General features: G+C 43.0%; 102 protein-coding genes (1 of these 102 running past the window's edge). 61 read left to right on the top strand and 41 right to left on the bottom strand.

Going from position 1 to position 115,343, the window contains the following annotated elements:
• Window positions 1-599, top strand: partial view of a fibrobacter succinogenes major paralogous domain-containing protein gene (locus WCM76_03780; protein MEI6764736.1) — the 3' portion only. Its footprint begins 433 nt before the window's first position; only the last 599 of its 1,032 coding nucleotides appear in the window; its start codon lies beyond the left edge, outside the window; its stop codon occupies window positions 597-599.
• Between the two features lie 137 nt (window positions 600-736).
• Here WCM76_03780 and cysK read toward each other — a convergent pair whose 3' ends face one another.
• From cysK to WCM76_03765, 3 genes are all read right to left on the bottom strand, one after another.
• Window positions 737-1,651 carry a cysteine synthase A gene (gene cysK, locus WCM76_03775; protein ID MEI6764735.1) on the bottom strand — a complete coding sequence of 305 codons (915 nt, stop codon included), beginning with the start codon at window positions 1,649-1,651 and terminating at the stop codon, window positions 737-739.
• A 72-nt stretch (window positions 1,652-1,723) separates the two neighbouring features.
• Window positions 1,724-2,269, bottom strand: a complete 546-nt coding sequence (locus tag WCM76_03770) for a cysteine dioxygenase family protein (GenBank protein ID MEI6764734.1) — start codon at window positions 2,267-2,269, stop codon at window positions 1,724-1,726.
• A 300-nt stretch (window positions 2,270-2,569) separates the two neighbouring features.
• Window positions 2,570-4,654 carry a tail fiber domain-containing protein gene (locus tag WCM76_03765; protein ID MEI6764733.1) on the bottom strand — a complete coding sequence of 695 codons (2,085 nt, stop codon included), beginning with the start codon at window positions 4,652-4,654 and terminating at the stop codon, window positions 2,570-2,572.
• Between the two features lie 356 nt (window positions 4,655-5,010).
• Here WCM76_03765 and WCM76_03760 point away from each other — a divergent pair, with 356 nt between their 5' ends.
• From WCM76_03760 to rnc, 3 genes are read left to right on the top strand one after another with little or no spacing between them, the layout of a single operon-like run.
• Entirely contained in the window at window positions 5,011-5,250 is a 240-nt protein-coding gene (locus WCM76_03760) for an acyl carrier protein (protein ID MEI6764732.1), read from the top strand.
• A 15-nt stretch (window positions 5,251-5,265) separates the two neighbouring features.
• Window positions 5,266-6,519, top strand: coding sequence for a beta-ketoacyl-ACP synthase II (fabF, locus tag WCM76_03755; protein MEI6764731.1), 1,254 nt, complete (start codon window positions 5,266-5,268; stop codon window positions 6,517-6,519).
• Window positions 6,520-6,541: 22 nt separating this feature from the next.
• On the top strand, window positions 6,542-7,252 hold the full coding sequence (gene rnc, locus WCM76_03750) for a ribonuclease III (GenBank protein MEI6764730.1): 711 nt from the start codon (window positions 6,542-6,544) through the stop codon (window positions 7,250-7,252).
• A 10-nt stretch (window positions 7,253-7,262) separates the two neighbouring features.
• Here the strand turns inward: rnc and WCM76_03745 are convergent, their stop codons facing one another.
• On the bottom strand, window positions 7,263-7,778 hold the full coding sequence (locus WCM76_03745; protein MEI6764729.1) for a hypothetical protein: 516 nt from the start codon (window positions 7,776-7,778) through the stop codon (window positions 7,263-7,265).
• A gap of 61 nt (window positions 7,779-7,839) precedes the next feature.
• On the opposite strand from WCM76_03745, the gene WCM76_03740 reads away from it, so the two are divergent.
• The 3 genes from WCM76_03740 (at window position 7,840) to WCM76_03730 (ending at window position 9,605) form a co-directional block, all read left to right on the top strand.
• Window positions 7,840-8,847, top strand: a complete 1,008-nt coding sequence (locus WCM76_03740; protein ID MEI6764728.1) for an acyl transferase — start codon at window positions 7,840-7,842, stop codon at window positions 8,845-8,847.
• Between the two features lie 75 nt (window positions 8,848-8,922).
• Window positions 8,923-9,144, top strand: a complete 222-nt coding sequence (locus tag WCM76_03735) for a hypothetical protein (protein MEI6764727.1) — start codon at window positions 8,923-8,925, stop codon at window positions 9,142-9,144.
• Between the two features lie 59 nt (window positions 9,145-9,203).
• Window positions 9,204-9,605, top strand: a complete 402-nt coding sequence (locus tag WCM76_03730) for a hypothetical protein (GenBank protein MEI6764726.1) — start codon at window positions 9,204-9,206, stop codon at window positions 9,603-9,605.
• A 19-nt stretch (window positions 9,606-9,624) separates the two neighbouring features.
• Here WCM76_03730 and WCM76_03725 read toward each other — a convergent pair whose 3' ends face one another.
• The 8 genes from WCM76_03725 to WCM76_03690 form a co-directional block, all read right to left on the bottom strand.
• A complete protein-coding gene (locus WCM76_03725) occupies window positions 9,625-11,088 on the bottom strand; it encodes a collagen-like protein (protein MEI6764725.1) in 1,464 nt (487 codons plus the stop codon).
• Window positions 11,089-11,093: 5 nt separating this feature from the next.
• Window positions 11,094-11,582 carry a T9SS type A sorting domain-containing protein gene (locus tag WCM76_03720; GenBank protein MEI6764724.1) on the bottom strand — a complete coding sequence of 163 codons (489 nt, stop codon included), beginning with the start codon at window positions 11,580-11,582 and terminating at the stop codon, window positions 11,094-11,096.
• Between the two features lie 220 nt (window positions 11,583-11,802).
• Window positions 11,803-12,453: an SOS response-associated peptidase gene (locus tag WCM76_03715; GenBank protein ID MEI6764723.1), complete on the bottom strand. Its 651-nt coding sequence runs from the start codon at window positions 12,451-12,453 to the stop codon at window positions 11,803-11,805.
• Between the two features lie 17 nt (window positions 12,454-12,470).
• Window positions 12,471-13,736 carry an OmpA family protein gene (locus WCM76_03710; protein MEI6764722.1) on the bottom strand — a complete coding sequence of 422 codons (1,266 nt, stop codon included), beginning with the start codon at window positions 13,734-13,736 and terminating at the stop codon, window positions 12,471-12,473.
• A 179-nt stretch (window positions 13,737-13,915) separates the two neighbouring features.
• Window positions 13,916-16,291 (bottom strand): M1 family aminopeptidase, encoded by a 2,376-nt coding sequence (locus WCM76_03705; GenBank protein ID MEI6764721.1) that lies wholly within the window; start codon window positions 16,289-16,291, stop codon window positions 13,916-13,918.
• A gap of 34 nt (window positions 16,292-16,325) precedes the next feature.
• On the bottom strand, window positions 16,326-16,760 hold the full coding sequence (gene dut, locus WCM76_03700) for a dUTP diphosphatase (protein ID MEI6764720.1): 435 nt from the start codon (window positions 16,758-16,760) through the stop codon (window positions 16,326-16,328).
• A complete protein-coding gene (locus WCM76_03695; protein MEI6764719.1) occupies window positions 16,757-18,244 on the bottom strand; it encodes an oligosaccharide flippase family protein in 1,488 nt (495 codons plus the stop codon). Before WCM76_03695 ends, dut begins: the two co-directional genes overlap by 4 nt.
• A gap of 151 nt (window positions 18,245-18,395) precedes the next feature.
• A complete protein-coding gene (locus WCM76_03690; protein ID MEI6764718.1) occupies window positions 18,396-19,244 on the bottom strand; it encodes a hypothetical protein in 849 nt (282 codons plus the stop codon).
• Window positions 19,245-19,484: 240 nt separating this feature from the next.
• Here WCM76_03690 and WCM76_03685 point away from each other — a divergent pair, with 240 nt between their 5' ends.
• The 3 genes from WCM76_03685 to WCM76_03675 are packed head-to-tail and all read left to right on the top strand — an operon-like array spanning window position 19,485 to window position 23,099.
• Window positions 19,485-20,486 carry a sugar phosphate nucleotidyltransferase gene (locus WCM76_03685; protein MEI6764717.1) on the top strand — a complete coding sequence of 334 codons (1,002 nt, stop codon included), beginning with the start codon at window positions 19,485-19,487 and terminating at the stop codon, window positions 20,484-20,486.
• Window positions 20,487-20,521: 35 nt separating this feature from the next.
• Window positions 20,522-22,270, top strand: coding sequence for a tetratricopeptide repeat protein (locus WCM76_03680; GenBank protein MEI6764716.1), 1,749 nt, complete (start codon window positions 20,522-20,524; stop codon window positions 22,268-22,270).
• Window positions 22,263-23,099: a DUF4292 domain-containing protein gene (locus WCM76_03675; GenBank protein MEI6764715.1), complete on the top strand. Its 837-nt coding sequence runs from the start codon at window positions 22,263-22,265 to the stop codon at window positions 23,097-23,099. Before WCM76_03680 ends, WCM76_03675 begins: the two co-directional genes overlap by 8 nt.
• Before the next feature lie 3 nt (window positions 23,100-23,102).
• Here the strand turns inward: WCM76_03675 and dnaG are convergent, their stop codons facing one another.
• The gene (gene dnaG, locus WCM76_03670) at window positions 23,103-25,076 is read right to left on the bottom strand and encodes a DNA primase (protein ID MEI6764714.1); all 1,974 of its coding nucleotides are present in this window, start codon (window positions 25,074-25,076) and stop codon (window positions 23,103-23,105) included.
• A 169-nt stretch (window positions 25,077-25,245) separates the two neighbouring features.
• Between dnaG and WCM76_03665 the strand changes: the two genes are divergently transcribed.
• The 4 genes from WCM76_03665 (at window position 25,246) to WCM76_03650 (ending at window position 31,245) form a co-directional block, all read left to right on the top strand.
• Window positions 25,246-25,656 carry a hypothetical protein gene (locus tag WCM76_03665; GenBank protein MEI6764713.1) on the top strand — a complete coding sequence of 137 codons (411 nt, stop codon included), beginning with the start codon at window positions 25,246-25,248 and terminating at the stop codon, window positions 25,654-25,656.
• A 322-nt stretch (window positions 25,657-25,978) separates the two neighbouring features.
• Complete coding sequence (ileS, locus tag WCM76_03660; GenBank protein MEI6764712.1) at window positions 25,979-29,353, top strand: isoleucine--tRNA ligase; 3,375 nt, start codon at window positions 25,979-25,981, stop codon at window positions 29,351-29,353.
• 23 nt (window positions 29,354-29,376) lie between these two features.
• The gene (locus tag WCM76_03655) at window positions 29,377-30,609 is read left to right on the top strand and encodes a histone H1-like repetitive region-containing protein (protein MEI6764711.1); all 1,233 of its coding nucleotides are present in this window, start codon (window positions 29,377-29,379) and stop codon (window positions 30,607-30,609) included.
• Window positions 30,610-30,630: 21 nt separating this feature from the next.
• Window positions 30,631-31,245: a lipoprotein signal peptidase gene (locus tag WCM76_03650; protein MEI6764710.1), complete on the top strand. Its 615-nt coding sequence runs from the start codon at window positions 30,631-30,633 to the stop codon at window positions 31,243-31,245.
• 71 nt (window positions 31,246-31,316) lie between these two features.
• On the opposite strand, the gene WCM76_03645 is transcribed toward WCM76_03650, so the two are convergent.
• From WCM76_03645 to WCM76_03625, 5 genes are all read right to left on the bottom strand, one after another.
• Entirely contained in the window at window positions 31,317-32,180 is an 864-nt protein-coding gene (locus WCM76_03645; GenBank protein ID MEI6764709.1) for a universal stress protein, read from the bottom strand.
• Between the two features lie 9 nt (window positions 32,181-32,189).
• On the bottom strand, window positions 32,190-33,053 hold the full coding sequence (locus WCM76_03640) for a ChaN family lipoprotein (GenBank protein MEI6764708.1): 864 nt from the start codon (window positions 33,051-33,053) through the stop codon (window positions 32,190-32,192).
• Between the two features lie 143 nt (window positions 33,054-33,196).
• A complete protein-coding gene (gene cdd / locus WCM76_03635; GenBank protein MEI6764707.1) occupies window positions 33,197-33,697 on the bottom strand; it encodes a cytidine deaminase in 501 nt (166 codons plus the stop codon).
• A gap of 91 nt (window positions 33,698-33,788) precedes the next feature.
• On the bottom strand, window positions 33,789-35,765 hold the full coding sequence (locus tag WCM76_03630; GenBank protein MEI6764706.1) for a T9SS type A sorting domain-containing protein: 1,977 nt from the start codon (window positions 35,763-35,765) through the stop codon (window positions 33,789-33,791).
• A gap of 114 nt (window positions 35,766-35,879) precedes the next feature.
• On the bottom strand, window positions 35,880-36,536 hold the full coding sequence (locus tag WCM76_03625; GenBank protein ID MEI6764705.1) for a septal ring lytic transglycosylase RlpA family protein: 657 nt from the start codon (window positions 36,534-36,536) through the stop codon (window positions 35,880-35,882).
• A 178-nt stretch (window positions 36,537-36,714) separates the two neighbouring features.
• Here WCM76_03625 and WCM76_03620 point away from each other — a divergent pair, with 178 nt between their 5' ends.
• From WCM76_03620 to WCM76_03585, 8 genes are all read left to right on the top strand, one after another.
• Window positions 36,715-37,227: a YcxB family protein gene (locus WCM76_03620; GenBank protein MEI6764704.1), complete on the top strand. Its 513-nt coding sequence runs from the start codon at window positions 36,715-36,717 to the stop codon at window positions 37,225-37,227.
• A 61-nt stretch (window positions 37,228-37,288) separates the two neighbouring features.
• Window positions 37,289-37,834, top strand: a complete 546-nt coding sequence (locus WCM76_03615; protein ID MEI6764703.1) for a nitroreductase family protein — start codon at window positions 37,289-37,291, stop codon at window positions 37,832-37,834.
• The gene (locus WCM76_03610) at window positions 37,827-39,131 is read left to right on the top strand and encodes a phosphoglycerate kinase (protein ID MEI6764702.1); all 1,305 of its coding nucleotides are present in this window, start codon (window positions 37,827-37,829) and stop codon (window positions 39,129-39,131) included. The genes WCM76_03615 and WCM76_03610 overlap by 8 nt, the downstream gene beginning before the upstream one ends.
• 10 nt (window positions 39,132-39,141) lie before the next feature.
• The gene (locus tag WCM76_03605; GenBank protein MEI6764701.1) at window positions 39,142-39,636 is read left to right on the top strand and encodes a hypothetical protein; all 495 of its coding nucleotides are present in this window, start codon (window positions 39,142-39,144) and stop codon (window positions 39,634-39,636) included.
• A 663-nt stretch (window positions 39,637-40,299) separates the two neighbouring features.
• Complete coding sequence (locus WCM76_03600; protein ID MEI6764700.1) at window positions 40,300-41,334, top strand: adenosine deaminase; 1,035 nt, start codon at window positions 40,300-40,302, stop codon at window positions 41,332-41,334.
• Window positions 41,335-41,349: 15 nt separating this feature from the next.
• Entirely contained in the window at window positions 41,350-42,414 is a 1,065-nt protein-coding gene (rlmN, locus tag WCM76_03595; GenBank protein MEI6764699.1) for a 23S rRNA (adenine(2503)-C(2))-methyltransferase RlmN, read from the top strand.
• A gap of 10 nt (window positions 42,415-42,424) precedes the next feature.
• Window positions 42,425-42,961 (top strand): adenine phosphoribosyltransferase, encoded by a 537-nt coding sequence (locus WCM76_03590; GenBank protein MEI6764698.1) that lies wholly within the window; start codon window positions 42,425-42,427, stop codon window positions 42,959-42,961.
• A gap of 72 nt (window positions 42,962-43,033) precedes the next feature.
• Window positions 43,034-43,330 (top strand): metalloregulator ArsR/SmtB family transcription factor, encoded by a 297-nt coding sequence (locus WCM76_03585; protein ID MEI6764697.1) that lies wholly within the window; start codon window positions 43,034-43,036, stop codon window positions 43,328-43,330.
• Between the two features lie 23 nt (window positions 43,331-43,353).
• Here WCM76_03585 and WCM76_03580 read toward each other — a convergent pair whose 3' ends face one another.
• Window positions 43,354-43,986, bottom strand: a complete 633-nt coding sequence (locus WCM76_03580) for a ribonuclease H family protein (protein MEI6764696.1) — start codon at window positions 43,984-43,986, stop codon at window positions 43,354-43,356.
• Between the two features lie 75 nt (window positions 43,987-44,061).
• Here WCM76_03580 and WCM76_03575 point away from each other — a divergent pair, with 75 nt between their 5' ends.
• The 21 genes from WCM76_03575 to gap all read left to right on the top strand — a co-directional run bounded on the left by WCM76_03575 (window position 44,062) and on the right by gap (window position 68,475).
• Window positions 44,062-44,529: a gliding motility lipoprotein GldH gene (locus WCM76_03575; GenBank protein MEI6764695.1), complete on the top strand. Its 468-nt coding sequence runs from the start codon at window positions 44,062-44,064 to the stop codon at window positions 44,527-44,529.
• 10 nt (window positions 44,530-44,539) lie between these two features.
• Window positions 44,540-46,369 carry an excinuclease ABC subunit UvrC gene (uvrC, locus tag WCM76_03570; protein MEI6764694.1) on the top strand — a complete coding sequence of 610 codons (1,830 nt, stop codon included), beginning with the start codon at window positions 44,540-44,542 and terminating at the stop codon, window positions 46,367-46,369.
• A gap of 25 nt (window positions 46,370-46,394) precedes the next feature.
• Entirely contained in the window at window positions 46,395-47,666 is a 1,272-nt protein-coding gene (locus WCM76_03565) for a serpin family protein (protein ID MEI6764693.1), read from the top strand.
• A gap of 54 nt (window positions 47,667-47,720) precedes the next feature.
• On the top strand, window positions 47,721-48,239 hold the full coding sequence (locus WCM76_03560; GenBank protein ID MEI6764692.1) for a hypothetical protein: 519 nt from the start codon (window positions 47,721-47,723) through the stop codon (window positions 48,237-48,239).
• Between the two features lie 169 nt (window positions 48,240-48,408).
• The gene (locus WCM76_03555) at window positions 48,409-48,576 is read left to right on the top strand and encodes a 4Fe-4S binding protein (protein MEI6764691.1); all 168 of its coding nucleotides are present in this window, start codon (window positions 48,409-48,411) and stop codon (window positions 48,574-48,576) included.
• 433 nt (window positions 48,577-49,009) lie between these two features.
• Complete coding sequence (locus tag WCM76_03550; GenBank protein MEI6764690.1) at window positions 49,010-49,627, top strand: HTH domain-containing protein; 618 nt, start codon at window positions 49,010-49,012, stop codon at window positions 49,625-49,627.
• A gap of 95 nt (window positions 49,628-49,722) precedes the next feature.
• Window positions 49,723-50,469, top strand: coding sequence for a hypothetical protein (locus WCM76_03545; GenBank protein MEI6764689.1), 747 nt, complete (start codon window positions 49,723-49,725; stop codon window positions 50,467-50,469).
• Between the two features lie 88 nt (window positions 50,470-50,557).
• Window positions 50,558-53,272 (top strand): 2-oxoglutarate dehydrogenase E1 component, encoded by a 2,715-nt coding sequence (locus WCM76_03540; GenBank protein ID MEI6764688.1) that lies wholly within the window; start codon window positions 50,558-50,560, stop codon window positions 53,270-53,272.
• 89 nt (window positions 53,273-53,361) lie between these two features.
• Window positions 53,362-54,537: a dihydrolipoyllysine-residue succinyltransferase gene (gene sucB, locus WCM76_03535; protein ID MEI6764687.1), complete on the top strand. Its 1,176-nt coding sequence runs from the start codon at window positions 53,362-53,364 to the stop codon at window positions 54,535-54,537.
• 14 nt (window positions 54,538-54,551) lie between these two features.
• Window positions 54,552-56,123 carry an L-aspartate oxidase gene (gene nadB / locus WCM76_03530; GenBank protein MEI6764686.1) on the top strand — a complete coding sequence of 524 codons (1,572 nt, stop codon included), beginning with the start codon at window positions 54,552-54,554 and terminating at the stop codon, window positions 56,121-56,123.
• A 17-nt stretch (window positions 56,124-56,140) separates the two neighbouring features.
• The gene (locus WCM76_03525; protein ID MEI6764685.1) at window positions 56,141-56,653 is read left to right on the top strand and encodes a gamma carbonic anhydrase family protein; all 513 of its coding nucleotides are present in this window, start codon (window positions 56,141-56,143) and stop codon (window positions 56,651-56,653) included.
• Window positions 56,654-56,725: 72 nt separating this feature from the next.
• The gene (gene mtnA, locus WCM76_03520; GenBank protein MEI6764684.1) at window positions 56,726-57,772 is read left to right on the top strand and encodes an S-methyl-5-thioribose-1-phosphate isomerase; all 1,047 of its coding nucleotides are present in this window, start codon (window positions 56,726-56,728) and stop codon (window positions 57,770-57,772) included.
• A 49-nt stretch (window positions 57,773-57,821) separates the two neighbouring features.
• Window positions 57,822-58,409, top strand: a complete 588-nt coding sequence (locus tag WCM76_03515) for a class II aldolase/adducin family protein (GenBank protein MEI6764683.1) — start codon at window positions 57,822-57,824, stop codon at window positions 58,407-58,409.
• 6 nt (window positions 58,410-58,415) lie between these two features.
• A complete protein-coding gene (locus WCM76_03510; protein MEI6764682.1) occupies window positions 58,416-59,102 on the top strand; it encodes a response regulator transcription factor in 687 nt (228 codons plus the stop codon).
• 6 nt (window positions 59,103-59,108) lie between these two features.
• Complete coding sequence (locus tag WCM76_03505; GenBank protein ID MEI6764681.1) at window positions 59,109-60,146, top strand: ATP-binding protein; 1,038 nt, start codon at window positions 59,109-59,111, stop codon at window positions 60,144-60,146.
• A 159-nt stretch (window positions 60,147-60,305) separates the two neighbouring features.
• Window positions 60,306-61,088: a sulfite exporter TauE/SafE family protein gene (locus WCM76_03500; GenBank protein MEI6764680.1), complete on the top strand. Its 783-nt coding sequence runs from the start codon at window positions 60,306-60,308 to the stop codon at window positions 61,086-61,088.
• A 126-nt stretch (window positions 61,089-61,214) separates the two neighbouring features.
• On the top strand, window positions 61,215-62,318 hold the full coding sequence (gene meaB, locus WCM76_03495) for a methylmalonyl Co-A mutase-associated GTPase MeaB (protein ID MEI6764679.1): 1,104 nt from the start codon (window positions 61,215-61,217) through the stop codon (window positions 62,316-62,318).
• Between the two features lie 23 nt (window positions 62,319-62,341).
• A complete protein-coding gene (locus WCM76_03490; protein MEI6764678.1) occupies window positions 62,342-63,106 on the top strand; it encodes an exodeoxyribonuclease III in 765 nt (254 codons plus the stop codon).
• A 225-nt stretch (window positions 63,107-63,331) separates the two neighbouring features.
• Complete coding sequence (locus WCM76_03485) at window positions 63,332-64,348, top strand: OmpA family protein (GenBank protein ID MEI6764677.1); 1,017 nt, start codon at window positions 63,332-63,334, stop codon at window positions 64,346-64,348.
• Window positions 64,349-64,712: 364 nt separating this feature from the next.
• Window positions 64,713-67,337, top strand: a complete 2,625-nt coding sequence (locus WCM76_03480) for a choice-of-anchor L domain-containing protein (protein ID MEI6764676.1) — start codon at window positions 64,713-64,715, stop codon at window positions 67,335-67,337.
• A gap of 130 nt (window positions 67,338-67,467) precedes the next feature.
• Window positions 67,468-68,475, top strand: a complete 1,008-nt coding sequence (gene gap, locus WCM76_03475; GenBank protein ID MEI6764675.1) for a type I glyceraldehyde-3-phosphate dehydrogenase — start codon at window positions 67,468-67,470, stop codon at window positions 68,473-68,475.
• A gap of 24 nt (window positions 68,476-68,499) precedes the next feature.
• Here gap and WCM76_03470 read toward each other — a convergent pair whose 3' ends face one another.
• The 7 genes from WCM76_03470 to WCM76_03440 all read right to left on the bottom strand — a co-directional run bounded on the left by WCM76_03470 (window position 68,500) and on the right by WCM76_03440 (window position 74,809).
• On the bottom strand, window positions 68,500-69,078 hold the full coding sequence (locus WCM76_03470) for a helicase associated domain-containing protein (protein MEI6764674.1): 579 nt from the start codon (window positions 69,076-69,078) through the stop codon (window positions 68,500-68,502).
• A complete protein-coding gene (locus tag WCM76_03465) occupies window positions 69,014-70,660 on the bottom strand; it encodes an O-antigen ligase family protein (protein ID MEI6764673.1) in 1,647 nt (548 codons plus the stop codon). The genes WCM76_03470 and WCM76_03465 overlap by 65 nt, the downstream gene beginning before the upstream one ends.
• 20 nt (window positions 70,661-70,680) lie before the next feature.
• On the bottom strand, window positions 70,681-72,384 hold the full coding sequence (locus WCM76_03460; GenBank protein MEI6764672.1) for a S41 family peptidase: 1,704 nt from the start codon (window positions 72,382-72,384) through the stop codon (window positions 70,681-70,683).
• A gap of 25 nt (window positions 72,385-72,409) precedes the next feature.
• Window positions 72,410-72,631 (bottom strand): membrane protein insertion efficiency factor YidD, encoded by a 222-nt coding sequence (yidD, locus tag WCM76_03455; protein MEI6764671.1) that lies wholly within the window; start codon window positions 72,629-72,631, stop codon window positions 72,410-72,412.
• Entirely contained in the window at window positions 72,612-73,001 is a 390-nt protein-coding gene (locus tag WCM76_03450; protein ID MEI6764670.1) for a ribonuclease P protein component, read from the bottom strand. The genes yidD and WCM76_03450 overlap by 20 nt, the downstream gene beginning before the upstream one ends.
• 44 nt (window positions 73,002-73,045) lie before the next feature.
• Window positions 73,046-73,798, bottom strand: coding sequence for a uroporphyrinogen-III synthase (locus WCM76_03445; GenBank protein ID MEI6764669.1), 753 nt, complete (start codon window positions 73,796-73,798; stop codon window positions 73,046-73,048).
• Between the two features lie 84 nt (window positions 73,799-73,882).
• Window positions 73,883-74,809, bottom strand: coding sequence for a DUF4271 domain-containing protein (locus WCM76_03440; protein MEI6764668.1), 927 nt, complete (start codon window positions 74,807-74,809; stop codon window positions 73,883-73,885).
• A 174-nt stretch (window positions 74,810-74,983) separates the two neighbouring features.
• Between WCM76_03440 and WCM76_03435 the strand changes: the two genes are divergently transcribed.
• Window positions 74,984-76,198, top strand: coding sequence for an acetate kinase (locus tag WCM76_03435; protein ID MEI6764667.1), 1,215 nt, complete (start codon window positions 74,984-74,986; stop codon window positions 76,196-76,198).
• Between the two features lie 172 nt (window positions 76,199-76,370).
• Entirely contained in the window at window positions 76,371-77,348 is a 978-nt protein-coding gene (locus WCM76_03430) for a polyprenyl synthetase family protein (protein MEI6764666.1), read from the top strand.
• Window positions 77,349-77,357: 9 nt separating this feature from the next.
• Here WCM76_03430 and WCM76_03425 read toward each other — a convergent pair whose 3' ends face one another.
• Complete coding sequence (locus WCM76_03425; GenBank protein MEI6764665.1) at window positions 77,358-78,887, bottom strand: glycine--tRNA ligase; 1,530 nt, start codon at window positions 78,885-78,887, stop codon at window positions 77,358-77,360.
• A gap of 93 nt (window positions 78,888-78,980) precedes the next feature.
• Between WCM76_03425 and WCM76_03420 the strand changes: the two genes are divergently transcribed.
• Window positions 78,981-79,817, top strand: coding sequence for a histidinol-phosphatase (locus WCM76_03420; protein ID MEI6764664.1), 837 nt, complete (start codon window positions 78,981-78,983; stop codon window positions 79,815-79,817).
• A 164-nt stretch (window positions 79,818-79,981) separates the two neighbouring features.
• Here the strand turns inward: WCM76_03420 and gwsS (WCM76_03415) are convergent, their stop codons facing one another.
• The 8 genes from gwsS (WCM76_03415) to mqnB all read right to left on the bottom strand — a co-directional run bounded on the left by gwsS (WCM76_03415) (window position 79,982) and on the right by mqnB (window position 88,160).
• Window positions 79,982-81,049, bottom strand: a complete 1,068-nt coding sequence (gwsS, locus tag WCM76_03415) for a grasp-with-spasm system SPASM domain peptide maturase (protein MEI6764663.1) — start codon at window positions 81,047-81,049, stop codon at window positions 79,982-79,984.
• 196 nt (window positions 81,050-81,245) lie between these two features.
• Window positions 81,246-82,124, bottom strand: coding sequence for an OmpA family protein (locus WCM76_03410; GenBank protein MEI6764662.1), 879 nt, complete (start codon window positions 82,122-82,124; stop codon window positions 81,246-81,248).
• A gap of 227 nt (window positions 82,125-82,351) precedes the next feature.
• The gene (gwsS, locus tag WCM76_03405; GenBank protein MEI6764661.1) at window positions 82,352-83,419 is read right to left on the bottom strand and encodes a grasp-with-spasm system SPASM domain peptide maturase; all 1,068 of its coding nucleotides are present in this window, start codon (window positions 83,417-83,419) and stop codon (window positions 82,352-82,354) included.
• Window positions 83,420-83,578: 159 nt separating this feature from the next.
• On the bottom strand, window positions 83,579-84,592 hold the full coding sequence (gene gwsG, locus WCM76_03400; GenBank protein ID MEI6764660.1) for a grasp-with-spasm system ATP-grasp peptide maturase: 1,014 nt from the start codon (window positions 84,590-84,592) through the stop codon (window positions 83,579-83,581).
• Window positions 84,573-85,616: a hypothetical protein gene (locus tag WCM76_03395; protein MEI6764659.1), complete on the bottom strand. Its 1,044-nt coding sequence runs from the start codon at window positions 85,614-85,616 to the stop codon at window positions 84,573-84,575. Before WCM76_03395 ends, gwsG begins: the two co-directional genes overlap by 20 nt.
• Before the next feature lie 66 nt (window positions 85,617-85,682).
• A complete protein-coding gene (locus WCM76_03390) occupies window positions 85,683-85,871 on the bottom strand; it encodes a hypothetical protein (protein MEI6764658.1) in 189 nt (62 codons plus the stop codon).
• A gap of 745 nt (window positions 85,872-86,616) precedes the next feature.
• Window positions 86,617-87,462 carry a 1,4-dihydroxy-6-naphthoate synthase gene (locus WCM76_03385; protein MEI6764657.1) on the bottom strand — a complete coding sequence of 282 codons (846 nt, stop codon included), beginning with the start codon at window positions 87,460-87,462 and terminating at the stop codon, window positions 86,617-86,619.
• The gene (gene mqnB / locus WCM76_03380; protein ID MEI6764656.1) at window positions 87,459-88,160 is read right to left on the bottom strand and encodes a futalosine hydrolase; all 702 of its coding nucleotides are present in this window, start codon (window positions 88,158-88,160) and stop codon (window positions 87,459-87,461) included. The genes WCM76_03385 and mqnB overlap by 4 nt, the downstream gene beginning before the upstream one ends.
• A 126-nt stretch (window positions 88,161-88,286) precedes the next feature.
• Between mqnB and WCM76_03375 the strand changes: the two genes are divergently transcribed.
• The 6 genes from WCM76_03375 (at window position 88,287) to WCM76_03350 (ending at window position 99,263) form a co-directional block, all read left to right on the top strand.
• A complete protein-coding gene (locus WCM76_03375) occupies window positions 88,287-89,660 on the top strand; it encodes an MFS transporter (GenBank protein MEI6764655.1) in 1,374 nt (457 codons plus the stop codon).
• A gap of 107 nt (window positions 89,661-89,767) precedes the next feature.
• Window positions 89,768-91,756: a thiol protease/hemagglutinin PrtT gene (locus tag WCM76_03370; protein ID MEI6764654.1), complete on the top strand. Its 1,989-nt coding sequence runs from the start codon at window positions 89,768-89,770 to the stop codon at window positions 91,754-91,756.
• 229 nt (window positions 91,757-91,985) lie between these two features.
• Window positions 91,986-93,737 carry a C10 family peptidase gene (locus WCM76_03365; GenBank protein MEI6764653.1) on the top strand — a complete coding sequence of 584 codons (1,752 nt, stop codon included), beginning with the start codon at window positions 91,986-91,988 and terminating at the stop codon, window positions 93,735-93,737.
• 102 nt (window positions 93,738-93,839) lie between these two features.
• Window positions 93,840-95,507, top strand: a complete 1,668-nt coding sequence (locus tag WCM76_03360; protein MEI6764652.1) for a T9SS type A sorting domain-containing protein — start codon at window positions 93,840-93,842, stop codon at window positions 95,505-95,507.
• A 35-nt stretch (window positions 95,508-95,542) separates the two neighbouring features.
• Window positions 95,543-98,047: a T9SS type A sorting domain-containing protein gene (locus tag WCM76_03355; GenBank protein MEI6764651.1), complete on the top strand. Its 2,505-nt coding sequence runs from the start codon at window positions 95,543-95,545 to the stop codon at window positions 98,045-98,047.
• 109 nt (window positions 98,048-98,156) lie between these two features.
• On the top strand, window positions 98,157-99,263 hold the full coding sequence (locus tag WCM76_03350) for a CofH family radical SAM protein (GenBank protein MEI6764650.1): 1,107 nt from the start codon (window positions 98,157-98,159) through the stop codon (window positions 99,261-99,263).
• A gap of 3 nt (window positions 99,264-99,266) precedes the next feature.
• Here the strand turns inward: WCM76_03350 and WCM76_03345 are convergent, their stop codons facing one another.
• From WCM76_03345 to WCM76_03330, 4 genes are all read right to left on the bottom strand, one after another.
• Entirely contained in the window at window positions 99,267-99,770 is a 504-nt protein-coding gene (locus WCM76_03345) for a ferritin family protein (protein ID MEI6764649.1), read from the bottom strand.
• Between the two features lie 63 nt (window positions 99,771-99,833).
• Window positions 99,834-100,877, bottom strand: a complete 1,044-nt coding sequence (locus WCM76_03340; GenBank protein MEI6764648.1) for an RluA family pseudouridine synthase — start codon at window positions 100,875-100,877, stop codon at window positions 99,834-99,836.
• Between the two features lie 4 nt (window positions 100,878-100,881).
• On the bottom strand, window positions 100,882-102,828 hold the full coding sequence (locus tag WCM76_03335; protein ID MEI6764647.1) for a T9SS type A sorting domain-containing protein: 1,947 nt from the start codon (window positions 102,826-102,828) through the stop codon (window positions 100,882-100,884).
• Window positions 102,829-102,840: 12 nt separating this feature from the next.
• Entirely contained in the window at window positions 102,841-103,611 is a 771-nt protein-coding gene (locus WCM76_03330; GenBank protein MEI6764646.1) for a PASTA domain-containing protein, read from the bottom strand.
• Between the two features lie 168 nt (window positions 103,612-103,779).
• Between WCM76_03330 and WCM76_03325 the strand changes: the two genes are divergently transcribed.
• Window positions 103,780-104,766, top strand: coding sequence for a D-alanine--D-alanine ligase (locus tag WCM76_03325; protein ID MEI6764645.1), 987 nt, complete (start codon window positions 103,780-103,782; stop codon window positions 104,764-104,766).
• Here WCM76_03325 and rdgB read toward each other — a convergent pair whose 3' ends face one another.
• Window positions 104,767-105,348, bottom strand: coding sequence for an RdgB/HAM1 family non-canonical purine NTP pyrophosphatase (rdgB, locus tag WCM76_03320; GenBank protein ID MEI6764644.1), 582 nt, complete (start codon window positions 105,346-105,348; stop codon window positions 104,767-104,769).
• A 99-nt stretch (window positions 105,349-105,447) separates the two neighbouring features.
• Here rdgB and WCM76_03315 point away from each other — a divergent pair, with 99 nt between their 5' ends.
• The 8 genes from WCM76_03315 to WCM76_03280 all read left to right on the top strand — a co-directional run bounded on the left by WCM76_03315 (window position 105,448) and on the right by WCM76_03280 (window position 113,925).
• A complete protein-coding gene (locus WCM76_03315) occupies window positions 105,448-107,088 on the top strand; it encodes a hypothetical protein (protein ID MEI6764643.1) in 1,641 nt (546 codons plus the stop codon).
• Between the two features lie 66 nt (window positions 107,089-107,154).
• Window positions 107,155-108,819, top strand: a complete 1,665-nt coding sequence (locus WCM76_03310; protein MEI6764642.1) for a hypothetical protein — start codon at window positions 107,155-107,157, stop codon at window positions 108,817-108,819.
• 280 nt (window positions 108,820-109,099) lie between these two features.
• The gene (locus WCM76_03305) at window positions 109,100-110,230 is read left to right on the top strand and encodes a serine hydrolase (protein MEI6764641.1); all 1,131 of its coding nucleotides are present in this window, start codon (window positions 109,100-109,102) and stop codon (window positions 110,228-110,230) included.
• A 176-nt stretch (window positions 110,231-110,406) separates the two neighbouring features.
• Entirely contained in the window at window positions 110,407-111,081 is a 675-nt protein-coding gene (locus tag WCM76_03300; protein ID MEI6764640.1) for an isoprenylcysteine carboxylmethyltransferase family protein, read from the top strand.
• Between the two features lie 95 nt (window positions 111,082-111,176).
• On the top strand, window positions 111,177-112,160 hold the full coding sequence (locus WCM76_03295) for an aldo/keto reductase (GenBank protein MEI6764639.1): 984 nt from the start codon (window positions 111,177-111,179) through the stop codon (window positions 112,158-112,160).
• 10 nt (window positions 112,161-112,170) lie between these two features.
• Window positions 112,171-112,707, top strand: coding sequence for a flavodoxin family protein (locus tag WCM76_03290; protein ID MEI6764638.1), 537 nt, complete (start codon window positions 112,171-112,173; stop codon window positions 112,705-112,707).
• A 33-nt stretch (window positions 112,708-112,740) separates the two neighbouring features.
• Window positions 112,741-113,304, top strand: a complete 564-nt coding sequence (locus tag WCM76_03285) for a DUF4256 domain-containing protein (GenBank protein MEI6764637.1) — start codon at window positions 112,741-112,743, stop codon at window positions 113,302-113,304.
• 24 nt (window positions 113,305-113,328) lie between these two features.
• Window positions 113,329-113,925: a DUF975 family protein gene (locus WCM76_03280; protein ID MEI6764636.1), complete on the top strand. Its 597-nt coding sequence runs from the start codon at window positions 113,329-113,331 to the stop codon at window positions 113,923-113,925.
• Here the strand turns inward: WCM76_03280 and WCM76_03275 are convergent.
• Complete coding sequence (locus WCM76_03275; protein MEI6764635.1) at window positions 113,922-115,106, bottom strand: hypothetical protein; 1,185 nt, start codon at window positions 115,104-115,106, stop codon at window positions 113,922-113,924. The genes WCM76_03280 and WCM76_03275 overlap by 4 nt on opposite strands.
• Between the last annotated feature and the right edge of the window lie 237 nt (window positions 115,107-115,343).

Genomic DNA, 115,343 nt, shown 5'->3' with positions numbered 1-115,343 from the left:
AGGGCAGCACCGTAACTGACATTGATGGCAATGTTTATCATACGGTAACTATTGGAACGCAGGAGTGGATGGTAGAAAACCTGAAAACAACCAGATACAGAAATGGTGATAAAATAGGCACAACTACACCGGCAACATTAGATATAAGTGGTGAAATCACTCCGAAATATCAATGGGCTTATGATGGTAATGAAAGCAATGTTGCCGTTTATGGCAGATTATATACCTGGTATGCAGCCACCGACAGCCGCAACATTGCCCCAGTGGGTTGGCATGTCCCCACTGATGCTGAATGGACAACGCTGATAATCTATTGGGGTGACTCGCTTACTGCAGGTGGCAAAATGAAAGAAGCGGGCACGACACATTGGCACAGTCCTAATACCGGCGCTGATAACAGCAGTGGCTTCACGGCCCTTCCGGGTGGTTGGCGTGGCAGCAATTTCGCCGAGGTTGGTTGGTGCGGCAAATGGTGGAGTTCTACTGAGTACGTTACAAACTGTGCTTGGGAACGGACTTTGTTCTACGGTTACACAGGTGTACAAAGGAGTTGGCCCTATGAGTTTTGTGGTTTTTCTGTGCGTTGTGTGAAGGATTAGGATAGAACACGCCGGATTTATTGTCTGTTTTCCGTCGAAATTATTTGATCATTTTTATTACTCAGACGTTAGTAGTAAGACAAAAAAAAGGAAAGAGTCAATTGAATCTTTCCTGATTGATGTTCTGACAAAGACAGTTATTCGAACAGCCCTTCGGTAGAAAGGTAGCGTTCGCCTGTATCGTACGAGAACGTAAGTATTCTGCTGCCTGCAGGAATTTCAGGAAGTTTTTTTGCGACCGCAGCCAGCGAAGCGCCCGAGGATATTCCAACAAACAGGCCTTCTTCCCTGGCGGCTCTGCGCGCGTAATCAAACGCCTCATCTTTGCTGACCTGTATTACGCCATCAAGAATGGCGGCATGAAGGTTGCCGGGAATGAATCCGGCGCCAATGCCCTGTATCGGATGCGGTCCGGGTGCTCCACCGCTGATGACGGGCGAGAGCTCAGGCTCGACGGCAAAAACCTTCAGCCCGGAAAATTTTTCTTTCAGTACTTCGGCACAAGCCGTGATATGCCCCCCGGTGCCAACACCTGTTATCAGGTAATCCAGCCCGTCGGGGAAATCTGCCAGTATCTCTGCTGCTGTAGTTCTTTTGTGGATGTCGATATTGGCCGGATTATTAAATTGCTGAGGAATCCATGAACCGGTTGTGGTTGCTGCAAGTTCGTTCGCTTTTTCGATAGCTCCTTTCATGCCTTTTTCACGCGGCGTGAGTTCGAATTCTGCACCATAAACTTTCATCAGGCGTCTGCGCTCAATTGACATTGACTCGGGCATTACAAGAATAAGGCGGTAACCTTTCACAGCGCATACCAGCGCCAGTCCAACGCCTGTATTGCCCGATGTAGGCTCAATAATCACACTATCACTTTTCAGTAATCCACGCTGCTCGGCATCTTCAATCATTGCCAGTGCGATGCGATCTTTAATACTCGATCCAGGATTCGTTTTTTCTATTTTTGCCCATACTTCATGAGTACCGGGGAACAAACGGTTAATCCGCACGTGAGGCGTATTTCCAATGGTCTCTAAAATATTTTTTGCTTTCATACTCTGATTGTTTTAATCGGTTAAAAATAAGGACTTCATCAGTCTGTTTCCGCAAAGAAATTTGCAGAAATTCTATGACGTAAGCAGGTCGCCCTTGTCAGGATTCCATGCTCCGCATTCATTTTTTACAATATAGCTTTTAGTCTTGTCCTCTTTATCAATCACCTTCATTCCGTTCATAGGCGGAACATAAAAGTGTAATGAAACGGCAAAGGTTTCGCTGTTGTTTTCAATAGCGTGATAAATACCCTGAGGCACTTCTGCTATGGTATGGTTGACCAGCGGAATAATTCCGACCTGTTCCAGATTCGGATTATACAATACATTATCTGCCTTACCTGAAACGGAATATACACATCCGAATGAATCACCGTGATCATGTATATTGCTGCTCTTTCCGGGTTTCCAGTTCATAACAATGACCTCGAAATTTGAGGAACGGTATGCACATTTTCGACCGTAAGGCAGGTCTTCCGGATAGAGCAGATGGTCTGTCATATCGTCTGAGTTAAAATCGAATTTTTGCAATATCGCCTTGAAATCAGCCGGACCTTTTATCTGTTCTTTGGCTTCTGTGTAGCACTGTTCAATACCTTTAACCTTTTCGTAAAAATTCATGGTTCCTGTTCTTATTAATAATTGATTTTATGAAAAATTATCGTCGTTTACAACACTCTAAAAACTTGGTGATGATGACAATGCAAAGTTAGGATTGTTGCTTTGGATGTGTGCAATAACCGATTGATATACATCAGCCCGAGAACTGAAATAATTCATGTTTTGTCCGAGGAAGGTGTTTACCTGAAGTGTGCTGGAATTAATATTTTTTATGCAAGAATTTTGGTACGGACCCCAATAAAAAAGAGGCTGTCATTTTAATAACAGCCTCTTTTAATAAATATAGGTATCAGTGAACTGCTACTTGAGTTTCTTTTCAAGAGCGTCAACCCGGTTTTTAAGAGCATCATTCTCCGACTTCAGCTCTTTGATAGCCTGGAGCAAAACTGCAGTAAAGCCGCTATAGTTTACACCTAGCTGTCCATGCTCGTCTTTACTGGTAAGTTCAGGAAATTGTTTTTCAACTTCCTGAGCTGCAAAACCAATCTGAGTTCCTGCCGGATGCGACTCCTTATCTTTAAATTCAAAATAAATCGGCTGAATAGCATTCAGTTTCTCCAGAACGCCTTTGATAGGAAGTATTTTTTCTTTGAGTGTAGTATCAGAGAATTGAGTCAGACTGCCGGCTATCCACATATTTCCATTCTTATAAATCACGGCAGCATTAGACGGACTTCCTGATGTGCCGTTGCCTGCGATAAAAAGCGGTTCTGAAGAATTCCACAATGTTGCACTACCTGAAGAGCTGTTATATTTTCCAATGGTCAGTGCGGAAAACACATTCGCATTCGTATAATAACCCATGGCAACACTATTATCGGCCGATGCCACACTGACCTGTCCCATTGATACAGCATTGATGCCGCTTGCCGTAGTGGAATTACCCATTGCAACCGTGCGGTCATTGGTGGCATTTGTTTGTTGATTCATAGCAACAGAAGCATATCCGCTGGCTGTTGTGTGGTCATTCATTGCAAATGACTGATTACCGCTTGCGGTAGTGGAATAACCTGTCGCAGTGGAAATATAGCCTGATGCAAGCACTCCGCTTCCAAGTGCAACGGCATATTCGCGGTTTGCAACCACCTTGCGGCCAATAGCCACCGAATAGGTTGAATCTGCAATAGCAGAATCGCCAATTGCAATAGCCGATAAACCGTCGGCAATGCAATTATTTCCAATAGCAACAGCCGTGTTTTTGGTCGCTTTACTCTTATATCCCATCGCAGTACTCCACCACCCGGCGGCACGTGTTTCTTCTCCTGTGGCGAATGAAATATAGCCGGTTGCCATGGACAAATATCCGAAAGCCGTAGCGCCATCGGATGTTGCCTGAGCATTAAAGCCCGAAGCGGTAGAATAGTTGCCACGCGCCTTGCTAAAATAGCCCAACGCCACTGATCCGGTTCCGGAGGCCCAGGTTTCCTGACCAATACCAACTGAATAATTTCCGATTTCAGCAGCATCCCAAACGTTTGAGGATACATCACCCGCCCTGAAAGCGCCTTTTGAAGGGATAAACATCATACGGGTACTTGAACTCGCCGCCGGCGTATTTCCTACGTTTCCTGAAACAAGGAAGGTGCCGCCTGTTACGTGAAGTTTTGCTAAGGGGTTTGTATTTCCGATTCCAACACTTCCGTTATCAAAAATTGGAGCCAGGGTACAGGTGGCATTTGTTCCGTTTGATTTTACTATATAATTAGTCTGTGCGCATCCTAAAGGTCCGGTTGGTCCGGTTACTCCATTCGTTCCGGCAGCCCCTGTGGGTCCGGCGACTCCCTGAAACCCTTGAATACCCTGAATGCCTTGTACGCCTTGCGGACCGGTCGGTCCGGGATCGCCCTGAAGACCCTGTATACCTTGTACACCTTGTATTCCTTGCGGACCGCTGGGGCCGGTAACTCCCTGAATACCCTGAATACCCTGCACACCTTGTATTCCCGAAGGACCTGTAGGTCCCTGAATTCCCGGTACACCTTGAATACCCTGCACGCCTTGTGGACCTGTAGGTCCGTCAATACCGGCAACACCCGGGATGCCCTGAGCGCCTGTAGGTCCGTCAATACCGGCAATTCCCGCAGGACCTGTCGGCCCCATGGGACCGATAGCCCAACGCCATACAACGCCATCAAAATATGAAAATTGGTTTGCGTCTGTATCATAAACAAACAGACCTGTGGCCGGTGCGGTTATTGCAAGTTTCTGAACCGTACTCAGACGAGGGATGAGTATCCCCTTGTCCTGGGCGGACAGGTCGAGTATAGACGACTGATCTGGCATATTGGTGCCAATTCCAACGTTTTGCTGTCCATAGCTAAGACTGCTAAAAACGAATAAAAATGCTAATATACAACGCCTTACATGCTTTATTATTCCTGTCATGTTTTTTTGTTAATGTGGTAATATACAAAAATAACAAACCTATTTTAACCACGATAAAAATATTTTATTAATTATACAGATATTTGTGTTAATAAGTCAATTCAAATGATAGGAGTAATTGCGTTTTTCAGGGTTATTCAATAAATAATTTTTATTCATTCAAATTGCCTGTACAAGCATTGAATAAGCGCTCCGGTTTCTTAAAATTTGTTAAAAACAGAAAGGATAAAATTGTCGGATATAATTACAAATCAAATAATTATACATCAAAAAACAAAAAGCAGTTTTAAAAAGGTTGGTTATGTAATGAGAAATAACTTTCTTTGCACCCTTGTTTAACAAAAATCTTAAAAAACATGTCAGACATTTCAACAAGAGTAAAAGCTATCATAGTTGATAAGCTTGGTGTAGATGAAAAAGAAGTTACCCCCGAAGCAAGTTTTACTAATGACCTTGGCGCAGATTCTCTTGACACTGTTGAGTTGATTATGGAGTTCGAAAAAGAATTCAATATTGCCATCCCAGATGAAGAAGCTGAAAAAATCAGCACTGTTGGAGACGCGATAAATTATATTGAGAGCAATACCGCCAAGTAAGAAATCATACCTTAGATGACGTTGAAGCGCGTTGTAGTTACCGGTCTTGGTGCACTTACACCTATAGGCAATACCACGGCTGAATATTGGGAATCTCTTTTGAATGGGAAAAGCGGAGCCGCAGGGATTACGCATTTTGACTGTTCAAAATTTAAAACCCAGTTCGCCTGTGAAGTAAAGAATTACGATCCTTTAAAATACTTTGACCGCAAGGAAGCCCGTAAAGTTGACTTGTTCACACAGTATGGATTGGCTTCTTCTGAAGAAGCCATTAAGGATTGTGGTATCGACCTCACAACAATGAACCTGGATCGCTTCGGCGTAATCTGGGGTTCAGGTATTGGTGGTTTGGAAACATTTCATGAAGAAGTAATGGGCTTTGCAAAAGGTGATGGAACACCCAGGTTCAATCCATTCTTCATTCCAAAGATGATTGCCGATATTTGTTCGGGTCAGATATCTATAAGATTTGGACTTCGCGGACCGAACTTTACAACAGTTGCAGCCTGTGCATCTTCTTCAAACGCGCTGATTGACGCCCTGATGTATATCCGTTTAGGGAAAGCCGATATGTTTGTTACCGGAGGTTCGGAAGCGGCCGTAACGGTTGAGGGTATGGGTGGCTTCAATGCCATGCACGCACTTTCAGTTCGCAACGACGATCCCACTACTGCTTCAAGACCCTTTGATAAAGACCGCGATGGTTTTGTACTGGGTGAAGGAAGTGGCGCTGTAATCTTTGAAGAATTAGAGCATGCACTTGCCCGCGGAGCCAAAATATACTGTGAGGTTGCCGGAGGCGGACTTTCTGCTGATGCTCATCATATTACATCTCCCCATCCCGAGGGTGAAGGCGCAAAAAGAGTTATGCTTGCAACACTCGAAGATGCCGGAATGAAACCCGAAGATATTGATTATATCAATGCCCACGGAACATCAACGCCACAGGGTGATATAGCCGAGCCTAAAGCAATTATTTCCTGCTTCGGCGAACACGCATACAAACTCAATATCAGCTCCACCAAATCTATGACGGGTCATTTGCTTGGCGCCGCAGGTGCTGTTGAAGCTATTGCAGCCATACTGTCGGTTGTGCATGATATTGTTCCTCCCACCATCAATCATTTTACAGACGATCCTGAGATTGACAACAATCTGAATTTTACCTTTGGTAAAGCACAGGAACGTACGGTGAGAGCGGCCCTCAGCAATACTTTCGGCTTTGGTGGTCATAACGCATCCATTGTTTTCAAAAAGTTCGTAAAATAACGATCTAACCTGTCATTCTACGATAACATTACATTCCAAGCTCGATAAAGAACTGATTCAAAAGGTAAAAACCATTACAGGCTTTCGCCCGGCGAATCTGCATTTGTATAAGCTGGCATTCCGTCATAAATCGGTTGCACAGGAAGTAGTAAAAGGGGTCCGTAATTCGAATGAACGGCTCGAGTTTCTGGGCGATGCCGTACTCGGTTCCGTCATGGCAGACTTCTTGTTCAGAAGATATCCAACCAAAGACGAAGGCTTTTTAACTCAAATGCGCTCAAAATTTGTAAGCCGGGCCCATCTCAATAAGCTTTCACAAAAAATGGGACTTGACAAACTGATTGTGGTTGAAAACGACGGAAACAATGTGTATCGTTCCATGAATGGAGATGCGTTCGAAGCCTTTATTGGCGCTATTTACCTCGATCGCGGATACGATATAACCCGTAAAGTCATTCTGAACCGCATCATCAAATACTATATTGATATTGAAGAGCTGGAAGCGCGGGAAGTAAATTATAAAAGCAAACTTCTTGAATTGGCTCAAAAAGAAAAAACACAACTTGAATTTTTTATTGCCCAGGAAAAAGGAAAAGGATATTCAAAACAATACGTTATTGAAGCCCGCATCGACGGGGTAAGCCTTGGCTCAGGGCAAGGCTTTTCAATTAAAGAGGCCGAACAAAGTGCTGCTCAAAATGCCTATCTGAAACTTACGGCCGAATCTCAATAGCACCGACTTATCAATGTTTTTTTACAATAATATCAGGCGTGGTAATAATATTGCTTTCGTGTAACGCTCTGTCGGCAATGGCAGCATCAAACCGTATGGTGTCGTATTGTGAGAACGGGTTGTTGATGAAAAGCTCAATTTCTATTTCGCCATTCAGTGATTTATCGTCGCCTGAAGGAGTAAGGTCGGGAATACGGGAATTGTTGGATACGGGAAGATGCACTTCTTTATAAACGCCTTTTTGTTTTTCATAATAAGTGATAAAAAAATTGTAATGATACCGGCTCGAGGTATCATAGGGAGCAATGGTATCTTCAGGTCTCAGACCAACATCTCCGTCGCCATCGGTAAACGATATTTTCAGCTTACCTTTGTCGTCAATACCGGTGCTGTTTTGTACCTTTGTAAAACTCATGAATTCAATGTGCGGCTCGATAGGGTATGTTTCCTTTTTCTTGCAGGCAATGAACATCGCTGCAGAAAAATACAGAAAAACAATAAGTAATATGAACCGTCTGAGTTGCATCTGTCAATGAGAATTTATTATTACGCGAATCCCGTTTATAACGATATAAAGGTATAAAAAATTGTTCGAATCATCAGCGTTTCATCCCGATATCCTTAAGAAGCAAATCTTTGAAATTATCACTGATCAGGATTTTAATGAGACAGCATTGGATGTATTCAGGTTTCAGTTCCAGAACAACGAAGTTTACAGGCGCTATGCCGGCTTGATAAATATTGCTCCGGACGCGGTGAAACACTATTCGGAAATTCCGTTTCTGCCGGTAGAATTATTCAAATCACAAGCCGTAGTTTCATCGGCAGGAACACCGGCGCGTATCTTTAAAAGCAGCGGTACCACCGGGCAAATTCAGAGTAGTCATTATGTTTTCGATGAAATACTATATCAGAAAAGTATTGCTGCTTGCTTTAAAATTTTCTTTGGCGAAATTCGGGATTATACTATTCTCGGTCTTGTCCCTGATGTAAAAACACGGCCTGAATCATCGCTTGCCTACATGACAGATATGCTCATCAGCATAAGTGAAAATGAGGAAAGTGGCATATTTCTCGGAAATGAAGCGGTATTGGAGCAAAAAATCAACGAATTGTCGGAACAAAAAAAGAAGGTAATGCTTATCGGTTTATCGTATGCATTACTTGATATGGCTGAGAAATTTCCGGTTCGTGCTCCTGAGTTGATTGTTGTTGAAACAGGCGGTATGAAAGGCCGCCGAGAAGAACTTATAAGAGAACAGTTGCACGAACGACTTTGCGCAGGCTTTGGTGTTTCAAAAATTTACTCGGAATACAGCATGTCCGAACTGCTCTCACAAGCATGGTCTAAAGGCAATGGTATTTTTAATGTCCCGCCCTGGATGAAAGTACTGACACGCGATGCCGCCGATCCGTTTACGCTGCTGAATGCCGGTGAAAGGGGCGGCATCAATATCATTGATTTAGCAAATATTTACAGCTGCAGTTTCCTTTCAGTGCAGGATACTGGAACAGTTCATGATGACGGCAGCTTTGAAATTGCCGGCCGTTTCGACAACAGCGACCTGAGGGGCTGCAGCCTTTTACTGTCTTAATAAATCGCAAAAACCTTTGGCTGTTTCAATTAAAAAACTTAGGTTTGTAATGGAAAATCATAAAATTATTTTTAGATGAAAAGAACATTACTAATCATCGCCATAGCCGCAATCTCTGTTATTGGCGCATCATCATGCAAGAAATGCTATAACTGCCAGTATAAATATCAATTTATGGGTGACACGATACTTGTTCCCTTCCCGGAAGAGTGTGGCAAAAAAGCTGATCTCGACATTTGGAAAGCAAGCAAGGAAGCAGAAGCCAAAAGGCACGGTGTTACGCTCACCTGCGAATAAGCGAATCTGATTTTTATTTTATTACAGCGCCATCACTCGAGGCGTTAATAACTTCCATTATGAGTACTTCATCCTGCCAAACAGATTCCGCTGTGCAAGGAAGGCCGCCTTATCCGGTGCAGCTCCAGTTATATGTGCGTATGACGCTGGTTTTGTTCGTTGTGTCTGCACTTATGATTACCAGCACTTTGATTGCTGCTGCGTTTTTGCGCGATGAGTTGGCAAAACTGTGTATCTGCACATCCAATAAGCTGGCATGGGGCTGGATATTTTTGGCAATAAGCATACTGCTGTCACTGGTATCAGGTACCGCGGGCATTTTCTGCAGCTGCAGAAAGCCCATAGAGCAACGCCGTTTCATTCTTCCTTATACAGCACTGCTGCTGCAAACAGCGACCTTCATCACAGGTCTGATTTTTATGATTCTGTTCGGCGCTTACCTACTCAATGTAATTGGATAATTGATTATTTATTTTACTCTTATTCTGTTTCTGAAACAGTATAGGTAATAGTTGCTCCTGTAATATAAATATAACCAGAATCCCAATGTGGTGTTGCGTAGGCGCATAAGTAATATGCCTTTCCATTGCTGTTATCTATAATTACCGGTGTACTCGGAATTACAGTACTAGTTGAAAAACCGGGGTTGCCTGAAGAACTTGCCGTTGTAATAGTAGTGAATCCGTTGCCATTCATGACGTACGACCTTAATTCCATCGTCAGATCCGATGCTGAAGCATCAAAGTAATAAAATTTTACTGCAGTTACAACTGCTCCGTGAGGCAGGTATACCGGCGCAGTAATCCATCCGACGGCGGTGCCGGTAATGTATGCCTCTGTGAAGGTAAGACTATTAACATAACCATTTGCGGATGCTGCCGGCAGGAATGCATTTGTTGGTACAGAATAATAACAAACTTTTGGAGTGTTGTACTTAAACCCTGCGGCTTTAATGGTATCGTTACTGTATACTTTACCATTGAAATAACCGCCCCATTCCAAAAGGTTATTATCCTGGAAGCCAAGTGCGCCCCATGGTTTTGTGCCATCATTGAATTTTACCAGCCCGATAACTCCCGCGCTGTTACCATAATTATCATCCCAGCGTGTTCCCATTAAACCATAATGGTATGGATATCCAAAAACCGTATGCCCAAGTACTCCGGCGAAACTACCGGTAAGGTTGATACCTGTACCATTCACAGAGCCGTTATTCAAGCCGCGGATAGCATGCTGACCGGGCGTATGACCATATATTTGAGACGAAATACCTGTGGTAGTATCCTGTACATCCAACCTGAAGCCCGGAGCAGTTGTGCCTATTCCAACTTTCGCTCCGTCATTATAAATAGCGCTGTTTGCAATCCAGCTTGTTCCATTATAACGTAATGTTTGGCCGGTAGTTCCAATTACTAGAGGTCCGGTCGGTCCGGTAACACCTTGCAAACCGACAGAACCAGTTGCACCAGTTGCACCTTTAAGTCCTGTTGGCCCTGTAATACCCGTAATTCCTTGCAATCCTGCCGGTCCGGTCGGTCCGGGAGTTCCGGAAGCTGAGGCATAAAGGGCATAAGGAACAGATAAAAGTTGGCTCACACCGACAATATTATACACTACTCCACCCGATGGATCCGTCTCGGTTTTCACAAAATATGGACCTGCAGCCCAGTTGATTGCCGAAAAATTATCAGTTGTTGTACCGCCTCCTATCTCTATCATCACAAGTCCGTTTGCATTAGTTGTGGCAGAATGCGTCTCAGTATATACTGAGGATCCGCTGATAGACCCTTGCAAAATGCTGACACGTATTCCCACCAGATGATTGGTAACAAGGTTATTCGAATTATTGCGAACCACGGCCTGATAGCTAAACCTTTGTGGGCTCTGGGCCCAAGTCGTTCCAATAATTAATAAGGCACTCAAGAGTAATGTTACTTTTCTCATGACAACTATCGTTTAATTATTTTAAATGCTTTCACTACAAGTTTATCCTCGATTACATCTAGAAAATAGGAACCTGGCGTCAGATCGTTCATAGAAATAACAGTTTCATTCGTAGTCAGTTTTTTATTTGCAAGAAGATGCCCACTAATATCAAATAGCTTGTACGAAAAGGACTTAAGAAAACAGTTTTCAACCTTCAACGTTAGTTCGCCCGCCGTAGGATTTGGAAATACAGAACATTGCAACATGATTCCGGTATAAGTCTCCATTTCAGTGATAATAGATATTTCGAACGGCTGTTGAACACCTTTTGCAACCGAGCCTATTGTTGAGGTATCTGTTGTATAAACCACCTGACCTACAGTATAGCTTACCGTTCCTGAACTTCCAACAGCGTTACCACCGGAAGCAGTGACAGTGGTTTGTGCATTAAGTTTCGAAAGATAGATACTGCATAGTATCAATATTATGAATAAATGTCTGTTTTGTCGCATAGACTCTTGAATTGCGAAGTTTTTATAACACATTTCATGGAGAATATGAAAAGAGATTTCTCTCTTTGAATTGTTATTCTCGATTCAAATATAAAAAATAAACAAATCATTCACGCTAAACAGAGATATTTAACACTAAATGAAATGACAGAAGATAATTGTTTGCTTATTCAACAGAGTCACACCGTAATCGTTCTGTGAAATTATTTTTAGCGGGATGCTAAAAATTATTTAGAATCTCGGGGCTGTCATGTGCCGGAGAATTCACCGCTGAAGATATTTTATACGCTTTCATTTCCTCTGCAGGGTAAGGTTTCAGAAGCTCTAGCAATGCGCGTTCGTCTGTCTCTTCTAGCCATTTTTTTTCTGCTTCGCGTGCAAGTATAACGGGCATACGGTTGTGAATACCGGTCATCAGCTCGTTTGGCGTTGTGGTGATAATGGAAAAAGTGCGCAGTTCATTTCCTGCTGCATCCATCCAGCTATCCCAAATGCCGGCCATTGCAAACGGCTCCCCGGAGCGGAGCATGATGCGGTGCGGTACTTTAATTTTCTCTTTTTTCCATTCATAAAAACCATCAGCAGGCACCAGGCAGCGTCTTCTTTTGAACGAACTTTTAAAAGATGGTTTTTCCAGGATGGTTTCCGCACGCGTATTTATCAATTTATTTCCGATAGAAATATCCTTCGCCCAGAAGGGCACCAAACCCCAACGAAAATAGCTTAAAATACCGGGTTCAGCATTTGAAATTACACCTAAAAACTGTGTCGGGGCGCAGTTATAACGCGGTAAATACAGTTCATCAACGCTGATATCGAATCGTTCCTCAACGAGGTTTTTTGGCACCGAAAATCCGAATCTTCCACACATAACAGAACTGTTTAAGTTCAGAACGAAACTACTTTTATTTCAACGCGGCGATTCATCTTCATTTTGTCTTCACTGCGCGCATCAGGATAGAGCATTCTTGATGCGCCATAACCTTTGTGAGTCATCCGCTCCTGCTGAATACCTTCGTCGGTCAACCAGTCATTTACAGCCTTGGCGCGCATTTCAGAAAGCTTCTGGTTCCAGTCTTCAAGTTTATTGCAATCGCTGTACGACGACGGACAGTTCACATGCCCTTCAATCTCAATGGTAAGATTTGGATATTTTTTGAGCGTACTTACCAGATTATCAAGCGAAGGATAGGACTCGGGCAAAATTTTATCGCTGTTTCCGGAAAACAGGATATTATCAAAAATGATGTTGTGCCCGACTGTAATTTTATCAAGTTCCACTTTTAAATTAATCGTGTCAGCAATAGCACGCGTTTTTATTTCAGTCGAATAATCGAAATATCCGTAAGCGCTTATTTTAATTAAATACGTTGTTACGGATACAAGTGTGGCCGTTCCTCCGCTTACACTATCAAGCGTGATGATGGGCGGTCCCAGCGTATGTTTCTTGACAAATATTCGGATGTTGGATTTTACTGCGGTCTGACTTTCTTTATCAACAACCGTAATATTCAGAATACTGTGGTCATCTGCGTTTTGTACAGGCTTAGGCCTGTCTTGCTGATTCTCTGCCGGCACCACTTTTTTAGTTTCGGCCGGAGCCTTACAATTGCAGTAATGCAGTTTAATGATATGCCCTTTTCCGTTAGGATAGACATTATCCACAACCAGATAATATACTTCACCTTTTTTCACGGGAAGGGCTTTTGAATAACATGCTCCCGGCCCCGAATGTATAAATTCTGAGGGCGCATTTAATGAAAGTCCGGTCATGCTTTTTAATGAAACATCGTTGCGCGAAATACAGCTGCGTACCGGCTTTACCTTATTTTCTTTTACATCATCGCAAAAGGTTTTTCCTACAGCTTTAAACAGAATGAAATCGTAATCGTCTTTAAGTTCGAGCGGAATAATATCAAGGGTTAGCAAACAATCTCCCTTTGCCCTAAACCAGTACCATACCGTATTATGTTCCTTCTCAAAATTATACAGGCCACTCGGGCTTCCGCTAATTTCCATCACTGTTCCAAAACCTGAAGGCGCTGTTGTTGGTCCAAAAACACTGTCTTTTATTTCAATAGGATGCAGGCAATCGCTGTTCTCGGGCTTTAACACAAATTGTGTTTGTGCCAACGAAACAAGATGAAACATCATTATAAAGAAAAATAAAAAGAACGTTCTGTAATAGTGTGTCGCAACGCCGGCGGGGGCCTTATTATGCTCACCGCGACAAAAAAATACAGGAATGCGACAATTGGTTTTCATTTAGTTCTCTGTGTACTTCTGTGGATGCTGTTGAACTCTTTGTTTAAATTATTTTTGTTCTATCGTGTCTAGTTGGAAAGTATAATTGTTTTTTCGTCCAGCACGTTGCCCCCTTCGCTCATCAGTTTAACAAAATACGCACCATTGTTACCATTGCCGGGGCGCCATTTTATATTTTTCTGCAAGGGTTTTAATTTAATATTGTCCACTTCGCGTGATGAGGAATCATAAATCCGTATGTATGCAGCATCTTCCTGATTAAACGAAAAAGTAAATGAATTATTTGACGGATTCGGGAACACTTCGAGCATTCCGCGACCCTGTTTTTCATATTGCGGCACACTGCTTGCCTGCGGAATACCTACAGCAAAGGTATATTCACCGGGTTTCAACGTGTCTATTTTAATATTGCCCGCAGTTGATGCGCCTTGTTTTGTAAAATGAACCCGCTTCCAGTCATCGGCAACATTTCTGCGATAAAGAAGCACCAGTGAATCAACAGAGGCTGCCGTCGGCAACAGTATATTATCCAGGTATCCGCTCGAGGTGCTGGTTGTTCTGTTGTATTTGAAAAGGGCTGTTGCATGAAAGCCTTGAGGGAAAATGCCGTCCACTTTCCAGTAACGGTAATCGGATAAGCGGTTGATGGTAGGGTCGGGCGTTTTAAATGGGTCGGGGGCAACAAAATTATGCTCCACCCGCACAAAGGCTGAATCGGTAATGGTAGTTGTATTTAACGAAAAATAGGTCGTCGGAAAATCTTTGTTTCCGGTGTTTTTAATAATCTGATAGCAATCGGTTGTTGCATCTGATATTTTTTCTTCTTTGTCCATCATTACAAAATCCGGTGTGAATGGCACATTGAAGGTTTTAGAACCATATTGTCCTGAGAATTTTATGGTATCAGTATACTGTTGCCAGTTATTTTTCATGAAGGTAACCTCAAGAATATTTGAATTGGCGAAAGCCGGAGCATGGTCCAAGCGCTGCCTCACAAACACGGTAGTGTTATTTCCATTTGTATTGAAGGAATCAATTGAAAAATGCGGGAATCCTGCATTAAACACCCATGCATTAAAAAAGTCGTGCATGTCAACGCCTGTCTGAAGACTCAGAAAATCGCGAAGTTCAGTTGAAGAGCAAGGCTTAAAAGCATAAGCATTCATCCAAGCCTTTACAGCTGTAAAAAATAAATTATCACCCAGATATCCACGGAGTGTGTGAACCACATCAGCACCCTTGTCGTACACCGTTTTTCCATACGTATATTCATGTGGAATACCGTATAATGCCCTGTATCCGGCATCTTCAACATGGCAAAACTGTACTACATCTTTGTGTTTATCGCGCGTGTATGTCTTGGAAACTTCCGCTCCGTAAATGCCTTCAAAAAACACCGATTCGCTGAATGTTGCCCAGCCTTCGTTAATCCACATATCGCCGGCCGTACGGCAGGTAACCAAATCGCCAAACCAGCTGTGTGAAAGTTCATGTGCATACAGATATTCATATCCCAACGAGCCGTTGAGTACGGAGTTCGGATAAGCGATGTTTGTTGCATGTTCCATAGCACCCGCCGAAAAGGGTACGCCCACGTATCCAACACGTTCCCAACGATAAGGCCCATAACGGTTCTCAAATACGGCAAGCACATTTTTAAGATTAATAAATCCGTTCTTCGCATCAGTAGTATCGTAGGGTCGAACGTAAAGTTTAATGGGAATGTTGCCGGCGATTCCATTATACGTGTCGCTTATGCACGAAAGGTCTGCAACTGCTACAGAAGCCAGATAGCTGGGTACATTGTTATTCAAACGCCAGTAATAGGTGGAGGTTCCGTCGCCGTTGTCGGTTACGGAAATAAGCGTACCGCCGCATACGGCCTTGTTTGTATTTTTTACGCGGATGTGGCAATCATAGGTGGCGCGGTCAACAAACTCATCGATACACGGAAACCATGCCCGACCGAAACAATGCGGGTCGGAGGTAAACGCTACACCGATGTTATAAGCGTAAGTGCTGTCATTGGTGAAATAAAAACCGCCCCAACTGCCGTCCTCCTGCGGATGACCGTGATACCTTACTCTCATAATCAAGGTATCGCCCATGTTGATGGCCGTTCCCGGAAATACAGAAAGATTGGTGTCATTATAAATAAAATTTGCCGTCGGAACGCCGTCAATCAGCACGGAATCAATGACCATTGTGAGCAGTTTAAAATTGAGTTTGCTTACATTGTTGATTCGTGGTGTTACTTTAATATCGGTATAACCGGAAATTGTTTTTGTTGATAGATGGACGATGTCGAGTCGAATATCATAGTTCAGAACGTCAAGAGTGTCGGAAACTATTCCCGGAAGCGTGCGGACCGTTGCGAATGAAAAACACGGAATAAGAATAACAATATTCAGGATAATTAATCTCAGCGTTCGGAGTAATTTCATGGAATGAATTATTGAAAGATTTTTAATAATACCACTATTTTGTTCCGGTATGTCCAAATCCGCCGGCGCCTCTTGAAGATTCGTCAAGTTCGTCAACTGCATTCCACTCGGCCTTTTCATGTTGCGCGATTACCATCTGTGCAATGCGTTCGCCGTCTTTCACTTCAAATTCTTTATCAGACAGATTTACCAGAATAACTTTTACTTCACCGCGATAATCGGCATCAATGGTGCCGGGTGTATTCAACACGGTGATTCCTTCTTTAATAGCCAGTCCGCTGCGCGGCCGAATCTGTGCTTCATACCCTTCAGGGAGCTGTATATATATACCTGTCGGAATCATGGCGCGCGCCAGAGGTTTAAGAATAACCGGACGTTCTATATATGCCCGCAAATCCATACCGGCGCTGTGGTCGGTTTCATAATGTGGCAGCGCGTGATGCGAACGGTTCACGATTTTTATAATCATCGTCTGAAAATCTTTTTAAAACTTAGTTTTGAGATGAGCTCATGTTCCATGTAATACACAACAACGATAAAGGTCACGAAAAATACAGAATTCACGGTTAGTCTGAGCCAGTATAACTGTATATCCAGCAATGCGCTGATTCCATAGAGCACCGCAGATAGTATCAGGAATGTAAGTATTCTTTTGAGATCGTAATAGATGTAATAGTGTCGTTGCCCGAGAATAAAGGAAACCACCATCATACAAAAATAGCAGATAAATGTGGCCCATGCCGAACCCATAAAGCCCAGAACAGGAATAAGCGTTAAATTAAGAATGATTGTTATAATGGCTCCGAACAGCGAAATATAGGCGCCAAACCGTGTTTTATCGGTGAGCTTGTACCATATTGAAAGATTGTAAAACACTCCCAGAAAAAGGTTCGCCATAAGCAGTATCGGCACAACAGGCAGTCCGACATAATATTTTTCGCCAACAAAGAATTTTACAACATCGATATACATCATCACGCCCAAAAAAATCAGCGAGCAGGCTAATACAAAGTACTTCATTACATCGGCAAACACCTGTTTTGCGTTGGAATCTTTGGCGTTGGCAAAGAAAAATGGCTCTGCCGCATATTTAAATCCCTGTATGAAAATGGTCATCAGAATGGAAATCTTGTAACACGCCGTATATATACCCACTTGTTCCATTGCAATATCTTGTGGCGACAGGTATTTCAGAAATATCCTGTCCATGGTTTCATTAATAATTCCGGCGAGCCCGAAAATAAGTAAAGGAAGAGCGTACTTCAACATTTTTTTCAGCAGCGGCCAGTCGAAACTGAAATGAGATTTACCCCCGCTCAGGAATAGGAAGAACAGCGTAGCGCCGCTTGCAATGAGGTTTGCAATGAAAATATAGCCAACGCCTGTATTTTCATTATAGATAACTGAAATTACATGTGTAAGTATTCCGTGTTTCAATAAATAAGGGCATAACAGAAGATAAAAAAGATTCAGTATTACGTTAATCCCGATGTTCAGTATCTTGAAATAGGCAAACCGTTTTGCTTTATTTTCGGCGCGTAGTTTTGCAAAAGGTATGGTTGATAAGGCATCGAAGGCAATAATCATGGCAAACCAAACAACGTACTCGCTGTGTTTGGGATGAAGTATGAGGTCGGCAATGGGTTGTGCAAATGCCCAGGCAAACAGAATGAACAACACAGAGCTCACCGAAAGGCTTGTCAGAATGCTTGAATATACCCGATCCTTATTATTCTCATTATTATAATACCTGAAAAATGCTGTTTCCATGCCATAGGTCAGCAGCACAATAAGGAGTGATACGTATGCATACATTTCGCCAACAACGCCATAGCTGTCAGGTGCAAAAATGCGGGTGTGCAGCGGTACCAACAAGTAATTGAGCAGACGTGCAACAATAGTGCTTGTACCGTAAATGGCTGTCTGCCCTGCAAGTTTTTTTAAGGGGTTCAATCTGTGAGGTGTTTACAAAACAAAAGTAATAAAATTAGCATATGCCGAAGCAGGATTAAAACGCATGTTGTACAATCGTATTGTGTGGTGGTCTTCATAAAAAAGCCCACGGCTTTGACAACCATGGGCTTTTTGTTTTCTTAACATCAAATCAGCCAACAACAACGGTATAAGTAACACCGTTAATCACAACGTAGATAATATTGTCGCAGGTGCCGTCGCCGTAATCAACGGTAATAGTTGCATATCCCGGATTAATAATATCAATTTTGCCTTTTTTAATGTACCAGCATCCCACCTGCACTTCAAGAGGAAGCGTTATATTTACAGTGAATGTTGCGCCATTAATATCAACCCCGTTGGCCGAACCGCTGATGCGGTACTCATCGTCAAGCCAGTTCATATAGGTATTGTATCCTGCAAACCATTCGTTCTGGCGGGTTGATGTCCAACTGATGGTTCCGTCAGTGCTTGTCACACTTGCGCCGGTTACATTTACCGAGTAAATAGGGTGTCCGGCCTGGTTGTGCCCTAGATTGGTGATTACTTCTGTTCCGGTAACCGAATAGTCTTTACCGCTGATGATTTCATGGAAATTCTGAAGTGTTGAAGTTACAACGCTATTCGAATCAATATAAGGTGCTGATATGGTAGAAATTATTTTTCCGCTTCGGATAATGCCGTCGGTTCCAGTGCATGCCGTTCCAAAATCAAGGGTTATGGTTTTCGGATAACTGAATCCTCCCGGCGTAATGTAAGTTACCGGGCATCCCTGAATTGTATCCTGAATATTTTTTGATCCCGTGTAACGGGCACCCTTGTTCACTTCATTGAACACATGGCTGAAAATATTGTCGGCAGTAGAATTATCCTGTGCCGAACGGTAGTTTGCCTTTTTGTTAGAATCATCGGAAGTGTTATCCTTTTTACAAGATGTGAATATGGCTCCTGATGCGAAAATCGCAATTAGGATCATGACGAACGCTTTTCTTCCTTTCATGGCTATGGTTTTTTTGGCTTGGTTAAACAGATGTTTGATTTGTGGGGTTCCACTGTTTGAACGAATGCCGTGCAAAATTTATTGCACAGTCTTATCCATTGCCGTGAAACTCCCCGTGACAAATATAGAATTTTTCATTGTCCCTATGCACTAAATCACTGTTAATAGCAAAAATAAGGGATTCAAAATATTATTACCTTTGCAGTCCTGTTATTAAATAGAGCGACTAAAAATAATGTAATGAGAATAATCATACCGATGGCCGGAATGGGTAAACGCATGAGGCCTCATACTCTTACTATCCCCAAACCGCTTATTCCGGTTGCCGGAAAGCCCATCGTTCATCATCTCGCCGAAACAATAACTTCAACGGTTAAAGAGCCTATAGAGGAAATTGCCTTTATTATCGGGGATTTTGGAAAAGAAGTAGAACAAAGTCTGCTGGATATCGCGGCAAGTCTCGGTGTTCCCGGTACGATTCATTATCAGCATGAGGCACAAGGAACCGCCCACGCTGTTCTGTGTGCCGCATCGGCATTGAAAGGACCGGTTGTTGTGGCTTTTGCCGATACACTGTTCCGAGCCGATTTTACCATTGACACCAAAAAAGACGGCATCATATGGGTACATAAAGTTGATAATCCGTCATCATTCGGCGTAGTGAAAGCCGATGCGAACAACATCATCACAGATTTCATCGAGAAACCAAAAGAATTTGTTTCAGATCTGGCAATCATCGGTATTTATTTTTTCCGCGACGGCGAAAATTTAAAAAAAGAATTAGACTATCTGATTGATAATAAAATTACCGGAAATAATGAATACCAGCTTACCGATGCGCTTAAGAACATGCAGCTGAAAGGCATTCGGTTCTCTACAGCAGTTGTTGATGAATGGCTCGATTGCGGAAATAAAAATGCCACGGTATCGGCCAACGGCCGCATGCTCGATTTTCTTCCCAAAGAAAAACAGATTTCTGCTTCGGCAGCGACCACTACAAGTATAATCATACCTCCTTGTTTCATCGGAGAGAATACCGTAATTGAACATTCGGTGATTGGACCGCATGTAAGCATTGGCAATAACACAACAATTACCCGTTCGGTTATCAGCAACAGCATAATTCAGGATTATTCAATGCTTACGCATGTTGTGCTCGATAATTCAATGGTGGGAAGTTATGCCGTTTATACCAAAGATGTAGATGTTATAAGCCTGGGCGATTATTCTGTTTGTGAATAATAATTGCAGGTTCACGGAGTTTTAATCCAATGAACATGAGAAAATTTCTAATAGTTGCCCTTATAATCCTGATTCCGGGGTTTGTTATGCTTTCATGCAAAACAAAGCAGCAATCCAAGCAGGGAGCTCCTGAAATGCCTTCCGGGAAAAGGCTTACGCCGGAAGAATTGCTGCAGAATACGGCATTGTTTCTTGATGCAAATAAAGAAAAATTTCTGGGTAATGACGATAAAGCGCTGGGGCTTTTTGCGCAATGTATAAAACGAAACCCGGCCTATGATCCTGCTATGTACGAGATGGCATCACTGCTGAATAAGCGCAGACAATACGAAGATGCTCTGGTGCTGATACGAAATGCAATGAAGTACAATCCGGGCAATAAATGGTATCAGGTATTGCTCGCAGAAATTCTCATGAATAAAAGGGATTATAATGACGCCGTTAAAGCATATAAAACCCTTTGCGAAAAATTTCCGAACGACCTTGAAAATTATTATAAATGGGGCGAAGCATGCCTGTATGCGGGCAGCTATTCCGATGCTATAAAAGCATATGACGCGATTGAGAATAAGACAGGAATCTCTGAAGATATTTCCATTCAGAAAGAAAAACTGTACCTCCAGATTAATAAGCCCCAAAAAGCGATTGAAGAAATAAATGCACTGATAAAGCAGTATCCCAACGAAACAAAATATTATGGGCTTTTGGCTGATTTGTATATGGCCATAAATCAAGCAGACAAAGCGTTTGAAACCTATCAGAAAATTCTGCAGATTGACCCCAACGACCCCGTAGCCCATCTGTCTCTGTCAGAATATTACAGAGTGCAAAATAAAAAAACAGAATCATTCGAGGAACTTAAAAAAGCCTTTTCAAGTCCGGCTCTGGATATTGATACTAAAGTAAAAATATTGCTGGACTATTATACGGCCGCCGGTAATAATAAAGAAATCTCGGAACAGGCTTATACACTCGCCAATTTGCTTATTCAGGCACATCCTGATGATGCAAAAGCATATTCTATTTATGGCGATTTTTTAGTGCGCGATAAACGCTATAACGAGGCCAGAGATACGTACCGCAAAGTTATTTCCATTGACAGCAGCCGCTATGTGATTTGGGAGCAATTGATGTTTCTTGAATCAGAACTGGGCGACTACAATGCCTTGTTGAAAGAAAGTGAACGCGCCATCGATCTTTTTCCCGAGCAGGCGCCGCTTTACATGTTCAACGGAGGTGCACATCTCCAGTTAAAAAATTATTCCGGCGCTGTCAAAATACTCAATATTGGATTGAAATTGGTGGCCACAGATAAATCATTGCAGTCAAAGTTTTACACCTACTTAGGCGATGCCTATTATAAACTCAATGATGCCGACAATTCTTTTGTTTCATACGAACTTGCACTGGCGGCCGACCCACAGAACGACTATGTAATGAATAATTACGCGTACTACCTTTTATTACAGGGAAAATACACAGAAAAAGCTGTTGCAATGGCAAAAAAGGCAAACGACCTGAAACCCGGAAATGCCAACTATTTGGACACATACGCCTGGGCTTTGTATAAATCAGGCAAACTGGATGAAGCCATTCAATATCAGGAAAAATGCATGCAGGCCGGTGGCGATAAAAATGCATCTGTACTTGAACATTACGGCGACATGATGTTTAAGTCGGGGAATAAAGACAAAGCTGTGGAATACTGGCAAAAAGCCGCTTCAATTACAACCCCATCAGAACTGTTGAATAAAAAATTAAAGGATAAACAGCTTTATGAGTAAAACAGCGGCCGCAAGTCTGCCATTTCTGTTGTGTGTATTTCTACTTTCAATTCTTGTTGTTTCGTGCAAGACCGAACGCCAGGTTATCATGGAGCCCATCAGGGAGCAGGGTCCGGAATACCTATTTCAACAGCTTAAAAAAAACGAATTGCAGTACAATACCTTATCGGTAAAATTTTCCGCCGAAGCCGAAGTGGATAACAAAAATCAATCGTTCTCGGGCAATCTGTACATTATCCGCGATAGCCTTATTTGGGTATCAATACAAAAATTCGGATTGGAAGCCGCACGACTGATGCTTACCAATGATACGGCAAAAATGATAAACCGTATCAATAATACCTATTTTATTGGTGATTTCGATTATGTGAATGAACTGTTCAATACCGATTTTGACTTTGATATGATACAAGCGCTCGTTACCGGGAACGACTTTCGCTATTATGAAAGTACACAGTTCAGGGCAACGGTTGAGAATAAAAATTACAAGCTCAGTACGGTCAACCGAATTAAACTGAAGAAATTCGTGAAGCGAGACAAAGAAGCTCAGAAAGTGCTTATTCAGGATATCTGGCTCGACCCCAAAACCTTTAAAATTGAACACATTCTGCTTAAGGAAGTAAAAAATCAAAACCGGAAGTTCGAATCATTTTATTCTGATTTCACCGACCTGGAAGGACAAATGTTTCCAAACACGGTAAAGTGCGAGATAACAGAAGAAAAAAAGATAACGGTAAATATACGTTTTGATAAGATAACGCTGAATAAAATAGAAACCGCGTCTTTCAGAATTCCCCAGAGTTACCAAAGGGTAGAAATGAAAAAGTAAAAATCATCGGGTTATCACGCGACCCAACACACCATTTGCCTCGCGGTATTGTTTTTCGTACTCCTGCAGTTTAGCAATAAGCAGCATACACTCATCAATTTCTCCGTTTTCCTGAGCAATCTTTATGTTGTCCTGAAACTGCTTCTTCTTTCGTTCCAGCTGCCGCGACTTAATTGCATGCAGGGTAGACATTACGTCGCGCGTCAGTACTTTTTTGTCGTCATCGCCATGTACAGGCACATGGGTATTATTTTTTGCTTCCCAGTTGGGACTTAACTGGTGCGGATTACTCAATAAATCAACAGACAGTTTTGAAATGGCCGCATCCCCATGGTTTATAAAATACTGTTGATTCGGAGGCGTTTTCTCAGAAACCAGTTTCATATAATCATCAAAAACCTGATTGTACAAAGTATTGGTGAATTCAATCGTTAATGCCTGCGCAATATCCTGTATAAAAGCCGAAACCGTGAGCGTATGATATTCTTTATGTCCTTTCTCATCTTCGTTTGAAAACTGCATTTCCATTTCACCGTAATTCAGCAATAACGAAACCAGATGTTTTTCATGGGCCTCGCTGTCGAACGGATTAAACAGAATCTGTGGTTCCGCATCGAATGTTGTTGGTTCGGGCGCCTCATCTTGCTCGTCCTGCCCGGCGTTTTTTTTCAACCGTGCCCGCAGCACCTTGTTTAACTCATTCCACAATACCTGTTCGCCCACGTCCAGCCGCCCGCTGCATTCTCTCACGTAAAATTCTCTCGATACGGCATCCGGAATAATCGAAATCGTTTGCACAATTTCTTTTACCAGACCCGCTTTTTTAACCGGATCACCACCTGCCTCTTTCAGCAGCAGGTTCGATTTAAAAAAAATGAAATTTACTTCGTTGGAACGAATATAATTATTGATTTCTTCCCGACTGTGGCTTCTCGCGTATGAATCCGGGTCTTCGCCGGCAGGCAGCATTACAATTTTTACATTCATGCCTTCCTGAAGTATCATATCGGTACCCCGAAGCGATGCCTTGATTCCCGCTGCATCTCCGTCATAAATAATCGTAATGTTGGGTGTGTAGCGGCGTATCATTTTAATTTGCTCGGTAGTGAGCGATGTTCCTGATGATGCTACTACATTCTCAATACCCGCCTGTACAAATGAAATTACATCGGTATTGCCCTCTACCAGATAGCATAAGTCGGAAGAGGTGATGCTGTTCTTTGCAAAAAAGATTCCGTAGAGGGTTTTGCTCTTATTGTAAATTTCCGATTCAGGACTGTTGACGTATTTCGGCTTGCTCTTGTCAGATGAAAGAATGCGCCCGGTAAACCCCGTTACTTTTCCCGAAAGGTTGTGAATAGGAAACATCACGCGCGCCCTGAAACGGTCGTAATACTGATCTTTGTCTTTCTCGATAAGCAGCCCCGACCTTACCAGCGACTCAGGACTATACCCCGATTTGATGGCAAGCGTTGTGAAATCGTCCCATTTTTCCAGACAATAACCCAGTTCGAATTTGCGAATAATCTCAGGCGTGAATCCCCGTTCTCTGAAATACGTTAGCCCAATGGCTTTTCCTTCTTCAGCTTCATGAAGGTTGTGCACAAAATGCTTTGAAGCAAATTCGGTAATGTTAAGTAATGTTTCGCGCTCGGTGAGCGCCTGCTGTTGCTCAGGACTGATAGCCTTTTCCTCAATTTCAATATTGTATTTCCGGGCAAGGTATTTGAGCGCTTCAGGATATGAATAGTGCTCATGCTCCATCACAAAATTTACCGAATTTCCCGCTTTCCCGCAGCCAAAACACTTATATATGCCCTTGGCCGGCGATACCGTGAACGAAGGTGTTTTTTCGTTATGAAAAGGACAATGACCGAGCATATTCACGCCACGTTTTTTCAGCGTCACAAAATCGCCAATCACCTCGTCTATGCGGGCTGCATCAAGTATTGCCTGTATGGTATCCGGTCCTATCAATTGAGGGTTGATTAAAACGCTAAATTAACCTAATTTTCCCTTGCCGGGAAATAATTTCAGCGCGAAAAAGAGAACATAACAGATAACAAGAGCATCATCTCCCATTATTAATTATCCGGGGCTGATTATTTAATTCCCTATTTTTGCCTGCAAACCGGGTATTTTGGTAATGAGAATAAAATTTCATTTTCTTTCCGTGATTTTAATAATTGCGGTTCTTGGAGCATGTAAAACAACAGAACATAAGCTGCCATCAAAAGAAATCAAAGGCACGCCGCAGCAGGTAGCTGAATGTTTTTTCAAATACCTCGGCGACCTTCGCTTTGACGAAGCACGACAACTTGCTACCGAAAAAACCATCAAAACGATAAACTTTGTAGAAACCCTTTCGCAATTGGGTGGCGGTGGTCAAATCATACTGCACGATAATAAATCGGAATGCACCGGCTGTATGATAAACAATGACGAAGCAATATGTTCCTACCGCACCTATTCCGGAGGAGAACAAAAAGTGTATCTGCTTAAACAAAAAGGTCGCTGGAAAGTTGACCTGCGTAAGGATGTCACTGAAAAAAAATAGAGAATTCAGTTTTCGTTTTTAATGCAAATCCAATATCTATTATTGGACGTCATATGTTAATTTCACAAAAGAATATCTTTTTTTTTCATTTCAGACAACCTTTTATATTTTATCGCTGTCTTGAAGGTGTTAAACCCTAAATTGTGCTTCGGTGTTTTAACGTCCCTAAAGGCACCGGCACTAAGACCAGTTCCCATAATTATGTAAACAGTCCCGGTGAAAATCGGGACTGTCCCTTTTATTGCTGCCGCCAAATGATCTCCGTTTCACATTTTTTTCTATCTTTGCACCCTTTATCTGGCGACTACACAAAACACTGAAAATGAGCAGTAAATACAACGAATACAAACAACTTGAGCTGACACGGATAGCCGGCGAAATCGGACGGTTTTGGGAAGAAAACAATATTTTTAAGAAAAGCGTGGAAACCCGCAAAGGCTGCACGCCCTACGTTTTTTATGAAGGGCCGCCATCGGCCAACGGGAAACCCGGTATCCACCACGTTATGGCACGCGCCATCAAAGACCTGTTCTGCCGCTATAAAACGCTGAAAGGGCACCTTGTTGAGCGCAAAGCCGGTTGGGATACACATGGTCTTCCTATCGAAATTGCAGTTGAAAAAACACTGGGCATTACTAAAGACGATATCGGGAAAACAATATCAATTGCCGATTACAACAATGCCTGCCGCAAGGAGGTGATGAAATATAAAGACCAGTGGGATGACCTTACCGTGAAAATGGGCTACTGGGTTGACCTCGAGCATCCTTATATCACATTCGACAACAAATATGTGGAGAGCGTATGGTACCTGCTCGGCAAACTTTACGATAAAGGACTGCTTTATAAAGGATATACCATTCAGCCTTACTCTCCGGCAGCAGGCACCGGCCTGAGCTCACACGAACTCAACCTTCCGGGCTGCTACAAAAATGTGAAAGACAGCTCGCTGGTGGCCCAGTTCCGTGTTGTTGCAGATAAACATCCGGTAACGGAATCGCTTGTGAAATCAGCAGGTTCGGAATTATTCTTCCTCGCCTGGACAACAACTCCCTGGACACTGCCTTCAAATACGGCGCTGGCCGTTGGAAAGAATATAGAATATTCGGTAGTAAGCACGTTTAATCCATACAGCTACCAACCTGTTAATGTTATTCTGGCTACCGCTTTGATGGAAAAATATTTTCCTGAAAAAAACGCCGGTCTGGCCATGGAAGATTACAAAGAAGGCGACAAAAATATTCCGTTCAAAGTTCTCGGAAATCATAAAGGGTCAGCTCTTGCAGGGATGCGGTATGAACAGCTGATGCCTTATGCACAGCCTGCAGACGGGGACGCATTTGTGGTGATAGTTGGAGATTTCGTTTCTACCGAAGACGGCACCGGCATTGTGCATATTGCCCCCAGCTTTGGTGCCGACGACTTCCGCATGTCAAAACAGTTCGGACTCGGCTCTCTTACGCTGGTAAATAAACTGGGAAAATTTGTAGATGCGATGGGTGAATTTGCCGGTCGCTTTGTTAAGAGTGAATATTACCCGGACAACGATCCTATGCGTGAGCAAAATGTGGACGTTGATATCATTATCAAATTAAAAAAAGAAAATAAAGCTTTTAAAGCCGAGAAATACGAACATTCCTATCCGCATTGCTGGCGAACCGATAAACCCATTCTTTACTATCCGCTCGACTCCTGGTTTATCAAAACCACAGCCTACAAAGAGCGAATGATTGAATTGAACAAAACGATTAACTGGAAGCCCGAAGCTACCGGTACCGGACGATTCGGCAACTGGCTCGAAAATCTTGTGGACTGGAATCTTTCGCGCTCGCGCTTTTGGGGTGTGCCCTTGCCTGTATGGGCCAATGCCGACCACAGCGAACGCATCTGCATAGGCAGCATCGAAGAACTGCTGAAAGAAATAGACCGCTCGGTAGAAGCCGGTTTTATGAAAGCAAATCCTTACAGCGACTTTATTCCCGGCGATATGTCGGTAAGCAATTACGCAAAAGTTGACCTGCACAGACCTTATGTTGATGAGATTGTCCTTTCTTCGCTCACGGGCGAGCGCATGTACCGCGAAACCGACCTTATTGATGTGTGGTTCGATTCAGGAGCCATGCCTTACGCACAATGCCATTATCCGTTCGAGAACAAAGAATTTTTTGATACAAATTTCCCTGCCGATTTCATCGCCGAAGGCGTTGACCAGACACGCGGATGGTTTTTTACCCTGCATGCCATTGCCGTGATGCTGTTCGATTCAGTTTCATACAAGACCTGTGTTTCAAATGGATTGGTGTTAGACAAACTCGGGAATAAAATGTCGAAACGTCTGAACAATGCCGTTGACCCGTTCGAAACCCTTAATAAATACGGTCCTGATGCAACACGCTGGTATATGATTACCAATGCGCAGCCCTGGGATAATTTGAAATTTGACCTCGAAGGTATTGGTGAGGTACAACGTAAGTTTTTCGGAACATTGCACAATACCTACGCTTTCTTTGCGCTTTACGCGAATATTGACGGGTTTACTTATACCGAAGCGGAAGTGCCGATGGCGTCACGTCCTGAGATAGATCGTTGGATACTCTCAGAACTGAATACGCTTATTAATGATGTTGACGGCTTTTATGCTGACTATGAACCCACCAAAGCAGGTCGTGCCATTCAGAATTTTGTGGACGAATACCTGAGCAACTGGTATGTGCGTTTGTGCCGTCGTCGTTTCTGGAAAGGGGAATATACTGAAGATAAAATAGCCGCTTATCAAACATTGTATCGCTGCCTTGAAGTGCTTTCACACCTGATGGCACCGCTGGCTCCTTTCTTTGCCGACAGGCTTTTCGTTGATCTTAACGGAGTTTCGGGAAGACTGAAAGCAGAATCGGTACATCTGAGCGAATTTCCTGTTTCAGATACAAATCTAATAGATAAAGATCTGGAACAAAGAATGCAACTGGCACAGAAAATATCATCGTTGGTACTCTCGATGCGCAAAAAAACCAACCTGAGGGTGCGCCAGCCATTGGCAAAGATTATGATTCCAATGCCCGATGCAGCTACCAAAGCTCAACTTGATGCAGTTAAAAACATCATACTGGCCGAGGTAAATGTAAAAGAACTTGAATATATCGATGCAGGTGCAAGTATTCTTGTTAAAAGCATCAAAGCCAATTTCAAAAGTCTCGGTTCCCGCTGCGGTAAGATTATGAAGCAGGTTGCGGCAGCCATCAGTGCGTTCACTCAAGAGGATATCAACAGTATTGAGATGAATAACAGCTACATGCTGTCAATTGAAGGTCAGGATGTTGAACTTACATTAAGTGATGTTGAGATTGTTACCGAGGATATCCCCGGCTGGGTCGTATCTGCGTCGGGAAATATTACGGTTGCACTTGATATAACTTTGACGGATAAACTGAAGGAAGAATGGATTGCCCGCGAACTGGTGAATCGGATACAGAACTTACGTAAAGACAATGCGTTTGAGGTGACCGATACCATAGACGTTCAGATTGAAAACCATGCCGAAATTATTTCAGCGGTTAACAATAATTTTACATATATTTGCAGCGAAATTTTGGCAAAATCACTTAAAGTGATTGATAGTATTGAGAATCCCGAGAAAGTTTTATCAGAAGTAACAGACGAAATTAAAGTTAATATTCTCATCAGGAAGAGTACGGTATAATTCTAATTACTAAATTCTGCATTATGAAAAGCAAGGATAAAGCAAAAGCCAAAGTTCCGGCAAAGAAAGCAGCCAAGCCTGTTGCAAAAACCGTTAAGAAAGCCACCCCGGCAAAACCTGTTGCTAAAAAGCCCGTTAAAAAGGCTGCTCCGGCAAAAAAAGTTGTGGCTAAAAAGGCTCTTCCTAAGAAAAGTGTAATTAAAAAGGCTCCCGTAAAAAAAGTGGTTGCAAAAAAAATCGTTGCTAAAAAGGCTCCGGTGAAAAAAGTGGTTGCAAAGAAGCCCATTATAAAAAAGGTTGCCGTTAAGAAAGTGGTTGCAAAAAAAATCGTTGCTAAAAAAGCTCCGATTAAAAAAGTGGTCGCTAAAAAGCCCGTTGTCAAAAAAGCTCCGGCAAAAAAGGTGGTCGCTAAAAAGCCGATTATAAAAAAGACTCCCATTAAAAAAGCTCCAATCAAAAAAGCTGCGGTAAAAAAAGTTGTGTCCAAGAAATCGCCGGCTAAAAAGATTGTAGCGAAGAAGCCCGTTATAAAGAAAGCCCCAGCTAAAACTACTATTGTGAAGAAAGTTGTTGTTAAAAAACCTGTTGCAAAAGTTGCTCCGGCAAAAAAAAGTTCGACGAAACCGGTTGCTAAAAAAACAGAAGTTAAAAAGGTGATTCCGGCAAAACCGGCTGTTGCAAAAACTCCGGTTAAAATTACTCCGGTTGTAAAACCAGCACCCAAGCCTGAGCCTGTTAAAAAAGCGCTTCCGAAAGTTGTGTCAGGAAAAAAACCGGTAGAAAAACATTTGCCGAAAATTTCATTTCCACCCGCCGCATTGGCGCCCAAGGTAGTACCGCCGAAAGAGTTAACAAAAGAAGAACAAACGAGACAACGATATTCCGACGAAGAACTGCTGGAATTCAAGGCGATAATTATGCGTAAACTTGAAGAAGCACGTCACGACTTTCAGTTGCTGACCGAAGCATACTCCAACAGCGCAAGTGCCGACATTATGGATACCGCGCCCACTTTCAAAACTCTTGAAGAAGGTTCGCAAGTGCTTTCTAAAGAAGAAAACAGTCAGCTCGCACTGCGTCAGGCAAAATTCATCAAATCGCTTGAGAATGCACTGATTCGTATTGAGAACAAATCATACGGCATCTGCCGCGTTACTGGAAAATTGATTTCCAAAGAGCGCCTCAGAAGTGTGCCTCACGCCACCCTGAGTATGGAAGCCAAGCTTATGCAGCATGTTCGCAAAGATTTATTATAGGTATTGTTCAAAACTGCTGCATTGAAAAGGGCGATTTTAGTAACCTTCCTGATATTGTTAATAGACCAGCTTGTAAAGTTCTGGATCAAGACGCATATGTGTATCGGCCAGTCGTTCGAAATATTTGGACCCTGGTCGCAAATACACTTTATCGAGAACAATGGCATGGCATTCGGGATGGAGTTTGCCGGTCGCTTCGGCAAAATATTTCTTACCGTATTTCGTGCAATTGCCATTGGCGCAATTGGCTGGTACCTGTATACGCTCATCAAAAAAGGCGCGAACAAATGGCTGGTGGTTGTGATGTCTCTGATACTTGCAGGAGCCGCCGGAAACCTTATCGACAGTGCTTTCTACGGTCTTATTTTCAGTGAGAGCACTCCATTTGACGTTGCACAGATATTTCCACACGGTGGTGGATACGGAACATTCCTTCACGGCAAAGTGGTGGATATGCTTTATTTTCCAATGATGCACGGCCATTTTCCAGCCTGGCTGCCATTTTGGGGCGGCGAAGAATTTGAATTCTTCAGCCCTGTATTCAACATTGCCGATTCTTCCATCACTGTTGGTGTGCTTGCTCTGCTCGTTTTCCAGAAAAAACTGTTCGCCAAACCCGAAGGCATCGAGAAATAGACTTTAGACAACAGATATAAGATAATAGAATAAAAAAAGCTGCCTACTGCGGCTTTTTTTATGGTGTCTTTTTACACACAGGGCAGGTAGAGGTCATCTCTTGGATTGAGCAGCAGTACCGGAATATCGCGCGCTGCGGCAATGATGCGTTTCTCGGGCGGACCAATAAAATAATCGTCGATGCCGCGTTCGGGGGTAGCCATTAAAATAAGCATATCGCCATTATTGGCACGCGCAAAGTCAAGCGCAAAGCGGTCTATGCTTCCCCGTATAGTGCCGGCATTCTTTTCTTCAAAGACAACTTCAGCAGTATCAAAAAGTTTTTTTATAGAGGTGAGATTATTTTTTATCTGCGCAGCAAAGAATGGGTCACGGTAAGTGCGGCTGACAAGGTAAATGCGCGAACGGTTCAACTTACTGAAAAAACCTGCCCACGAAGATTTTTCTTTGGCCTCTTTATTAAAATCAACCGGCATGATGATATTCTGAAACATATTGCCTTCATGGCTTATGTCCTGCACCACAAGAATCGGTATGCGCAGCTCACGGAATTTATTAATAATTGATTTTAAAGAAAAAAAAGCATTCTTTTCTTTGCCTTGAGCGTTGAATCCGGCAACCATCATGATGGCATTTATGCGCTCATAAAATGTAGAAATCACATGATCTATCTGCCCCTTGAACACATAAACACTCGTATTGATGCCTTGTTTTGAAATCACATCATTGGCAACGGGAATAAGTTTTTTGCGAATTTCAGCCTTAGCATGGTCCCATTGAGTCCAGGTTTTTGCTTCACGACGGCTCACAGCATACACTATTGAAATTTCGCAATTAAATATCCTGGCCATACGAATACCGCACTGCAGCGCATTTTTCGCAACGGTAGTATAATCATAAGGAACAAGTATCTGCTGTTTGGGCTTATCGGCCATTATTCAGGGTCAGTATGTTTTGGTCATGTCGTCGGGCACAACGATTATATAATCAGCTAATAGAATATATTCTTCAGAAAGTTTGTCAAGCTGCGATTGCTCCACGGTAGCAATAGTAAGCACTTTCATGTATGGGTCAAGGCGTTTGAGGTACCACATCATGGCCTCAAAATTATCGGAATGGTACGATCCGTTGAAGTGCAGGAAGCATTTGTTTTCGGCATTGTTTTTATTGATGAAATATGCCATGGTGGCATCTTTTATCGCCTGTGCTTTTGGAAAGTTGGGTGTTACCTGATGACCGCCCATATTCATTTCAAGCATTTTCTTATAGCAGTCCAGTTCTCCGTCATAATCAACCGGAAGTGGGGCAAACAAAAGTTTTTCTTCTGCCGTAAGGGCATCTAAGGCTTCAAATCCGCCTTTATTCACCATGGACGCATATTTGCGAGGAATGTTGGTAGCAATGAATTTCAGATTGGTATTACGTGCAAATTCTACAAGCGGCCTGTAATCGGTTTCATAGTTGGGCCAGAGCCGAACATGGGCACTCATGGAATCTTCGTTAATCTCACCTTTCATGTATTTATCGAGCTCGGCTTGATTATCGGATTCAAACATTTCGGCACCAAGAATAAGATCTTGTTTTTTAAGCTTGAACAGCTCTTTGGCAAGTTGTAATTCCAACCAGTGTGACACAGGATTATTGTGTAATTCTCCGAAAAGCACTACTTGGCAGCTTGCTGCATCCTTTACCAGTGAACTGAAATTTGCCTTTTTCCCTTTGACGTTGTATAACTGGTAAGCAGGTTTGTCATTTGTCATCGCAGTGAAAATGATAAACAAACTAATCAGAAGTAGTTTAACTTTCATACAGTCCCGTTTTTGGTGAGTACTTCGCTTCCCTTTCTCCGGGAAAGTACCCGGAAATTTCTTCTGAAATGCCCCTGAACAACACAATTATGGCGCACCCGGAAAATCCGTGCTAATATAATAATATTCTAACTAAAGGCGGATTATTGACCGGTTTTTCTTTTTAAAAGGCTTGAATCGAACATGAAGGGTAATACTGAGGAAACGCCCTGCACAACATGAACTTCACCGGTTTCGCCCATCATCAGAATACGCATGGGTGCCTTGGAAAGCATCTCATATTCTGACATCACCTGCCGGCAAGAGCCGCAGGGTGTAACGGGGGCATTTATTACAAAATCTTCCGATTTTGCAGTAACCGCAATTGCCTTCACTGCAACACCCGGATGAGTGGCAGAGGCAGCAAACAGGGCTACGCGCTCGGCGCAAAGGCCCGAAGGGTAAGCGGCATTCTCCTGATTGTTTCCGGTAATGATAAGTCCATTTTCGAGCAGAACAGCCGCGCCTACCAGAAAACGGCTGTATGGTGCATAGGCAGAATTTGATGCCTCCCTGGCTTTCATCATCAGGGCTTTGTCATCCGGCTTAAGTTCATCAATGTTGCTGTATTCTTCAACAGTGATACGGATATTGGTTTCTCTCATCGTTGAACGTATTGTCTTTTCAGATAATGGGAGCGCAAAGATAATAAAAACCTTTGAATTACGGTCTTGTTAATGTTTAATGTACAACGAACTACCGCAGATGTTCAACTCTGGTGCGCCAGATTCCTGCAACGGTAGTTATACTGATACTATACAACCCGGCGTCAAGTTCCGAAAGATTTAACGTTATGCTCGAACGTCCTTGCAGTACAGAAACTTCCTGATGTTGTATTAAGCGACCGCACAGGTCATGAACCTCAATGGTCCCGGAGCCGGTAATTTCCGAATTCAGTTGAAGGGTGGTTTGATTGCCGCAGGGATTGGGATAGGCTATCAATCCTGCGGAATTCATGGCGTTTTCTGAAACAGCACTCAGGTCGGCAAAAACATAACCGGTTATGCCGGTACTCATATTGTAATAGCTGCCGGATGGGCTTTCCTGAAGTTTTACTGCACGTACCATGTAATAATTCTCGCCCGCTGAAGGCGAAAAGTCCGTAAAAGAAGTTCCGGAAATCAGCGTCGGGCTGATGCGAGAATACTTCCCAAACTCGCTTGCAGAGCGAAAAACATAATAACCGTCAACATTTTCTGGAGAAGCATACCAACCTATATTGATACGGTTACTGTCGTTCACAATACCTAATCCGTAGGCGGGTGCAAGAACATGCATTCGTAGTGTAGGATCGCCCATCAGCGCAATATGCATGCAATGCGTTGAATAATTGCCAACATAGGTTCCGGTATTGTTCATGGACAGTTTTGCCGAATACCCGATGTTTTCACCCATTGCCATATGATGAAAAAGCCAATGCGGTCGTCCTGACCAACAGCTTGTAAGGGCTGTTCCTGTAGATGCCAGGGGCGCGCGCAAAAAATTATCCTGTGCGCTCCAGTCACCAAAATAGCTGCCGAACAATATCGTGAAAACAGAATTTACAGTGTCGTTTACAAAATCGGTGGTAGAACCAACGCCACCTGCACCTTGATACCAGCCACCTCCGCAACCATATGCCCATAAATAACTTTGCTGTGAAAGTGTTGTAAAAAAATCAAGTTCATGAATTGCAGTATCACCAAGCATAGGTGCAAAATTTTTCCATCCGCCCAATGCAAATGCTTCGCCGCTGAAGGCGCCGAAATTATCATCAATAAGTCCGCGCGGGATTGCCGTAAAATACTTATTTCGGAATGCATGATTTTTATGGAGGTATTGCCTGAGCAATTCCTGCTCGCTTTTTGGGAATGACGGCATATTCCAGAGGTCAATGCGCCCAATCTGCAATTCAACGTCCGTAGGAATGTAGCTTTGATCAAACTTCCCATCGCCCGGAATATTGCGATTCTCGGCACGACTGGCAACGGTATCAAAAATACTTGTATCAGTGTATGTGCCATCCATGTCGGCGTAGTAGGCATCTGCCGGCCAGGCGCCTTTATGATCGGGATGTGCATCAGGATTAAAATCGCCCGAAAATGGCACCGGAACATGACCGAACAGCAGCACCGCTTTTGCTTCGGCCGGAGCCGCATTATAATCAGCAAGAATAAGAGATTTGATGTGTGTAACGCTGTCGGTGCGGGAAACGTCGTGACGGATTATTGCCCATCCATCACCTGAAATATCCTGCATTAAGGTGTGAATTTCTGCTGAAAGACTGTCCGTAAAAGTGGAATCGACTACTAAAATCAACGTACCTCTGTGTTCTGTTGCCGCCATGTTCATCCCAACACAGATGTATCCTGATGCGCTTATGGGCGGAGCGTTTTCAGTAACGCGATATTCATACAGAGAATCTACAACAACATTATAATCTGTATATACAGTATCAGTACCGGCAAGGTTTGCAAGCGGAGCGCCCCAGGTCACCGCACTCTTAGTTTTGCGGTGAACAGTATGTGCAGTGGCGGTTGTTCTTTTAGGCCAGTGCAAAATAATTTTGGACTGTACGGTATCTATCGTGGCGGTGAGCAACACTGAATAATCTTTCGTGACCTGCGATTGCGCTTCAAACCCAAGCGATAATAAAAATATTATTGCCAGTGTATTAATTGATAAGTATTTCATGCGTTCCTAATTAGAAAGCAATGATAAAACTATTTCATTGGCAGAACAAGAAAAATATCGAAAATTTCAGTCTTTGATGCTGGGAATAATTCAAAAACTGCCGCAACCAAATTTTTAAAAGGAAACAATATGTGCTTCCGGAAGGTCTTTTTTTAACCTTCGAAGCAGCGCAGCAGCGCCCTTTTTTTGTTCCAGACATCCAATAATAAGGATGTACTCGGAACTGTCTTTTCTTATTAATTCATTGATAAAGCCGGGGGCATTGTATTTTTGTTCAAATGTGGTCAGCGCCTTTTTACAGTTTTCAAGACTTTGAAAATATCCGACAGCCACGCCATAACCGGTCGGAGAACACACATTCATATCATGGTCGTATATCACGGTTTTTACTTTTGACTGTGCGGGTTTATTGCCTGCAGAAGGTTTAACCGGCTCTTCATGCTTTTTAGGTGCAGGAACCGACTGGTCAGTTACACGTATTGATACTTTAACAACTCCCATAGGAATAATCCCCAAATCTTCGGCTGCTGCACGCGAAACATCAATGATACGGTTTTTTGTTGCAGGCCCACGGTCATTTATTCTGACAACAACCTTGTTGTTATTAGACAGATTTGTGATTTCTACTTTTGTTCCGAATGGCAAGGTACGGTGCGCTCCGGTGTATGCCCATTTATTATATTTTTCGCCACCGGTGGTATTGCGTCCCTGAAATTTATCGGCATAAAATGAGCAGCGTCCCGTTTCTTCAAAGTTTTGAGAAACGACCATGCCGGACAAAAAAATAAAAAGGGCAAATAACAGGTATTTTTTAAGAAGCTTCAGAAATTATACTATTGGTTAAAATGGAATATCTCAAGCGAGTGTGCAAAGATAATTAAATCATTTATATCATGAACAGGAAGCCGTTACGGCTTTTTGTTATCTTTGCAAACGCAATACTTTACCCATGGATCAGATCACAACAGAAATACAGTACACCCCGGAGGAACTCCAGCACAGTTATCAGGTACATTATAGGAAAATGCATCCCTTCCGAAGCCGGATACTGATGTTGCTGGGTATTTTATCTTTCATGCTGGGCGTTGGATTTATGATTTACACCTATGTCCGCGCAAGTGAAACCAACTGGTTTGCCTGGTTTCTCATAGTTTATGGGATTGTTGTTATCATTTATTACTATTACATGTATGTTACCATGGGCAAACGCATGTTTCGCAAAATGCCCGATTTTCACACCCCGTTTAAATACACATTTACACCTGAGGGCATGAGCGTACGCGGAAAAAATATCTCTACCGACAGCCGCTGGGCACACTTTCAATCGTATTATTTTACAGACGATCTTATAGTAATCTATCCTAATAAATACCGCTTTAATTTTTTTCCTAAATCACATTTTACCGCTGAAGAATACGACCAGCTGAAACAATGGATAGAAGCGGCATCCGCAAAGAAATAGCTGTGCATTGTCATGCTAATTTATTTTATAATTTTATTGTTTATTGAGGCTACTGCAACCTATGAACTTTATTGAACTTGCCCGTAAGCGCCAAAGTGTGCGCAAATATTCTTCAGCTCCTGTTGAAGCGGAAAAAATTAACCGCTGTCTTGAGGCTGCCAGGCTGGCGCCATCGGCATGCAATGCTCAGCCGTGGAATTTTATTATTGTTGACGAACCGGGGCTGAGAGAAAAAGTGGCTCGTGAAACATTCAGCACCATTGCGCCATTCAATAAATTTGTTCTAGAAGCTCCCGTTATCATTGCTCAGGTTATGGAGCGCCCAACGCTGCTTTCTCAGTTTGGTGGCCGTGTGAAGAACAAGGACTTTTATCTTATAGATACCGGAATTGCTGCGGAGCACTTATGTCTTCAGGCTGCTGAAGAAGGGCTGGGTACCTGCATGATTGGGTGGTTCAATGAAAAAAAGATAAAGACACTGCTCAATATCCCTGCCGGACGTGCCATTGGACTTATCATTACACTCGGCTATCCGGCCGGCGACACCATTCGCGAAAAAAAACGCAAAGACATGAATCAAATCTCAAAATTCAACAGCTATGACTGAGATATTAAACGGATTGAACCTGCCCCTGCTGCAGGATGCAGACCTCAAAGGGAAAATAGTTCTGGTGCGCGTTGACCACAACGTTGTAAAAAAAGGCATCATTCATGATCCATACCGTATCGATGCAACCATAGGAACCTTATATTACATCAATGCCAAAGGCGGCAAAATAATTCTGATGACACATGTTGGCCGGCCGAAGAATAAAAAGACTGGGGAAATTGCCATTGGCGAAGAATCGTCGGTACAGCCTATTGTGGATTATCTGCAGAACAAACTTCATATCAAACTTGGCGTTCCTGAGTTTCATACGGACGAGGGAAAAGGATACGTGGGAATTGAAACCTCCGTTAATCATTTAATCCGCGACCTGAAGGAAAATATTATTGATGGAATTTATTTGCCCAATACCCGCTGGTTTGCCGGTGAAGAGGCGAAAGGCGAAGAGTCGGACCGCTTTGCCTACCAGTTGGCCGGTTTGGCAGATATCTTCGTAAACGATGCTTTCGGCTCTTGGCAACCACATGCATCAACCGTGAAGGTCAACAAATACCTGCCGTCATACGCCGGATTTCTGATGCAGCGTGAAATTGAAAATCTCGACAGAATATACAGGCCCGAACGGCCCTTTGTTTCGGTGGTTGCCGGCTCTAAGTTCGATACCAAGATAGACTCATTGAATGCCCTGCTTAAAGTTTCTGATTTTTTGGTGCTCGGCGGAGTGATTTACAATGCGTATCTGTGTGCCAAGTATGGTTTCGAAATCAAAGGCATTGAAGCCGAAGATATGGAACATGCCCGTGATTTTGTGGAATTTTCAAAACAATATCCGGGCAAACTGATTGAATTACCCTATATCATTGAATCAGATACCCTGGAAGGTAAGCTGGAAGGACAGTTCAGAACCCATAAGGTCAGTGAAATCAAGAAAGGAACGAAGCTTAATTATGTGCTGGATGTTGACGCCGCATCTTTTCACGAACCTTCGGTATTACAGATTTTCCAGGAAGCAAAAACAGTTTTTGTGAATGCTGTGATGGGATTTACACCCCATTTTAATGAAGGCACCATCGCTCTTGACGAGCTGATTGATAAAAACATTGACGCCGTTAAACTTTATGGTGGCGGCGACACTATGCAAGAGTTGAAACGATTGCTGCCCGGACTGTACATTGTTGCACTTGATAGTCCGAAATATTATATTTTTACCGGCGGTGGTGCCGTGCTGAAAGCAATTCAAGAAGGCACCGTGAGTGGGCTTGAGCCCGTGAAAGCACTTATTAACGGTATGTTATAGCATGCGCGGTATGAGGTTTTTTTGTTTCAGTATTTTCACGCTGCTTTTTTGTGCGTTTTTGGTTTCCTGCGGTCGGAATACCGGCAGCACAAAAGACCCGTTTGCCGAAGTTAAAGGCACTCCCGTTAACCTTCTCGCAGCCAATGGAAAATATGTGTGCTGCCTGTCGGAGCTTAACGGTTTGCTGATAGCCGATCGCGACAGCGCCTTCGCCTGGGAGCTCTTTCGCATGATCGATCTTGGAAACGGAAAAATATCCCTGCGCGGAGTCAACAACAAATATGTAAGTGTTCTGAGTGATGACGATAATATTCTTGCGGCTCAGGCATTGGAAATTTCAAAAGCTGAAACTTTTGAGATAATACACACGACTGACAGCACTATCGCGTTAAAAGCAGGCAATGGCTTCTATGTTGGTATTGATACAATCCGCCATTTGAAATTGTTCGCAAGCAGCAAATCCGAATCCAACCCTTTTGCAAGAATAAAAATAGTGAAACGCTGATGCGAATCATTGTTTCTTTCAGCCCAGACCGGGGGAACTAAAATTTTTACACCCAATAAAAAAATCCTGCCGGGACTGTCGGGCAGGATATCTGCATTGATTTATTGTATTTGTTTTTTTAATACTGTCACTGAAGTCAAGGATAGGTTTTTTTGCTTGTCATATCCACCCGTTTATCTGCTTTCATACCCCTGTTTAATGCTGTTGATATTAATTTTCCTTCATTTAATGTTACAAATATACGACAATATTTGTAATTTAACAAATTGTTTTGTTTTTATTTTTTTGTGCCAAAAAACTAAAAATCTGATAATGAGCAATATGAAGTTATTGTTTTTTTTACATATTCTAATAATGACAACAATGGCATAAAAATGCGCATTTATACTTGCTTTCTTGTGCTGTTTTTTTATCGCCCGCCTGATGAAACGTGGTAATATTTCATCGCAGATAGGGTATTGATACGATTCGGTTGTTTAATGAGCAGCAAATATTTTAATTGATTTTAGGTTATTCGGAGCCCTGATTTTGTTGTATCATGCGTTCGGCTTATATTTGCACCCCTGTACATAAATTTGAAAATTGTGTGAAGGGAACAGCAAAAAACTGAATTACCAAAAAAGAACAACAGTTTATCAATTAGCAAAAAGAAATTTTAAACACATGAAAGAATCAATCAGCGCAAAAGAATTTATCAACGGTTTGCCAAAAGCCGAACTGCACCTGCATATTGAAGGCAGCTTTGAACCTGAGCAAATGTTTGAACTGGCCAATCGTAATAATATTTCCATGAAGTACAAAAATGTTGAAGATATTCGCGAAGCTTATAAATTCAATAACCTTCAGGAATTTCTTGATATCTATTATGCGGGAGCGGGTGTGCTTATTACCGAACAGGATTTTTATGATCTCACCATGGCTTACCTCGAAAGAGCGCACAAACAGAACATCATCCACACAGAAATATTTTTCGATCCTCAAACACACACAGCCCGAGGTGTTCCTTTCAAAACAGTTATTGACGGGATTCATCGTGCCATGGCCGATGGCGAAAAAAAATTCGGAATCACCTTCCGTCTTATTATGTGCTTCCTCCGCCATCTCGACGAAAACGAAGCCTTTGTTACTCTTGAAGAAGCCCATCCTTTTTTAGATAAGATTATAGCCGTGGGACTTGATTCTTCGGAAGTGGGTCATCCGCCTGCCAAATACGAAAAGGTGTTCAACAAAGCGCTTGGTTATGGATTTCTGACCGTAGCGCATGCCGGCGAAGAAGGCCCCGCCGATTATATCCGTGGCACACTTGACCTGCTCAAGGTATCGCGAGTTGACCACGGCAATCGCTGCCTTGAAGATCCTGCTCTGGTTAAGGAACTTGCCGAGCGCAAAATGCCGCTCACGGTTTGCCCGCTCTCCAACTTTAAACTTTCCGGAGTGAAAAACATGGCAGATCACCCCTTAAAAAAACTCATGGATAACGGACTCCACGTTACCGTTAACTCCGACGATCCCGCCTATTTCGGCGGTTATATCAATGAGAATTTCCAGGTGGTATATGAGGCATTGAACCTCAGCGAAGACAATCTCATTCTGTTGGCAAAAAATTCGATTCTGGCATCGTTTATTGATGATGCTAAAAAGACAGAATATCTGGCAAGAATCGATGATTATGCCTCCCGTTTCACCATCAAAAATTAATTTCAAACAGCCTTTTTGTTGTCCGGACTCAGCGATATAAGAACGTTCCCATTGGAGGAACTGCTTGCGTTTTTCAAGCAGCATGGGCAGGATACATACCGGGCAAAACAGGTGTACGAGTGGTTGTGGAAAAAGGGCGTTCAGTCATTTGATGAGATGAGCAGTCTGCCAAAAACCATCCGGCTTCTTTTGCAGGAACACTTCACCCTGAATCCGTTAATAGTTTCTGACGTTCGTGAAAGTCATGACGGCACGAAAAAATTCGCACTTTCACTTCATGACGAACGTGTAATTGAAACGGTGTTGATACCTTCGGAAAACAGGGTTACGGCATGCATCTCCACTCAGGCGGGCTGTGCCTTACGCTGTGGATTCTGCGCAACGGGAATGATGGGATATAGCCGCAATCTGGAATCGTGGGAAATATACGGACAAGCATTTTTCGCACACAAAGAGGCCATGCGCATTAATGGTAACGGTCTTTCAAACATAGTATATATGGGCATGGGCGAGCCCTTGCTGAATTATGAGAATACGGTGAAATCAGTTGAAATGATTAGCGGGAACGATGGGTTATCCATGTCGCCTCAGCGTATTACAATTTCCACTGTTGGAATTGCACCGGCGATTATGCGTCTTGCCGACGATGGAGTAAAGGCGCAGCTTGCCGTTTCACTTCATTCTGCCGTTCAGGGGAAACGCGCATCGATGATGCCTGTGGCAAAAACATATTCTCTCGATGAATTGTCGAAAGCAATATCCTATTATCATAAAAAAACAGGAAACCGCATTACCATAGAATACATTCTGTTCCGCGACCTGAATGATGGTCCCGGAGATGCCGAAGAACTGGCGATATTCTGCCGAAGCTTTCCCGTAAAGGTGAACCTTATAGAATATAACAATACCGGATCTGAAAAATATAAAAAAACGGAAACAAAAAAATTAAGTACTTTTAAGCACTTTCTTGAATCAAAAAACATGATTGTAAATATCAGGAACAGCCGTGGTGGCGATATTAATGCAGCTTGCGGTCAATTAGCCTCACTTAACAATAATCAAAACAATACTCAAAAATAAAATAGCAGCGATGGGAACCATTATCACCGTAAAGGACGTCGAAAATTCAATCAGAAACATCCCTGATTTTCCTCAAAAAGGGATACAGTTCAAGGACATTACAACTGCTCTGAAAAATCCGGACATTTTTTCGTTTGTTGCCGATGAATTATTCAAACAATACGAAGGAAAAGGAATTACTAAGGTGGTTGGCATTGAATCACGCGGTTTTATTATGGCAAGCATTCTGGCGTATAAATTAAAGGCAGGCTTTATTCCCATCCGTAAGCCGGGCAAACTTCCGGCGCCCACGTTTTCAAAATCATATTCGCTTGAATATGGATTGAACACACTTCATATTCATCAGGATGCACTTGACAAAGACGATGTTGTTCTCCTGCATGACGATTTATTGGCAACCGGAGGAAGCGCGTCGGCAGCAGTAGAGCTTATTAATAAATTCGACGTTCGTAACATATACATCAGTTTTATCTGTGAGCTCACATTCCTGAAAGGTCGGGAAATACTCGGAACTGAGAATAATATTCAAACACTAATCAAATATTAAGGTAATACATCTAGTTATACTTGCATATTGCATTTTTTTTTCGTACATTCGTTACGAATAAATTAATAAAATATGACAAGTACTGTACTTGATATTCAGAAATTAGATCAGGCGGCAAGCAAACTCAGGGCAATTTCACACCCCATGAGAATTGCAATTATTAACCTCCTGGAAAACGACGCAAAACTCAATGTAACCCAGATATACGAACATTTGGGTATTGAACAGGCGGCGGCTTCACATCATTTAAATATCCTAAAAAGTAAGGGTGTGCTTGAATCCCGGCGTTCCGGAAAAAACACTTTTTACACTTTAAAACATGCCTCACTATTGCAAATTATCAAGTGCATTGATAAATGCAATGAGTAGTTAGGTTGTATTGCTGTGTTGATTTATTTACGTCCAAAATCGGCCGGGATTTCTCCCCAGACGTCGGTATGCCATTTTAAAATGGGATTTTCCCAGTGGTTTTCATGAAGCCACTTTTCTGCCCGCTCCAGAAGTTCGAAAAGAATTTTGTTGTGATCGGTGGGCTCCAGTTTCGTTTTGGCCTTTTTACGGCTTATCCAGCTTATCGCTGTTTTACTGTCGGTATAAATAGGAAGGCTTGAACCGCGCTGTTTAAGATAAGCCAGTCCGTGAACGATACCCAGAAATTCACCGATATTATTTGTGCCGTCGCGATAAGGTCCCTGATGAAAAATAATTTCTCCGGTAGCGGTAATCACACCCTGATACTCCATGTCTTTACTCACCGTATTCCATGCCGCATCCACACTGATACTGTTCATTTGCGGTCTCCCGACCGGAGTGTCAGACCGTCCTGATTTTTTTGTTTCCGCACTTACGCTTCCAATGTGTTTCCACGGATTTTCAGCAAACGCTTTTTCTGCCTCTTCTTTACCGGCAAATGATTTATATAAAGCCCCATCGAATCCGCTCACCTGCCTCAGACATTCATCCCAGGTTTCGAAAACGCCTGCCTTAGCACCTTTCCATACAACATAAAACTTCTTTTTTGCCATAATATATTGCCCGTCATGGCGGGAATGGAATTAAACCGTAAATTTACTTCATTATTCATAATAAAATCATTTAACATGAGAGTTCCTGCAATTATCATGGCACTGTGCGCAATAGTTCTTGTATCCTGCAACAGCAACAAAGTTTTTCAGAAATACGAGAAAATCGGAGATAATAAATGGATGCGCGAAAATACGGTCAATTTTGATGTCACCATTGATGATACCAAACCTGATTATAATGTTGAAGTTGCCATCAGGCACAGCAGCTACTATGCTTTTGCCGACCTGCTTTTTAATGTCACTATTGTATCTCCTTCGGGAGAAATCCGCACCAAAGATTTTGACGAATACCTGCGCGAAAAAGACGGTACATTTAAAGGTGAAGGCGCCGGCGATCTTTGGGATATCACCTTCCCGGCATTCACAAAAAGCAGGTTCAATGAGCCGGGCGTTTATAAAATATCCGTACAGAATATTATGCCTTACACGACTACCGAAGACATCATGGAAGTGGGCCTTATAGTGACCAAAGCGAAAGAATAATTGTGCTGATATGAGTGCCGACACGGACAAAAAAAAGAATCATCTTATTGAAAAAATAGTTCGGCTCCTGCCGGACAAACCCGGTGTTTACCAGTTTCTAGATGAGAACGAAACGCTTATATATGTAGGCAAAGCAAAGAGTCTTCGAAAGCGAGTCGCATCGTATTTCAGACCGGAAGAAACACTTACCGGAAAAGTGGCGGTGATGGTGCGCAAGATAGCCGACATCCTCACCATAATTGTTGAAACCGAATACGACGCACTGCTCCTCGAAAACAATCTGATCAAGAAATTTCTTCCCCGTTACAACGTTTTACTGAAAGACGACAAAACCTATCCGTGGATTTGTATAAAAAAAGAGCGCTTTCCGCGAATATTCCCAACGCGCACCGTGCTGCGCGACGGCTCTGCATACTTTGGTCCGTATGCCTCGGTACGGATGATGAATACGCTGTTATCACTGGTATCTCAGCTGTTTCCGTTGCGAAACTGCAACTATAATTTATCGACCGAAAATGTAGAAAACAAAAAACACAAAGTGTGTCTGGAATTTCACATAGGAAACTGCAAAGGTCCGTGCGAAGGCTTGCAAACGGAGCAGGATTATGATACCAATATTGCGGCAATCAGGGATATTATTAAAGGAAATATTGCCTCGGTGATGCAGCAACTGAAAAAAACCATGGGCGATTATGCTGCAGATTTTGAGTTTGAAAAAGCGCAGCTGGTGAAAGAGAAACTCGATATTCTCGAAAAATATCAGGGAAAATCAATGGTTGTGAATCCTCAGATACATAATGTTGATGTGTTTACCATTCTCGACGGCGACCAGACGGCCTATGTAAATTACCTGAAAGTAATGGGTGGCTCTATTGTGCAGGCACATACCATAGAAATAAAAAAGAGGCTCGACGAAGCCCCGGCGCAGCTGCTTGCACTTGCAGTAGCAGAGTTGCGCGAACGGTTTGAAAGCAATTCGGCAGAAATTTATTTGTCTTTGGAAATTGAAACTGAAATTCCGGGTGTAAAAATTACGGTTCCGCAGATTGGCGACAAAAAAAAGCTGATTGAACTGTCGGAACGAAATGCGAAATATTACCGGCTCGAAAAAGAAAAGCAAAAAGAGCTGGTTGATCCCGGACACCGTACAAACCGAATTCTTGAAAAAGTAATGAAAGACCTGCGGTTGCGGGAGCTTCCTACACGGATAGAGTGTTTTGATAACTCAAATATACAAGGCGATTTCGCAGTGGCCGCCATGGTAGTTTTCAGCGATGCCAAACCCGATAAAAGCGAATACCGCCACTTTAACATCAAAACCGTAACCGGAGCGAATGATTATGCCTCGATGGAAGAGATTGTTCACCGACGTTACAGCCGGTTGCTTGAAGAGCAAAAACCACTTCCGCAACTCATTGTAATTGACGGCGGAAAAGGGCAACTCAGTTCGGCAATGCTTAGCCTTGAAAAACTCGGATTGGCAGGAAAAATAGCTATTATAGGCATTGCCAAAAGACTGGAAGAAATTTATTTTCCTAACGATTCCGTGCCTGTATATCTTGATAAAAAATCGGAAACATTGCGGCTGATACAACAATTGCGTGATGAAGCGCATCGGTTTGGTATTACGCATCATCGCAAAAAGCGTGAAAAGGAAACAATTAAATCAGAACTTACAGAAATAAGCGGCATTGGCGAAGAAACCGCCAAAGCATTGCTGAGGCATTTCCGCTCGGTAGAAAATATACGCCTGGCCACAGAAGATGATATTGGAACCGCCATTGGAAAAGCTAAAGCGAAATTAGTATACACGCATTTTAATGCGGCGCAGAATTTGTAAGCATACCACCATAAATTCTAAAATTATGAAGACCTTGATAAATAAATTTCTCATCGTAATTATTGCGGCATCGGCACTGGGGTGCAGCCACAAAACAGCGCCAACGGCCAATTACAACAAATCAACCACAATAGATGAGCCTACAGTTGTTGTTCATTCCGATTCAATACTGGTCAGAAACAACAATCTTTTTGCACTTGAACTTTACCGGCAGGTAAGCACCGGCGGAACGAATGTTTTTTATTGTCCGTTCAGCATTTCAGCGGCACTTGCCATGACGTATGCAGGCGCTCGCGGAACCACTGAATCCCAGATGAGCCGTGTGTTACACTTCAGCAGCGACCAGCACCGTTTTCATGCCGATTATAAAGAACTGCTGAAACACCTGAATTCATTGGAGAAAAAAGATTCGCTTGAAATGAGTCTTGCCAATTCTATGTGGGTACAGAAAGATTACCCTTTTCTTTCGTCATACACAGACCTCGTTAAAAAACAGTACAAAGCAGGTCTCAAAAATGTTGATTTTAAAACAGAACTGAATAAAAGCCGTCTTGCGATTAATAAATGGGTGGAAGATGAAACCAACGCGAAAATAAAAGATTTGCTGGTTGATGGTTCGCTCTCCGACCTTACGCGTCTGGTACTTGTCAACGCCATATACTTTAAAGGGGCGTGGGAAAAACCATTCAGGGCAGAGGACACACGGAAAATGGACTTTATGTTATCTGCCGCGAAGCCGGTAAATACGGATTTCATGGTTATCGAACACAAATTCGGGTATGCTGAAACTGAGGCCGTGCAGGTGCTTGAGCTTCCGTATGCCGGAAAAAGTGTTTCCATGATTGTTTTTCTGCCAAAGCAGGCCGACGGGATTGCATCCCTTGAAAAAGGATTCAGTATTGAAAATTACTACGCATGGACGGCTTCGCTTAAAATGCAAAATGCAAAAGTGTTTATACCGAAATTCAGCATGACTGAAGAATTTGAGCTGAGCGATGTGTTAAAAAAAATGGGTATGACCGATGCATTTAGTCTTGCTGCCGATTTTTCGGGTATGACGGGCACCAAGGATTTGTTGATTGATAAAGTGGTGCATAAGGCGTTTATTGATGTGAACGAAAAAGGAACGGAAGCTGCGGCTGCAACAGCTGTAGTGATACGCGAGAAATCCATGCCCATGAATGTTGTGACCTTCCGCGCCGATCATCCTTTTATGTTTGTGCTTCGCGATAATGCCACGAATAATATCCTGTTCATAGGCAAAGTGGCAAATCCTTCAGCCGAGGGGGAAGATTAATATTTGCATAAGTGCATCTGACTGCGTATATTTGGGTACCCAAATTCCACCACAATGAAAGAGAAACTGCTGGTTGGTATGCTCGGCAAAACACAGTCGGGTAAAACGCATACATGGAACACTATTTTCGAAAAAAAAGAAGTGAAAACGGGTCGCAACCTGCGTAAGTTAACACTCAATGAAAAGGGCGATTCCGTTGATGTATTTCTTGTGAACCGTTCGGCACAGAAGCGGCACATGGATATTTCGCAGATTATTACAGTAGACCAGCCCAAAATTGTACTATGCTCACTTCAGTACGCCAAAGAGATTGTGAAAACACTGAAGTATTTTGTGGAGAACGATTATTTTCTGTATATCCACTGGCTCAATCCGGGTTACAACGACCCGCATGATGCACCACTGTTTTATGATTTTGATGTGCTGAATTATATTTTTTCGGCCGATTCAATGATTGGCGTTCGAAACGGAAAAAAAGAGCCTGCGGAACGTGTAAGGGAAATCCGTGATTTTATTTATGCATGGAGCCGTGAACGGGGTTTGCTGAAAGAAAAGTATGCTCTAAAACTGTAACATGAATAAGTGATTCTCAATACTTGTGTCCCTTTTATAAGACCTTATCACTTACTTTTCAGACATATATCATTTATCTCCGCCTTAAAATTTAATAAGTTTTTGCGCTGATTTGTCAGAAATAGATATATTTGCATCGGAAAAAATATTAACCCAAAATTCAATTGATATGGCTTACAAAATAACCGATGATTGCACAGCTTGCGGAACATGCGTTGACGAATGTCCTGTTGAAGCTATTTCTGAAGGCGATATTTACAAAATAGACCCCGATGTATGTACCGACTGCGGTGCCTGCGCCGATGTTTGCCCCGTAGAAGCAATCCATCCGGAATAATTTATTCTGCAGTTTTTTCAAAAACCCTGCCCTCAAAGGCGGGGTTTTTTATTTATAAAAAAATAAATACGTGTTATTAATAGGAATGTGCTCTTTGATGACCTACCTTTATCAAACTTGTTCGCAAAATATCTAAAAATTCCTGCTCTTGCTTCCGGAAGGAAGCAGTGAAAATAAATATTTAAATATAGCCAATTGACCAACCAGTTTCCTTTCTTCTTCGCCCAATTCTGCCTTGTTTTTTCTTCACATTAATTTTTTTCTCATTACTCGGACACAATGTTGTCCGACCAAATTTTTATAACACTACTTCATTATATATTTTTGGGTTCGTTTCATGAAATACGAATGTATATATAGTGTTTTCGCAAATACTGTATATGATTATTTTATGAACATTTGGCGCTGATTTTACTCTAATAAACTAGCTGATATGGATAAAACTGTTTTGATATGGACGAAGGATGATAGTTTGAAGGAGCGGGTCAGAACAGCCGTAGAGAAACTTGGGTTGCGTTTGGTAACTGCCGAATGCGACGCCGATATTATCGGCATTCCGTGTTTTTATGTGATTCTCGATTCATCGAAGCTCAATGCTCCACTCACTGAGTATCTGAATAAAATGGCCAGAGTGATGGCCGACTATGAGCAGACAATTCTTATTGTTGGTACAAACAGGCACCGAATTCCAAATCCGTTAAAAAATTTCGTAGTCAAACTGGATGAGGTTCCCGATAGTTTGTTCCTGGAAAAGAGCATTGAAAAGGCCCATGATAATTGCCCGGCAGTGATGCGGCAAAATATGAACAATACGTTTGCCTACACACAATTTGACCGAACAAAAAAACGAATTTTCAGAGTGTGGTATCTGCACAAGGAACTCACGAAAAAAGGAGGATATGCAAATACCAAAGTGTTTGCAAATATTTTCAATGTGAGTGAAAAAACGATTCTTCGCGATATAAAAATACTTAAAGATTTTAGCTGTGAAATATACTACGACGGCTGGGCTCAGAATAAGGGATTCTATATGCGAGAATCGTTCAAATAAACTTTTTCGGGCAGGTTGGAATTGCAGAGAGTTTTCGGTACAATAAAAACAATAGAAGTGAAGGAATGTGAATTATTGGACATTAATCCAATTCTATGAGACAATTACAACTATCCTTCAATGGTCCGTTTCCATTCAAAGATCTTGAAGTTGGAAGTTTACAAAAAAAAACCGATAAGCCGGGCGTCTACATCTGGGGTTTCGAACATCCCTTGAATAAAAAGTTTATACCATATTTTGTTGGTGCCGCGGGCCTTTCAGTACGCTCACATCTGGCCAGGCACTTTAAAACTATTTTTAATGCATCGGCAAACACCTATAAATGGCTTTCCGAAGATTATTTGTTCGGGCTAAATGAAGTTCTGCCGTTTTATGCCGATGAAAAATTTCCTGATTTCAACGATTCGCTTCTTTTTGCCGGAACGCAGCATCTTCCTTTATGGTACCATGCACACAGAAGCTACTTTGATGACAAATTTATTTATCTGAATAATTTCGAATTCCTGAGAAAAACCGATGCCGGTCTCCGCATGACGGCTGATTACCCCTTTTCTATACTTGGACAGGATGTCTCGTCACTGGTTCCCTACCTTGACAGACTGCAATTTTGTTACGGAACGATTGTAAATGGGCTGAATCTGAAATTATTTTATGAGTATATGGAAGCGTTCATCCGGTTTTTGTTAAAGGGAAAAACGATGGGTAATTCTCTGAATTTTGGTGATGTTCGCTATTTACAAAAAAATGTCTTCCCTGGAGTGTTTATCAGAAACAGCAATGGCGTTCAGCATTTGTTCAAGGAAGATATCGGACTCGACTTTTCCGGTTACGAGATCTATTAAATGCAAAAAATCATCTTTCTGCAATAGCATCGGTACCTGATGCATAATTATCCGTAATTTTGCGATACAGTACCGAAATGCTCCGTAAATGGACAATTTTTCTTACCTCGAAAATGCAAATGCGTTCTATTTAGACGAATTGCACCGCCAATATCTCGAAAACCCATCAGCAGTAGACCCCGGCTGGCAGCGTTTTTTCGAAGGTTTCGAATTTGCCCGCAAGCAATATCCCTTGAAGAAAAGCTCTGCGGGCAGTGCTTTTGACGATGAGGTGAAAGTAATTAATCTGGTGAATGCATACCGTGAGCGCGGTCATTATTTTACGCTTACAAACCCGGTACGAACACGCCGTCAGTATTCACCTACACTTGATATCGAAAATTTCGGACTGGTTGAAAAAGACCTTGACCGGACTTTTGCTGCCGGAAGCGAACTTGGATTGGGTGCGGCAACTTTAAGGCATATAGTTGAAGAGTTAAAAATCACCTATTGCAGCCACCTCGGCGTAGAATATATGTATATCCGCCGTCCGGAAATTGTTAGCTGGCTGAAGCAGAATATGGAAAGCCGCCGGAACAAGTCCGCATTCAGTGCTGAGCAGAAAAAAATGATACTGCATAAAGTAAGTGAGGCGGTATTGTTTGAACGCTATCTTCATACCCGTTATCCGGGACAAAAAAGTTTCTCTCTCGAAGGTGCAGAAGCGTTGATACCTGCACTTGATGCCGTAATTCGAAAAGGTGCCGCGCATGGATGTCTGGAATTTGTTATAGGCATGCCACACCGTGGCAGACTGAATGTGCTGGCCAATATTCTTCATAAATCATACGAAGCTATATTTACCGAATTTGCAGGAGCACCCTTTGAAGACCATTATCTTCAGGGAGATGTAAAATACCACCTGGGATATTCATCCGATTATGAAACCGGCGAAGGCCGTCCGGTGCACCTTACACTTACACCTAATCCTTCGCACCTTGAAGCTGTAGGACCCGTAGTTGAAGGTATTGTGCGTGCCAAAACCGATAAATATAATGATTGTACCGGCAGCAAAGTCGTTCCCATACTTATTCACGGAGACGCTTCAGTTTCAGGGCAGGGAGTTATATATGAGCTGCTTCAGATGTCTGAACTGCAAGGCTACAGAACCGGAGGAACCATACATATTGTTGTGAACAACCAAATTGGATTTACGACAAACTATCAGGACGGACGTTCGAGTATATACTGTACCGATGTGGCGAAAACCATACAGTCGCCTATTTTTCATGTGAACGGCGATGACGTGGAAGCGGTTGTTTATACTGTGCTGCTTGCCATGGATTACCGCAAAAAATTTCATAAAGATGTTTTCATCGACCTGTTGTGCTACCGACGCTATGGTCATAATGAAAGTGATGAACCCCGCTATACGCAGCCGCTTCTCTACAAGATTATTGAGAAACACCCGAATCTGCTGGATATTTATATTGAAAAACTCAGAAATGAGGGGGTTATTGGCATAAGCGAAACGGCCTTAATAAAAGAGCAGTTTGACAGGATGCTTGAGGATGGGTATCTTGCATCAAAACAAAAAACGCATGCAACGATTAGAGCATTTCTCGAAAATCTGTGGACAGGAATAGTTCGTGCCGACACCACGATTATTCACAAAGAATTTGAAACAGGTATCGCACCCTTACTTTTGAACGAAATAGGCACTAAAATAACGCAACTTCCGGCAGAAAAAACCTTCTTTAAAAAAATCGTGAAGCTGCAATCAGACCGTCGTGCAATGCTTTCTGAAAACGGAAATGTTGACTGGGCCATGGCAGAATTGCTTGCTATGGGAAGTCTTTTACAGGAAGGGTTTCCTGTGCGTTTGAGTGGTCAGGATGTGAAACGGGGCACCTTCAGTCAGCGTCACAGCGTGCTTACGGTCGAAGATTCGGAAGAGGAATTTATTCCGTTGAATACCATATCTGACAGTCAGGCAAAATTTGATGTTTATAATTCACTGCTTTCGGAATATGGCGTGCTGGGCTTTGAGTATGGTTATGCTCTTGCCACACCGAATGGGCTCACTATTTGGGAAGCACAGTTCGGCGATTTCGGCAACGGCGGTCAGATTATCATTGACCAGTTTCTTACCTGTGCCGAAGAAAAATGGAATGTTATGAATGGCTTGGTATTGTTGCTCCCGCACGGATACGAAGGTCAGGGGCCGGAGCATTCCAGCGGGCGTTTGGAGCGCTTTATGGTGCTGTGCGCCGGGAATAACATTACCGTTGCAAATTGCAGTACGCCGGCAAATTATTTTCATTTGTTGCGCAGACAGCTGCACAGACCCTTCCGCAAGCCGCTGGTTGTTTTTACCCCTAAAAGCCTGCTCCGGAATCCGGCATGTGTTTCCTCACCGGAAGCATTTACTGCGGGCAGTTTTAGTGAAATTATGGATGATGCGACAACTGCAGCCGAAAAAATTACGCGTATCATTTTGTGTACGGGAAAAATTTATTACGAACTTGCAGATGAACGTAATAAAAATGGAATTGACACGGTTGCTATAATTAGAATTGAACAGCTTTTTCCGCTTGATACGGAAAAACTTCAAAAAATCATGAGTCGTTATAGAGGAGCCATTGAATTTTTATGGGTTCAGGAAGAGCCTGCCAATATGGGCGCAGGACCATTCATGATGCGTAGTTTAACGTTCAGTCCGTTTATATTAGTTGCCCGTCCCGAAAGCGGAAGCCCTGCCACAGGCTCGGCACAAGTGCATAAGATAGAGCAGCGACAAATAATTGAACGTGCATTTCAATGAATAAAGTCAATATAAATATTTGATGGTAAATTGTATGAAAAGCTCACACAAGTTACCATGAAAAACACAAACCACGCTTAGCGATTTTCATGGAAATAAAAATCCCCAGCCCCGGAGAATCCATCACTCAGGTTGTAATTGCAGCCTGGCTCGTTAAGAATAATGAGTTGGTGGTAAAAGATGCCGAAATTGCCGAAGTGGAATCGGATAAGGCGACTATGGCCCTTTACGCGCCTGTTACCGGCAGGATTACCTTGCTTGTTGACGAAGGAAGCACCGTAAATGTTGGTGATGTGGTGGCCACCATGGAGGTCGGTTCAGAGATTCCGGAAACAATAACTGCCGACATTCCTGTTAAGCCACAACCAGCAACTGTGCTCCCGGAACAAAAACACATACACATAAGCCCGCTTGCAAAAAAAATAATAGCAGAAAACAAAATAGATACCGGGAAATTTCAGAACATACCGTCGGGGCAGCGTATAACTAAAAAAGATGTTTTATCTCCTGTAAAGGAAAATAAATTAGAAGAACCGGGTCGCGAAACGGAACGAAAAAAAATGTCGCCACTACGGTTAAAGATTGCTGAAAGGCTGGTATCTGTTAAGAATGAAACGGCCATGCTCACTACGTTTAATGAGGTGAACATGAAAAAAATTGCTGAGTTTAAAACTCTTTACGGACAACGGTTTATTGAAAAATTTGGAGCCGTTCCCGGATATACAGCTATATTTGCAAAGGCTGCTGCGCTTGCATTACAAGGGTTTCAGGCAGTAAATGCACGAATAGACGGAGAAGAAATAGTGTACCATAAATATGTTGACATCAACATTGCCGTAAGCAGTCCGAAAGGCTTAATAACTCCATTGGTAAGGAATGCGGATAAACTGAATGTTCGCGATATTGACGTGCAAATCAAAGATTTTGCCGCGCGTGCAGCGGCAAACCGTATCACACTTGACGACCTTGCTGCCGGCACTTTTACTATTACCAACGGTGGCATTTTTGGATCGATGATGTCAACGCCAATTATCAATCCGCCGCAAACAGCCATTCTCGGCATGCACAAAGTGACCGACCGTGCTATGGTGGTGAATGGTGTTATTGAAATATTGCCGATGATGTACATCGCGCTGTCGTACGATCACCGGCTTATTGATGGAAAGGAATCGGTGGGATTTGTTGTAAAAATGAAAGAGATACTTGAAGATCCGATAGAGAAATTATTTGGAGGTGAATCAAATTTAACAGAACTATTACGCTGATAAAATCAATTGAAATGAGAAGGATAACAGACTTCCTGGTGTTAGGCTCCGGCATTGCCGGACTTAGTTACGCGCTGAAAGTTGCGAAACACGGGAAGGTTATTATAGTTACAAAATCCAATGCGGAAGAATCGTCCACACGATATGCCCAGGGTGGCATCGCGGCAGTGATGTACAGTCCTGATTCGTACGAGAAACATATTCGCGATACCATAAGCGCCGGAGCCGGATTGTGTAACGAAGCCATCGTGAAGATTACGATTGATGAATCAACGGAACGCATACAAGAGCTTATTGACTGGGGAACACAATTTGATAAAAATGAGTCTGGACAGTTTGACCTTGCCAAAGAAGGCGGTCACTCTGAACACCGCGTTTTACACAGCAAAGACAGTACAGGAAAAGAAATTGAGAAAGTACTATTAGAGCAGGTTAAAAAGCATCCAAACATTGAAGTGCTTGAAAAACATTTTGCCGTAGATATTATTACGCAGCATCATATGGGAATCCCTGTAAACAAGCGAACCAATGATATTGCCTGCTATGGCGCATACGTGCTGAATCCCGAAGAGACAAAGATTTACACGATACTTTCAAAGATTACACTGATAGCTACAGGTGGCGCCGGAAATATTTACAGCAATACAACAAATCCCGAAGTGAGCACCGGCGACGGCATTGCGCTTGTTTACCGGGCAAAAGGAAAAGTTGACAATATGGAGTTTATACAATTCCATCCCACAGCTCTTTACAATCCGAAAGAACGTCCATCGTTTCTGATAACCGAAGCCATGCGGGGGTTTGGAGGCATCCTCAAAACAATAAAAGGCGAGGAGTTCATGAAGAAATACGATTCCCGCGAATCGCTTGCTCCCCGTGATATTGTTGCACGCGCCATCGACACCGAGATGAAGCTCAGCGGCGATGAACATGTATGTCTTGATTGCCGCCATATCCGTAAGAATGACCTGATACAGCATTTCCCGACGATTTATGCGAAATGCCTGAGTATCGGCATCGATATTTCAAAAGAAATGATACCCGTAGTTCCTGCGGCACACTACACCTGCGGCGGAGTTGCGGTTGACGAATACAGCCGCAGCTCCATTCGTAATTTATATGCAACGGGCGAATGTGCCTGCACAGGATTGCATGGCGCGAATCGTCTTGCATCCAACTCACTGCTTGAATCCCTTGTGTTTTCGCATCGTGCAGCCATCAGCGGTATTGAAATTCTTGAATCTGTAAGCATTAATAATGAAATCCCCGATTGGAATGCCGAAGGAACAGTGCTGAATGAAGAAATGATTCTGATTACCCAGACACTGAAAGAACTGCGCGAGATTATGAGTAATTATGTGGGCATTGTCCGTTCCGACCTCCGGCTGAAACGCGCTATGGACAGGCTACATCTGCTCTACACAGAGACTGAGGAACTCTACGAACGGTCAATACTCACATCGCGGATATGCGAAGTCCGTAACATGATAAACGTAGCCTATCTCATTATTAAAATGGCGATGAACCGCAAGGAAAGCCGGGGGCTGCATTATTCAATTGATTATCCGAAACTCAACAATTCCTGATTTTTTAATTACAGAATATGGCATTGATAAAAAAGGTAAAAGGAGTCGCTCCGCAGTTTGGTAAAGGCTGCTGGCTGGCTGATAATGCTACAATCACAGGCGATGTGATAACCGGCGACAGCTGCAGTTTCTGGTTCAATGCAGTAGTTCGCGGAGATGTACATTCCATTCGCATCGGTAATAATGTGAATGTTCAGGATAATGCCATCATTCACTGTACATACCTGAAAGCGCCTGTAACTATTGGCAATAATGTGAGCATCGCGCACAATGCGGTGGTTCATGGCTGTACTATACATGATAATGTTCTCATCGGGATGGGTGCCATTGTAATGGACGGCGTAATTATAGAAAGTAACTGTGTAATTGCGGCAGGTGCAGTGGTATTAGAAGGTACGCTCGTTGAATCGGGCAGTGTGTATGCCGGTGTTCCTGCAAAAAAAGTAAAGTCTATCAATAAAGAGTTGCTGGAAGGTCAGGTAAAACGCATTTCCGATAACTACATGATGTACGCAAGCTGGTACGATTGAAGAAAGACGTAAGACGACAGACTTAAGATAAAAAACAGAATAGTGTGGAGATGAAAACAAAAATATTTGTTTATGAAAGTTAACGGTAAGGATTACAGAACGGTTTGGCTCGAAGGAAATACCGTTATGATGATAGAGCAGAACCTGCTTCCATTTGAATTCAGAATTTTTGAATCTCGCAGTTATAAAGAAACCTGCATGGCCATCAAGACCATGATTGTTCGTGGAGCAGGTGCGATTGGAGTTACAGCCGGTTATGCCATGGCACAGGCATTCATGGAAGCCCCGGCTGTTGGATTCGATGATTTTCTCCGCAACGCTAAAGCTGAAATTGAAGCCACACGTCCTACTGCGCGTAATTTGTTCTATGCGGTTGACCGTGTGTACGCCGCCGGAATGGAAAGTCTTGCTGCTGCCATAAAAGAGGCTGAATTACTGGGCAACGAGGATGTTGCCTCAAGCCGTGCAATCGGGCACTTTGGCAATACGCTGATAAAAGATGGTTACAGGATTGAAACACATTGCAATGCAGGCTGGTTGGCATTTGCCGATTACGGAACCGCGCTGTCACCTGTATATATTGCTGCGGCAGAAGGCAAAAATATTTTTGTGTATGCCGACGAAACGCGGCCACGCAGTCAGGGTGCAAGACTTACCGCATGGGAACTGAAGAATGAGAACATCCCGCATCAAATCATTCCCGATAATGCCGGTGCGTGGCTTATGTCGCAAGGGAAAATAGATATGATGATTGTTGGCGCCGACCGCATTGCCGCAAACGGTGATACGGCAAATAAAATAGGGACGCTTGAAAAGGCTATAGCTGCAAAGGAATACGGAATTCCATTTTATGTAGCCGCTCCGACTTCAACATTTGATATGAATTGTAACAACGGAAAAAACATTCCTATTGAGGAGCGCACAGAGAATGAAGTGCTCTATCAAACTGGTCCTGACCGAAACGGAAACATGCAAGAAATACTGGTTTGCTCACCCGGTTCGGGGGCATGCAATCCTGCCTTCGACGTAACTCCTGCAAAATTCATCACAAAAATCATTACCGAGAAAGGCATCATTGAACCTACGGTCGAAGCAATTGCCGCGCTGAATATCGCTTAGTCCGGCTGTTTTTAAGAATTTCCTTATATTCGCCGGGAATATTTTCATGATGTCGGGAGAACAATACACAGGTGTTAAATTCACAACCGTTTTCCGTAACAGGATTACACTGCAGCATCGTTTGCTTGACGACCTCAGGATGTGGTGTCAGCTGTTCGATGAAAAGGGGCTTGCACCGCCATATCCGGGCGGTTCGTACGGAAACCTCAGCTTCCGTACAGGAAGTAACAGTTTTATAATTACAGGCACAGCGATAGGGCTTAAGGATGCTTTGTGTAATGAATCATTTGTGGAAGTGACCGCGTGTCAGACTTTTCAGAACAAGGTGATGGTGAACGGCCTTCGCGAACCTTCGTCGGAAAGCATGCTTCATTATACGATTTACAGTCAGCGCCCCGATGTTAACGCTGTGTTTCATGGTCACTGTACGGAACTGATGGAGAGCGCTGCTACTCTCGGTATTCCGGTAACAGACAAAGAGGCTCCATACGGCTCTGTTGAACTTGCAGAAAGCATTGGCAGGCTTGTGAATTCCGACTTTTTTATTTTGAAAAATCATGGATTTGTGTCGCTTGGCCGAAGAATGAAAGAGGCCGGGCAGCAAGCGGTAAATATGATTGAGCGTGTCAAAAAATAATACCGGATGGAACAAAACGGCAGTATACTGTTGGTAGACGACGAAGATGATATTCTTGAATTTCTGGGATACAATCTCCGTCGCGAAGGCTATACCGTGCATACGGCCAAAGACGGGCTTGACGCATTCGAAAAAGCCAAAGAAATACTACCACAATTAGTAATACTCGATATCATGATGCCCCGCATGGATGGTATCGAAGCATGCAGGCTGATGCGCAGGGAGCCGTCGCTCAGCAAAATACTTATTATGTTTTTGACGGCACGCAGCGAAGATTACAAACAAATAGAAGGATTGGAATCAGGTGCCGACGATTACATCAATAAAACGGTGAAGCCGGCGGTACTGCTGAGTAAAGTTAAAGCAATGTTCCGCCGTGTTGTAAATAGTACGGATGACGTGAACAATAACCGCATCACACTGGGTGAGCTGGTGATTGACCGCGAACGCTACATCATTATACACCGTGGGAGGGAAATTGTGCTTCCGCGCAAAGAGTTTGAACTATTATTGCTGCTTACCTCAAAGCCCGGAAAAGTGTTTTCAAGGGAGGAAATTTTTCATATTATTTGGGGAAACAAGGTTATAGTGGGCGACCGCACAATTGATGTTCATATTCGTAAGCTGCGAGAATTATCAGGCATTTCACGCATTGTAACTGTGAAAGGCGTGGGATACAAATTTGAATTATAAATTTTTATGAAGAAGAACCATCCAATCATTATTGCGTTCAATCTTTCGCTTCTCATCACTTTATTTGTGGTTTGTATCAATATTATTCTCGGCCTGTACGTTAACGGAAATATTGAATGGTTGGGTTTGATGGTTATTGCTGTTTGCGTTTTTGTGTTCTCATTTATTTTGCTGCGGTGGTCGTTGAAAAAGTTTATTTACAACCGCATTAAAGTTATCTATCGTACTATTCACGACCTCATGGTAACCAAGGATGCACCCAGTAAAAAAGTGATTGAAGGTGACTGGTACGGCGAGATTGAGAAAGATGTGGAACAATGGGCGAATGCACAGAATAAGGAAATAGAAGATTTGCGGAGGCTTGAAAAATACCGCCGTGATTTTCTCGGAAGTGTTTCGCACGAGCTGAAAACGCCGATTTTCAACATTCAGGGTTATGTGCTTACACTACTCGAAGGTGGATTGGAAGATGCCAGCATCAATCGTGAATACCTGCTGCGTACCGAATTGAATATCGACCGTATGGTTGCCATCATCAACGATCTGGAGACTATTTCCAAGCTTGAATCGGGTGTGCTTAAACTTCAGTATCAGAAATTCGATCTGGTGGCGCTTACACGCGAAATTGTTGATTTTTATGAGATGAATGCCCGTGAGCGTTCGATTAGCCTGGTGATAAACAGCGCGACACCTGTCATGGTGAGTGCCGATAAAGAGCGCATTCGTCACGTAATGGCCAACCTCGTCGAGAACTCCATTAAGTATGGAATGCAGAATGGCCGCACCCTGATCAGTTTTTACGATATGGACCAGAATGTCCTGACCGAAATAGAAGACAACGGTATGGGAATTAACGAAGAGGATATTCCCAGGGTTTTCGAACGTTTCTTCAGAACGAGCCAGGGGCGAAGCCGCGAGAAAAAAGGCACCGGGCTTGGATTAGCTATCGTTAAACACATCATTGAAGCGCACAAGCAGGCTATCAATGTAAAAAGTTCGCCCGGCAGGGGAACCACTTTCACGTTTACGTTAAAAAAAGGGTAACAGCGCAAACCGCAGAATCCGGACAACAGAAGTTATACCGTTACTTTCTATGAATTACTCCTTCAAAAGATGATTTAATGCCGATAGTGTAGCTGTTATAGCACAATTTTTCGGTCTACGTTTCGGTATTCTCTACCTTTGCACTCTCAATTATTGTGTATGAACTGGGCAGAGATTGTTGCACTGATTGTTTCGGGATTCCTGGTAGGTTTCATCAATACACTTGCGGGTGGCGGCACCATCATCACTGTTTCATTGCTATTGTTTCTGGGTCTTCCGGCAACGGTTGCAAACGGCACAAACCGCGTAGCCGTAGTATTTCAGACACTTGTGGCTGTTATCAGTTTCCGTAAGCAAAAATTGCTCGACACCCGGAAAGGACTTGGTTTCTCTGTGCCAACTGTATTGGGCTCGGTGCTGGGCGCCATGATAGCCGCACATTTCGAAGAATCCATGATGCAGAAGGTAATTGCTCTGGTGATGATTATGATGCTGTTCTTTATCCTGTATAAACCTGAACGCTGGCTCAAAAGCAGACCCGACCTCATCGAAAAAAGAATCTCGGTTTTTCAGCTTGTTGTTTTTTTTCTGATTGGATTTTACGGCGGTTTCATTCACATGGGGGTTGGCTTTTTTCTTATCGCATTCCTGGTAATGTCGGGCGGATACGACCTCGTAAAAGCCAATGCCATCAAGAATCTTATTGTGCTTGCCTATGCTCCCTTCGCGCTGGTGGTTTTCATGTTCAACGGGCAGGTGAATTATCAATACGGTCTGATAATCTCCATCGGAAATGTTGGTGGGGCATGGCTCGCATCGCATTTTGCAGTGAACAAGGGCGCGAATTTTATTCGCTGGGTCATTGTCGCCGTAATTATTATTACTTCTTTGCAACTGCTCGGTATTATCAATTTCAAAGATATCTTTTCAGCAATACTGTGATATTTCAAATCTTTAGAGTGACGATAGAAAAGTGGATGTTGAAAGTTGAGAAAAAATCCGCTCTTATGATGAAATAGGCTCGCCCGAATTATTACTATCTTTGTTACAGATAATAACGATGCCCCGATGCCCCGTAAACCTAAACAACAAGCTTCCGCACTGAAGGTGCTCCCCGGAGTAGCGCAGCCATCGCAACTAAACGATGAAGCCGTTATACGCATGCAAGGGAAAAAGAATGAGCCGCTGAATATTGATGATTTATTCAATGGTATCCGTTCAGGAAACCGCATGCTCCTTAGCAAAGCCATAACATTGGCCGAAAGCGCACGTTCCGACCATCAGCTTATGGCACAGGCATTGATTGAAAAATGTTTGCCCTTTTCGGGGAAATCATTAAGAATTGGAATTACCGGAGTCCCCGGTGTAGGTAAAAGTACTTTTATTGAAGCCTTGGGCACTTGGCTTACTTCCAGAGGTCACAAGCTTGCCGTACTTGCCATTGACCCGAGCAGCAGCCGCAGCAAAGGCAGCATACTTGGAGATAAAACGCGCATGGAAGATCTGGCAACCGACCCCAATGCTTTTATTCGCCCTTCGCCTTCGGCAGGAACTTTAGGGGGTGTGGCACGCAAGACCTGGGAAACGGTGGTGCTTTGTGAAGCCGCAGGTTTCAACACTATTTTTATTGAAACGGTCGGCGTTGGTCAATCAGAAACGGCCGTTCACTCCATGGTCGATTTCTTCCTGCTCATGATGCTTGCCGGAGCCGGCGATGAACTACAGGGCATCAAACGCGGCATTATGGAAATGGCTGATGGCATTGTTATCAACAAAGCTGATGGCAGCAATCTGAAAAAAGCAATGCTGGCCCGTTCAGAATACGAACGTGCGCTGAACCTGTTCCCGCTTCCGCCATCAGGTCTCAGACCCAAAGTAGCGTTGTGTTCTGCGATTGACCGTTCGGGAATCAAAGAAGCATGGAAGAAGATAGAAGATTACTGTAGTTTTACAAGGATGAACGGCTATTTTGAAAGCAAGCGACTCGAACAGGCCGAAGTGCGCATGTACGACACCATTGAAGGCCGGTTACGGAATGATTTCTTTAACGATAAAGATATTAAGAACATGCTGCAAAAGGTTCTGCTGGATATCCGCGAACACCGCATCAGTTCTTATATTGCGGCACAGCAGCTGCTCGATGAGTATTATGCCCTGAACGGGAAAAAATGAAAAACCATATCAATTAAACTTTTATGAAAATTATAACCTATAACGTCAACGGCATCCGTGCAGCGCTTTCAAAAGGTTTTATTGAATGGCTCACAGCCACAAATCCCGATGTAGTATGCCTGCAGGAAACCAAGGCGCAGCCTGAGCAGGTTCCGCTGTTTGATTTTGAAGATGCCGGATACCGCACATACTGGTTCTCTGCAATAAAAAAAGGATACAGCGGTGTTGCCATCCTCACCAAACGTGAGCCCGATAATGTAACCGCCGGTATGGGAATCAGCAAATACGATGATGAAGGACGCGTGATTCGTGCCGATTATGGCGACCTTACCGTTATCAGTGTATATCATCCATCAGGCACCAGTGGTGAGCTGCGCCAGGCTTTCAAAATGCAGTGGCTCGAAGACTTTCACCGTTGGGCGAATGAACTTAAAAAAGAACGTCCGAACCTCATCATTTCCGGCGACTATAACATCTGTCACAAACCTATTGATATTCATGACCCCGTTCGTAATGCCAACAGCAGCGGATTTTTACCCGAAGAACGTGAATGGATGACGCGTTTTACCGACAGTGGATTTATTGATACCTTCCGTCATTTCAACGACCAGCCGCACAATTACACCTGGTGGAGTTTCAGAGCCGGATCACGTGGTAAGAATCTGGGCTGGCGTATCGACTATAACATGGCGAGTCTGCCGCTCGAAAAACGATTGATGAGAGCCGCCATACTTCCCGAAGCAAAACACTCCGACCACTGTCCTGCGCTCCTCGAAATAGACTTCTGAACAACATACAGTATTAACAAAACCGTGTTAGTATCTAAATATCATCGCAATGTGTGCATCGGGCGATGTGACTTAATTTTGGACGATTGTACCAATAGCCGGGCGGCTCAATTCGCATTATAAACATTTGAAGTTTTGAAAATGAGTGGGTCCAACGGTACTGATATTCACCATCAGAGCTTATAGCTCCTGCTTTTTAGTTCTAAGTAATTAAATGACAATTCAATGAAAAACAACAATCTGATTACCGCAATTGTTATGGTATTTGTAGTTACTGTATTCACCTCCTGTGTTTCAATGAAGAAGTATCAGGAACTTGAAACAGCCCGTAACCAGTGCGATGCAGAAAACAAAGCACTCAGTGCAAAAAATATTGACCTTACTACTCTCAGCACCGAGCAGCGCGAATCAATAGCAAAGCTGACCAAACAGAATAGTACGCTGCTTGCCGATTCCGTAACAAAAGGTACGGAGCTCAGGGATTTGAGAGAGCAGCTTAACAAACTGAATGTTGCATATGCCGATATGGAGAAGCAAAATCAGGCACTGCTGAGCGGCAATAAATCGGAAACGTCAAAAATATTGGCCGAGTTACAGAAAACCAAAGATGACCTTCAGAAAAAAGAAGAGGATTTGGGTAAGATGGAAAAAGAACTCAGCGGCAAAAAGATTAATCTTGACGAGCTGAGTGCTCAGCTAAAAGAAAAAGAGCAGCGGCTCAACGAGCTTCAATCGATACTCGACAAAAAGGACTCTGCGGTAAAAGCATTGAAACAGCGCGTAAGTGAAGCCTTGCTTGGCTACGAGAATAAAGGGCTGACGATTCAGCAGAAAAATGGAAAAGTATACATTTCTATGGATGAAAAACTGCTTTTTGCCACAGGCAGCTTCGACGTGGCCGCCAAAGGAGTAGAGGCATTGGTGAAGCTGAGCAAGGTGTTGGAACAGAATGCAGACATCAACATCATGATTGAAGGACATACCGATAACGTTCCGTATAAAGGTTCCACAGGGCAGATAAACGATAACTGGGATTTGAGCGTGATGCGGGCAACTTCGGTCGTGAAAATTCTTCTGAAGAACAGTAAAATTGCGCCTCAGCGGATTATTGCCGCCGGTCGTAGTCAGTACTGTCCGGTTGACGAAGCCAATACTGATGTGGCAAGAGGCAAGAACCGCCGTACCGAAATCATCCTCACACCGAAACTCGATGAGCTGTTGAAACTGCTCGAGAATAACTAAAAAAACGGGTATTAGGAAAAGTATTCTGCCTGTCTTGACCTTAAGACAAATTCGCCTTTTTGCGTTCAGTTTCCTGACACAAATTCATGCGAATGCCATAGGAAATGGCGAACCGGCGCTGAAAACCCAGTGGTTCCTGCCGTTGCCAATTATCCTGTTTTTTAATATCAATCAGTAAAATTTATTATTAAGTAACTGATTGTAAGCACTTCCATGAGGATATTTTTATTTCCGGGAAATACTTCTTAATTTTGTGATATCGGACAACCATAAAAGGTTAATTGCTGTCTATTAGCAGTTCGATATATACACATATACGAAAGCAATTACCGAAATCGTTTGTTAAATAAAGAAAATATATCTGATGCGAATAATCCACTCACTATTTTTTAAACCATTCCGTTCCCTGCGGCTGACTTTTTTGGGGCTGGCGATACTGCTTAGTTACCCGTCATTGGCGCAGTTAAATATCAGTACAGCCATGACGCCGACACAACTCGTGCAGAATGTTCTGGTTGGAACGGGTGTAACGGTTTCAGGTGTTACGTATACCGGCTCCATCAACGGACGCGGCTCCTTTACCAATGGAAATACAACAACACTTGGCTTTTCCGATGGTCTTATTTTAGCAACTGGAAATGTAACCGATATTGATCAGGCAGCCTCGGCTTTTGCATCTACCGACCTTGCCATGCCGGGTGACGTCGATCTCGAAACGCTTATTGGAAGCGGTAACAGCTCACACGACGCTTCTGTTCTCGCATTTAATTTCATACCCCTGGCCGATACAATTAAGTTCCGTTATAAATTCGGTTCTGAAGAATATCCGGAGTTTTCCAACAGTTCATTTAATGACGTATTTGGTTTCTTTCTCACCGGGCCAAATCCACTGGGAGGAGCTTATACAAATAAAAATATTGCACTTCTGCCGGGTACAACCACACCGGTTTCTATCAACAATGTTAACAACGGATTAAGTAATACCGGTCCTTGTGTAAACTGCGCTTATTACATAGACAACGCAAGCAGTGGAACCATTGTTTATGACGGAACCACTAAAATACTTACGGCATGGGCATTGGTTGTTCCCTGTGTGCAATATCATATCAAACTGGCTATTGCCGATGTCGGCGACGGAATTTACGATTCCGGTGTTTTTCTGGAAGGAAACAGTTTTTCAAGTAATGCGGTTACCATCAGCACCTACTATACTACGCCTCAGGCGGGAACCGATGCGGTTGAGGGATGTAACGACGCCATCATCAGTTTTAAACTGCCTGCGGTAACGCCAAATCCTTTCCCAATCAATTATTCGATTCACGGAACAGCCACCAATGGTGTTGACTACACTACTATTCCGGCAGGTGTTACTATTCCGGCAGGCCAGGACTCCGTTACTGTTACCATTCATCCGATAGTGGATGGTCTTACAGAAGGAACAGAAACAGTGATGCTTATATTTCAGACGAGCATTTGCGGCGGTTATGATACTGTAAGTGTAAATATTATTGATAATATTCCAATTTCACTTACAACAAGCAACGATACCACCTTATGTGGTGGTTCGGCAACTATCTGCACCACGCCCGCCGGAGGAATACAGCCCTATTCCTATAACTGGAGCAGTGGCGCAGGCACTACAAACTGCGTAACTGTTTCACCGGGCAACACAACCACATATACCATTTCGGTAACTGATATTTGCAACACACTTGCCACAGACAACGTAATTGTATATATAGGCAGCGGTAGCGCAAATGCGGGGAACGACACTTCCATGTGTCTTGGAGAGCAAATGACACTGGCGGCTACAGGTGGAACGGGATATTTATGGAGTACCGGTGCCACTACAGGCATCATAAGTGTTTCGCCAACAGTAACTACAACGTATTATGTTACGGTTTATGGAACCTGTAATGCCTATGATTCTGTGGTAGTAACTGTGAATCCGAGTCCGACTGTGAGCGCGTCTGTAAATCCTTTATCTATATATATGGGTGATCAGGCTTACCTCTCGGCAACAGGTGCAGCATCTTTTTCCTGGGTATCGCTGCCGCCCGACCCAACGCTATCGGGCCAGTCCAACATGGCGAATCCGGTGGTTTCTCCACCCGTTACAACCATATACCTTGTCACCGGAACCGATCCTAACGGATGCCAGGGCAATGATACTGTTACGTTGATTGTTATCCCTATTTTTCCGATGCCCGATTTCACATCAAATATTCAATCGGGCTGTGAGCCATTGTTGGTGCAGTTCTATGACCAGTCTACAAAAGTTGCACCGGGTGCTGATTATTTCTGGGATTTTGGCAATGGAACCACTTCAACGGCACAAAATCCGGTAGCTTATTTTGCTGACCGCGGAAAATACGACATAACCCTCACGATTACCAATCCGGGAGGGTATGTGGGAAGCATGACGGCATCTCAATACATTGAGGTCTATCCGAATCCTATTGCCCGCTATATCGTGAGCCCGTCAAATGACGTAAGTATATTCGACCCAACGGTCAACTTTTTTGATCAGTCTGTTGGCAACCCCATTCACTGGTACTGGACATTTGGTGATAGTTACTATGACACAGTTCAAAATCCACAGCATATTTATCCGAATGAAGATACTGCAACCTACCCGGTTATGCTGATTGTAACAACAGTGCATGGTTGCACGGATACAACACAATTTAATGTAATCGTCCATCCTGAATGGGCTCTTTATATCCCATCGGCATTCACTCCAAACAAGGATGGCAAAAATGATTTCTATTTTGTTACCGGCTTCGGAATTTATGATAAGGATTTTGAAATGACTATTTACAATCGCTGGGGTCAAATGCTGTATAAGTCAGATGATATCACGAAAGGCTGGGACGGAAAATTTGACGGTCAGTATGCCCTTCCGGGGACATATATCGTAAAAGTTTACTACAGAGATTTTCTGCAACGAAAAAAAGAGGCACAGAAAGCATTTACACTCATACGATAATTGGTTTCGAGAAATACAGAAATAAGGACTCTCACAAAACGGGTCCTTATTTTTTTCGGTACAATTGATATTGGTTCAACGTTGAAATTTTACTTAATTTTGCGCCATTAATCAGAAATAATATAATATCATGGCTAAAATAAAAGTTGCAATTAACGGGTTTGGCCGTATCGGCAGGCTGACATTCCGGATACTACAAAAGAACAGCAATGTTGAAGTAGTGGCATTGAATGATCTTACCGACGCAAAAACACTGGCACACCTTCTTAAATATGACAGTATTCACGGCAGATATCCCGGCGAAGTTTCGTCTGACGGTGACTCAATAATAATCGATGGTGTTAAAATTAAAGTATTGGCAGAGAAAGACCCTGCAATGCTTCCATGGAAAGACCTGGGCGTTCAGGTTGTAGTTGAATCGACAGGTGTGTTCCGCACGCGTGAAAAATTAGAAAAGCACATACAGGCAGGTGCCCAAAAAGTGGTATTGTCGGTGCCGAGCAATACCCCGGCAGATGTTGACAGAACCATTGTTATTGGTGTTAACGACAGTGCACTGCAACCCGGCGACCGCTTTGTCAGCAATGCGTCGTGCACTACCAATTGCCTGGCGCCTGTTGCCAAAGTACTGAACGATAATTTTGGTATTAAACACGGTCTCATCAATACCATACATTCGTATACCAATGATCAGATTATTTTAGATGCCCCACATAAAGATCTGAGGCGTGCACGCGCTGCGGCGATGTCTATTATACCCACAAGTACCGGTGCTGCAAAAGCAATAGGTCTGGTAATTCCCGCTCTTGAAGGCAAACTCGATGGTTTGGCAATGCGCGTTCCTACGCCTGATGGCTCTGTTGTTGATTTTACCATGGAACTTGAAAAAGATGCTACCAAAGAACAAATCAATGAAGCTATGAAATTGGCCGCGGCCAGCGGTCCGATGAAAGGAGTACTTCAATACTGCACCGACCCCATTGTGAGTGTTGATGTAATTGGAAATCCTTATTCTTCCATTTTTGACGCAAAACTTACTCAGGTAATCGGTGGCAGATTTGTCAAAGTAGTGGCCTGGTATGATAATGAATATGGCTATTCCAACCGTCTTGCCGAAATGGTAGAACGTCTGGCTTAACCTTTCGTAAAATCAAAATAAGTATTAGCCTCCGGTCAATTGTTCCGGGGGCTTTTTTCTGTTCTTGCGGTATGTCCAGTCGAATGAAAGCCCGTCGAGAAGACGTATATGTTCGGCTGTAAGACCGGGACTAAACCAACGCTTTTGGGTACGCTGTCGTGTAATCCAGTTTGCCAGAGATTTATATTCAGGAGATGTTTCAGAGACAATGCAGCTTCCGAATGTCTTGCGGTATTCGCGCAGTTTGTAATAGAAGCTCATCCATCGATATTCCTGATTGTCCCACTCAAATCCTAATTTATCAAGCAGTTGATATTTTTCAATACTCAGTGTCGATGCCCGGTGCCTCTGGTAGTGAACCCAATTGGCGAGCAATGGGTTTTCGTCCCAGTTGTTGGGCACCATGCAATGTCCAAAACGTTTCTTAAAATCAGATAATTGTGCATAATGTTCGTGCCATAGCGGATGCTTTCGCCATACAATTTTCCGGGATTCAAAAGTTGTTGTATTATAATTGGGGACAATGGTTTGCCGGGTTTTACGACGGCGTTTTTTTGTGTCGGCGCTTGAAAAGAAGTCCGGCGATTGTTTTTTCTTTTTCATTGTTCGGTATTTGTTTTTTTTCATTGTTTTCTTTGCGCCATCCCAATATCAACACGGCATTCCAAAATGCAAAAAATGACACGCCCGGTTGCGACTCGAGAGTGTCTTCTGTAAACATTGAGATAAGCATAATGCAGATAAAAATAAAATAGAGGTACGTGAAAAACCTTTTTTGATGAACAGCAGGGTAGAGTAAGGCAAACAGAAATATTATAAAACCGATGAGTCCGAATGAAATGAGTATGGCCAGATATTGATTGTGTGAGCGCAGTCCAAGGTCTTTTAAGGGCGAATTTATTTGCTCGAGCTCTTCTCGGAATTTATTTTTTCCATCGCCGGTACCAACACCGAGCCAGGGATGTGCTGCGATGATACGTAATGATGTTTTCCAGAGTTCAACCCGTTGCATCATGGTTTGACCACTGGGATTGGCGTATAATTGATAATTGTCGTATTCCCACAAAAGATTGATAACACGATCGCGGAAATTTCCATTTTCGCCATAGCGTATATTGGCAACACCATCTTCAATGGCTTTAATATCATCTCCACTAAGGCTGTTTACACCGTCTTTATCTTTGCGCAGCCCTTTGGATGTGATGTAGCGCACTATAGTATAGCGCACCGGTTGACCCTTGCGGTCGTTACTGTCGAAATTTATACTACTGCGTTTGTTCCATGCCTCTGCAAGCTCATCCCAACAGATATACACCCAGGTATAATGCCCGTTCTCGATTTGTTTGTTGTCGAAATTAAATTGATATGTGTTACCGTAAGGAGTTTTAAATTCAAGTTCAGAAAGCTTTATTGGTTCAACATTTTTATATTCATTTACGATGCTGCTTATATAAAAGTACATTCCAAGACTGCCCGCAAGGGCGGCGCCTGCCACAAGTACTTTCACCGATAGCTGCGCCTTTGTAAAAATAAAGCGGAGAACCAAAACGAGTCCAGTAACAATCATGATTCCAATACCGGTTACGGAGCCTGTGATAAAAAGGTATATTATAAACCAGACGACCATCAAGCCCGCGCCAATCCGGGCAACCAATGATTTGATGGGCGCGGAGCGGGATATCATCCATGTTAATGCGAACACGGCAAAACATACATTCATCCCAAAGCGTATATGGGAAATAAGTACTGAAACATTGCGAATATCATTCACAACCGTGAATAGCAGCAGCCAGACACTTATTAAGGTTCCGGCAAACACAGCTCCTGCATGGACAAGCAGAATGGTATAGATATTTTTTATAGAGAGTTCTTCAGCAGACGCAACTATAAACGGCATGATAAGCAGTGGCACTTTGATACGAATATCTTTGAATGCATAATCAAAGTCGTGGGTCCAAAGCAGTCCGACCAGATGCAATACCATGATGAGGCATGCTACCAGAGCAGCTTTATTGGCAGTGAAGCGTCTGAGTTTATTTTTGTAATCGGCTTCACAAATCCAGTTTCCGATGAGTACCATTTGCGAAACGCTCATGAAATACTTGGAAAGCGGAAGTGATGCGGCAAACAACAACAATCCGAACAAATAAATCAGCCGGTGATACTCTTTTTTAAGAATGGGCATGGCGAATAGTGTTCGCAGGTTTATTTCTTCTCTTTCGGATTTTCTTTTATATATGTTCCGTCAAGTATAGATTTATACAAACTACGATTCTGAAGAACTTCAATTGCTTTTTTTACTTCCGGGTCATCAACAAGTGCTGCCTCTATGCGACCCTTCTGATAATAGTAACGGGGTATAATATACAGTTTCAGAAGAATACTGATTTGTGATTTGAATTTTTGCAGATCATCCGTTTTTTCATGCATCATTTTATTCTGCAGCACATCGAATTCTGTTTTTATTGCGTCAAAATATTTTTCTTTTTCTGCATTTTCCTTCAGCTTTTCAAGGGCCTTTTCACTCTGTGTCGTATAGCTGTAATGCTTGTTTGATAAGAACTTCTGGAAGTCAGTATAAATATCATCCGTAATAATAAAATCTTTTGGTTTTGCAATTTGAGGATGTGCCCTGTAAAACGTGGTGGCATAATCAAAAACAAGGTAATTGGTAATGAGTGCCTGTGCAATATTGCTGTATTCTTCGGGTGCCATTAATATATCGGGGTCAATGCCACCGCCTTCATAGACAGTCCGCCCGTTTTTTGTTTTAAAAGCCCGCTTCAGCGAATCCGCCATTTTTGTGGCTTCACCTTCATTATCTTTGTGGGCATAATCCAGTTCCTGTACGCAGCGACCACTCGGGATATAATACTTTGCGATGGTGACTTTCATCTGAGCGTTGTAGGTCAAAGGAACGATGTTCTGAACAAGACCTTTGCCATAAGTACGCTGTCCGATTACAACTCCGCGGTCAAGATCCTGAATGGCGCCGGTAACTATTTCTGATGCTGAAGCGCTTCCTTCATTCACCAAAACGACCAGCGGCATATCGAGGTCAACCGGAGCGTTCATGGTGTTGTGATTGTTATTTCGGTCTTTAAGTTTGCCCTTTGTACTTACAACCAGTTGTCCGCGTTCAACAAAAATATTGACAATATTAACGGCTTCGGCAAGCAGTCCGCCGCCATTTCCGCGCAAATCCAGAATAACACCTTTTAAATTGTGATTTTCTTTCAGCCTAAGGAACGCGTCTTTCACATCAGAACCGGCATTTTGTTTGAATTCACTGAGGTTGATATAACCAATGCTGTCGCTGACCATGCCTGAGTAGGGGACATTCTCAACGGTAATTTCTTCGCGGATGATTGATTTCTCAAATGGCTTTTCGGTGGTATCGCGTTCAATAAGCAGCTTCACTTCGGTTCCGGGTTGTCCTTTCAGCGCAGTACTCACTTCTTCAACGGTTTTGCCTTTTGCCGATTTCCCATTTATTTCAATGATTTTGTCGCCAGCTTTAAGACCGGCTTTATCAGCCGGAAAGCCTTGGTATGGCTCCGATATATACACCCATGCATTCCGTTTTTGTATCATGGAGCCAATGCCGCCGTACTGTCCGGTCGTCATAAACCGGTAATCTTCAATCTCCGATTCGGGGATATACACCGTATAAGGGTCAACAGATTCGAGCATGGCGTCAATAGCCGTTTTCATCAGTTGTCCCGAATTTAAATCATCGACATAATTAACCTGAAGTTGTTTGTATAACGTTACAAAAATGTCGAGGTTTTTCGAAATTTCAAAGTCGCTTTCGCCGCCCTGAGAGTAGGCTCCGGTGAAACTGGCAGTGAGAATAACGACCAGTATTAGTGACCTGATACGGAGAAATAAATGCTGTAATTTTTTCATAAAAATAGTATAGTAGTTAATAAAATCAGGGTACGGGATCAAAGCCGCTGCCGCCCCACGGATGGCATGAAAGCAGCCGTTTAAGTGTTAGCCATCCTCCTCTGAAAGGTCCGTACTTGCTTATTGCCTCTACCCCGTAAGCCGAACAAGTAGGAACATACCTGCACGATGGTGGAAGAAGGGGTGATATTGTGAGCTGGTAAAAACGTATCAGGAGGATAAAGAGCTTACCCAGTAACTTTTTCATATTCCATCTGTAAACGTTGTAAAATTAATATTATTTTGCGCTCTGCCTCTGCATATGTAATAAAATCTTTGGAAGTGTAGATAAGTGCGAAGGCACATTCCCTTTTGTGTGAACGAAGAACCTCGTAAAAGGCATCTTTATTTTTGCGATAAGCCTCGCGTACACGGCGGCGCACGCGGTTGCGGTTAACCGCAGAGGAAATATTTTTACGCGGCACTGAAAAAACAACTTGCGCAGGGAATTCAGACTGCAGCGGGCATTCCATCCATTTCACTACAAAAGGATGAATAAAAAACGATTCACCTTGAGTCATCAGGGAGGTAATAATCCTGCGGTTGCATAAACGTTCATCTTTGCGGAAGGTCTGCATCTGCTGGTCTGTTAAGAAAACCGAAGGTGTTGTGCCGGATACTGTCAGCGCTTTTTATTATTCTTTTCCAGATACTGGTCAATGGCCATAATCATAGATGGCGCTATTTCCGAAGGTGCACCAATAGTAAGTTTAAGGCCGGCATCTTTAATTGCTTTTGCCGTAGTGGGTCCAAAAGCAGCAATCAATACACCGTTCTGTTCGAACTTTGGAAAGTTGGTATACAGAGAATTGATTCCGAACGGACTGAAGAAAACCAGCATTTGGTAATCCTCTATTTTGATATCGGCCAAATCGCTGGGTAAAGTCTTGTATATTATCGCTTTTTTATAGTTTATTTTATTTGCTTCAAGCAGGTTGATGATTTCGTGTTTATGATCTTCGGTGCAAGGAAGCAGGAATTTCTCAGTAGCATGTTTTTTAATAAGAGTAAGCAGTTCGGCAGGGTTTTCATTTCCATGAAAAATTTTCCGTTTCCGGAATTGAACATATTTTTGAAGATAATATGCAGTTGATTCACTTACGCAGAAGTATTTAGTAGTATCGGCAACACGCAGTCTCATTTCGCCGCAAAGACGAAAGAAATGATCAACGGCATTTTTGCAGGTAAATATGATTGCCGAATGATCGGGGATATTGATTTTATAGCGCCTGAACTCTTGACCGGTCAACCCCTCTATTTTAATGAACTTACGAAAAGTGATGTTCAGGTTGTGCTTTTTGACGAGGTCGTAATACGGGGATTTTTCATAATCCACCGGCTGCGGTTGTGAAATTAGGATATTCTTGATTTTCAATTTCGAAACGTTTTAGAGTATACGTTAAAAAAAAATCGGAGTAAGACGCTTGTATATGTGAACGTGTCTGACAGTCTAATCTACCTATAAAACAGGGCTTTTGAGATAATTCAAAGCAAACTTTCCAACAACGAAAAAAGGTAGAATTTCAACGGTGCAAAGATACAAAATTAAATAATACAATGAGTAGCCCGAAAAAGATAATCCTGATATAAATCCGCGAATTATTCTGTAAAGCAACATAAGGCCAACCAGACCAAAGCAAAAGTACAATGCCGCATCTGCGGCATAATGTGCAAAATAGAAAGCACAGGCCGTAAGAGGAAGAATAAACATTACAGACACTTCGCTCACCACAAGCGTATTTACAAGGTACTCGGACGTTTCTTTGTGTGTTTTAAAAATAAAGGAGCCCAGGCGGATAATAATTATCCTGAACAGAAAAAACACGCAAATCAGAACAAATATTTTAAATAATATCAGATACGATGCCGAAGGAGGAAACTGCCACCCGGTAATATTTTGTGCGCCCCTGTAAGCAAGAAGACTAAGTGTAACAAGATAGGCAATAAGCAGCGGCGGTGTAAGCCTTTCGTTGAACAGGGTTCCTTCGCGCATGAGCTGGTTTGTGAACCGCGGGTTATAAAAAGCCTTGAATACCTGGCTGAAACGTCTGAAATACAGGCCGCGAACCATTGCGATTAATGCAAAACAAATAATAAATAATCCGAGAATCCAGTCGTAATTTCTAACGGCAATGGTCTGAGGTCCCAGCGCTTTGGGTTTGAGCGGATGCTTAGCAAAAACAGAAGTGTGCACCATAGCGGGCGCATATTTTGTCTGAATTACAAGAGCTGAAGGCGCCTTGTCTTTAATATTCCCTGCGAAACCTGTTCCCGTATATGCAAATGACTGTGGCACTTCGTCCTGCGAGAGCACAAACAATTTGAAGGTTGACCGACCTTCGGCTGGGAGGATATTTGGGTTATATGGAGTGGTATTATCAGGCATTTTGAATCGCGTTTGCAAAATTACACTAAAACAGGCACAGAAATCAACAGAAATATCAGATAAATCCGTTTTGATTTTTTGACTTCGATGAAATCGCGTAAAATTTTCCTGTAGTGTTTGTAAATTCGATTAAAACACGTAGGTTTGCGCCGTTATTTTAAAAACTCAATATCCATGAAAGTACTTGTTTTAAACTGTGGCAGTTCTTCGATAAAATACCAGTTGCTCGATATGACCTCCGAGCCCGACCTGCTTGCAAAAGGTCTTGTTGACCGCGTAGGCCTGAACGATTCTGAGCTCGTTCATCAGCCCAAAGGAAAAGAAAAAATTAAAAAAATAGTTCAGGTTCCCGATCATACCGTGGGAATCGATCTTATACTCAAAACGCTGATGGATCCTGAATATGGCGTGATTACGGCTGTTGAAGATATCAATGCCGTTGGTCACCGCGTAGTGCACGGAGGCGAAACATTTAGCGGAAGCGTGGAAATTACCCAGGAGGTAATTGATAAAATGGAAGAATGTGTTGACCTTGCACCTCTTCACAATCCCGCCAATCTCAAGGGAATTTATGCCATACAAAAACTGCTGCCCAGTGTTACTCAGTGCGGGGTATTTGATACTGCTTTTCACCAAACAATGCCCGAACATGCCTATCTGTATGCCGTGCCGTATGAGCTTTATGAAAAGCACAGAGTAAGACGCTATGGATTTCATGGTACAAGCCATGGCTATGTTGCCAAAAAAGCCTGCAAAATGCTCGGCAAAAAAATGGAAGACCTGAAAATCATTACCTGCCATTTGGGTAATGGTGCTTCTATTGCCGCCATCAAAAACGGAAAATCATATGATACTTCTATGGGACTTACGCCCGTTGAAGGTCTGATAATGGGAACACGTTGCGGAGATCTTGATTTGGGCGCATTCACATACATACTTGAAAAAGAAGGTCTTAACATTAAGCAAGGCAGCGATCTCGTAAATAAGAAAAGCGGCGTTGCCGGAATATCAGGCGTCTCGTCCGATATGAGAGATGTTGAAGAAAAAGCGGCCGCAGGACACAAAAGAGCAAGACTTGCCCTTGATATGTACGATTACAGGGTTAAAAAATATATTGGTGCCTATGCTGCAGCCATGGGTGGTGTGGACCTTATTATTTTTACCGGCGGCATTGGAGAAAATGCAGACACTACACGTGAAGGCGCGATAAAGGGACTCGAATTCCTCGGCATTGACTTCGACTTTGAAAAAAACAAAGGCATACGTTGCTCCGACCTTGTGCTAACCAAGCCCGGATCTAAAGTTACCGTGATGGTGGTTACTACCAATGAAGAACTGGTTATCGCCATAGAGGCAATGAAAACAATTTGCCTGAAACAGCAGAATTAAAATTCAGGTATCGCCTTTTGTATAAATCCTTTTTCCGGCAATCGGAGAAAGGATTTATAATTACTGACGGATTGCATAGTATTCAAGGTAACAAAAGCGCGGGTTTTTGTGTATTTTAGCTAAATCAAAGTTATCGTAACGAACACATCCGGAAATTTAATTTCATACTAAAATGCTTACAGCAGACTTTCTTCAGAATAAATTCAAACACGAACTTGAACTCATACGGTTTGATGCCCGGCCTTCCGAATTGTACGACCCTATTTCGTATACTCTGAATCTGGGTGGGAAGCACCTGCGGCCTGTAATGGCGCTGCTGTCATGCAATATGTTCGGAGGCGATGTGAATAAAGCCATGCCCGCAGCCATTGGGCTGGAGATTTTTCATAATTTCACACTGATTCACGATGATATCATGGACAATGCTCCGCTGAGGCGCGGAAAACCTACGGTTTTTAAAAAATGGAATTCAAACATTGCGATACTCAGCGGCGATACCATGTTGGCCAAAGCGTATGAATTTTTACTGAACGTTGATGAAGTTCATCTTAAAAAAGTAATGGAAGTGTTTACCCAGACTGCTATTGCTGTTTGTGAAGGACAGCAGTTTGATATGAACTTTGAACGTCATGAAGATATTTCAATCGATGATTATCTTGAAATGATAATGCTGAAAACGGCAGCGCTTACCGCCGCCAGTCTTAAAATTGGCGCTATCATCGGAAATGCCCCGGAAGCCGATGCGATGCACGCGTTCAACTTTGGACGGAATTTCGGTATCGCATTCCAGTTAATGGACGACCTGCTTGATACCTATGGCGAAGAAGAAAAATTCGGGAAAAAAATAGGCGGGGATATTGCCGAGAATAAAAAGACCTTCCTGTATCTGAAAGCACGCGAAATAGCAAGGGGCGAAACCCTGAGTGCCATCAAATATCATTTCACCAATGCCGCGTCGGTCGATGCCGCTTCCAAGTTTTCGACCATCAAAGGAATCTATGATAAGCTCGGCATCCGCGAGCTTACCGAAAATGAAATAGAGAAATATTACCACCAGTCTCTTCAGGATCTCGATGCAATAGCCATTCCTGATGAGAACAAGGAGCAACTCCGTATTATGGCAGGTAAATTACGCCGCCGCGAAGTTTAACAAATCAACTTACACTGCGATGGGTTTCAGCCTGTCGGCGATAACGCCCGATACGCGTTCAATAGGAATGCGGTCCTGCTTCATGCTGTCGCGTTCCCTAATGGTAACGGTATTGTTTGTGAGTGTCTCGTGATCGATGGTAATGCAGTATGGAGTGCCAATGGCATCCTGCCTGCGGTAACGGCGACCAATCGCATCTTTCTCATCGTACTGGCACATATAATCCAGTTTCAGATGATCCATGATCTCGCGCGCCTTTTCCGGAAGCCCGTCCTTCTTAATCAAAGGCAAAACGGCGGCTTTAACAGGAGCCAGTATGGGCGGAATGTTCAGCACTTCGCGAATTGAACCGTCATCCAGCGTTTCTTCTTTATAGGCATTGCTCAGTACGGCAAGGAAGGTACGGTCAACCCCAATGGACGTTTCTACTACGTAAGGCACATAGCTCTCGTTTGTTTCGGTGTTGAAGAACTGTAGTTTCTTGCCTGAAAATTTCTGATGTGCGCCCAGATCGAAGTCGGTGCGCGAATGAATGCCTTCCAGTTCCTTGAATCCGAAAGGGAATTCAAATTCAATATCTGCAGCCGCATTGGCATAATGTGCCAGTTTTTCGTGTGTATGAAAACGGAATTTTTCAGCAGGCATACCCAGTGAAAGGTGCCATTTCATGCGCTGTTCTTTCCAGTATTCATACCATTGAAGTTCTTCGCCCGGTTTTACAAAATACTGCATTTCCATCTGTTCGAATTCGCGCATGCGGAAAATAAACTGACGTGCTACAATTTCATTGCGGAAAGCTTTTCCTATTTGTGCAATACCGAAAGGTATTTTCATACGTCCGGTTTTCTGCACATTCAGATAATTCACAAAAATGCCCTGTGCTGTTTCCGGCCTCAGGTACAACTGATTCGAATCTTCCGTTACGGAGCCCATCTGTGTACTGAACATCAGGTTGAACTGACGGACTTCGGTCCAGTTTTTACTACCCGAAACAGGACATACAATACCGAGTTCTTCTATAATAGCGCGTACGCCCACCAAATCATTCTTCCCGAGTAAATCGTAAAAGCGGGTATTGATATCTTTTATTTTATTGAGGTATTCCACCACGCGGGGGTTAGTTTCGCGGTACATCTTTTCGTCGAAGGTTTCGCCAAAACGCTGTGCGGCTTTTGATACTTCTTTGTTTATTTTATCTTCGATTTTGGCGATATAATCTTCAACAAGCACATCGGCGCGGTAGCGTTTCTTGGAGTCTTTGTTGTCTATCATCGGGTCGTTGAATGCGTCAACGTGCCCTGATGCCTTCCAGATGGTGGGGTGCATAAAGATGGCAGAGTCAATACCCACGATATTTTCGTTGTACTGTACCATCCATTTCCACCAGTAATTTTTGATGTTGTTTTTCAGTTCCACGCCCATCTGGCCGTAATCGTAAACAGCGCTGAGGCCATCGTATATCTCGCTCGAAGGGAATACAAAACCGTACTCCTTGGCGTGTGCAATAATTTTGCGGAATAATTCTTCGTTGTTTGCCATGGCGCAAAAGTACAAAAAAATAAAGTTAACTTTTTAGACGGATAAAAACCCTTCAAATCATGTACTTTTGTATGACGAATTTAAAAATACCGGATGCTCACCAATTATCATACACACAGTAGTTTTTGCGACGGACATGGTGCACCTGATGAATATGCCGCAGAGGCTGTTCGTCAGGGATTTCATACGCTCGGATTTTCGTCGCATGCGCCCGTGCCGTTTGATAATGCCTGGAGTCTCAGTTATGCCAACCTTCCGACCTATTGCGACACCATAAAAAAACTGAAAGAGGAATATGCCGGTCGCCTGAATGTTTTACTGGCGCTTGAAGCCGACTATATTCCGGGCGCTTCTTTTCCGTTTGCGCGGCTTAAGAATTCATGCGGGCTTGACTACATAATCGGTGCAGTGCATCTTGTTTCTAAAAAAGGTTTGCCCGGATTGTGGTTCATCGACGGACCGGTCACGAATTTTGATAAGGGACTTGAAAAAGTTTTTAAAGGCGATATACAATCGGGTGTTGAAGCCTATTTCAGACAGGTGATGGAGATGCTTTACACCGAAAAACCTGATATCATTGCCCATTTCGATAAAATAAAAATGAACAATAAGGGCAGGTATTTTACCGAAGAAGATACCTGGTACAAAGCCCTGATAAAAAAAACACTGCGTGTAATTGCCGAAACAGGATGCATTGTAGAAGTGAATACGCGCGGCATTTACACAAAAAAATACAACGGACTTTATCCTTCGGTAAATGTGCTGGAACAATGTCATTCTCTGAATATTCCTGTTACCATAAATTCCGATGCCCACAAGCCTGAAGATATCTCTCAGCAGTTTTCAGAAACCCGGCAGCTGTTGAAAGATATTGGTTACACAAACGTGATGATATTCACTGCCGATGGCTGGAAAGCCCGTTCCATCTGAATAATATTAAAATGGCTTTGTAAAAAAATGGTACGATATACAGAACGTGTCCGTTTTTTGCTGTTTTTTGGACACGAGTAAAAAAGAATCATTGAGATTTTAGTAATTGATTCTGGGGACATTGAGCTTGTCGAAATATTACATTTCCAATGAATCATTTTCTCTCATTCTCGGGCAGGCATATCCTCTATGCTTATATATCCTTCCTCTCCCTGCCATTTGGCGATATACGGATTGTAGGTACATTTTGATGGCTGTGAGTAAATGTTTTTTTCGTCTTTTATAAACGTCCGGCAGTCAGTACACATATAGCGGAATTCGCAATCTCTGCAAACCTCAATATCATCTTTTCGGATGTTCCACAAGTCTTTGAAACCGGGCTTTGCAATGGCTTGGGCTATAGAAGTATCTCTGATATTGCCGAAACTTCGGCTCATGGCCGGGCAATTTTTAATATCGCCGTTTATATCAATACACACCTTTCGGTTCAGGCAGGTGTTGTGATGTTGGGATTCGGTGAAGAGGGAAATTGAAGTGATGAAATATGCAGGTGAAATCTTTCCGCAATCGTTTGGCGTTAGAGCTGTTTCAACGAAATGACAAAAGTTGCGAAATGCCGGACTTTTATTGTTCTTTCTTTTTGAATTGAAAACAATCAGCTTTTCAATTCGGGGATTGCGACTCAATAAACGGTCGATTTCAGGTTTACTAATCTGTGTATTTTCGGTAATAAAAATCTGAATGTTAAATATTGATGTGCTGTTTACCATGTTTAAGATACGCTCAATCATTTTCATGTTAAAGTCATGGAAACACCTTATCTGCAGAGTGTGTGAATTCAGGACGGATAGTTCATCGATAATTTTTTTATTGATGTAGAAGTCATCTTTAATATCAATTACGGCATTTGTAATCGATGACGGGGTATGAAACGACATTGACATTGGCGTAAAATGTTTTCTATACCGGCCGTCAATAATTTGTCCTAACCCATTGTTGATGAGGAATTCAAGATATGAAAGGGCTGTTTCATGGTCATTTTTAAAGTGGCGCAAAACATCTTCAATTGTCATTTTTGAAAGCATTTCCACGAACCCAATCATACTGTTCGGTACAGGCAGGTAATCCGAATATTGAAGATTATAGATAATGCTGCGCTTGTATCCTTTTACCGGAATACAATTCGCAAACATCACGAAGATATCATTCAATTGATATTTCAAACTGGACATTTTCAAAGCGTTTTCGTAATCGGTTTATAAAACCCGGTGCAAAGGTGTTTTCGGGTATTATGGACCTTTGATGGTTGGTGAAAGAAATTTACATGCGATTTTTGATACTTGACTTTTAGTGCCATAGTCCAATAAGCCGCATAAACAGGCAAATTGTTGTATTTGAATTTTTCCTGAAAACGCTGATTGTAGTCTTTCATCTTGAAAGTTTTATTTCAATTCGACGGTTTTTCTGACGACCTGCTTCGGTTTCGTTTTCGGCAAGGGGTTTGGTTGAGCCGAATCCCATTGCGCTTATTCTACTTTCAGCAACGCCTCCGCCGACCAAATAGCGTTTTACCGAAGTCGCTCTTTTCAATGATAGACTGATGTTTGCAACATCTTCACCAACGTTATCCGTGTGTCCGAAAATTTCAATTCTGCATTCTGTGTGTAACAGAAGATAATCGGTGAGGTTATCCAATGCGACAAACGAAGCAGGCAGAAGCTCGAATTTATTGGATTCGAAATAAATATTTTCAAGTACCAGAGGACGATCCTGCGCAATAGTGTCATGGTATTTCTCTACAACGACATCATCAACTAAAAAATAATCAAAATAGCCTTCACATTTTTTAGTGCCCAAATCATAAAATATTGTGTCTCTATCAGGCGTAATCAAAAAATATTTTTGGAAGCAACCTAGAAATAGTTCTTGCTCACCCCCTTTTGCTTTAAAATAGCTTGTTAACCGGTGCCATTCCGGTCTATTTCTATCATAGTTTTTTTCATTGAAAACGCCATCGGGGTAAATAAAATAGTATGGTGTCGTTTGCCCGTTCCCGATATATTTATTTTGCAATTCGACAGGATAGCGTTGGGTCGAATCACGGAAAACAACGCCTAAAACATTAATATTACAAGGATTTGTAAATACGGAATAAAAGTAGGCACTTACCTTGTAAAGCGTGTCTTTTTCCAACGGCTGTATCAATGTACCGATGAGCCCGCTTTCGTAGTGAAAGCCTGCGGCCGCTTTACCCTCATGAGGCTTGGCTTTCCATTTTTCATCGAAAGAGAAATTATTATTGCACAAACTATGGTAGTTTGTAAGGCTGTTGGAATGGCTCCAACCGGGAACAATGCTCATTTGTTTCCAATACGTAGGACAATGCGCACATTTCTCAAATCCGCAATTAACAACAAGGTTCTGGCTGTAACCCCATATTGAGGCGCCAAGTAATATTAAAACCGCGACAACTTTTTTAGTAAGATGTTTCATTGTCTTTAGTAAAGAGATCCATGTGGAGAAATCATTTTCTCTCATTCTCGGGCAGTCATATCCTCTATGCTTATATATCCTTCCTCTCCCTGCCATTTGGCGATATACGGGTTGTAAGTGCATTTGGCCGGCTGCGAATAGATATTATTTGGCTCTTTAATAAATGCACGGCAGTCGGTACACATATGGCGGAATTCACAATCTTTGCAAACCTCAATATCATCTTTTCGGATGTTCCACAAGTCTTTGAAACCGGGCTTTGCAATGGCTTGGGCTATAGAAGTATCTCTGATATTGCCGAAACTTCGGCTCATGGCCGGGCAATTTTTAATATCGCCGTTTATATCAATACACACCTTTCGGTTCAGGCAGGTGTTGTGATGTTGGGATTCGGTGAAGTGGCTTATATTGTTTGGGAAATACGCGATATCCACTACTCCGCAACTCCTTGAAGATTGAATTGTCTTTGAATAATAGATTATTTTCCCGATCTCGCCATAAACATTTTCAACTTTATCTATTGGACTGTCAAAACATTCTATTTTAGCAATCTTGTGAAAACCTTTGCATAGGGCAATATAATCCGACTCTCCTGCCAAACTTGAAAATGGCATGTTAAGCTGAATAGAACGAACAGATGTACAATTACACATTTCAAGTATTTTTCCCAACTCTTGTCGTGTAACGGGTTTGTAAAAAATAAATTGAATAAAAAAACAGTTCAACGTGTCAATCTGCGTAATTATTTTCTTTATGTATTCACCAAAGCAAGACGATATCTCAACGACTGCATTACTGATCTCTGAGGGAAAATCCCATTGCAGGTTTAATTTCGGAAAAAGTTCAATTTCATAAGATTTAAGTAGCACGCCGAGGTCCTGTTCAATCAGATAATCAAAGTATTCAAGTACAACTTGACGATCGCACTCCTTTAGCCGGTCGGTTGTTTCTTTGACAGTAGCGGAATTGGACTCTGTGACTATTGCATAAAGTTCATTGGGAATACAATGAAATTGATGTCTTTGTAAATCAACAATAGCTGATCGGCAGCTTCCTTTTACAGGAAGGCAACATGAGAATAAGTGAAAATATTTGTCAAGTTCAATCATCTTCAGAAGCGGGTAATGCTTTTATAGAATGTGTCGAAAAAAGCGTTCTCATTTTGGACTGCCAAAATACTAATCGGCTTAGATATTAAACAATTGGTATCTTCAGCAGGAATCGGTGCCCTTTGCATAATGAAGTTATAATTGAAAGGAAAATATTTTTTATTGTCTTCTGCAATCATTGGTTGTGAATGTTTGTGTTCCATGTGAAAAGAAATTTGCAATATTTTTTTCGATATAAAAATTACAAAGTTTGCTTATGAAATCGAACTGTCCTACAGGATTAACTTCAAGAAAAAAGTATTCGCCACGCGTGTCAACAATCATATCAATTGAGCCGCTTTCAAGGTTCAATCGAGTCATTAGATTTCCCAATTTGTGTTTTATTGCATCAGGGAGATTATACGCGACAATGCGATTAGGACAGTTTCCGTTCAGGTCATTATTTCTGAAATCAATTTCTGACGTTTTATCTGCCTGCGAAAAAATGGCCGCACAATAAAATGTCCCCACCCAATAAAATATTCTCAGTTCATACTTTTTGATAATCAATTTTTGAAAAAGGGAATACCAAAATCTTTCGGGACAATTATTCCCTAATTCAACCTTTTCAGTACTTGAAGAAAAATAGCCATCATGATTATGCCCTACTGAAACTAGTTCTCTGATATCTTTAGTAATTAAAGATACTTGTTGTTTTTCGAATTTTTGAATAATATCCAGAGAAGTAGTAACTAACGTTGGCGGTATTCTTAAACCTGCTTGAGCTGCTGCTCGGAGTACTGAAAGTTTATTGATATTATAAACCTTGGGATCGTTGATATGTGGCAATTCCGTAAATTGTTCATAGATATAATCGAGCAATGTTGTTCGCTGGTCATAAAAATGAGCGCACATCGCTTTTACAGTATTTTCAGGTATTTCGGGGCAGAAAGGGAAATCGCTGATATTAAAATATCCCCTGCGAAACCATACCATTTCAAATTCATGTATACTGTAATCCTTGTTATTGTAGATAAACCTGATGTCAGCATAATCAGATCGAATTTGTATTTCATCAAACAGATTTACATTATTTTGCTGGTTAATCCGCAGGTAACGTGTTCCCATATGGTTCAGCCAATTGCAAACAATATCAGTTGTAATGTCTGTTTCTTCACTTAGTATCAGAAGCATCTTTTTTTATATAATATTTCCCTTTTACTTTTTTACTATCAAATAAATCCATGATTTCTTTGGCATAGGCTTTATTTTGCTCATCATTACCTAATACTAAACTGTTGACATAAGAATTGAAAAAGTACTTATTATTGTTATTAAATTGGAATATCGTTTTTTCGGCCAGTTCATCCATGCTTTCCAAAAAGAGCTCCTTCCTTTTTTTCTCCAATTGTTTTTGTTCTTTGGGAGCTTTGAATATAATAAGCACATTGGCTATTGTGTAATAGCTGTCTGAGCCATAAATTCTGTGAGTATTTATCGTAGTGTCATTAAAATGCTGGTGCATATAGTTGCCGTCCTCTATATTTGCAAAACTTCTAGCATCAAAATTTCCGGCTAAAACTTCTTTCTTTAATATTTCTTGCATTGGGTAGATTCGCCATTGCAAATTGTGATGAATAATAATATTCAAATCGAATATACCATGAACACTTGCGCTTTGTTCGTTTATTGTCCCATAAAGCTTAAACAAATTGCATATTGCCTGCATATTGGATGAGTCTGAATAAATCACTTTTTTAACGCAGGAATCTTGATAAGTCCAGCATCCGGCTCTTCTAGGAATCTGATCCTGATTAAGGAGGCTGTCTAATTTATGTGCAAGGGTTTGATTGTATTTTGGCTTAACTGTATCCTGAATAGAAAGTAATGATTTATAAGTGCTATTATAATCCGCACTGTCAATACAATTATTAATTCTTGACCCCATTTCGCTTAATAGGACAGTATATTGAATTAACCTTTCTGGAGAGGCTTCACCGTAAAATTCACACCGGAGTGCATTTAATAGATCTATAGTGTAAGGGCTTTCATTGCATTGGAATGCCTTTCGATAGAATTTTGATGCCGCTTTTAACCGTCCTCGGCAAATTGCCAACTCTGCTTTATTTATATTTGTATAATAATTTTTAGCGTTGGATTGGCAGTATGATGTTTGCAACCAACCGAGTAAAAGGATAAAAACGATAATAGGTTTCATAACTGATTTAATTTATTTTAGAATTGCCTGGGTATGCCCAAGCAATTCTAAAAACTTTGTTATTTTTTATTTGCAGGGACTGGTCCAACCAGCGACACTATCCTCGGAATATTTGTAGGTTTCCAATGAAATGAGTCTATCGCCATCCATTGTTTTACAATCAGCGGACCAACGAACAGTACTGCCATCAGGCAATGTTCTTTGACCACGGTCTGTACCGCTTGTTACGTTTGTACCTCCTACGAGTTTCCCCATTTCGATTCTGTTCAGTATGCTAAATTTGGCATTTTTAATTGATTCCATGTTTAATAATTTTAAGTTTGTATTATGTTTTTCTCTGATTTTTTCATAGCATTTTTCCCTCTTATCCTGCGCCGACAGCTTCACTTAAAAAGTAAAACTATCGGAATTTGATATGCCTTTCTTGTGAGCATTATCTGTTTTGTTTTTCTTCTTTTTTTTTATTGAGAGCCCCGGAAGGGTCACAAGCCCAACGGGGTATAATATATCGCGGGAACAATTCCCACTTCTTTTATTGATAACGGCACAAAGCTATTACATATTGTGCTTTAAATCAACGCATTAAGAAAATATGTGAATTATGACTAACGACGATTACAGCAACGACAGGCTGAAACCGGGAATGTCTGAAATCGAATACTATCCTGCCGAAGCTGCAGAAATGTTATTCAAACTATTTTATGTGATTATTTAGACGAGCGAATACACATAAACGTACGTATTATGGATATTCGACACAGCAATCTTCATGTCCGTTTTTTGTTGTTTTTTGGACATGTAATTTCAACTTAAAACTAAAATTTTCAAATTGTCGAATTTTCGAATTGTTTTATTTTTCATTTTCAAATTAGCTAATTTTCAAATTGACTAATTGTTGAATTGTTATTTTTTCATCTTTTCATCTTTTCATTTTCAAATTGACTCATTTTCAAATTGACTAATTGTTATATTGTCGAATTGCTAACTGCTAACAGCGCCCTCATTTTCCCAAAAACAGTGACTCGGGCAGTGAATCAATGATGCCTGCGGTTTTTGCTTCCGCGAATAATTTGGTTACCGCATTGCGTCCGGTTTTGCCGAGGTCAAAAGAATACTTTGTTACATAAGTATTGATGTGCTGATAAATTACATCTTCTGAAAGCTCCTGCGCGTATTTCTTTACAAATGCATGCGATGCCAGTGGATCAAGAAATGCCTGTGCAACACTTTTATTTATTAATCTGTCTATTTTATGAAGCAGTGGCAGTTCCAATTTGCGCGAAGCAACAATGCCGCCCAGAGGTATCGGAAAATTGGTTCTGCCTTCCCAAAGTTGCCCAAGGTCTATAATCTTCTTCAAACCTTTGTTGGCATATGTAAACCTGTTCTCATGTATAATTACTCCGGCATCAACCGAGCCGTCAATGATAGCATGTTCAATGTCAGAAAAAACCAGTTCCGTAGTTTCTTTGACTTCTGAAAATGCCAGTTTTAATAACAGATTGGCAGTGGTATATTTGCCCGGAATGGCAATTTTAAGATTGGGGATATCATTGAGTTTGTAAGTGTGCTTGCTGATGAGCAGTGGTCCGCAGTTATTGCCCAGCGCACTGCCCGAATTCAGCAGAACATACGATTGAAGCATGTGCATGTATGCGTGGAAACTCACTTTGGTAACGTCAATTTCGCCGCGCAAAGCCATTTGATTCAATTGCTCAACGTCTGCCATAATAACTTCAAATTCGAGGCCTTCGGTGTCAATACGACTATTTACGAGTGCATCAAAAATGAAGGTATCATTCGGGCAGGTGGAGAAGCCCAGTGATATTTTACGTGAAGTGTTCATGATGCCTGTTGATTAAGCTCTTCAAGAATATAATCTGAGTGCAACGATAAATTTTCAAGCGCTTTTGCAATGTTCCACTGCGATTTTTCGGGCGGTGCCACATAATTTGAAACTGTCCGCACCTGCATGCAGGGCAGATTATGCATCATGCAGGCATAAAAAAATGCGGCGCCTTCCATACTTTCAGTTTCCGCTTGCGTCCTGCGTTTCAATATTTCAATGGCGTTTTCGTTACCGCTCACGGTGTTCACCGTAATTCCGACCGCCTTTTTTAATTTGTTCAACGATAACAGCTGAGGATATGAATTGTTCATGATGTTGCCGCCGGAATCCATGAAAACGGGTTTATAATGCTGTGCCATTTTCATGGAATACAGCGGTACGAAGCCATCCTCATAATCGGCACCGGTTTCTGCAAAACGGTCGCTGATGATGTGACAGGTTTCGCCAATCGGAATCTCATGGGTAAAACTTCCTGTGATACCAATATTTAAGGCAACATCAAAATGTGCCGTGGCAAGCAGACTACCCATAAAATACGTTGTTGGCACCATTCCCGGACCGGTAATAAGCAGGCGGACACCCAAGCGGTCATGACGGAAAAAAATAGATTTTCCCCAATCATTACTTATGGGAGCAGGATGTTTGAACAAACCGTTCACCTCGGCGGCTGTTGCCGCAACAATCAGGATATCCATCTTGAACACAATAAAATTCTACATCTCAAAGGTATAGAAAATCCCGAAATTATTGCCCGGTAAAATCACTGTGATGTATCTGAAAATAATTTCGTTTCTTTGTCTTTCATTAAAAAACACACAGAAATGGTTGAACAGGTACAACGTCTACTCAGTGAATCGAAAGCCGCCCGTTGGGCAGCGTTATTTGTGGTATCATTTACAATGTTTGCAGGATATTATCTTGCCGATGTAATGGCGCCGCTGCAGGGTCTATGTCGCAATCAGCTCGGATGGACCGATACGGAATATGGTTTTTTTACCAGCGCATACGGATGGTTTAATGTATTTCTGTTCTTCCTTATTATTGGTGGTATTATTCTCGACAAAATGGGTATCCGTTTTACCGGGATGGGTGCTGCGCTGATTATGGTCGTCGGCACGGCTATTAAATACTGGGCAATTTCAACTCATTCGCTTGACGCCGTTGTTTTATTCGGATGGAAAAGCCAGGTAATGGTTGCCGCTTTGGGTTATGCCATTTTTGGTGTAGGTGTTGAAGTTGCCGGTATCACTGCATCTAAAGTAATAGTCAAGTGGTTTAAAGGAAAAGAAATGGCACTGGCCATGGGCATGCAGTTATCCATTGCAAGGCTTGGTACGGCGCTGGCATTATCCACATCTCTGCCTATTGCACTTGGTACGGGCTCGGTTTCGACACCCATACTTATTTGCCTTATCATGCTTTGCATAGGCGTGCTGGCATTCTTTATGTACTCGGTGATGGACAAAAAACTGGATGCCTCTATTGCTGAAAAAATGGAAAGAGACGGTACTGCCCCCGAAGAGGAATTCCGCCTTAAAGACATTCTTAAAATTGTCCTGAACAAAGGATGGTGGTACATTGCCATTTTGTGCGTATTGTTTTACTCTGCAGTTTTTCCGTTCCTGAAATATGCTACCGATTTAATGATAAACAAATTTGGTGTTGACCCATATTGGGCCGGTTTGTTACCCGGATTATTACCGTTCGGCACAATCTTTTTCACTCCAATTTTTGGGGGTATTTACGATAAAAAAGGAAAAGGTGCGACCATTATGATAATCGGAGCCGTGATTATTGTCTGCGTACATTTGTTGTTTGCCGTTCCTATTATACATCATTGGTTCTTTGCATTCCTGCTGATGGTTGTTCTGGGTATCGGATTCTCTTTGGTTCCCTCGGCAATGTGGCCGTCAGTTCCCAAGATTATTCCCGACAGACAGTTAGGTACCGCCTATTCACTGATTTTCTGGGTTCAGAACTGGGGACTTATGGGCGTTCCTTATCTTATTGGTTGGGTGCTTGATACATACTGTATTACGAGTCCTGTTGGCGCCATCGAGAAAACTTACAGTTATACGCTCCCGATGCTCATCTTTATGTCATTCGGGGTACTGGCCATATTTTTTGCCATCCTGTTAAAGAGAGAAGACAAAAAGAAGGGCTATGGACTGGAGTTGCCGAATATCAAGAGTTAATAAATTTTGTTCCCCGCTGCTCTTTGGCGGGGAGCTTTGTTTCAAGGTGGGTTGTCTTTGGTTTGATTGAGATTAATTTTTACAGCATAAACAAAAAAATAATTAGGATGAGAACAGTTAGGAATTGCTTTGTCGCGATGTTCGCGATAATTGCAGTAAGCACAGCATTTGGTGCGCCTGTTGATGTGAATAAAGCAGGCGTTATTGCAAAGAATCTGTTTTACGAAAGAGCGAATATCAATGGTAAGATTGGCTACGATGCCATCACCATTGATCAGGTGTTTACCGAAACCCGAAATTCGCAGAACGTGATGTATATTTTCAATGTGGCCGGTGGTCGCGGATTCGTGATTATTGCCGCCGACGATATTGCTTATCCCGTTCTCGGCTATTCCGATGAAGGAAGTTATACCGCAGAAAACCGTCCGCCGGCACTTACCGCCTTGCTCAATTATTATGCTGAGCAAATTGTTTACGCACGCGAAAATTCACAGCTTCCCGACAAGGAAACGTCAGATGCATGGAGCCGGTATGCCGCTAAACGAGCCGCATCCAAAGATATTCAGGCGGTTGCTCCGCTTTGCACCACCACCTGGAATCAGGATTGTTATTACAACCAGCTTTGCCCCACTGCTTCGGGAGGTCCTTGCAACAAGGCGTATGCAGGATGCGTGGCTACTGCCATGGCACAGATTATGAAATATCATAATTATCCGGTCACCGGAGTTGGAACACATTCATATGTGCATCCGACCTACGGTACGCTTTCTGCAAATTTTGCCGGCACTACCTATGGATGGGCTAATATGCCGAATAATCTTGTATCGGGAAGTTCCGCCACACAAAAAACGGCTGTTGCTACACTTATCTATCATTGTGGTGTTGCCGTGGAAATGGATTACAGTCCTTCCGGCTCAGGCGCTTACAATGCTGATGCACCTACTGCGTTTATCAGCCATTTTGGTTATAATAATACGGCACAGTATGTTTCAAAATCGAGTTACAATAACCTGCAATGGGCCATACTGATAAAGGGCGATCTTGATAATTCGCTCCCGGTGTTGTATGGCGGTTCAGATAATACCGGAAGCAACGGACATTCTTTTGTATGCGACGGCTATCAGGGTACCGGATTATATACCGACGCCTTCCATTTTAACTGGGGATGGAGTGGCTATGATAATGGGTATTTCCTGCTCAGCAACTTAGCCACAACAAACGGAACATTCAGCTATTACTGCGATGCCGTTATTCACATCAACCATCCGGGCGGTGTCACTCCCGGAACCTGCGATACGGTAACAAATATCCTGCAGACCGAGACGCCGACCTACTATTCTTTCACGACCAAATGGGGTTACTGGACAGGAACCAACGAATACGGATGGAGTAAATTCGCCGAGAAATTCACAGGGTTGAACAATACTCTGAACGGTGTGTATATTGCTTTTGCGAAAGCCGTCAGCGCGAATCCGTCGGCACAGATTGCTGTGAACGTTTACAGCAATGGCACGCTGCCCGGCACTTTACTGAGAACAACAAATGTGACCGTAAACACGCTGCAGGCAGGATATTATAACCTTGTTTCGTTTACGCCGGCATTAACTACAACCGGCTCATTCTATATCTCTGTTGAAGTTCCCTATAATACACCTGTTGATACGGTTGCCGTGTTTGGTGCACCCTACCGGGGTACCGGCGGGCTCAATACTGCCTATGTTTTTGCAGACATTGGCAATGGGGCACAATGGTATCCGTATGATAGTATGAACACTGTTTTTACGACCTCACTTGCCTACTATGCTGCCACCTGTAACATTGTTACGGCGGTTGAGGATGCACAATCAACCGAACCGGTTATTTATCCCAATCCCGCCATTGATGAGGTTAACATTAATACAGGGCTTCCGCTGTCTGGCGAAATGCATGTGCGGATATTCAGCCTGAGCGGTGTTCTGGTAAAAGAAATAACTGTCGGGCAAACGGAGAACGGTGCCGCAACCATTGATGTGAGTGACCTTCGTCAGGGTTTATATCTTCTGGATATTGTGATTGATAAATATCATTTTTCCAATAAACTGTCGATACTCAGGTAGAAAATTTGTTCTTAAATCAAAAGGCGCGGCATTCTCTGCGCCTTTTTTTATTGCTATAACAAAGCAATCAGGTTTTTTGTCTCTTTTTTACCGGTAGTATAAGTTGTAATTTTGCGTAGTTTTAAAAGCATACTATATAATAAAACAATTTGTTAAATACCGGAATATATTTCTATTTGACCGTTCTTTTTTCAATCTTTGCAAAAGCATCCTAACCCAAGCTAAACGTATGAGAAGATTAATCCTTCTGGCAGCGGTATGTATTACCGCTATTTTCAGTGTATCTGCACAGACTGTTTCGATTGACAAAGCCCGGCAGGTGGCTAAAAATATGTATTTTGAAAGAGCCTCCATGCAAGGGCAGGTTAACGCCAAAGATATTTCTGTTGTATCGGAATACACGATTTCACAAAATTTCATGCCGGTTTATTATGTGTTCAATATTGGCAACAATAAAGGATTTGTTATTGTATCGGCCGATGAGCGCACGGTTCCTGTTCTCAGCTATGCATTTGAAGGAACTTACAGCAATTACAATCAGCCTGAGAATTTTGTATCGTGGATGAATAATTACAAACTTCAGATTGCTTATGCGCGTGATAACAACATTGCGCAAAGCGAAGAAGCCACGGCACTGTGGAATAGATATGCTGCCGAAACCATTGAGCTTTCAAAAGGCACCAATGCGGTTACGCCCTTACTTGGCGCTATCGCCTGGGACCAAGGTTGCTATTACAATGAAAAATGCCCGACGGCGCCCATGTATGGGATGTGTACCCGCTACCCGACCGGATGCGTTGCCACAGCCATGGCAATGATAATGAAATATCATGGTTGGCCGGCTCACGGTTACGGAACCCATTCTTACGTACACACCATTGCCAACGGCTATCCTAACAATTGCGGTACACTCGCCGCACCCTGCGGCACTACGAATTATGCGTGGTCAAGTATGCCAAGTGAGCTTACTTCATCATCAAGCACTACACAAAAAAATGCTGTAGCTACCCTAATTTATCATTGTGGTGTTACTATAAATACCAGTTATGATACCGACGGATCAGGCGCTTTTGTTGCCGATTGTCAGGAAGCACTGACGTATCATTTTATCTACAACGCATCTTATGAAAGCAAGTTTTCATATACCGATGCTGCCTGGAAAGCCAAAATAAAAGCCAATCTGGATGCCGCACGGCCGATACTTTATGCGGGAAGTGATCCCAGCGGCACATCGGCCGGTCATTGTTTTGTGCTCGACGGCTATCAGGGTTCCGGAAATGATTATTTCCATTTTAACTGGGGATGGAGCGGTATGTATAACAGCTATAATTACCTTTCGGCAATTACTCCGGGAGGTGTAGGAACAGGTGGCGGGAATGGTGATTTTACCTATGACCAGCAAGCCGTCATGGATATATATCCAGCAAACCCGAGCGTGCCCGTGGCTAATTTCACCGCCAATAAAACCAATATTGTTACCGGCGATTTTGTGAATTTCACAAATTCATCAACCGGCGGACTTGATTATTTATGGACGGTAACTCCCAATACCGGTCTCACCTGGATGAGCGCCACTACACCTACATCAGTTTCTCCCAGAATAAAATTCGGAACAGCCGGGAATTATACTGTAGTTCTCAAAGCAACAAATTCTGCCGGCTCAAACACAAAAACGCGTTCGAGCTATATTCATGTTTCCGGCGGCAGCGGAATTGAAGACGCCTCCATAAGCGCTCAAATAACCATAGGACCAAATCCTTCTACAGGAAGTTTTATGATAAATACAGGCGCTATCGATGCAATGCATCTGAAGGTCGATGTTTATAATTTAATTGGACAAAAGCAGTCGGGCTATTCCTGCGCAGCAACCGGAAACTCAAGCCTGCGCGCCGACCTGACCGGGCTGGCGAGCGGAATATATTGCATTGTTTTTACTTGCAGCGAAGGCAGTGCCTCGAAAAAAGTTCAGATTATACGATAATTCACCTTTTAATACAACCATTAATCAAGGACGCCGGTTTGAAAATATGCTATATTTGCTACATTCAAACCGGCTCTTTATGCTAATTATAACTACCCAATTATGAAAAAATTCTTACCCATTATTCTGTTACTTATTCTCATTTCTTCTTTTAAAGCCTCGGCTCAGATAAGTCAGGGTGGATTGCCTCCAAGTTTCAAAACCACCCTTTCGGCGGCTGATATTGACAATATTATTCTGCCATCGCCCGATATGCAGGCTGTTGCAGCGCAGGATGAAGAGTACTTAAAAACAGCCCGGCCTTACCGTATTGGAATAAACATTCCGGTGAATGCAACTATGGAAAACTCCGGAACATGGACCGATTTGCCCAATCACTCCGGTAAAATATGGCGTTTGAAATTACATTCGGCAGGCGCTTCAGGTTTGAATATCCGCTTCGAGGATTTTTTCATGCCAACGGGCTCTAAATTCTATATCTATAACGAATCACATACGCACGTTCTGGGCGCATTTACCGAAGTAAACAATAATGATGATGGCTCTTTTGCAACCGAGGTTTTACAAGGTGAAACAGCGATACTGGAATACTTTCAGCCCAGCGATGTACAGGCAAAAGCCCGTATGGCGCTCTCCAATGTGGCATATATTTATCGCGGTATGGAATCCTACCTGAAGGCGATTGCCGGATCGGGCTCCTGCGAAGTGAATATTGCCTGCTCGGAAGGTACCAACTGGCAGGATGAGAAAAAAGGTGTTTTGCTGATAGAAACTGTAATCTCAGGTGGAACATTCCTTTGCAGTGGATCTGTAATGAATAATACAAAAGGCGATTGTACACCCTATGTACTGCTTGCTGACCACTGCTCTTATGATGCCGCCTATGCAAGCGCTGCTGACATGAATACCTGGGTTTTCTATTTTCATTATGAAGCAACTACATGCACCGGAACAGCACCAAGTGGTGTGAAATCCATGACAGGATGTACGCTGAAAGCTCATGATACATATGGCAGCAATAATAGCGGGTCTGACTTCTATCTGGTACAGCTGAAAACGGCAATTCCCGCGTCTAACAATGCTTATTTCAACGGATGGTCAAGATCAACAAGCCCGAGCTCAAGCGGTGTCGGCATCCATCACCCCGCCGGCGATATCAAAAAAATATCAACCTATACGTCAGCACTCACCTCAATCAGTGTCGGCGGAACCGGTTCGCATTGGGAAGTTACGTGGGCCGCAACTACCAACGGACATGGTGTTACCGAAGGTGGTTCATCAGGCAGTCCGCTCTTCAACAGCGCAGGTTTAGTGATTGGTACACTTACCGGTGGAACGTCATACTGCACAACGCCTAACGACCCGGATTATTACGGTAAGTTTGCACAACACTGGACTTCAAACGGAACTACATCGGCCAAGCAATTAAAACCCTGGCTTGACCCTCTGAATACCAACCCTACCACACTGAACGGAACGTATAGCTGTACCAGCAGCATTGATGAAACGAAAAAATCAGAAACCGGAATATCGGTTTATCCCAACCCAACCAGAGGTGCTGTTACAGTCGATTTTGGTGCACCCGTGAAGGGAACGGCTATTTTCACGGTGAACGATATTTTAGGGCAACAGGTTCGTACCATTGAATCGGGTTCGGCGCTCTCAACAACTTTAACGATTGATCTTAGCGGACTGAAAGGCGGTATCTATTTTATCGGAATCACTGTTGACAATCGAACCGTAACACGGAAAGTAATTCTTCAGGATTAATAAATTGTGGGGCAACCCCGGCATAAGTAATTTTTATGAAAAAACAATTATTCTTTATTGCGCTTCTCTTTGTGATATGGACATCTGCCTCTTTTGCACAACCCTCGCAGGGAGGCTTTCCGCCGAGTTTTAAATACGGTTTTCTTCCTGCCGTTTTTGATATGCAATCGCTGCAGGCTCCTGATATGGAACAGGTGAAAAAAGAAGACGGCAACAACGAGAAAAATGGCGAATTACGTAAAGTGGCACGCTCGGTTCATGCGGGCTTCACAACCGATAACGCGGGTACCTGGACAGATCTTCCGGATGGTGGCCGTGTCTGGCGCCTGGGAATCCAGATAGACGGAGCATTGGCTCTGGGTGTTTGCTACGACGGCTTTTTTATTCCGCCGGGAGCACAATTATTTCTTTACAACAACGATAAAACCCAACTTCTGGGCGCCTATACATGGCAGAATAATCCTACCAACAGCGGACTGTTTGCCAATGAATTGATTTCCGGTGACAGGGTGAACATTGAATATTATGAGCCGGCACGCGTTCGCGGAAAATCGATTATCAGTATCTCAGAACTGGCCTACGTTTACCGCGATTTTTCATTTCGCAAAGGAGCCAAGGATTTTGGTCAAAGCGAATCATGCGAAGTAAATATCAATTGTCCGGAAGGGACTAACTGGCAAGATGAGAAAACAGGCGTCGCCCGGGTATTTCTGAAGGTTGGCAACACCTGGGGTTGGTGTAGCGGTACGCTCATTAATAACTGCCGCAATGATTGCACACCCTACTTTCTCACCGCAGACCATTGTGGCGAAGGCTCGAGTGCTGCCGATATGAATCAATGGGTATTTCACTTTAATTATGAAGCATCAGGCTGTACGAATCCATCCACCGAACCAACCTCTCAAACCATCACAGGCGCTACGCTCAAAGCAAATGGCGGCAATGGGGGTAATGATGGATCTGATTTTTACTTGCTGCAACTTAACACCGCCCCTACATTCAATCCCTATTATAACGGATGGGATCGTAATAATACCGCTCCCGCATCGGGCGTGGGCATTCACCACCCTGCCGGTGATATTAAAAAAATATCAACTTATACGAGTGCGGCCACATCTGCGTCATGGGGCGGAACCGTTCAGAATACGCACTGGCAGCTCGTCTGGGCTGCAACTACTAGCGGTCATGGTGTTACCGAAGGCGGCTCATCAGGCTCACCGCTTTTCAACAGTAGTGGTCTGGTTGTTGGCGACCTGACCGGCGGTAGCTCATACTGCTCCTCACCCAATGACCCAGATATGTACGGGAAATTCTACTACTCCTGGGATCAGAACGGAACCACACCTGCCACACGTCTCAAAGACTGGCTCGATCCGGACAACACCGGCGCCACAACGCTTCAGGGACATTATTGCAGCGGCGGTCCAACTTTTACCGCCAATTTTACCGCCAATACCACCAATATTCCCGTAGGCGGAACGGTTGATTTTACCGACCTTACTTCCGGCACACCGACCGGCTGGACCTGGGCATTTAATGGTGGAACACCGGCGACTTCAACCACTCAAAATCCAACAGGAATTCAGTATAATGTTGCCGGTTTATATACCGTTTCTCTTACTGCTACAGATGGCACAAATACTGACAATGAAACCAAACCGAACTACATAACTGTTGGTAATACACAGCCTGTCGACGGTATATGCGATACAATGCGCTTCCCGATACCCGGAATATTAGTGTTGTACAGCGTACGTTATCTTTCGGGTGCCTATGGCTACATTTCTGGTACTAATGGATATTCCGACAAGGCAAAAGCCGATTATTTTGTTCCGGCAGCGCAATACACAAAACTTACCGGAGCCTGGTTACAGTTTGGCAAAGCCCGCAAACGCTCAAGTATTGACGACGATGTTATTTTCTGCGCCTGGCCCAACACAGGTTTGGGCAACAGCCCCGGAAGCGTTCCTTTGGGAACCGACACCCTTAAACTCAGCCAGCTTGTGAATGAAGCCAACAGTCATAATATGACGTATATTAGCTTCAATCCTCCGGTAGATATTTCTTCACCGTTTTTCCTTGGCGTGATTTTGCCGGGGCAGCCGGGTGACACACTGGCGCTGCTGACCAACAAAACCGGACAGTCTAATCCATGTACAGCATGGGAACAATGGCAGAACGGTCTCTGGTATTCATACGCCGATTCAAGTTCATGGGGATATTACCTGTCGCATGCCATCTTTCCGATAGTGTGTCAGCCCAATTATGGTGTTGAAGACCTTTCCGATAATGCCGGGGTTTCTGTCTTTCCGAATCCTTCTAATGGCAATTTCACGGTTGGCTTCGAGCAGATGATGTATAATAAAGCCGAAGTGATTGTGTATAATGTGCTGGGCGCTGAAGTGAAACGTGTGACCTATCAAGGTGCGCCAACCAATAATATTAATATAGACCTCGGAAATCAGCCATTGGGTTTGTATTATTTGAATATCACTACTCCCGAGCGCAGCCTCACTCGAACCGTGTCAATTATCAGGTAATTAATAAGGCGTAATTACTGATTGTATTCAGGGCATGACCGATAACAGAGCCATGCTTACCATCGGTATGCCCGAATTTGCGTACTTTTGCAATTCAATAATATCCTGAATGGAAGACTACACTTTTCTAATAGAGAAGGCAACTGCTACCGATGCCGTAAAAGCCATCGCCACCAAAATAATGGCCGGAGAACGCATTACTCCCGATGATGCATTGATTCTATATAACAACGCCGATACCGCTTTACTCGGGCTGCTGGCAAGCCATGTACGAATAATGAAAAATGGGCGTAATGTGTTTTATATCCGCAATATACACGTAGAACCTACAAATATCTGCGTTTACTCATGCCGTTTCTGTTCGTATTCAAAAAGAGCAGGCGAGCCGGGTGCCTGGTCGCTGAGTGCTGCCGCCATTGTTGACAAGGTGCGTAAACTGGGCGGTCAAATCAGTGAACTGCACATCACCGGAGGTGCTCATCCCAAACAGGATCTGGACTATTACTGCGAACTGTTTGCAAGTATCAAAGAAGTTTGGCCTCGACTTCACATCAAAGCTTTATCGGCAGTTGAATTATTTTATTTGTTCAAACTCGAAGGTATTTCATACGAAGAGGGTCTGCGCAAGCTTATCGACAGCGGACTTAACTCTCTGCCCGGAGGAGGGGCTGAAATTTTCGACGAAGAATTGCGTAAACAGATATGTCCCGATAAAGTGTCATCAGCCGAATGGCTTGCCATTCACGAAGCCGCGCATAAGCTGGGGATGCACACCAACGCCACGATGCTCTACGGCCACCTGGAATCCTACGAACATCGTATTGACCACATGAACCGGCTGCGCGAACTACAGGACAGAACAAGCATGTTCAATGCATTTATTCCGCTTAAATTCAAGAGCCTGAATAACAGCATGGACAATATTAAAGAATGTACCTTAACGGACGACCTGCGCAATTACGCCATAGCGCGCCTTTTCTTCGATAACATTACTCACCTGAAGGCCTACTGGCCCATGACGGGAAAGCAGCAGGCTCAGCTTGCGTTGTCGTTTGGTGTTGATGATATGGATGGAACTATTAATGCCTCAACAAGCATATATTCGGCAGCAGGCGGTGACACTAACCCCAGTATGAGTACAGAAGAGATAATACAGTTAGTAAGTGAAGCAGGCTTCACGGCTGTTGAACGAGACGCGTACTATAAGGTTATTTAATACCTAGAACGGCCAGAACTGGTTATCATACCAAATCTTTTCTTTCAGCTCATCATCTATTTGAGTGAGAATCTTGATATGCCCTTTTTCCCAGTTGGCAAGCCACATGAACAATTCTTTAATGGCAGGCTCAGCTGATTTGTTTGCGAAATCAGTATAAATTTCAACTGCTTTTGTTTCCATGTCAATGGATGCGCCAATAGCTGATGCTTCAAACCCGGCAGCAGAAATTTTATTCTTTACTTCAGGTGAAAGAATAAGGTTGGCAACATGTTCATCGGTTTCGGCAGGAAGATTTATCTTGCCTTTGAGCCCGTCGGCCTTCATCGATGAGTAATGTTTTGACAGGAACTCCTGATGCAGCTTTTCTTCGTTTGCCATTATGGTGAAGAGGTTGCGGATGTCTTCGTCTTTGGTCTGTGTTGCAACGTTATTGTAAAAGGCCTGTCCGCGAATTTCCATGAGGATGGCCGACTTCAGAATCTCGAGAGCTTTTTCGTTTTCCATGATAAAAGTATTTTACGGAACCAAAATTATGAAAATAAATGAAACACAGGAACTGATATGCGTCTATCCCTGTTCTTCGTTAAATGACAGATAATTACGCCAGCGTTCCAGCACGCCTGCCATATCGGGCGGAAGCTCCGAATCAAAGAACATTTCTTTGTGTGTGCCGGGATGCACAAAGCCAAGACTTTTTGCATGGAGCGCCTGCCGCGGAAGGGCTTTGAAGCAATTCTCTACAAACTGCTTGTATTTGGCAAAGGTAGTGCCTTTTATGATGGCATCGCCGCCATAGAGTTCATCGTTGAACAGCGGATGTCCGATGTATTTCATGTGCGCGCGTATCTGATGCGTGCGCCCGGTTTCCAGCGTGCATTCTACGAGCGTAACATAACGAAAACGTTCCAGTACTTTGTAATGTGTTATGGCATGTTTTCCGTGTTCTCCTTCCGGAAAAACAGTCATTACACGGCGGTCTTTGAATCCGCGCCCAACATGCCCGGTAATGGTTCCTTCGTCTTCATTAAAATCACCCCACACCAGTGCGTGATATTTGCGGTTCACGGTATGGTCAAAGAATTGTTTCGCCAACCGCGCCTGTGCAAGTTCGTTTTTCGCGACCAATAAAATTCCGGTTGTGTCTTTATCTATACGGTGCGCCAGATGCGGTTTCACTTCGGGCTGTGCTGACTGCTCAAAATGCCACAACAGCGCATTAAGCATTGTTCCGGTGTAATTTCCGAAACCGGGATGCACCACCAGGCCTGCGTGTTTATTCAGAACCAGAATTTCGCTGTCTTCATAAACAATATTAAGTGCAATTTCCTCAGGCAGAATTTCAAGGTCACGCACAGGATGTGGCAGCAGCACCGATATCACATCTCCGGGTTTAACCTTGTAATTGGATTTTGCGGGCCTATCATTTACAAGGATGTTGCCGGCATCGGCGGCATTCTGTATCTTGCTTCTTGAAATAGATTCGATGTGGTTGGTCAGAAATTTATCGATGCGCAGCAATGATTGACCGGGGTCAGCTACAAAGCGGTGATGCTCGTATAATTCCTTTTCTTCCTCGGGTAATTCGGGGATATTCTCTTCTTGTGTTTTCAAATGGTCAGCCTGTGATAACAAGCTTTTTTGTAAGGGTTTCGTTAGAATGATAATTCGTAAAGCGCACTATATAAACGCCTCTTTTCAGATGAACACCATTATTTACACCGTTGATGTATAAAATATCATCATCCGGATAAGGTGTGGTGAGGATTTTGCGCCCTGTAAAATCAAAAATATCAATAGTGATGTTGTTTCTGTTTTCGTCGGTGTTGTACTTCTCAGAGATAGCAAGCTCAACCCAGCCGCGTGACACCGGATTAGGCATGATGTTACAGTCAAATGAATTACTTACAAACCCGTGTTTAATGCTCTTCTGAAATCCGGCTGAACCAAGCACAGGGCGCATCATCAAACTGCCTTCATACACGGATTGTTCCCAGATTCCTTCGGAGTTGAAAAAAATGTTATCGCGCGAATTGCGACTCCAGTCGTAACCCACATTCAGGTTATCATCGGTTTTTTGTTGCCATCCGATATAAAAAGTGCCGCTCAGCTTCAGCATGCTGTCGAGCTGAAATGTGTAAAATTTATTCAGGCTATCGGCAAAAACAGGACGAACTTTTTTAATGGATTTGTAGATGATGGTTTCGGGGTCGAGCGAACTCCACACCATCAGATAGAAATACCGTTGCGACGGGCTGCTCATGGTGTTGTTGAAGTAGAACTGTATAGCGCTCAGCGTATCGGCGTGATTCAGCGTGAACTTATAGGCCAGTTTTGAATCGATGCCTGCAAGGCCGTAACCTGATTCGGCGGTGCCGTCATCATACGCATAATAATTATAAAATTTCTGATAATAGCGCAGTGTATCGTTGGCAGGAATGTCATCGCTCCAGCCGGTAGCCCACGAGTAATGTGTCATTTCAAAAACGGTGCTGTCGCCGGTCATCGCCGGAAGGGTAAAATCAAGAGCAGGTTTTACATGATAACCATAGGTGTGATAACCGCTGGTGATATAAGGATAAATGTCGCCAACACCGCCATCCTTCGTGTAATTGAATGCGCCTCCTACCTGTTTAATGGTGTATTTGCAGTGGATGTTATTCAGCACGGCATTGAGGTTCGACATTTTCAGGTACATCGTATCTTTAAGCTCGGAATTATTGAACTGCGATGCAGGCATCTGGTAATAGTTCTTGAGCAGCGATGGCGCGGCATCAACATAGGTAATATCGGCATGTACCGTATCGAATTTTGTTCTGTTCGCATCCAGATACACATAATCGATGTTCCACTGATCCATATTGCTCTGCCAGCTTGATAAATTTCCTGTTGTGATGCTTGCATAATTCTTAAACCGAAATGCAAAATTCTCTTTGAAATAGGCGGTATCCGTTACCGGGATAAGCACCTGTCTGAAATACGCGCCATACTGGCTGCGGAAATCAGCAAGCGTCATTCCCGGCGATGACCACACATGATTCCATGAGCTGTCTGATGCCTGAAAAAATTCAAGAACGAGTGAATCGCCCGGATTCGGATTGTTTCCATAACCCTGAGGCTGATAATAAAAGCTGAAAAATACAGAGTCGGCGGCCGTAATCGGCGCCGGTGAACCATCAAAAAGAGAATCGAGCCTGATGGGCAGCGAAGTGAGGTAGTCGGCAATAAAAGGAGTAACTGAGGCATTGGGATAGATAGCACCGGTGTCGTTTACCGCGTCTAACGTGGCAACACCCACTGATGGAGGATTTGGAGCAAATCCGGTATTCACAAAGGCATTTTTATCAGCCCATAACGAGTCGGCAGGATAAATAGCCGAATATGAAAAGTCATCAATGAATGGTAACAATAATGAGGAAGTAAGTACTTTCTGATGTACTGTTTTATGTGCCGACCTCCAGTTGTTCTGCAGTACAGGATTTCCCTGAAGTCCGCTGATTACTTCCTGCCCGGTTCCCGCAAGGGCCGGTAACAACGCAATGATGAACAGGAAGATTTTTTTCATTTTACCGATCACTTAATTAGTCTTTTTTTTGTTAACTGATTTATACCACAAATCCACCTGTCCGCCAAAACTGGCTGAGCTTCCCGCTGCGGGCTGCTGTTTATAAATACGAACACGGCTGGTGTCGTTTCCATCTTCAAAAACTTCTGAACCCAAATTCAGGGATGCACCCTGCAATAAGCGCAATGCCTGTATCTGACTTTTTCCTATTAGGTCCGGAACAGAAGCGTTTCCACTGTTTTCGCCCTGCCCCAGCACCAAATCAATTTTCGAACCTTTATCCAGCAGTACCCCTTCCTTAATCACCTGCCCAAGGTACTTCTGTTTTAATACTGCATTATGAGCAATGTCGGGCACATACGTTAGTTTTCCAACTTTTAGCCCATATGTTTCAAGCACGGCGCTCGCCTGCCTTAATGTTAAATCAAGCAGGTTTGGCATACTCACCCTTTCGGGATTAAGCGCTACCACCGTCAGGTACACCTTCCGTCCCTTTTTTACTTTGGAGCCGGGAGCCGGATCCTGCAGGGCAACCGTACCACGCGGCAAATTGTAATCATACAACGAATCAATGATGAGATAATCAAGCGAATTGTCAGTTGCAAAATCGTCCAGTTCACTGATGTTCTTTCCTTTGAAATCAGGAACATCAATTGATTGCCCGTGGCGGGTATAAATATCCAGTAAACGTAACGTTACCCACAGCAATATTATTGTAACGAGGATAGAAAGTCCCAGTTGTCTGAAAAAAACCTTACTTTTTATAAACCGCAGCAGGCTCATTTATTATCCGTTCTTTATACCAAATCAGGGACTGACCCCAACGGCAGAGATTTCACTTCACTGTAAGTATTACAGCACGTTTTAACCCACAAATATATTAAATAATCTGCTTTTGAAGTGGCTTTTTGTTTTTTGTTAATTTTGTGGCTTACGCAGAAACCGAAAATAATGATAAAGAACATAGCTATTGTTGCCGGCGGATTTTCGGGCGAACGCCCCATTTCACTGAAAAGTGCCGCCATCGTAAAAAAAAGCCTCGACCCCGCTAAATACAATGGATTCATTATTGATATCAGCGAAAAAAGATGGGCGCTGATTGGTGATAAAGAAAAGAAATTTGATGTTGATAAAACAGATTTTTCGGTAAAAACCGGTAACAAAAAGCTGCGCTTCGATTGTGTCTTTATGGCCATACACGGTACTCCCGGTGAAGACGGACGTCTTCAGGGATATTTTGATATGCTGGGCATACCGTATACGTCCTGCGGACAGGGTACCTCAGCACTAACCGCCAACAAAGGCTTTTGTAACAAAGTGGTGGGCGCTGCAGGCGTGCTCACATCAAGGTCAATGCATCTGTTCAGCCACGATGTTATCAACGAAAAAAATATTCTGAAGGAACTTCGTCTGCCGGTTTTCGTGAAACCAAACAATGGCGGTTCGAGTGTTGGCATGAGTAAAGTGAATAAAGCTGCCGACCTGAAAAAGGCAATCACCCGTGCATTTAAAGAAGACAAAGAAGTGCTGATAGAAGAATTTGTAAAAGGCACAGAAATTACCTGCGGCGTGATGCGCAGCAAAGGCAAGATGTATGTGTTTCCGATTACGGAAATTGTCAGTAAAAAAGAATTTTTTGATTACGAAGCCAAATATTCAAAAGGAATGAGCGAGGAAATTACTCCGGCTCGTATTTCCGTTGAACTCGAAGAACAGTGCAAAGCCACATCATGCCTGGTGTACAACCGGCTCAACTGCAAAGGTGTGGTGCGCATGGATTACATTGCTTCAAATAACGGTCTGTACTTTCTTGAAGTGAACACTGTGCCCGGCATGACCGATGTGAGCATTGTACCGCAGCAGGCACGCGCCTTCGGTTTCACCATAGAGAAGCTGTTCTCCATGATGATAGAAGATGCCCTCTGGAAAAAACGGTAATTATTGTTTCAATAAAAGATAGCTGATAAGCTTTTCGGTAGCCCTGAAACGGTGGCTGATGGCATTCTTTTCTTCCGCACTCATTTCAGCCAGCGTTTTTACATACCCCTGCGGGATGAATACCGGATCGTAGCCAAAGCCGTTCGTTCCTCTGCGCTCATGGATAATTACACCATCAAGAATGCCTTCAAAAAGAGTTTCTGTTCCATTCTCAACATAAGAAATAACTGTGCGGAATCTCGCCGTGCGTCTGCTTTTACCTTGCAGTTCCTGCAGAAGCAGTGTCACATTGTCGTCAAAGTTCTTGCCTTCGCCGGCATAGCGCGCCGAATGTACGCCCGGTCTTCCGTCCAGCGCATCTACTTCCAGACCGGTGTCATCGGCAAAACAATCGATGCCGTACTTTTCAAATACGAAACGGGATTTTGCTGAAGCATTGCCCTCTATCGTCGGTTCATTCTCCGGAATGTCTTCGTGTATACCGGCTTCGGTCAATCCCGAAATGTGAAATGCATCACCCTGAATGGCGCGCACCTCACTTAATTTATGCAGATTGTTTGTGGCAAATACCAGTGTTTTCATAGTTTATAGATGTGCTCGCAAAGATATATTTTTTTGACTTTTGACTTTTGACTTTCGACTCATGACTTTTATCTAAATTTGTATTGTTAAATGGTTTAGGTGAAAAAACAGAAATACGTATTTCGCAGACTTGTTTCGGTGACCGCAGCCCTGCTTCTTTGCTGCTGCATGAAGGCTGTTGCACAGGATTTGATGCCGCTGTCGCAGCCTACCGGTATGGCTGCGGAGAAATATCTGAACCGTCGCGATGCCCGCATTTTTCTTGCATACAAACCATTGATTTCTGATAATACAAAGCCTTTTCTCAATCCTGATTCAGCATTGATTCCGGGCTGCAAGATTAATAGTCCGTCGTTCAGTTATGCCAGAAGAAAAATATTCTATGAGAATTTTTTAAAGGTTGACAGCGCTGCCTTTTTTCTGGCAGCCGACCCGCTTTTTGATTTCCGCTATGGTAAAAATACGGATGAAAGCCGTTCGTATTATCACAACATGCGCGGTTTTCGCATCACAGCAAATTTTGGACACAAGCTTGCGCTTTCAACAACATTCTATGAAAATCAGGCACGGTTCCCGAAATACATTAATGACTTCATTAAAAAATATGAAGTAGCTCCCGGCGACGGTCGTGTCAAAGATTTTAAAGGCACAGGCTGGGATTACGGCACCGCACTCGGCAGCATCTCATACAGCCCGTCCAAACATTACAATATTCAGTTTGGGCACGATAAAGTTTTTATAGGCAACGGCTACCGTTCACTGCTGCTTTCAGATAACGCGTTTCAGTTTCCGCACTTACAATTCACAGTGAGCTACGGGATATTTCGGTATACCACCCTGTTCGCTTCATTCATGAATCTGGATACCAAAGGCGTGCTGAATGCCGACAATGTATGGTATCACGGCTATCAGAAAAAGGGCGGCACCTTTAATTATCTCAGCATCATTCCTGCAAAAGGGCTGGAAATAGGACTGTTTGAAGGCACTATATGGGAAGCCGGCAACAGCCGCGGCAGGCAGTGGAACCTTAATCATTTCATTCCGGTTATCGGGTTGAATACGATTCGCTACGGCCTGTCCTCAAATAATAACGTGCTTACAGGACTCGACATTCGCTATAGTATTATAAACAGTATTCAGCTTTACGGGCAGTTCATGCTCGACGACATAAGTCTGAAAGACTTGAAAAATAACGGCTATCTGAAGAATAAATACGGATACCAATTTGGCATGAAATACTGGGATATGTTCGGATTGCAGAATTTGAATCTGCGTATCGAATACAATAGGGTTAGGCCCTATGCTTACGCCCACAGAGATCCGCTGCAAAGCTATACGCATTATAACCAGTCGCTGGCACATCCGTTGGGTGCGAACTTCAGCGAGGCGCTTTCCATTGTATCGTATCGATACCGCCGTGTTTGGGCAGAAGTGAGTTTTAGTTATGCGCAGGTGGGCGCCGATAGCGCTGATTCGCATTGGGGGCAGAATATTTTCACTTCTGATTATGACGCGGAGAAAGGATACAATAGCTATGAAAACAGACTGTTGCAGGGTGAGAAGACAAACATCATGAACGGAACGCTGGAAGCAGGATTTCTTTTCAATCCCAAAACAAACCTAAGCTTTATCGCGGGAATTGCAACACGCAGCTATAAGAACAGTTTCACGAAAACAACCGTGAATTATTATTATTTCGGTATCAGTACCAATCTGAGCAATCATTATTTTGACTTTTAGGAATTGAAAAAAACAAGTCAGATATCAAACTTCCAATACTTACGCTTTCCGCGAAAGCCTGGTCTCATGCTGTATTTTTCATTTTTCATTTTTCATTTTTCATTTTTCATTCCCGCAGGGAAAAGCCAGCAGCTGCATGAGCAATCGTATATCCGCACATCAGAAACATCGCAGGGCGCGCTCTACGAGTCTGAAAGCGGTGTTCATACTTCCGTAAAGCCCTTTTATATAAAAGAAATTTCGGCGCTTATACCTCCGGATACAGCGCCTTACCGTTCGCCGGGAACATCATGGGCCTCACGAAAGTTATTCAGAGAATCATTCATTCAGCTTCGAAATAATAAATATACACTTACCGCCGACCCCTTGCTGCGGCTGAGCGGAGGGCAGGACATAATTTCCAAAGAAGCGTTGGGCGATGCAGCCCTTGGAGTGCGTGTGAGTTCCAATCTTGGTAATAAAATTTCGCTTTACGCAGATGTTCTGTACAATCAAACGTCGTTTCCGCGTTACGTTACTCAGATGATTCAGTCTTCGCGCACAGTGCCCGGAAGTGCCTGTGCATTTCCTTCAGTGCTTGGCGGAAGCAATTATCTGGATTATTCGGGTTATGCCAGTTATGGTTTCATGAAACACTTTACACTTGAAGCCGGCTTTGGAAAAAACTTCTGGGGCGAAGGATACCGCAGCCTGTTCTTGTCGGACAATGCATACAATTATCCGTATTTTAAAATTACAACCAAAGTATGGAAAATAAAATACGTGAATCTTTTTGCAAACTTCAAGGATATGCGTTCAACTTCACTGAGTCGTTGGAGCAACTTTGCGGATAAGTACGGCGCTTTTCATTACCTGAGCTGGGATATAGGCAAGCAACTTAATATAGACCTGTTTGAGGCCATTATTTGGCAGGCAGGCGATTCGGCAGGTTCCCGCGGTTTCGATATCAATTATCTGAATCCTTTTATTTTTTACCGCCCCGTGGAATTTTCACTGGGCAATCCCGATAACTCAAACATTGGCATTGCCGCATCGTACAGGCTTGGTAAACACTATATGTTCTATGGGCAGTTATTAATCGATGACCTGATGTTCAGTGAAGTGAAGAATGGTTTCCTGAATCGCTTGAAACACATCATACACCCAAATGATAAGACCCTTAAATGGGGCTACTGGACCAACAAACAGGCATGGCAACTCGGCTTCAAAGCATATGACCTGTTTGGTGTGAAACATCTTTTTGCGCGCGTTGAATACAATGCGGCACGTCCCTATACATGGTCGCACCGCTACGTGATTATGAACTACGGCCATTACAACCAGCCATTGGCGCATCCGGCCGGTAGTAATTTCAGTGAATTGTGCGGAACAGTATCGTATAATTACAAACGGTGGTTTATTGAAGCCCACGCGGTAACACTTGCCATAGGTCTCGACAGCAGCGGCATGCACGCTGGTGCCGACATCTTTAAGCCGACCTTTGATACCTACTATACCGATATCAAAAATATACCTGTACAGCAATATGGCAATGAGATAGGGCAGGGCATAAAAACGAAGATAAACTTCGCTTCGCTTACGCTGGCATATATGGTCAATCCGGCAAATAATTTGCGTCTGGAAGCCGGTTTTTATTACCGCACGGCGCAATCATCCCTACAGTCGCAACGCTCGGGCTATGCATGGATAGGAATAAGTACAACACTTCCTCAGCGTAAATTCGACTATTAGTTTACGGTAAAGGCTGACAGCATTGCCTCAATGAGCAGCTTTGTAAGCGCACCAGCCCGACAATCCATTTTTAGTATATGTTAAAGCACTGAACGGCCGCCTATCGTTAACATTTACATTATTAGATTTCTCTAATAGGCATTAGAATTCAATGAGATAGCGGATATCCGCTGCCCGAATTAACTACCTTTGTACCATTAAAGTAAGATTTGTACCAGGACATAAATTATCGATTTTCAATTGTTGAAAGATGTTCTCGATACAGTAAAATAAAACAGCTTTGCCGGCACAACCAAAAAACAAACGGCCACCCATCCAGAAGCCCGTCTCCGTCAGGAAAGAAACAGTAAAGAGAAAAAACCTTCTGCTGAGGTCTGTTCCCGTATACGTGTTTTTATTATTGACAATTATCCCGGTCTGCACACTCGGTCTTTATTTTCATTTTGTAACGAAAAAAGCAAATAGCAACCGGATTTACGAAGGTTCAACTGAGCATGATCAAACGGTAAAAGTTGTCCGGGGCAATGGGAAAGTATTGATACACCCTCTTTTGTTTGTGGAAATTGAAAGCGAGAAAGTGCTGGATCCACTCAAAATAAAAATCAATAATTATCTGGAACAAAAAAAACAGGAAAATGCCTTTATGTCTACCTCCGTTTATGTCAAAGACCTGAACGCGGGACGTTATATGAGCATCAATCCCGATTCATTGTATGACCCGGCAAGTATTTTAAAAGTACCCCTGCTCATCATTTATCTGAAGCAGGCCGAAACAAACCCCGGCATACTTAAAAAATCATTGTTTTTCAAAGGCGAATCACAAAATGTAGCGATTCGGTCCATCAAAGACCAATCGCTTGTTGCAGGAAGAAGTTATACCGTCGAAGAATTGCTTCATTATATGATTGTTTATTCCGATAATGAGGCTTTCTGGATGTTGTGTGAAAATATCGGTGACGAGGATAATGAATTTAAAAAACTCGATGCAGAACTCGATATTCCTGAAAAATTTGACATCATACATTATCCCGCAAGCGATCAGCATTTTATTGCAAGTGCAAATTCCGTTGCCCATTATTTCAATGTGCTTTATAATGCATCCTATCTGAACAATGCAATGTCGGAATACGCATTGAACTTACTTACAAAAAGTAATTTTAAAGAGGGTATTATAAAACAAATTGACCCCGGCGTAACCATTGCTCATAAATTTGGCGAACGGACGTTATCGTATATGCAAGCCGGCAAGTCGGTTGATTTGCTGACCGAGTTTCATGAGTTTGGCATCGTGTATCTGAAGAACCGTCCTTATTTGATTGGCGTGATGACACGGGGCATGAAATCGAATGCGCTGCAGACTATGGTCAGCGACATCTCTAAGATTGTGTACGACGAGCTTAAAGCGAATTAATCCGGAAATTAAACTCACCAACCCTTTTTTCGTTCACTTTTCGATGAAAGGAACACGCTAAATTTTATACTTTTGTTTTTGTGTCACCGCTTTGGAAATTGGCGAAAGAATCACTCTTTTCTGCCGTGACAGCAATATTGAAAGGAACCGGGAAATAAGTATTTAATACATGAATCATGAAAAGCAGCAGCCTCATCATTAAAAATCTGGCAGGGACATTGTTGTTTTTTTCGGTATTGTTTTTCAGTGCCGGACGCATTGACTATTGGCAGGGATGGATTTATGTTATAATAGGACTCCTGATGCTGGTATTAAATTATACCATACTGCGTATTGATGCCGAACTTATGAACGAGCGGTCCAGGCCGGGCGAGGGTGCCAAACAGTGGGATAAATTATTGTTGGGATTGTCGTTCCTGATGCTGATTTCCATGTTTGTTACGGCAGGGCTTGATTCCGGACGCTATCATTGGTCGCCGGTTGTGCATTGGAGTAGTTATGCCCTCGGAATAATTTTCACCATAACCGGGCAACTGCTGTTCCTTATTGCACAAAAACAAAATAAATTCTTTTCAAGTACGGTGCGTATTCAAACAGAACGAGGACATACGGTTTGTGAAACCGGACTGTATAAAATTGTAAGACATCCGGCCTATATGGGCAGTTTCATCCAGACAATCGGTTTTCCGCTGCTGTTTGGTTCTTTCTGGAGTATTATTCCTGCAGGGGTATCCATGCTGCTGCTGTTAATAAGAACGTATCTGGAAGATAAAACCCTGCAAAATGAATTGAACGGCTACCGTGAATATTCGGGAAAGACACGCTATAAGATTATTCCTTATATTTGGTAACCGATGCCGGCAGTCAGACCTAACGAATAACAGCCGTTTTCTGTTGGCATCCGCCCCCCTATTTATTAATTAAAGAATTCACCATGGAAACTAAAATTCAAAGCCGTACCTTAGGAAACAGCGGATTAGAAGTATCGGCAATGGGCCTCGGCTGTATGGGGATGAGCTTTTCATACGGTCCGGCACCGGACAAAAAAGAAATGATTAAGGTAATACACTCAGCCATTGATTTGGGTATTACTTTTTTTGATACGGCAGAAGTTTATGGCCCTTTCACAAACGAAGAACTTGTTGGTGAAGCGCTGCAGCCATTTCGTAAAAAGGTTGTTATAGCCACCAAATTTGGCTTCGATACAAGCAGTGGTATAGCTGCTCTCGACAGCCGTCCGGAACATATCAGACAGGTGGCAGAGGCATCGCTCAGGCGGCTCAGGACAGATGTAATTGATTTATTTTACCAGCACCGCGTTGACCCGAACATCCCCATTGAAGATGTTGCCGGTACGGTTAAAGACTTGATAAAAGAAGGAAAAGTCAGGCATTTTGGTTTATCGGAAGCAGGTGTTAAAACAATTCGGAAAGCACACGGCGTGCAGCAGGTAACGGCACTGCAAAGCGAATACTCACTCTGGTGGCGCGAGCCTGAAGCAGAAATTCTGCCGACTCTCGAAGAGCTTGGAATTGGTTTTGTGCCATACAGTCCGCTGGGGAAAGGGTTTTTAACGGGTACGATCCATGAGAATACCACCTTCGACAAAACAGATTTTCGTAATACCGTCCCGCGCTTATCAAACGCGAACAGAATCGCGAATCAGGTATTCGTTGATTTGCTCGCTTCGGTCGCACAACGTAAAAATGCTACGCCGGCGCAAATTGCACTGGCATGGCTGATGGCACAGAAGCCCTGGATTGTCCCTATTCCGGGCACCACGAAGCTGGTACGTCTGAAGGAAAATATGGAAGCATTAACTGTTGAACTTACACCGGACGACCTTCTTGAAATTAATTCCGCGGCATCAAAAATCAAGGTGCAGGGTGACCGCTATTCGGAAGGTGCGGCAAAAATGATAAACCGCTAATTCTGCGTACATGATTAAAAATGTGATAATCCTGTCATCCAGTCCACGTAAAAGTGGTAATTCCAATATACTTTGCGAACAGTTTATGCTGGGTGTACAAGAGGCGGGCCATCATGCCGAAATGATTTATTTCAGAGATAAAAAAATAAATTATTGCACCGGATGCGGAACCTGTTTTAATAAAAAAAGCTGTTCGCAGAAAGATGATATGGCCGAAATTCTCGGAAAAATGATTGCGGCCGATGTTATTGTTATGGCAACACCCGTCTATTTTTATACCATGTGCGGACAGATGAAAACCTTGATTGACAGAACCTGTGCACGCTATACCGATATCAATAATAAAGATTTCTATTTTATCATTACCGCCGCCGTTAATAATAAAAAATCGCTGGAAAGAACAGTTGAAGAATTCCGGGGATTTATGTCCTGCCTTAACAGCCCCAGAGAAAAGGGTGTTATCTACGGCACCGGGGCATGGAATATCGGAGATGTCAAAAAGAGCGATGCCATGAACAAGGCTTATGAAATGGGCGCTGATATTTGATACTAAGTAAAACGTTTACACATTTTCGAAAATATGGCAAACAAAAAGGAATTATCAGAAGCGCAGTTTAACGAACTGATAAGTGTACTAAAAATTCGTTTTGAAAAGAATATGTTGCGCCATAAAGGGATGGGATGGTCTGAAGTATATTCAAGGCTGCAAGCCAATGCCGAAAAATGCTGGTCGCTTAGTGAAATGGAAAGAACCGGAGGTGAGCCCGATGTTGTGGGTCATGATAATAAAACCGGCGAATACATATTTTATGATTGTTCGGCAGAAAGTCCGAAAGGCCGCAGAAGTATTTGTTACGACCGCGAAGGACTGGAGTCAAGGAAAGAACATAAACCGGAGCACAATGCCATTGATATGGCGGCATCCATGGGTATTGAACTTCTGACGGAAGAACAATACCGGGAGCTTCAGAAACTAGGGGATTATGATACCAAAACATCAAGCTGGGTTGCAACACCTGCCGGTATCAGAAAACGCGGAGGCGCCCTTTTCTGCGATCGTCGCTACGGTCATGTGTTCGTGTATCACAACGGTGCCGAATCATACTACGGCGTCAGAGGATTCAGAGGCTTATTGAAGGTATAAAATCTCACCTATAATATTAAAGAAATGAAAACAAAAAATGCTGAATTAATGCACATGGCACTCGCAACCCTCAAAGGCAAATGGGGGCTGGCTGTCGGTACATACCTGTTATATTACCTTATCATATCGGCTATCCAGACACCTGGACAGTATTTTCCGGCGGCAGGAATTGCTTCACTGATACTCAGCGGTCCATTTGCTCTGGGACTGGCTTATTTTACACTTACATTTTCACGGGGAAAAGAAGCAAAACTTTCAATGATATTCCTGGGGTTTAATCGTTTTGGAATTTCTCTTGGCGCGTACTTGCTTATGGTAGTTTTCACCCTTTTATGGTCATTGTTACTGATTATACCGGGCATCATCGCCGCCATTTCGTACTCCATGACCTTCTTCATTCTGGCCGACGACGGCACCATCGGCGCTATGGCTGCCATCGATAAAAGCAAGCAGATGATGTATGGGTACAAATGGAAATATTTCTGCCTGGGACTTCGCTTCATCGGCTGGGGACTACTGTCCATCCTTACCTTAGGTGTTGGGCTGCTGTGGCTGATACCCTACGTTCATGTGAGCCTTGCAAAATTCTACGACGATATAAAAGATGCAACGGTTAATTAGAAACTTCGTACAGCCCTTGTTCGCATCGGGTAATAAGTTGGATAAATACCCGGACCTATGGTCGTGATATCTGCTTTATTTACGTACTGCGGCATATAACCTGCATTATCCGAAATCAAAACCGCCCATCCATTATCGGCATCGTACTCGGTTGAAGTCCAGTAATAAGCGCCCGGGGTTCCAATTGAAAATATGAACGGATAGGCTGCGTGCAGCTCTTCCAGTGAAGGAAGATACCAGTCAGAATATCCTGCAATCACCAGATTTTCGCATTGATATGCCGCATAATTTCCGACGCCCTGAACACCCATTATTGCCGATGTATTGGCCTGCCCCGTTCCAACAGCAGAACCGGTACCTATCAGTCCGCAACCGCTCACACACCATGGCAGTGAATCCAGATTGACCAGAGCACACGCAACACCATGCACACCTGCTAAATCTGTATATACCACTATACCGCCCTGAGTTGAGTCGCCAACTGCATATCGCGTTGTGAACGTCATATCCTGACCAAACATGGTTCCTGAGTAGTTCACCATTTTAACACGATAATGATAGGTAGTAAACGTTGTAAGACCTGAAATATGAGCATGTACATCAACAAAGCCCGAGCCTGAAATGGCCGTAGTATCGGCTGCAATTGTTGTTCCGTACGCCGTAGTTGTCCCATATTCAAAATACGCAATTGTACTCATGTTGTTGGGGTTGATCGAGCCACGTAAATTTGCACTCGAAAATCTGATTTCTGTGGCTGCTTCGGTATTCGCATACTGCGATAAGGTCGACGTTACGAACGTTTTTTCTTCACCATAGCTTATACCAATTGAATTCATGGCATAAGCCTTAACGTAATAGGTTGCACCCTGTGTCAATCCCGACATATTTATATTATAACTTCCTGTTCCCTGACTACCGTCTGATGCCCGGCTGTCATCAATGGTCGTGCCTGAGTGTGTGCTCCAGCAAATGCCTCTTTCGGTAACCGGCGAACCCCCATCGTTTTGAACATTTCCGCCACTGCCGGCGGTAGTGGCGGTTATTTCTCCCGGAGTTTTCGTACTCACTTCAGGCACCGTATCTTTCTTACACGAAATGCACAGTGCTGTTATAAGAAATGCTACAGCCAGAGGTATTAATCTGAATCTATCGGTATTGCTTTGCTTCATATTATTCGCCATTGAAATACAGTTACGAGACGTAAATAAATTCTTCGCACCCTGGAAAACTGTGATAAAAATACGACAATTTTTTTTACACGCTCATCTTTGGAATGATTGAGCTTATCTCCCTTTTACACTCGTATTATTCTTTTATTATTTGACACAGTTTATTGAACAGACTCGACGGGAACATTAAAAAAATACAAATTAGTATATCGGAAATACCTGTGAACATATCCCGATATACCAGTGAAC

This window comes from Bacteroidota bacterium, assembly GCA_037133915.1.
Classification (GTDB): Bacteria; Bacteroidota; Bacteroidia; order Bacteroidales; family CAIWKO01; genus JBAXND01.
Note: the sequence above shows the minus strand (reverse complement) of the source record. Positions and strands in the feature narration are given on the sequence as shown.

Bases quoted from the DNA above. Each gene is read 5' to 3' on its own strand.
- WCM76_03525 (MEI6764685.1), top strand. From the start codon at position 56,141: ATGGCATTGATAAAAAAGGTAAAAGGAGTCGCTCCGCAGTTTGGTAAA.
- WCM76_03765 (MEI6764733.1), bottom strand. From the start codon at position 4,654: ATGACAGGAATAATAAAGCATGTAAGGCGTTGTATATTAGCATTTTTA.
- WCM76_03620 (MEI6764704.1), top strand. From the start codon at position 36,715: ATGGATCAGATCACAACAGAAATACAGTACACCCCGGAGGAACTCCAG.
- WCM76_03640 (MEI6764708.1), bottom strand. From the start codon at position 33,053: ATGAAAGTTAAACTACTTCTGATTAGTTTGTTTATCATTTTCACTGCG.
- WCM76_03470 (MEI6764674.1), bottom strand. From the start codon at position 69,078: ATGAAAAAGAAAAAACAATCGCCGGACTTCTTTTCAAGCGCCGACACA.
- WCM76_03385 (MEI6764657.1), bottom strand. From the start codon at position 87,462: ATGAACACTTCACGTAAAATATCACTGGGCTTCTCCACCTGCCCGAAT.
- WCM76_03745 (MEI6764729.1), bottom strand. From the start codon at position 7,778: ATGCAACTCAGACGGTTCATATTACTTATTGTTTTTCTGTATTTTTCT.
- WCM76_03480 (MEI6764676.1), top strand. From the start codon at position 64,713: ATGCGAATAATCCACTCACTATTTTTTAAACCATTCCGTTCCCTGCGG.
- gwsS (MEI6764663.1), bottom strand. From the start codon at position 81,049: ATGTCCAGTTTGAAATATCAATTGAATGATATCTTCGTGATGTTTGCG.
- WCM76_03335 (MEI6764647.1), bottom strand. From the start codon at position 102,828: ATGAAAAAAATCTTCCTGTTCATCATTGCGTTGTTACCGGCCCTTGCG.
- WCM76_03615 (MEI6764703.1), top strand. From the start codon at position 37,289: ATGAACTTTATTGAACTTGCCCGTAAGCGCCAAAGTGTGCGCAAATAT.
- WCM76_03590 (MEI6764698.1), top strand. From the start codon at position 42,425: ATGGGAACCATTATCACCGTAAAGGACGTCGAAAATTCAATCAGAAAC.
- WCM76_03490 (MEI6764678.1), top strand. From the start codon at position 62,342: ATGAAAATTATAACCTATAACGTCAACGGCATCCGTGCAGCGCTTTCA.
- WCM76_03375 (MEI6764655.1), top strand. From the start codon at position 88,287: ATGGTTGAACAGGTACAACGTCTACTCAGTGAATCGAAAGCCGCCCGT.
- uvrC (MEI6764694.1), top strand. From the start codon at position 44,540: ATGAGTGCCGACACGGACAAAAAAAAGAATCATCTTATTGAAAAAATA.
- WCM76_03725 (MEI6764725.1), bottom strand. From the start codon at position 11,088: ATGAGAAAAGTAACATTACTCTTGAGTGCCTTATTAATTATTGGAACG.
- WCM76_03360 (MEI6764652.1), top strand. From the start codon at position 93,840: ATGAAAAAATTCTTACCCATTATTCTGTTACTTATTCTCATTTCTTCT.
- WCM76_03290 (MEI6764638.1), top strand. From the start codon at position 112,171: ATGATTAAAAATGTGATAATCCTGTCATCCAGTCCACGTAAAAGTGGT.
- WCM76_03655 (MEI6764711.1), top strand. From the start codon at position 29,377: ATGAAAAGCAAGGATAAAGCAAAAGCCAAAGTTCCGGCAAAGAAAGCA.
- WCM76_03350 (MEI6764650.1), top strand. From the start codon at position 98,157: ATGGAAGACTACACTTTTCTAATAGAGAAGGCAACTGCTACCGATGCC.
- WCM76_03685 (MEI6764717.1), top strand. From the start codon at position 19,485: ATGAGAATAATCATACCGATGGCCGGAATGGGTAAACGCATGAGGCCT.
- WCM76_03325 (MEI6764645.1), top strand. From the start codon at position 103,780: ATGATAAAGAACATAGCTATTGTTGCCGGCGGATTTTCGGGCGAACGC.
- WCM76_03565 (MEI6764693.1), top strand. From the start codon at position 46,395: ATGAAGACCTTGATAAATAAATTTCTCATCGTAATTATTGCGGCATCG.
- WCM76_03720 (MEI6764724.1), bottom strand. From the start codon at position 11,582: ATGCGACAAAACAGACATTTATTCATAATATTGATACTATGCAGTATC.
- WCM76_03500 (MEI6764680.1), top strand. From the start codon at position 60,306: ATGAACTGGGCAGAGATTGTTGCACTGATTGTTTCGGGATTCCTGGTA.
- gap (MEI6764675.1), top strand. From the start codon at position 67,468: ATGGCTAAAATAAAAGTTGCAATTAACGGGTTTGGCCGTATCGGCAGG.
- WCM76_03585 (MEI6764697.1), top strand. From the start codon at position 43,034: ATGACAAGTACTGTACTTGATATTCAGAAATTAGATCAGGCGGCAAGC.
- cdd (MEI6764707.1), bottom strand. From the start codon at position 33,697: ATGAGAGAAACCAATATCCGTATCACTGTTGAAGAATACAGCAACATT.
- WCM76_03310 (MEI6764642.1), top strand. From the start codon at position 107,155: ATGCTGTATTTTTCATTTTTCATTTTTCATTTTTCATTTTTCATTCCC.
- WCM76_03275 (MEI6764635.1), bottom strand. From the start codon at position 115,106: ATGGCGAATAATATGAAGCAAAGCAATACCGATAGATTCAGATTAATA.
- WCM76_03505 (MEI6764681.1), top strand. From the start codon at position 59,109: ATGAAGAAGAACCATCCAATCATTATTGCGTTCAATCTTTCGCTTCTC.
- WCM76_03735 (MEI6764727.1), top strand. From the start codon at position 8,923: ATGAAAAGAACATTACTAATCATCGCCATAGCCGCAATCTCTGTTATT.
- WCM76_03630 (MEI6764706.1), bottom strand. From the start codon at position 35,765: ATGAAATACTTATCAATTAATACACTGGCAATAATATTTTTATTATCG.
- WCM76_03550 (MEI6764690.1), top strand. From the start codon at position 49,010: ATGGATAAAACTGTTTTGATATGGACGAAGGATGATAGTTTGAAGGAG.
- WCM76_03540 (MEI6764688.1), top strand. From the start codon at position 50,558: ATGGACAATTTTTCTTACCTCGAAAATGCAAATGCGTTCTATTTAGAC.
- WCM76_03690 (MEI6764718.1), bottom strand. From the start codon at position 19,244: ATGAAAGGAAGAAAAGCGTTCGTCATGATCCTAATTGCGATTTTCGCA.
- gwsS (MEI6764661.1), bottom strand. From the start codon at position 83,419: ATGATTGAACTTGACAAATATTTTCACTTATTCTCATGTTGCCTTCCT.
- WCM76_03465 (MEI6764673.1), bottom strand. From the start codon at position 70,660: ATGCCCATTCTTAAAAAAGAGTATCACCGGCTGATTTATTTGTTCGGA.
- WCM76_03625 (MEI6764705.1), bottom strand. From the start codon at position 36,536: ATGGTCGTTTCTCAAAACTTTGAAGAAACGGGACGCTGCTCATTTTAT.
- WCM76_03515 (MEI6764683.1), top strand. From the start codon at position 57,822: ATGTCGGGAGAACAATACACAGGTGTTAAATTCACAACCGTTTTCCGT.
- WCM76_03395 (MEI6764659.1), bottom strand. From the start codon at position 85,616: ATGAAACCTATTATCGTTTTTATCCTTTTACTCGGTTGGTTGCAAACA.
- WCM76_03605 (MEI6764701.1), top strand. From the start codon at position 39,142: ATGAGGTTTTTTTGTTTCAGTATTTTCACGCTGCTTTTTTGTGCGTTT.
- WCM76_03440 (MEI6764668.1), bottom strand. From the start codon at position 74,809: ATGCCTGATAATACCACTCCATATAACCCAAATATCCTCCCAGCCGAA.
- WCM76_03760 (MEI6764732.1), top strand. From the start codon at position 5,011: ATGTCAGACATTTCAACAAGAGTAAAAGCTATCATAGTTGATAAGCTT.
- WCM76_03285 (MEI6764637.1), top strand. From the start codon at position 112,741: ATGGCAAACAAAAAGGAATTATCAGAAGCGCAGTTTAACGAACTGATA.
- WCM76_03710 (MEI6764722.1), bottom strand. From the start codon at position 13,736: ATGATGTTTCATCTTGTTTCGTTGGCACAAACACAATTTGTGTTAAAG.
- WCM76_03715 (MEI6764723.1), bottom strand. From the start codon at position 12,453: ATGTGTGGAAGATTCGGATTTTCGGTGCCAAAAAACCTCGTTGAGGAA.
- ileS (MEI6764712.1), top strand. From the start codon at position 25,979: ATGAGCAGTAAATACAACGAATACAAACAACTTGAGCTGACACGGATA.
- sucB (MEI6764687.1), top strand. From the start codon at position 53,362: ATGGAAATAAAAATCCCCAGCCCCGGAGAATCCATCACTCAGGTTGTA.
- WCM76_03280 (MEI6764636.1), top strand. From the start codon at position 113,329: ATGAAAACAAAAAATGCTGAATTAATGCACATGGCACTCGCAACCCTC.
- WCM76_03365 (MEI6764653.1), top strand. From the start codon at position 91,986: ATGAGAAGATTAATCCTTCTGGCAGCGGTATGTATTACCGCTATTTTC.
- WCM76_03485 (MEI6764677.1), top strand. From the start codon at position 63,332: ATGAAAAACAACAATCTGATTACCGCAATTGTTATGGTATTTGTAGTT.
- WCM76_03370 (MEI6764654.1), top strand. From the start codon at position 89,768: ATGAGAACAGTTAGGAATTGCTTTGTCGCGATGTTCGCGATAATTGCA.
- WCM76_03680 (MEI6764716.1), top strand. From the start codon at position 20,522: ATGAGAAAATTTCTAATAGTTGCCCTTATAATCCTGATTCCGGGGTTT.
- WCM76_03560 (MEI6764692.1), top strand. From the start codon at position 47,721: ATGAAAGAGAAACTGCTGGTTGGTATGCTCGGCAAAACACAGTCGGGT.
- WCM76_03420 (MEI6764664.1), top strand. From the start codon at position 78,981: ATGCTCACCAATTATCATACACACAGTAGTTTTTGCGACGGACATGGT.
- WCM76_03580 (MEI6764696.1), bottom strand. From the start codon at position 43,986: ATGGCAAAAAAGAAGTTTTATGTTGTATGGAAAGGTGCTAAGGCAGGC.
- WCM76_03610 (MEI6764702.1), top strand. From the start codon at position 37,827: ATGACTGAGATATTAAACGGATTGAACCTGCCCCTGCTGCAGGATGCA.
- WCM76_03330 (MEI6764646.1), bottom strand. From the start codon at position 103,611: ATGAGCCTGCTGCGGTTTATAAAAAGTAAGGTTTTTTTCAGACAACTG.
- WCM76_03425 (MEI6764665.1), bottom strand. From the start codon at position 78,887: ATGGCAAACAACGAAGAATTATTCCGCAAAATTATTGCACACGCCAAG.
- WCM76_03555 (MEI6764691.1), top strand. From the start codon at position 48,409: ATGGCTTACAAAATAACCGATGATTGCACAGCTTGCGGAACATGCGTT.
- mtnA (MEI6764684.1), top strand. From the start codon at position 56,726: ATGAAAGTTAACGGTAAGGATTACAGAACGGTTTGGCTCGAAGGAAAT.
- WCM76_03460 (MEI6764672.1), bottom strand. From the start codon at position 72,384: ATGAAAAAATTACAGCATTTATTTCTCCGTATCAGGTCACTAATACTG.
- WCM76_03675 (MEI6764715.1), top strand. From the start codon at position 22,263: ATGAGTAAAACAGCGGCCGCAAGTCTGCCATTTCTGTTGTGTGTATTT.
- meaB (MEI6764679.1), top strand. From the start codon at position 61,215: ATGCCCCGTAAACCTAAACAACAAGCTTCCGCACTGAAGGTGCTCCCC.
- gwsG (MEI6764660.1), bottom strand. From the start codon at position 84,592: ATGCTTCTGATACTAAGTGAAGAAACAGACATTACAACTGATATTGTT.
- dut (MEI6764720.1), bottom strand. From the start codon at position 16,760: ATGATTATAAAAATCGTGAACCGTTCGCATCACGCGCTGCCACATTAT.
- WCM76_03435 (MEI6764667.1), top strand. From the start codon at position 74,984: ATGAAAGTACTTGTTTTAAACTGTGGCAGTTCTTCGATAAAATACCAG.
- fabF (MEI6764731.1), top strand. From the start codon at position 5,266: ATGACGTTGAAGCGCGTTGTAGTTACCGGTCTTGGTGCACTTACACCT.
- yidD (MEI6764671.1), bottom strand. From the start codon at position 72,631: ATGAAAAAGTTACTGGGTAAGCTCTTTATCCTCCTGATACGTTTTTAC.
- WCM76_03600 (MEI6764700.1), top strand. From the start codon at position 40,300: ATGAAAGAATCAATCAGCGCAAAAGAATTTATCAACGGTTTGCCAAAA.
- nadB (MEI6764686.1), top strand. From the start codon at position 54,552: ATGAGAAGGATAACAGACTTCCTGGTGTTAGGCTCCGGCATTGCCGGA.
- WCM76_03450 (MEI6764670.1), bottom strand. From the start codon at position 73,001: ATGCAGACCTTCCGCAAAGATGAACGTTTATGCAACCGCAGGATTATT.
- WCM76_03300 (MEI6764640.1), top strand. From the start codon at position 110,407: ATGAAAAGCAGCAGCCTCATCATTAAAAATCTGGCAGGGACATTGTTG.
- WCM76_03345 (MEI6764649.1), bottom strand. From the start codon at position 99,770: ATGGAAAACGAAAAAGCTCTCGAGATTCTGAAGTCGGCCATCCTCATG.
- WCM76_03665 (MEI6764713.1), top strand. From the start codon at position 25,246: ATGAGAATAAAATTTCATTTTCTTTCCGTGATTTTAATAATTGCGGTT.
- WCM76_03730 (MEI6764726.1), top strand. From the start codon at position 9,204: ATGAGTACTTCATCCTGCCAAACAGATTCCGCTGTGCAAGGAAGGCCG.
- WCM76_03355 (MEI6764651.1), top strand. From the start codon at position 95,543: ATGAAAAAACAATTATTCTTTATTGCGCTTCTCTTTGTGATATGGACA.
- WCM76_03510 (MEI6764682.1), top strand. From the start codon at position 58,416: ATGGAACAAAACGGCAGTATACTGTTGGTAGACGACGAAGATGATATT.
- WCM76_03645 (MEI6764709.1), bottom strand. From the start codon at position 32,180: ATGGCCGATAAGCCCAAACAGCAGATACTTGTTCCTTATGATTATACT.
- WCM76_03770 (MEI6764734.1), bottom strand. From the start codon at position 2,269: ATGAATTTTTACGAAAAGGTTAAAGGTATTGAACAGTGCTACACAGAA.
- WCM76_03390 (MEI6764658.1), bottom strand. From the start codon at position 85,871: ATGGGGAAACTCGTAGGAGGTACAAACGTAACAAGCGGTACAGACCGT.
- WCM76_03545 (MEI6764689.1), top strand. From the start codon at position 49,723: ATGAGACAATTACAACTATCCTTCAATGGTCCGTTTCCATTCAAAGAT.
- cysK (MEI6764735.1), bottom strand. From the start codon at position 1,651: ATGAAAGCAAAAAATATTTTAGAGACCATTGGAAATACGCCTCACGTG.
- WCM76_03575 (MEI6764695.1), top strand. From the start codon at position 44,062: ATGAGAGTTCCTGCAATTATCATGGCACTGTGCGCAATAGTTCTTGTA.
- WCM76_03705 (MEI6764721.1), bottom strand. From the start codon at position 16,291: ATGAAATTACTCCGAACGCTGAGATTAATTATCCTGAATATTGTTATT.
- mqnB (MEI6764656.1), bottom strand. From the start codon at position 88,160: ATGGATATCCTGATTGTTGCGGCAACAGCCGCCGAGGTGAACGGTTTG.
- WCM76_03430 (MEI6764666.1), top strand. From the start codon at position 76,371: ATGCTTACAGCAGACTTTCTTCAGAATAAATTCAAACACGAACTTGAA.
- rdgB (MEI6764644.1), bottom strand. From the start codon at position 105,348: ATGAAAACACTGGTATTTGCCACAAACAATCTGCATAAATTAAGTGAG.